This is a genomic window from Azospirillum sp. RU38E, assembly GCF_900188385.1.
In the GTDB taxonomy this organism is placed as follows: Bacteria; Pseudomonadota; Alphaproteobacteria; order Azospirillales; family Azospirillaceae; genus Niveispirillum.
The window spans coordinates 400,989-516,331 of the sequence record NZ_FZOI01000001.1 but is presented as its reverse complement, the minus strand read 5'-3'; the positions used below and the strand labels follow the sequence as shown (position 1 = coordinate 516,331).

At 62.2% G+C, this 115,343-nt stretch carries 98 protein-coding genes, 1 tRNA gene, 1 other RNA gene and 1 pseudogene (2 of these 101 cut by a window edge); 40 read left to right on the top strand and 61 right to left on the bottom strand.

The window, feature by feature from the left end; all coding sequences use genetic code 11:
• Together ggt and CHB97_RS02190 are read right to left on the bottom strand one after the other, a co-directional pair.
• Positions 1 to 1,493: the 5' portion of a gamma-glutamyltransferase gene (gene ggt / locus CHB97_RS02195; RefSeq protein WP_244562473.1), read on the bottom strand. It extends 328 nt beyond the left edge of the window; the window shows 1,493 of its 1,821 coding nt (coding positions 1–1,493); its start codon is at positions 1,491 to 1,493; its stop codon lies beyond the left edge, outside the window.
• 212 nt (positions 1,494 to 1,705) lie between these two features.
• Positions 1,706 to 2,305, bottom strand: a complete 600-nt coding sequence (locus CHB97_RS02190; protein ID WP_089286286.1) for a cold-shock protein — start codon at positions 2,303 to 2,305, stop codon at positions 1,706 to 1,708.
• Positions 2,306 to 2,771: 466 nt separating this feature from the next.
• Between CHB97_RS02190 and CHB97_RS02185 the strand changes: the two genes are divergently transcribed.
• The 3 genes from CHB97_RS02185 to CHB97_RS02175 all read left to right on the top strand — a co-directional run bounded on the left by CHB97_RS02185 (position 2,772) and on the right by CHB97_RS02175 (position 7,295).
• On the top strand, positions 2,772 to 3,716 hold the full coding sequence (locus CHB97_RS02185; protein ID WP_305764477.1) for a cyclopropane-fatty-acyl-phospholipid synthase family protein: 945 nt from the start codon (positions 2,772 to 2,774) through the stop codon (positions 3,714 to 3,716).
• A gap of 138 nt (positions 3,717 to 3,854) precedes the next feature.
• Entirely contained in the window at positions 3,855 to 3,980 is a 126-nt protein-coding gene (ykgO, locus tag CHB97_RS02180) for a type B 50S ribosomal protein L36 (protein WP_029014073.1), read from the top strand.
• A 339-nt stretch (positions 3,981 to 4,319) separates the two neighbouring features.
• The gene (locus CHB97_RS02175; protein WP_244559350.1) at positions 4,320 to 7,295 is read left to right on the top strand and encodes a transglycosylase domain-containing protein; all 2,976 of its coding nucleotides are present in this window, start codon (positions 4,320 to 4,322) and stop codon (positions 7,293 to 7,295) included.
• An 8-nt stretch (positions 7,296 to 7,303) separates the two neighbouring features.
• Here CHB97_RS02175 and CHB97_RS27075 read toward each other — a convergent pair whose 3' ends face one another.
• The 4 genes from CHB97_RS27075 to CHB97_RS02155 all read right to left on the bottom strand — a co-directional run bounded on the left by CHB97_RS27075 (position 7,304) and on the right by CHB97_RS02155 (position 9,842).
• The gene (locus CHB97_RS27075) at positions 7,304 to 7,543 is read right to left on the bottom strand and encodes a type II toxin-antitoxin system RelE/ParE family toxin (RefSeq protein ID WP_244559399.1); all 240 of its coding nucleotides are present in this window, start codon (positions 7,541 to 7,543) and stop codon (positions 7,304 to 7,306) included.
• Positions 7,544 to 7,584: 41 nt separating this feature from the next.
• Positions 7,585 to 7,869: a type II toxin-antitoxin system ParD family antitoxin gene (locus tag CHB97_RS02165; protein WP_089286282.1), complete on the bottom strand. Its 285-nt coding sequence runs from the start codon at positions 7,867 to 7,869 to the stop codon at positions 7,585 to 7,587.
• Positions 7,870 to 7,932: 63 nt separating this feature from the next.
• On the bottom strand, positions 7,933 to 8,508 hold the full coding sequence (locus CHB97_RS02160) for a DUF3833 domain-containing protein (RefSeq protein ID WP_089286856.1): 576 nt from the start codon (positions 8,506 to 8,508) through the stop codon (positions 7,933 to 7,935).
• Positions 8,508 to 9,842 (bottom strand): MFS transporter, encoded by a 1,335-nt coding sequence (locus CHB97_RS02155; RefSeq protein ID WP_089286281.1) that lies wholly within the window; start codon positions 9,840 to 9,842, stop codon positions 8,508 to 8,510. The genes CHB97_RS02160 and CHB97_RS02155 overlap by 1 nt, the downstream gene beginning before the upstream one ends.
• Before the next feature lie 193 nt (positions 9,843 to 10,035).
• Here CHB97_RS02155 and CHB97_RS02150 point away from each other — a divergent pair, with 193 nt between their 5' ends.
• Together CHB97_RS02150 and tenA are read left to right on the top strand one after the other, a co-directional pair.
• Complete coding sequence (locus tag CHB97_RS02150) at positions 10,036 to 10,350, top strand: ferredoxin family 2Fe-2S iron-sulfur cluster binding protein (RefSeq protein ID WP_089286280.1); 315 nt, start codon at positions 10,036 to 10,038, stop codon at positions 10,348 to 10,350.
• Complete coding sequence (gene tenA / locus CHB97_RS02145; RefSeq protein ID WP_089286279.1) at positions 10,350 to 11,063, top strand: thiaminase II; 714 nt, start codon at positions 10,350 to 10,352, stop codon at positions 11,061 to 11,063. Before CHB97_RS02150 ends, tenA begins: the two co-directional genes overlap by 1 nt.
• Positions 11,064 to 11,081: 18 nt before the next feature.
• Here the strand turns inward: tenA and CHB97_RS02140 are convergent, their stop codons facing one another.
• From CHB97_RS02140 to CHB97_RS02120, 5 genes are all read right to left on the bottom strand, one after another.
• Complete coding sequence (locus CHB97_RS02140; RefSeq protein WP_089286278.1) at positions 11,082 to 11,393, bottom strand: hypothetical protein; 312 nt, start codon at positions 11,391 to 11,393, stop codon at positions 11,082 to 11,084.
• Positions 11,394 to 11,559: 166 nt separating this feature from the next.
• Positions 11,560 to 16,101, bottom strand: coding sequence for a glutamate synthase large subunit (gene gltB, locus CHB97_RS02135; RefSeq protein ID WP_089286277.1), 4,542 nt, complete (start codon positions 16,099 to 16,101; stop codon positions 11,560 to 11,562).
• Positions 16,102 to 16,151: 50 nt separating this feature from the next.
• On the bottom strand, positions 16,152 to 16,433 hold the full coding sequence (locus CHB97_RS02130) for a DUF2442 domain-containing protein (RefSeq protein WP_160105483.1): 282 nt from the start codon (positions 16,431 to 16,433) through the stop codon (positions 16,152 to 16,154).
• A gap of 4 nt (positions 16,434 to 16,437) precedes the next feature.
• The gene (locus tag CHB97_RS02125; RefSeq protein WP_089286275.1) at positions 16,438 to 16,698 is read right to left on the bottom strand and encodes a DUF4160 domain-containing protein; all 261 of its coding nucleotides are present in this window, start codon (positions 16,696 to 16,698) and stop codon (positions 16,438 to 16,440) included.
• A 2-nt stretch (positions 16,699 to 16,700) separates the two neighbouring features.
• Positions 16,701 to 18,149, bottom strand: coding sequence for an NAD(P)-dependent oxidoreductase (locus CHB97_RS02120; RefSeq protein ID WP_089286274.1), 1,449 nt, complete (start codon positions 18,147 to 18,149; stop codon positions 16,701 to 16,703).
• Between the two features lie 369 nt (positions 18,150 to 18,518).
• On the opposite strand from CHB97_RS02120, the gene CHB97_RS02115 reads away from it, so the two are divergent.
• Together CHB97_RS02115 and CHB97_RS02110 are read left to right on the top strand one after the other, a co-directional pair.
• Positions 18,519 to 19,334 (top strand): undecaprenyl-diphosphate phosphatase, encoded by an 816-nt coding sequence (locus tag CHB97_RS02115; protein WP_244559398.1) that lies wholly within the window; start codon positions 18,519 to 18,521, stop codon positions 19,332 to 19,334.
• Positions 19,335 to 19,341: 7 nt separating this feature from the next.
• A complete protein-coding gene (locus CHB97_RS02110; protein ID WP_089286272.1) occupies positions 19,342 to 20,151 on the top strand; it encodes an RNA methyltransferase in 810 nt (269 codons plus the stop codon).
• Positions 20,152 to 20,172: 21 nt separating this feature from the next.
• Here the strand turns inward: CHB97_RS02110 and CHB97_RS02105 are convergent, their stop codons facing one another.
• Positions 20,173 to 21,201: a hypothetical protein gene (locus CHB97_RS02105; protein ID WP_244559348.1), complete on the bottom strand. Its 1,029-nt coding sequence runs from the start codon at positions 21,199 to 21,201 to the stop codon at positions 20,173 to 20,175.
• A gap of 251 nt (positions 21,202 to 21,452) precedes the next feature.
• Here CHB97_RS02105 and CHB97_RS02100 point away from each other — a divergent pair, with 251 nt between their 5' ends.
• On the top strand, positions 21,453 to 26,297 hold the full coding sequence (locus CHB97_RS02100) for an NAD-glutamate dehydrogenase (RefSeq protein ID WP_089286271.1): 4,845 nt from the start codon (positions 21,453 to 21,455) through the stop codon (positions 26,295 to 26,297).
• Positions 26,298 to 26,645: 348 nt separating this feature from the next.
• Here CHB97_RS02100 and CHB97_RS02095 read toward each other — a convergent pair whose 3' ends face one another.
• Positions 26,646 to 27,977 (bottom strand): AarF/ABC1/UbiB kinase family protein, encoded by a 1,332-nt coding sequence (locus tag CHB97_RS02095; protein WP_089286270.1) that lies wholly within the window; start codon positions 27,975 to 27,977, stop codon positions 26,646 to 26,648.
• A gap of 96 nt (positions 27,978 to 28,073) precedes the next feature.
• Here CHB97_RS02095 and CHB97_RS02090 point away from each other — a divergent pair, with 96 nt between their 5' ends.
• Complete coding sequence (locus CHB97_RS02090) at positions 28,074 to 28,985, top strand: alpha/beta fold hydrolase (protein ID WP_160105481.1); 912 nt, start codon at positions 28,074 to 28,076, stop codon at positions 28,983 to 28,985.
• Here the strand turns inward: CHB97_RS02090 and CHB97_RS02085 are convergent.
• The gene (locus tag CHB97_RS02085; RefSeq protein WP_089286268.1) at positions 28,982 to 29,881 is read right to left on the bottom strand and encodes a hypothetical protein; all 900 of its coding nucleotides are present in this window, start codon (positions 29,879 to 29,881) and stop codon (positions 28,982 to 28,984) included. The two genes, CHB97_RS02090 and CHB97_RS02085, sit on opposite strands and share 4 nt — an antisense overlap.
• 239 nt (positions 29,882 to 30,120) lie before the next feature.
• Between CHB97_RS02085 and CHB97_RS02080 the strand changes: the two genes are divergently transcribed.
• Positions 30,121 to 31,182, top strand: a complete 1,062-nt coding sequence (locus CHB97_RS02080) for a DUF1838 family protein (RefSeq protein ID WP_089286267.1) — start codon at positions 30,121 to 30,123, stop codon at positions 31,180 to 31,182.
• A 267-nt stretch (positions 31,183 to 31,449) separates the two neighbouring features.
• On the opposite strand, the gene CHB97_RS25755 is transcribed toward CHB97_RS02080, so the two are convergent.
• The 4 genes from CHB97_RS25755 to CHB97_RS02070 all read right to left on the bottom strand — a co-directional run bounded on the left by CHB97_RS25755 (position 31,450) and on the right by CHB97_RS02070 (position 37,746).
• Positions 31,450 to 31,902 (bottom strand): hypothetical protein, encoded by a 453-nt coding sequence (locus tag CHB97_RS25755; RefSeq protein ID WP_143270670.1) that lies wholly within the window; start codon positions 31,900 to 31,902, stop codon positions 31,450 to 31,452.
• Between the two features lie 200 nt (positions 31,903 to 32,102).
• A complete protein-coding gene (locus CHB97_RS02075) occupies positions 32,103 to 34,220 on the bottom strand; it encodes a peptidase domain-containing ABC transporter (protein WP_244559347.1) in 2,118 nt (705 codons plus the stop codon).
• Between the two features lie 975 nt (positions 34,221 to 35,195).
• Entirely contained in the window at positions 35,196 to 35,936 is a 741-nt protein-coding gene (locus CHB97_RS25750) for a hypothetical protein (RefSeq protein ID WP_143270669.1), read from the bottom strand.
• A gap of 664 nt (positions 35,937 to 36,600) precedes the next feature.
• Complete coding sequence (locus CHB97_RS02070) at positions 36,601 to 37,746, bottom strand: HlyD family secretion protein (RefSeq protein ID WP_160105479.1); 1,146 nt, start codon at positions 37,744 to 37,746, stop codon at positions 36,601 to 36,603.
• Positions 37,747 to 38,066: 320 nt separating this feature from the next.
• Between CHB97_RS02070 and lepA the strand changes: the two genes are divergently transcribed.
• Complete coding sequence (lepA, locus tag CHB97_RS02065; protein ID WP_089286265.1) at positions 38,067 to 39,869, top strand: translation elongation factor 4; 1,803 nt, start codon at positions 38,067 to 38,069, stop codon at positions 39,867 to 39,869.
• A gap of 17 nt (positions 39,870 to 39,886) precedes the next feature.
• On the opposite strand, the gene CHB97_RS25740 is transcribed toward lepA, so the two are convergent.
• Positions 39,887 to 40,297: a hypothetical protein gene (locus CHB97_RS25740; protein ID WP_143270668.1), complete on the bottom strand. Its 411-nt coding sequence runs from the start codon at positions 40,295 to 40,297 to the stop codon at positions 39,887 to 39,889.
• 54 nt (positions 40,298 to 40,351) lie between these two features.
• Between CHB97_RS25740 and CHB97_RS02055 the strand changes: the two genes are divergently transcribed.
• Positions 40,352 to 41,209, top strand: coding sequence for a hypothetical protein (locus CHB97_RS02055; RefSeq protein WP_089286263.1), 858 nt, complete (start codon positions 40,352 to 40,354; stop codon positions 41,207 to 41,209).
• Positions 41,210 to 41,351: 142 nt separating this feature from the next.
• On the top strand, positions 41,352 to 43,865 hold the full coding sequence (locus tag CHB97_RS02050; RefSeq protein WP_089286262.1) for an esterase-like activity of phytase family protein: 2,514 nt from the start codon (positions 41,352 to 41,354) through the stop codon (positions 43,863 to 43,865).
• 44 nt (positions 43,866 to 43,909) lie between these two features.
• Here the strand turns inward: CHB97_RS02050 and gcvA are convergent, their stop codons facing one another.
• Positions 43,910 to 44,869 carry a transcriptional regulator GcvA gene (gene gcvA, locus CHB97_RS02045; protein WP_089286261.1) on the bottom strand — a complete coding sequence of 320 codons (960 nt, stop codon included), beginning with the start codon at positions 44,867 to 44,869 and terminating at the stop codon, positions 43,910 to 43,912.
• A gap of 126 nt (positions 44,870 to 44,995) precedes the next feature.
• Here gcvA and CHB97_RS02040 point away from each other — a divergent pair, with 126 nt between their 5' ends.
• Positions 44,996 to 45,196: a hypothetical protein gene (locus CHB97_RS02040; protein WP_089367384.1), complete on the top strand. Its 201-nt coding sequence runs from the start codon at positions 44,996 to 44,998 to the stop codon at positions 45,194 to 45,196.
• 7 nt (positions 45,197 to 45,203) lie between these two features.
• On the opposite strand, the gene CHB97_RS02035 is transcribed toward CHB97_RS02040, so the two are convergent.
• The 4 genes and pseudogenes from CHB97_RS02035 to CHB97_RS27070 all read right to left on the bottom strand — a co-directional run.
• Positions 45,204 to 46,019: a hypothetical protein gene (locus CHB97_RS02035; protein ID WP_089286259.1), complete on the bottom strand. Its 816-nt coding sequence runs from the start codon at positions 46,017 to 46,019 to the stop codon at positions 45,204 to 45,206.
• 332 nt (positions 46,020 to 46,351) lie between these two features.
• The gene (locus tag CHB97_RS02030) at positions 46,352 to 46,852 is read right to left on the bottom strand and encodes a CarD family transcriptional regulator (RefSeq protein WP_089286258.1); all 501 of its coding nucleotides are present in this window, start codon (positions 46,850 to 46,852) and stop codon (positions 46,352 to 46,354) included.
• A gap of 500 nt (positions 46,853 to 47,352) precedes the next feature.
• On the bottom strand, positions 47,353 to 47,685 hold the full coding sequence (fdxA, locus tag CHB97_RS02025) for a ferredoxin FdxA (protein ID WP_089286257.1): 333 nt from the start codon (positions 47,683 to 47,685) through the stop codon (positions 47,353 to 47,355).
• Between the two features lie 164 nt (positions 47,686 to 47,849).
• Positions 47,850 to 47,993 (bottom strand): annotated as a pseudogene (locus CHB97_RS27070) (TerB family tellurite resistance protein); the annotation flags it as partial.
• Positions 47,994 to 48,070: 77 nt separating this feature from the next.
• On the opposite strand from CHB97_RS27070, the gene CHB97_RS02015 reads away from it, so the two are divergent.
• Positions 48,071 to 48,676, top strand: a complete 606-nt coding sequence (locus CHB97_RS02015) for a DUF938 domain-containing protein (protein WP_089286256.1) — start codon at positions 48,071 to 48,073, stop codon at positions 48,674 to 48,676.
• A gap of 16 nt (positions 48,677 to 48,692) precedes the next feature.
• On the opposite strand, the gene CHB97_RS02010 is transcribed toward CHB97_RS02015, so the two are convergent.
• The 3 genes from CHB97_RS02010 to hflK are packed head-to-tail and all read right to left on the bottom strand — an operon-like array spanning position 48,693 to position 51,015.
• On the bottom strand, positions 48,693 to 48,878 hold the full coding sequence (locus CHB97_RS02010) for a DUF2065 domain-containing protein (protein ID WP_089286255.1): 186 nt from the start codon (positions 48,876 to 48,878) through the stop codon (positions 48,693 to 48,695).
• Positions 48,879 to 48,935: 57 nt separating this feature from the next.
• Entirely contained in the window at positions 48,936 to 49,820 is an 885-nt protein-coding gene (gene hflC / locus CHB97_RS02005; RefSeq protein ID WP_089286254.1) for a protease modulator HflC, read from the bottom strand.
• 13 nt (positions 49,821 to 49,833) lie between these two features.
• On the bottom strand, positions 49,834 to 51,015 hold the full coding sequence (gene hflK / locus CHB97_RS02000) for an FtsH protease activity modulator HflK (RefSeq protein WP_089286253.1): 1,182 nt from the start codon (positions 51,013 to 51,015) through the stop codon (positions 49,834 to 49,836).
• A 175-nt stretch (positions 51,016 to 51,190) separates the two neighbouring features.
• Between hflK and apbC the strand changes: the two genes are divergently transcribed.
• Positions 51,191 to 52,357 (top strand): iron-sulfur cluster carrier protein ApbC, encoded by a 1,167-nt coding sequence (gene apbC, locus CHB97_RS01995; RefSeq protein ID WP_089286252.1) that lies wholly within the window; start codon positions 51,191 to 51,193, stop codon positions 52,355 to 52,357.
• Positions 52,358 to 52,720: 363 nt separating this feature from the next.
• Positions 52,721 to 53,017 carry a hypothetical protein gene (locus tag CHB97_RS01990; RefSeq protein ID WP_089286251.1) on the top strand — a complete coding sequence of 99 codons (297 nt, stop codon included), beginning with the start codon at positions 52,721 to 52,723 and terminating at the stop codon, positions 53,015 to 53,017.
• 121 nt (positions 53,018 to 53,138) lie between these two features.
• On the opposite strand, the gene CHB97_RS01985 is transcribed toward CHB97_RS01990, so the two are convergent.
• Positions 53,139 to 54,305, bottom strand: coding sequence for a cystathionine gamma-synthase (locus tag CHB97_RS01985; RefSeq protein WP_089286250.1), 1,167 nt, complete (start codon positions 54,303 to 54,305; stop codon positions 53,139 to 53,141).
• Between the two features lie 23 nt (positions 54,306 to 54,328).
• Positions 54,329 to 54,976, bottom strand: a complete 648-nt coding sequence (locus CHB97_RS01980) for a CatA-like O-acetyltransferase (protein ID WP_089286249.1) — start codon at positions 54,974 to 54,976, stop codon at positions 54,329 to 54,331.
• Positions 54,977 to 55,220: 244 nt separating this feature from the next.
• Between CHB97_RS01980 and CHB97_RS01975 the strand changes: the two genes are divergently transcribed.
• Positions 55,221 to 56,261, top strand: a complete 1,041-nt coding sequence (locus CHB97_RS01975; RefSeq protein ID WP_244559346.1) for a LacI family DNA-binding transcriptional regulator — start codon at positions 55,221 to 55,223, stop codon at positions 56,259 to 56,261.
• Between the two features lie 46 nt (positions 56,262 to 56,307).
• On the opposite strand, the gene CHB97_RS01970 is transcribed toward CHB97_RS01975, so the two are convergent.
• From CHB97_RS01970 to CHB97_RS01960, 3 genes are all read right to left on the bottom strand, one after another.
• Complete coding sequence (locus tag CHB97_RS01970) at positions 56,308 to 57,813, bottom strand: tryptophan halogenase family protein (protein ID WP_089286247.1); 1,506 nt, start codon at positions 57,811 to 57,813, stop codon at positions 56,308 to 56,310.
• The gene (locus CHB97_RS01965; RefSeq protein WP_200819773.1) at positions 57,810 to 59,348 is read right to left on the bottom strand and encodes a tryptophan halogenase family protein; all 1,539 of its coding nucleotides are present in this window, start codon (positions 59,346 to 59,348) and stop codon (positions 57,810 to 57,812) included. The genes CHB97_RS01970 and CHB97_RS01965 overlap by 4 nt, the downstream gene beginning before the upstream one ends.
• Before the next feature lie 268 nt (positions 59,349 to 59,616).
• The gene (locus CHB97_RS01960; RefSeq protein WP_089286245.1) at positions 59,617 to 62,700 is read right to left on the bottom strand and encodes a TonB-dependent receptor; all 3,084 of its coding nucleotides are present in this window, start codon (positions 62,698 to 62,700) and stop codon (positions 59,617 to 59,619) included.
• Between the two features lie 570 nt (positions 62,701 to 63,270).
• On the opposite strand from CHB97_RS01960, the gene CHB97_RS01955 reads away from it, so the two are divergent.
• Positions 63,271 to 65,547: a beta-glucosidase gene (locus tag CHB97_RS01955; RefSeq protein WP_089286244.1), complete on the top strand. Its 2,277-nt coding sequence runs from the start codon at positions 63,271 to 63,273 to the stop codon at positions 65,545 to 65,547.
• 51 nt (positions 65,548 to 65,598) lie between these two features.
• Here CHB97_RS01955 and CHB97_RS25735 read toward each other — a convergent pair whose 3' ends face one another.
• Positions 65,599 to 66,111 carry a hypothetical protein gene (locus CHB97_RS25735; protein WP_143270667.1) on the bottom strand — a complete coding sequence of 171 codons (513 nt, stop codon included), beginning with the start codon at positions 66,109 to 66,111 and terminating at the stop codon, positions 65,599 to 65,601.
• A gap of 116 nt (positions 66,112 to 66,227) precedes the next feature.
• Here CHB97_RS25735 and CHB97_RS25730 point away from each other — a divergent pair, with 116 nt between their 5' ends.
• A complete protein-coding gene (locus CHB97_RS25730; RefSeq protein WP_143270666.1) occupies positions 66,228 to 66,806 on the top strand; it encodes a hypothetical protein in 579 nt (192 codons plus the stop codon).
• Here the strand turns inward: CHB97_RS25730 and CHB97_RS01945 are convergent, their stop codons facing one another.
• Both CHB97_RS01945 and CHB97_RS01940 read right to left on the bottom strand, forming a co-directional pair.
• Positions 66,807 to 67,226 (bottom strand): hypothetical protein, encoded by a 420-nt coding sequence (locus CHB97_RS01945; RefSeq protein ID WP_089286242.1) that lies wholly within the window; start codon positions 67,224 to 67,226, stop codon positions 66,807 to 66,809.
• A gap of 74 nt (positions 67,227 to 67,300) precedes the next feature.
• A complete protein-coding gene (locus CHB97_RS01940) occupies positions 67,301 to 69,229 on the bottom strand; it encodes a TonB-dependent siderophore receptor (RefSeq protein ID WP_089286241.1) in 1,929 nt (642 codons plus the stop codon).
• A 369-nt stretch (positions 69,230 to 69,598) separates the two neighbouring features.
• Here CHB97_RS01940 and CHB97_RS01935 point away from each other — a divergent pair, with 369 nt between their 5' ends.
• Positions 69,599 to 70,756 (top strand): acyltransferase, encoded by a 1,158-nt coding sequence (locus tag CHB97_RS01935; RefSeq protein WP_089286240.1) that lies wholly within the window; start codon positions 69,599 to 69,601, stop codon positions 70,754 to 70,756.
• 48 nt (positions 70,757 to 70,804) lie between these two features.
• Here CHB97_RS01935 and CHB97_RS01930 read toward each other — a convergent pair whose 3' ends face one another.
• The 4 genes from CHB97_RS01930 to CHB97_RS01915 form a co-directional block, all read right to left on the bottom strand.
• Positions 70,805 to 72,181, bottom strand: a complete 1,377-nt coding sequence (locus tag CHB97_RS01930) for a cystathionine beta-synthase (protein ID WP_089286239.1) — start codon at positions 72,179 to 72,181, stop codon at positions 70,805 to 70,807.
• Between the two features lie 79 nt (positions 72,182 to 72,260).
• Positions 72,261 to 72,905 (bottom strand): elongation factor P hydroxylase, encoded by a 645-nt coding sequence (locus CHB97_RS01925; protein ID WP_089286238.1) that lies wholly within the window; start codon positions 72,903 to 72,905, stop codon positions 72,261 to 72,263.
• A gap of 45 nt (positions 72,906 to 72,950) precedes the next feature.
• Positions 72,951 to 73,610: an aspartyl/asparaginyl beta-hydroxylase domain-containing protein gene (locus CHB97_RS01920; RefSeq protein ID WP_089286237.1), complete on the bottom strand. Its 660-nt coding sequence runs from the start codon at positions 73,608 to 73,610 to the stop codon at positions 72,951 to 72,953.
• Complete coding sequence (locus CHB97_RS01915) at positions 73,603 to 74,121, bottom strand: dihydrofolate reductase (protein ID WP_089286236.1); 519 nt, start codon at positions 74,119 to 74,121, stop codon at positions 73,603 to 73,605. The genes CHB97_RS01920 and CHB97_RS01915 overlap by 8 nt, the downstream gene beginning before the upstream one ends.
• A gap of 81 nt (positions 74,122 to 74,202) precedes the next feature.
• Between CHB97_RS01915 and thyA the strand changes: the two genes are divergently transcribed.
• Positions 74,203 to 75,099, top strand: coding sequence for a thymidylate synthase (gene thyA / locus CHB97_RS01910; RefSeq protein WP_089286235.1), 897 nt, complete (start codon positions 74,203 to 74,205; stop codon positions 75,097 to 75,099).
• 13 nt (positions 75,100 to 75,112) lie between these two features.
• Positions 75,113 to 75,480, top strand: a transfer-messenger RNA (tmRNA) gene (ssrA, locus tag CHB97_RS01905).
• Positions 75,481 to 75,629: 149 nt separating this feature from the next.
• Here the strand turns inward: ssrA and CHB97_RS01900 are convergent.
• The 6 genes from CHB97_RS01900 to oppB all read right to left on the bottom strand — a co-directional run bounded on the left by CHB97_RS01900 (position 75,630) and on the right by oppB (position 81,798).
• Positions 75,630 to 76,649 (bottom strand): ABC transporter ATP-binding protein, encoded by a 1,020-nt coding sequence (locus CHB97_RS01900; protein WP_089286234.1) that lies wholly within the window; start codon positions 76,647 to 76,649, stop codon positions 75,630 to 75,632.
• 1 nt (position 76,650) lies between these two features.
• Positions 76,651 to 77,679, bottom strand: coding sequence for an ABC transporter ATP-binding protein (locus tag CHB97_RS01895; RefSeq protein WP_089286233.1), 1,029 nt, complete (start codon positions 77,677 to 77,679; stop codon positions 76,651 to 76,653).
• 12 nt (positions 77,680 to 77,691) lie between these two features.
• Positions 77,692 to 78,606: an ABC transporter permease subunit gene (locus CHB97_RS01890; protein WP_089286232.1), complete on the bottom strand. Its 915-nt coding sequence runs from the start codon at positions 78,604 to 78,606 to the stop codon at positions 77,692 to 77,694.
• A 26-nt stretch (positions 78,607 to 78,632) separates the two neighbouring features.
• Entirely contained in the window at positions 78,633 to 78,893 is a 261-nt protein-coding gene (locus CHB97_RS01885; RefSeq protein WP_089286231.1) for a DUF2442 domain-containing protein, read from the bottom strand.
• A gap of 87 nt (positions 78,894 to 78,980) precedes the next feature.
• A complete protein-coding gene (locus tag CHB97_RS01880) occupies positions 78,981 to 80,822 on the bottom strand; it encodes a M2 family metallopeptidase (RefSeq protein ID WP_089286230.1) in 1,842 nt (613 codons plus the stop codon).
• Positions 80,823 to 80,874: 52 nt separating this feature from the next.
• On the bottom strand, positions 80,875 to 81,798 hold the full coding sequence (oppB, locus tag CHB97_RS01875; protein WP_089286229.1) for an oligopeptide ABC transporter permease OppB: 924 nt from the start codon (positions 81,796 to 81,798) through the stop codon (positions 80,875 to 80,877).
• A gap of 561 nt (positions 81,799 to 82,359) precedes the next feature.
• Between oppB and acnA the strand changes: the two genes are divergently transcribed.
• The 6 genes from acnA (at position 82,360) to CHB97_RS25720 (ending at position 87,985) form a co-directional block, all read left to right on the top strand.
• A complete protein-coding gene (gene acnA, locus CHB97_RS01870; protein ID WP_089286228.1) occupies positions 82,360 to 85,065 on the top strand; it encodes an aconitate hydratase AcnA in 2,706 nt (901 codons plus the stop codon).
• 208 nt (positions 85,066 to 85,273) lie between these two features.
• Positions 85,274 to 85,651, top strand: a complete 378-nt coding sequence (locus CHB97_RS01865) for a DUF1842 domain-containing protein (protein ID WP_089286227.1) — start codon at positions 85,274 to 85,276, stop codon at positions 85,649 to 85,651.
• A 133-nt stretch (positions 85,652 to 85,784) separates the two neighbouring features.
• Positions 85,785 to 86,297, top strand: a complete 513-nt coding sequence (locus CHB97_RS01860) for a hypothetical protein (protein WP_089286226.1) — start codon at positions 85,785 to 85,787, stop codon at positions 86,295 to 86,297.
• 172 nt (positions 86,298 to 86,469) lie between these two features.
• Positions 86,470 to 86,829 carry a hypothetical protein gene (locus tag CHB97_RS01855; RefSeq protein ID WP_143270665.1) on the top strand — a complete coding sequence of 120 codons (360 nt, stop codon included), beginning with the start codon at positions 86,470 to 86,472 and terminating at the stop codon, positions 86,827 to 86,829.
• A gap of 38 nt (positions 86,830 to 86,867) precedes the next feature.
• Positions 86,868 to 87,389, top strand: coding sequence for a hypothetical protein (locus CHB97_RS25725; RefSeq protein WP_143270664.1), 522 nt, complete (start codon positions 86,868 to 86,870; stop codon positions 87,387 to 87,389).
• Positions 87,390 to 87,463: 74 nt separating this feature from the next.
• Positions 87,464 to 87,985: a hypothetical protein gene (locus CHB97_RS25720; protein WP_143270663.1), complete on the top strand. Its 522-nt coding sequence runs from the start codon at positions 87,464 to 87,466 to the stop codon at positions 87,983 to 87,985.
• Between the two features lie 62 nt (positions 87,986 to 88,047).
• Here CHB97_RS25720 and CHB97_RS01850 read toward each other — a convergent pair whose 3' ends face one another.
• The 4 genes from CHB97_RS01850 to CHB97_RS01835 form a co-directional block, all read right to left on the bottom strand.
• Entirely contained in the window at positions 88,048 to 89,163 is a 1,116-nt protein-coding gene (locus CHB97_RS01850) for a peptidoglycan-binding domain-containing protein (protein ID WP_089286224.1), read from the bottom strand.
• Positions 89,164 to 89,259: 96 nt separating this feature from the next.
• Positions 89,260 to 90,750 carry a glycoside hydrolase family 30 beta sandwich domain-containing protein gene (locus CHB97_RS01845; RefSeq protein WP_089286223.1) on the bottom strand — a complete coding sequence of 497 codons (1,491 nt, stop codon included), beginning with the start codon at positions 90,748 to 90,750 and terminating at the stop codon, positions 89,260 to 89,262.
• 307 nt (positions 90,751 to 91,057) lie between these two features.
• Positions 91,058 to 91,855, bottom strand: coding sequence for a 4-hydroxy-tetrahydrodipicolinate reductase (dapB, locus tag CHB97_RS01840; protein WP_089286222.1), 798 nt, complete (start codon positions 91,853 to 91,855; stop codon positions 91,058 to 91,060).
• Between the two features lie 62 nt (positions 91,856 to 91,917).
• Positions 91,918 to 92,853: a zinc ABC transporter substrate-binding protein gene (locus CHB97_RS01835; RefSeq protein ID WP_089286221.1), complete on the bottom strand. Its 936-nt coding sequence runs from the start codon at positions 92,851 to 92,853 to the stop codon at positions 91,918 to 91,920.
• 185 nt (positions 92,854 to 93,038) lie between these two features.
• On the opposite strand from CHB97_RS01835, the gene znuC reads away from it, so the two are divergent.
• Together znuC and CHB97_RS01825 are read left to right on the top strand one after the other, a co-directional pair.
• Complete coding sequence (znuC, locus tag CHB97_RS01830) at positions 93,039 to 93,875, top strand: zinc ABC transporter ATP-binding protein ZnuC (RefSeq protein ID WP_089286220.1); 837 nt, start codon at positions 93,039 to 93,041, stop codon at positions 93,873 to 93,875.
• Positions 93,868 to 94,659, top strand: coding sequence for an iron chelate uptake ABC transporter family permease subunit (locus CHB97_RS01825; RefSeq protein WP_089286854.1), 792 nt, complete (start codon positions 93,868 to 93,870; stop codon positions 94,657 to 94,659). Before znuC ends, CHB97_RS01825 begins: the two co-directional genes overlap by 8 nt.
• Positions 94,660 to 94,946: 287 nt before the next feature.
• Here the strand turns inward: CHB97_RS01825 and CHB97_RS01820 are convergent, their stop codons facing one another.
• Positions 94,947 to 95,504, bottom strand: coding sequence for a hypothetical protein (locus tag CHB97_RS01820; protein WP_089286219.1), 558 nt, complete (start codon positions 95,502 to 95,504; stop codon positions 94,947 to 94,949).
• Between the two features lie 147 nt (positions 95,505 to 95,651).
• Here CHB97_RS01820 and CHB97_RS01815 point away from each other — a divergent pair, with 147 nt between their 5' ends.
• Positions 95,652 to 96,224, top strand: a complete 573-nt coding sequence (locus CHB97_RS01815) for a hypothetical protein (RefSeq protein ID WP_143270662.1) — start codon at positions 95,652 to 95,654, stop codon at positions 96,222 to 96,224.
• 76 nt (positions 96,225 to 96,300) lie between these two features.
• Here the strand turns inward: CHB97_RS01815 and folE are convergent, their stop codons facing one another.
• Positions 96,301 to 96,918, bottom strand: coding sequence for a GTP cyclohydrolase I FolE (folE, locus tag CHB97_RS01810; RefSeq protein ID WP_200819808.1), 618 nt, complete (start codon positions 96,916 to 96,918; stop codon positions 96,301 to 96,303).
• A gap of 186 nt (positions 96,919 to 97,104) precedes the next feature.
• Entirely contained in the window at positions 97,105 to 97,497 is a 393-nt protein-coding gene (gene apaG / locus CHB97_RS01805) for a Co2+/Mg2+ efflux protein ApaG (RefSeq protein WP_089286217.1), read from the bottom strand.
• Positions 97,498 to 97,936: 439 nt separating this feature from the next.
• Here apaG and CHB97_RS01800 point away from each other — a divergent pair, with 439 nt between their 5' ends.
• Positions 97,937 to 98,584 (top strand): GNAT family N-acetyltransferase, encoded by a 648-nt coding sequence (locus CHB97_RS01800; protein WP_089286216.1) that lies wholly within the window; start codon positions 97,937 to 97,939, stop codon positions 98,582 to 98,584.
• Positions 98,585 to 98,657: 73 nt separating this feature from the next.
• Positions 98,658 to 98,731, top strand: a tRNA-Gly gene (locus CHB97_RS01795).
• 294 nt (positions 98,732 to 99,025) lie between these two features.
• Here CHB97_RS01795 and dnaA read toward each other — a convergent pair.
• The 7 genes from dnaA to CHB97_RS01760 all read right to left on the bottom strand — a co-directional run bounded on the left by dnaA (position 99,026) and on the right by CHB97_RS01760 (position 106,158).
• On the bottom strand, positions 99,026 to 100,438 hold the full coding sequence (dnaA, locus tag CHB97_RS01790; RefSeq protein WP_089286215.1) for a chromosomal replication initiator protein DnaA: 1,413 nt from the start codon (positions 100,436 to 100,438) through the stop codon (positions 99,026 to 99,028).
• 724 nt (positions 100,439 to 101,162) lie between these two features.
• Positions 101,163 to 101,426: a 30S ribosomal protein S20 gene (gene rpsT / locus CHB97_RS01785; protein ID WP_089286214.1), complete on the bottom strand. Its 264-nt coding sequence runs from the start codon at positions 101,424 to 101,426 to the stop codon at positions 101,163 to 101,165.
• Positions 101,427 to 101,712: 286 nt separating this feature from the next.
• On the bottom strand, positions 101,713 to 102,555 hold the full coding sequence (gene mutM, locus CHB97_RS01780) for a bifunctional DNA-formamidopyrimidine glycosylase/DNA-(apurinic or apyrimidinic site) lyase (protein ID WP_089286213.1): 843 nt from the start codon (positions 102,553 to 102,555) through the stop codon (positions 101,713 to 101,715).
• Positions 102,548 to 103,822: a 3-phosphoshikimate 1-carboxyvinyltransferase gene (gene aroA / locus CHB97_RS01775; RefSeq protein WP_089286212.1), complete on the bottom strand. Its 1,275-nt coding sequence runs from the start codon at positions 103,820 to 103,822 to the stop codon at positions 102,548 to 102,550. The genes mutM and aroA overlap by 8 nt, the downstream gene beginning before the upstream one ends.
• A 118-nt stretch (positions 103,823 to 103,940) precedes the next feature.
• The gene (locus tag CHB97_RS01770) at positions 103,941 to 104,363 is read right to left on the bottom strand and encodes a DsrE family protein (RefSeq protein WP_089286211.1); all 423 of its coding nucleotides are present in this window, start codon (positions 104,361 to 104,363) and stop codon (positions 103,941 to 103,943) included.
• A gap of 10 nt (positions 104,364 to 104,373) precedes the next feature.
• Positions 104,374 to 105,177, bottom strand: coding sequence for a molybdopterin-synthase adenylyltransferase MoeB (locus CHB97_RS01765; protein WP_200819772.1), 804 nt, complete (start codon positions 105,175 to 105,177; stop codon positions 104,374 to 104,376).
• 186 nt (positions 105,178 to 105,363) lie between these two features.
• Complete coding sequence (locus CHB97_RS01760) at positions 105,364 to 106,158, bottom strand: TSUP family transporter (protein WP_244559344.1); 795 nt, start codon at positions 106,156 to 106,158, stop codon at positions 105,364 to 105,366.
• A 277-nt stretch (positions 106,159 to 106,435) separates the two neighbouring features.
• Between CHB97_RS01760 and CHB97_RS01755 the strand changes: the two genes are divergently transcribed.
• The 5 genes from CHB97_RS01755 (at position 106,436) to ptsP (ending at position 110,563) form a co-directional block, all read left to right on the top strand.
• Positions 106,436 to 106,921 carry an HPr kinase/phosphorylase gene (locus CHB97_RS01755; protein ID WP_089286209.1) on the top strand — a complete coding sequence of 162 codons (486 nt, stop codon included), beginning with the start codon at positions 106,436 to 106,438 and terminating at the stop codon, positions 106,919 to 106,921.
• Complete coding sequence (gene rapZ / locus CHB97_RS01750) at positions 106,918 to 107,892, top strand: RNase adapter RapZ (RefSeq protein WP_089286208.1); 975 nt, start codon at positions 106,918 to 106,920, stop codon at positions 107,890 to 107,892. The genes CHB97_RS01755 and rapZ overlap by 4 nt, the downstream gene beginning before the upstream one ends.
• The gene (locus tag CHB97_RS01745; protein WP_089286207.1) at positions 107,889 to 108,293 is read left to right on the top strand and encodes a PTS sugar transporter subunit IIA; all 405 of its coding nucleotides are present in this window, start codon (positions 107,889 to 107,891) and stop codon (positions 108,291 to 108,293) included. Before rapZ ends, CHB97_RS01745 begins: the two co-directional genes overlap by 4 nt.
• Positions 108,294 to 108,308: 15 nt before the next feature.
• The gene (locus CHB97_RS01740; protein WP_244559343.1) at positions 108,309 to 108,596 is read left to right on the top strand and encodes an HPr family phosphocarrier protein; all 288 of its coding nucleotides are present in this window, start codon (positions 108,309 to 108,311) and stop codon (positions 108,594 to 108,596) included.
• A gap of 149 nt (positions 108,597 to 108,745) precedes the next feature.
• Positions 108,746 to 110,563: a phosphoenolpyruvate--protein phosphotransferase gene (gene ptsP, locus CHB97_RS01735; protein WP_089286206.1), complete on the top strand. Its 1,818-nt coding sequence runs from the start codon at positions 108,746 to 108,748 to the stop codon at positions 110,561 to 110,563.
• Here the strand turns inward: ptsP and CHB97_RS01730 are convergent.
• Positions 110,544 to 111,560: a sensor histidine kinase KdpD gene (locus CHB97_RS01730; protein WP_160105475.1), complete on the bottom strand. Its 1,017-nt coding sequence runs from the start codon at positions 111,558 to 111,560 to the stop codon at positions 110,544 to 110,546. The two genes, ptsP and CHB97_RS01730, sit on opposite strands and share 20 nt — an antisense overlap.
• A gap of 123 nt (positions 111,561 to 111,683) precedes the next feature.
• Between CHB97_RS01730 and addA the strand changes: the two genes are divergently transcribed.
• Entirely contained in the window at positions 111,684 to 115,217 is a 3,534-nt protein-coding gene (gene addA, locus CHB97_RS01725) for a double-strand break repair helicase AddA (protein WP_089286204.1), read from the top strand.
• Between the two features lie 12 nt (positions 115,218 to 115,229).
• Here the strand turns inward: addA and CHB97_RS01720 are convergent, their stop codons facing one another.
• Positions 115,230 to 115,343, bottom strand: partial view of an alpha/beta fold hydrolase gene (locus CHB97_RS01720; protein WP_089286203.1) — the 3' portion only. Its footprint extends 915 nt past the window's final position; 114 of the gene's 1,029 nt are visible here — the last part of the coding sequence; its start codon lies off the right edge, out of view — the gene reads right to left on this strand; the stop codon is at positions 115,230 to 115,232.

Genomic DNA, 115,343 nt, shown 5'->3' with positions numbered 1-115,343 from the left:
AACACCACCATCGGCGACATGGAAGAACGCGGCCGGCGGCCAGGGCCGACCGCCCCCGATACCGGCACACCATCCTTCACCGGCACAAAGGCGAAATCGGTCAGTTCATTGTTCAGCACCATGCCGGCCGCCACCAGACCGGAGCCGAAGGCGAATTCCACCGAATTGGTCATGGAGACCATCCGCCCCTCATCATCCACGATGGAAATATGGGTGGTGGAGGGCAGGTCCAGGCCAATGCCCGGCGGGCGCGACAAGGCCCCCTGGCGGGTGGGCGGGCTGCCCGCCGGCACCTTGCCGATCGCGGCGCGGGTGGGGTCGATGCCACGGGCCCGTTCGGCCAGATAGGCCTTGTCCAGCAGGCCCTTGATCGGCACGGCCACATGGTCCGGGTCGCCAATATAGGCTTCGCGGTCGGCATGGGCGCGGCGGCTGGCCTCCAGCAGCAGATGCCAAGCCTGCGGGCTATCCTTACCCAGCGCCTTCAGATCATGCGGGGCCAGCAGGGCCAGGATCTGCAGCACGGCGATGCCCCCGCCCGAGGGCGGCCCCATGCCGCACACTTTCCAGACCCGGTAGGCGATACAGACGCCATCACGCTCCACCGCTTTGTAAGCAGCGAAATCATCCAGGCTCAGCACCGGCGGGCCGTTCGGCCCCGCCACCTCTTTCAAATGGGCGACGATTTCCTGGGCGATGGGACCGCGATAGAAAGCCTCCGGCCCCGCTTTGGCCAGCAGACGCAAGCTGGTCAACTGGCCGGGAATCGCGAAAATCTCCCCCAGCGCCGGGGCACCGGCCCCGTTGCGGTAGAAGACCTGCTGCATGTCGGTACTGGTGGCCAGCATCTTCTGCCATTCCGACAGCACTGTCACCATGCGCGGCTGGGCCGGCACGCCGGCCTCCGCCAGCCGGATGGCCGGTTCGAACAGTTTGGCCCAGGGCAGCTTGCCATGGGCGGCATGGGCCTGGGCCATCATCGCCACCAGCCCCGGCACACCCACCGCCCGCCCGCCCTTCAGCGCGGTGGGGAAGGACAGCGGCTTGCCATCCGGGCCGATGAACAGGTCCGGCGTTACGGCGGCCCCGGCCGTTTCCCGCCCGTCATAGCTGGTGACTTTGCCCCCCGGCTCGGCCAGCACCAGGAAACCACCGCCGCCCAGGCCGGAGGATTGCGGTTCCACCAGCCCCAGCACCAGTTCGGTGGCAATGGCCGCATCCACGGCACTGCCGCCCTGGCGCAGCATCTCCTGCCCCGCCGCCGCCGCCAGCGGGTTGGCGGCCACCACCATATGGCGTTGGGCGGTGACCAGTTGCTTGGCGGTCTGCCGGCTGGCCGGTTCCGGTGCCAGCTGGGCCCATGCCGGCCCGGCCAGCAAAGCCGCGAAAGCCAGGCCGGTGAGCAGGCGGCGGGTCAGGCGCTTTGGGGAGGAAAAGGGGGATCGCATCAGCCGTCCCAAGGTTGGGCCGGCCAGGGCCGGCGGAGGTGCCATGTGCCATGGTCACCCGGACCGCAACGCATTTGCAACATGGGGATGCTGCGTCCGCATATTTTTTCCACCCCGACTCGGGGGCCATGCCGCTGCTGCCGATCACCGAAAAAGATAAGGGGCGCCATCCATGGGATGGCGCCCCTTACCTGACTTCAAGCACGCTAACGCAGAGCGTCAGGCCCGAAAGCCTGCTGAAATGCCCGAGACCACGCTCAGAGGATTTCCACGCGGTTGGCCTGCGGACCCTTCTGACCCATGCTGGTGTGCAGACGGACGCGCTGTTCCGGCGTCAGAGCGCGCACGCCCGAGCGTTCCAGAGCGGTGATGTGGACGAACACGTCCTTCCCACCGCCATCCGGGGTCACGAAGCCGAAGCCCTTGTCGGCGGAGAAGAACTTCACCACGCCTTCGATGGTTTCGGTCGGGCCGTTGTCGAAGGAACGGGCAACGCGCGGAGCGCGCGGGGCGTCGCCGTAGCGGTCGCCGCCGAAACGGTCCCCACCGCCGAAGCGATCACCACCCGGACCACCCGGCGAACGGCGCGGGGCCGCAGCGGTGGAGGTGTCGACATTGTGGATCGAGGCCACCTGCGGACCCTTCTGGCCCTGGGACAGGTCGCAGACGATGGTGGTGCCATCGGCCAGCGCATCATGGCCAACGGACTGAACGACCGAGGCATGAAGGAAGGCGTCGGGCGACCCATCGGACAGGGTCACGAAGCCGAAGCCCTTCGTGGGGTTGTACCATTTAACCGTAGCGGTGACGCTACGACGGGTGATCTGCGGGCTCTGCGGAGAACGGCGCTCGTACATGTGGTCTCGAACTCGACTGTCGAAATTGTCAGGAACTTCACCGGGTGACCGGCTGCAAGGACAGTACCCGCTTCTGCGCCGAACGGAAAGAATATCCGCAAGGCACCAATCGAGCAGCCACCCCGAGATAGACCCTACACCGTCTATCCGGCGGATGCACGAGGAAAGCCGCGCCTGACGCGGAAGAATAGGCCCTTAAAACGCTGCCGCATTCATACGCGTGCAGTGGGCTGGTCGGAGAAAACGGTTGCAGCAAATATGGTTAAAGTAACCTTACCATCACTTGTGGCCGGATCGGCCTCTGGCTTCTATTACCAGTATATGACGGCGAAAAAGGTTAATCCGTTGCCCTGCGGCCACACCAAGACTGTTTCGCGCGACGCGCCGAAAGGGTAATGTGTGGGCCGAACCGCTTCCAGGATAACGAAACGCCGCCCGCATGGCCGCTACCCGCAGCAGCGAAGACATGGCTGTCACGCCCCCCACGCTCAAGCAGAGGTTCCTGGCTTGGTGGGAAGGCTATGACATTATCCGCCGCGCCGGCCTGCATGAAGGGGATGGCGGTGCGGGCGGGACCGATTCGGCCGGGGCAGCGGGTCCGGGCGGGGCGGCTGGCCGGCATCTGAACCGCAGCGGCAAGCCGCTCTGGACCGCCACCCGGATTGAGGTGGTGGAGAAAATCTGGGGTCACGGCTTCTGCACGCCGGGCAGTGAGGAGTTTATCCCCACCCTGGTGAAGCCGCTGGGCCTGAACCCGGCGATGAGCGCGCTGGATATCGGCGCCGGCCTGGGTGGTGCGACCCGCGCCATGGCCCAGCAATATGGCGCCTGGGTCACGGGGCTGGAACCCAACCCGGTGCTGGCGGAGGCGGGCGCCTTCCGGTCCCAGAAGGCCGGGCTGGCGCGCCAGGCGCCGGTGATGACCTGTGACCTGGAAAATTTCAGCTGGTCCAAGCGGGTGGATGCCATCTTCGCCAAGGAAGCCTTCTTTGCCGTGCGCAATAAGGACGGGCTGATTGATGGCATCGAAATGGCCCTGAAGCCGCGTGGCCAGCTGCTGTTCACCGATTATGTGCTGGACCATAGCCAGCTGCGCGGCCGTGATTATGATGGCTGGCTGCAGGCCGAACCGGTGGAACCGAATCCCTGGACGGTGGAACAATATGCGGCGGCCCTGGCGCAGCGGAACCTGGATATCCGCATCACCGAGGATAATTCCGACACCCAGCGCTCCCTGATCCTGAACGCCATCCAGACGCTGGTGAAGCATCTGGAGACGGTGTCGATGGACCGCGACACCAAAATCGCCGTGGTGCAGGAGGTGGAGATGTGGGCACGCCGCGTCGCGGCCCTGTCGGCGGGCCTGCGTTACTACCGATTCTATGCCTTGAAGCCGGCGGAACTGGAGTAGGCGGGGCGGGGAACACCGCTTTTCAGCCCCGCAAAGAGGGGTTGCAGCGGAATTCCGCCCCTGTCGGTTGACAGGCGGGGGGTGTTGTGATTATGTCCGCGCCTCGCAAAACATGCCTCCAGCGCCGAGTAGCTCACCATGAAGATCGTCAATTCGCTGAAGTCGATGAAGACCCGCCACAAGGCTTGCCGCGTCATCCGCCGCAAGGGCCGTGTCTATGTCATCAACAAGCTGAACCCCCGTTTCAAGGCCCGTCAGGGCTGATATTGGTGTTCGGGTTGGCCGGTGTGGGGTTCCCCTCACCGGTATGCTGAAACCGCGCCCACCCCTGGTGGCGCGGTTTTCGCTGTTTACGCCGTCCCTTTACCGTCGCCAGATTGTTAATTCATTTATATGAATGGCGGCGATGGCCATTGCGGGCCCATCATCTGCTTGGCACACTGGTTGCCTTCAAGCCTGATGAAAGCTAGGGCCATGGCGCAAGTGCCGCAAAGCGTGCTATGCCGCGCGCTGTTGCAAGGCCTTGCCGCATAACAGGTGCCAAGGGGGAGTGGTCGGGGGGATATGGCGTCGGCGCGCTTTTACCGGTGGATGAGCTGGGGCATGACGCTGGCCTTGGCCGGTGGTGCCGGTCTGGCCGGCTGGTATGAGATGCGCAGCTCTGCCCTGCAGGCCGAAGTGCTGGCCCGTTATGCGTCCGATCTGACCTATCGCGTGGAGCCGGGCCCGAATCCGGACATTCGTTTCCCTGGAGACGGCCCCTATGACCAGCGGCTGGGTTACAGCGCCATTCCTGGATTCGTGGAACGGCTGGTGGCGGCCGCCTATCGCGTGGACCTGCAGGCACGGCCCAGCCCGGCCTTGCGCGACTATATTGATTTCGGCGGATTCGCCCCCTATCCGGAAAAGACGGCCGGCGGCCTGACGCTGCGCGATGACCGGGGCCTGGCCCTGTTCGATGCCCGTTACCCCCAGCGCACTTATGCCGGATTCGGCGAGGTGCCGCCCTTGGTGGCCAATACGCTGTTGTTCATCGAGAATCGGGAACTGCTGGACCCGACATTTCCCCACCGCAACCCGGCGGTGGAATGGGATCGTTTCGCCCTGGCCGTCGCCTCCATCCCGCTGAAGATGGTGGACCCGGATAATCCGCGCGCCGGCGGTTCCACCCTGGCGACCCAGATCGAGAAATATCGCCACTCGCCGGAGGGGCGCACCAGCAGCGGGGTGGAAAAGCTGCGGCAGATGATGTCGGCCTCGGTGCGCGCCTATCGATTCGGGCCGGATACCACGCGGGTACGGCACCAGATATTGGTGGATTATCTCAATTCCACGCCCCTGTCGGCCCGCCCCGGCCTGGGGGAAGTGAACGGGCTGGGTGACGGGCTGTGGGCCTGGTACGGCACCGATTTCAACCGCGCCAATGATCTGTTGCGTGCCCGCCCCCGCAATGAGCGGGAGCTGCAGACCCAGGCCATTGTCTATAAGCAGGTATTGAGCCTGCTGCTGGCCCAGCGTCGGCCTTCAGCCTATCTCAGCCCCAATGGACGCAAGGCGCTGAACGATCTGGCCAATGCCCACCTGACCCTGCTGGAACGGGCGGGCGTGGTGGATCCGGCCCTGGCCGATGCGTCGCGCTATTTCCCGCTGCGCTTCAAGGATGACCCGCCGGCCATCCCCGAACCTTCCTTTGTGGAGCAGAAGGCCACCAACGCCATCCGCGCCCGCCTGCTGGGCATGTTGGGGGTGCAGAGCCTGTACGCGTTGGACCGGCTGGACCTGACGGTGGATACCACCCTGGACCAGACCACCCAGATGCGGGTGACGGAAACGTTGCAGAAACTGGCCGATCCGGTGCAGGCCCGTGCCCTGGGGCTGGTGGGGGAACGGCTGCTGAATGATGCGGACCCGGCCCGCGTCGTCTATTCCGTCACCCTGTTCGAGCGCACGGCGGCGGCCAATCTGGTGCGGGTGCAGGTGGACACGCTGCCCCAGCCGCTGGACCTGAATGAAGGGGCCAAGCTGGATCTGGGGTCAACGGCCAAGCTGCGCACGCTGGTGACATATCTGGAAATCGTCGCCAAGCTGCACGCCCGCTATGCCAGCCGGCAGGATTATGAATTGTCGGCCGCAGCATTGGATGCGCCGGACCGGCTGACCCAATGGGTGTTGCACAGTATGGCCGAACAGCCGGGCATCAGCCTGTCGGCCCTACTGGATCAGGCGATGCAGCGGCAATATTCCGCCAACCCGGGCGAGCGATTCTTCACCGGCGGCGGCCTGCACAGTTTCGGCAATTTCGATGACAAGGATAATGGCCGGGTGATGAGCGTGGCGGAGGCCTTCCGCCATTCCGTCAATCTGGTGTTCATCCGGCTGATGCGCGATATCGTCAACCATTACATCGCCGAAGGCCCGGCCCGTAAGGATGATGTGCTGGACGATCCGCGCCATCCCGCCCGCAAAACCTATCTGGCCCAGTTCGCTGACCAGGAAGGTTCCAGCTTCCTGAACAAATTCTGGGCCGATTACAAGGGCATGACGCCCAATCAGGCGTTGGAACGGCTGACCCGGCGGGTGCGGCCGACGCCGGAACGGCTGACGGTGGTTTTCCGTTCCGCCCGCCCCAATGCCAGCATCGCGGACCTGACCGCCTTTCTGGAACGCCATGTGCCGGCGGGGGCCCCGCCGGCCGCCCAGGTGGCGGCCTTGTTTGAGAAATATGCGCCGGATAACTGGTCGCTGAACGACCGCGGCTATATGGCCGGCGTGCATCCGCTGGAACTGTGGCTGGTGGCCTATCTGCAGGACAGCCCCAAACCGCAGCGCGCCGAAATGCTGAAGGACAGCAGCAAGCCGCGCCAGGAAAGCTATCGCTGGCTGTTCTCCTCCCGCTCCAAACGGGCCCAGGATACCCGCATTGGCATTGTGCTGGAGGAAGAGGCGTTTGGCCGCATCCATACGGAATGGCAGAAGCTGGGCTATCCGTTCGGCAGCCTGCTGGCCAGCTACGCCACCTCCATCGGCAGTTCCGCCGACCGGCCGGGGGCGCTGGCGGAACTGATGGGCATCATCGTCAATGACGGCGTGCGGCTGCCCACCCTGCGCATCGACCGGCTGCATTTCGCGGAAGGCACGCCCTATGAGACGGCCTTCGTGCCGGGGCATCTGGGCGATCAGGCCGAACAGGTGATGGCCCCGGAAGTGGCCCGCACCGTGCGCCGCCACCTGATGGATATTGTGGAAAATGGCACGGCCCGCCGGGTGAAGGGCGCCTTTACCGCCGCCGACGGTAAGGAAATTTCCATCGGTGGCAAGACCGGCACGGGTGATCAGCGGCTGGAACGCTATGGGCCGGGCGGGGTGGTGCTGGAAAGCAAGGTGGTCAACCGCACGGCCACCTTTGTCTTCTATATCGGCGACCGTTTCTTCGGCGTCATCACCGCCCATGTGCATGGGCCAGTGGCGGCGGAATATCGCTTCACCTCCGCCCTGCCAGCGCAATTGCTGAAGATTTTAGCACCGGCCCTGTCGCCGCTGCTGACCGGGGATACACAGACGGCGGAGCGGGGACGGTAGGGCTGGGGCTATTTTGCGGAGAGCTGGGCGGCAGCGTCACGGGCTTGGTGAATAACCCGGATAATCACCACGTTCGCCGGCCGGATGACATAGTAAATGCCATAGCCGGCATGGAACAGGACGCGGAGACCGGGAATCAGGTTGTTTCTGCTGACCCCGATACGAGGACTTTTCCCCAACCGGAAAGCGGCATCTTTCAGACGGTCAAGAAAGCCGTCAGCCACCGGTTCCGATGCGGCCTCGGCGATGAAGATCCAGATGTCGGCAAGATCACCCGCTGCCCTGTCGGTCAGTTGTACGGGAAGCGACCGGATAATTTCCTGCCCAGTTGCACAATCTGATCAAGGTCGAAGTCACGCACTTTACCGGATTCAAGGTCCGCCATGCCCAGCGCCAGATCGGCCTTCAGGGCGGCTTGTGCATCCAGGCTGGCAGTTCGGCGAAGCTGCCAGTCCAGCAACGCCTCACGGATTACCTCATCTTCAGAGGCATAATCGCCCTGGGCGATGGCGTCATGCATCTGACTGGCCAGTTCAGGGGAAACGGTAATCGTCAGGCGCCGCGGCTGTCCCATAACATTCCTCCAGGGCCAAGCCTCATCTTGTGGTGCCAGAATAGACCGGGCACCGCCCCCTGTCTATTCCGCCGCCTGCCGCGATCCGGCCGCCATCCCTGGCACATCTTTGCGGAACGCGATGGTGACGGTGGCCAGATGGATGCCGAATTTGCTGATGGTCGCCTTGTTCAGCAGCATCCCGTCCGGCATCAGGAACATCCAGTCATCGAACCGCACCTTCGTGCGGCCCTCGCCCATCTTCAAATTGAAATCATAGACCATGTTATAGGCATTGCCGGACAGCACGCCCTTGGCCGTGCCGATGGCATCCTGGGTGCGGCCTTCCCACTGGTTGGGGCCTTGGCGCGTCAGCACCCAGACGCGCCGTTCCTTCTCCCCGTCGCTCCAGTCGAAACGCTCGTCCAGGGTCAGTTCCCTGCCGTTCCAGTCGCCCTTGATATCCACCACGAACTGCCGGCGCACATTGCCGAACCGGTCCTCCACAATGCCATAGGCGCGGGTCTGACCCTGGAAATAGTCTTCCAGCGCCAGGGCGGGGGTCTGTTTGGCGAATTGTTCGGGTTTCATCGTGTTGCAACCGGTCAGAACGGTGAGAAGGGCGAGGAGCGGCAGGAGGGTGCGGAGGAGCGATCGCATCATGGGCTTGGTGCCTCTATCCGGCGGCGCAGGGCGGCCTGCGCCGTCTGGTCCAGCGGCCAACGCCACAACAGGGCGATGGCCAGCAATTTCAACAGGATGGGCAACCCGGCATAGAGCAGGGTCAGCCCGGTCAACGCCTCGGCATCGTTGGGGCCGGCGGGTGTGAAGCCGAACAGCCCGGCGGCCCCCAGCCCCAGCGCGGCCAGCGCGGTGGCCAGCTTGGTGGCCAGCCCCCAAAGCGCGAAGAACAGGCCGGCGCGTGGCGTGCCATGGCTGGCCGCATCCAGATCCACCACATCGGCCTGCATGGCGGAGGGCAGCACCAGATCGGCGCCCAGTGTCAGCCCCGTCATCACACAGACCAGCAGGAATGCCAGAAAATCGCCCGATCCCAGCCAGAAGACCGGCAGAAACCAGGCGATGTTCCACAGCATGGCTGCCCGCCACACCCGGTCCTTGCCCCAGATTTTGCTCAACCCCAGCCACAGCGGCACCGCCAGCAGACCCGACGCGAAATAACAGAGCAACAGCAGCCCGGCCCGCTCCCCCTCGCCCAGCCGATGCTGCACGAAGAAGAGGAAAAGCTGGGCAGGAAGGCCGTTGGCCATCCCGTTAATGACGTAGGCCAGCAGCAGCCGGCGGAAAGGCCCATTGCCCAGAATCGCCCGCCAGCCGCCGGGGTTGGTGGTGGCCGCCTGTGCCGCCGTCCCCGCCAGGGGCCAGGGTGGGTCTGGCACCAGCAGCAGGGCGGCCAGGGTCAGTAAAGGCAGGCTGATCAGGATGAACAGGGCCAAGAGGCGCAGCGCCGCCCCCTCCTGCCCCGCCGCCCCGGCACCCAACGCAAACGGCAGCACCAGGGCCACCATGGTACCCAGCACGCCCGCCGCCTCCCGATAGCCATTGATGCGGGTGCGCTGGTGGTAATCGCCGGACAGTTCCGCCCCCCAGGCGGTCAGCGGCACCACCATCAGCGTCCAGCCGAGATAGAGCGCCATGCTCCAGCCCAGCAGATGCGGCCAGCCCACCCCGTCCCCCGGCACCAGCAGAAACCAGAGCGACAGGCAGGTCAGCGGCAGGCCGGCGGCGATCCAGGGTCGCCGCCGGCCAAACCGTCCGCCAAACCGGTCGGACAAGGCACCCACCAGCGGATCGGTCACGCCATCCCACAGCCGGGCGGCCAGCAGCACCAGGCTGATGGTGCCCAGCGACAGGCCCAATTGGGCATAATGGGCGGGCAGAAAGATGTAGGTGGGCAGCAGCAGCACCGCCAGCGGCAGGGCCGGCGCGCCATAGGCCAGCAGAACCAGCCGACGCAAAGGCGGGGATGCCATAGCGGTTTCCTTGCCAGCGAAAATGGTGGCCAAAAGGGCGGGTGACTGGAGATAGGGCGCGATCTGTCGCCGCCAATGCCCACCCGCGCCAAAAGGCGCTGGACTCGGGCGCTGCGGATTCGTAACAAGGCTGACTGAAATCTGGCCCCCGGTCGACCGGGGGTGCGTTCCGGTTGCTGGGAGTTCTGGCGCGATGCCGAAAATGGTGTTCATTGAGACCGATGGCACCCGCCGTGAGGTGGATGCCCCGCTGGGCCTGTCGATCCTGGAGATCGCCCGCCGTCACGATATCGACCTGGAAGGGGCCTGCGAGGGCTCCCTGGCCTGCTCCACCTGCCATGTGGTGGTGACGCCGGAATGGTACGATCTGCTGCCGGATGCGGAAGAGGATGAGGAGGATATGCTGGATCTGGCCTTCGGCCTGACCAAGACCTCCCGTCTGGGCTGCCAGATCCGCATGACCGAGGAACTGGACGGCCTGACCGTCAAGCTGCCCGGCGCGAAGTAATGGGAACGCCGCTGACCGCGCAGTCCCTGCCCGATCTGGCGACGCCAGACGGGTTGTTGGACCGTCTGCGTTCAGCGGCGCGCCCGGCTTGGGATCGCTATGTGGCACACGAATTCGTGCATCGCATGGGCGATGGTTCCTTACCGGAAGCCTGCTTCCGGCATTATCTGGTGCAGGATTATCTGTTCCTGATCCATTTCGCCCGCGCCTATGCGCTGGCTGCCTTCAAGGCCGATGATCTGGCCGACATGCGGGCGGCGGCCCGGTCCATGTCGGCCATCCTGGATCTGGAAATGGGCCTGCATGTGAAATATTGCGCCGGCTGGGGCCTGGATGAGGCCGCCATGCAGGCGACAGCAGAGGCGCAGGGCACGCTGGCCTATACCCGTTTCGTGCTGGAACGCGGGCTGGCCGGCGATCTGCTGGATTTGCATGTGGCGCTGGCGCCTTGCATTGTCGGTTATGCGGAGATTGCGGCCAACCTGCTGGCCGACCCGGCGACCAAGCTGGATGGTAACCCCTATGCCGACTGGATCGCCATGTATGCCGACCCAGAATATCGCGCCGTGGCGGCGGCCCAGGTGGCCCTGCTGGACCGGTTGAGCCTGAAGCGCGGTGGCGATGCCCGCTTTGCCGAGCTGACCCGCAGCTTTGATGCCGCCAGCCGGCTGGAAGCCGGGTTTTGGGATATGGGCCTGGGTCTGATGGGCTAGTAGGGGCAACATCCCCCTTCACCGCAGCAGCGGCAACAGCGCCACCCCACCGATCACCAGCCCCAGGAACCCCAGGCTGACATAAAGCGTCACCTTGCGGCCGGTGGACATGGGCGTTACGGCAGCGGCATCATCGGGCAGCTTGCGCGCCTTGAAATAGCCGATGACGCCCATCACCAACATGGCACCGATCACCGATCCCAGAATGGTGGTCACCATCGCCCCCAGGTCGCCGCCCTTGGCACCGCCCAGCCGGACCACGGCCACCACCATGCCGATGATGAAACCGATCAGCGCGTGTTTGATGATGGTCAGCGTACTGGTCTTCATATCCCACCCCCACTCGCGTTTTTGGATGGGATAAATTTACCTCTGCTATTTACCACCCTCTATCCACAATAAAGGGGGGAGCCCACCGCAGGATTGCTTACCCCCAAAGAAAAAGGGGTGATCCAATCGGACCACCCCTTCCCTATAATCAGCGATTTATCGCTGCTTACTCAGCGCTCAACCGTTCCGGGGCCGTCACCGGCACCGCCAGACGGTGCAGCATTTCCTTCGGCACCACCTGCCAGAACTGGCCGCGCACCAGTTCCCAATCGTTCAGCAACTGGGCGGCCCAGCGGCTGCCGGTTTCGTCCACATGCTCCTGGATCAGCGCCTTCAGCTGTTCCTCGTAATGCGGCACTTCCAGGCGCTGATAGATGACGCTTTCCGGGTTCACATAGAGCGGGAAGCGGTTCTCCTCGTCATAGACATAGGCCATGCCGCCCGTCATACCGGCACCGAAATTATCGCCCACCGGCCCCAAGATAACAGCCAAACCGCCCGTCATATACTCACAGCCGTTGGAGCCGCAGCCTTCCACCACCACGGTGGCACCGGAATTACGCACCGCGAACCGTTCCCCCGCCTGACCAGCGGCGAACAGCTTACCGGCGGTGGCACCGTAAAGAACGGTGTTGCCGATAATGGTGTTCTCGTTGGTCTTCAGCGGGCTGGCCGTCAGCGGGCGCACTACGATGGTACCGCCCGAAAGGCCCTTGCCAACATAGTCATTGGCATCGCCGAACACTTCCAGCTTCAGCCCCTGCACGGCAAAGGCACCCAAGCTCTGCCCGGCGGAACCGCGCAGCCGCACCGTGGCGTGGCCGGGCTGCAGGCCCTTCATGCCGAACTTGCGGGTGATCATGCCCGACAGCGCCGTGCCGATGGCGCGGTGCGTGTTCTGGGCGTGATACTGCATCTGGGTCTTTTCGCCATCTTCGAACAGGGCGCGGGCGTCCTTGATCATCTGGGCGTCCAGCGTGTCCGGCACCTCGTTACGGCCTTCCAGCGTGCAGTAACGGGCATATTCACCGGGGTCGGCCACGGACAGCAGCGGGTTCAGGTCCAGATCGTCCAGGTGGGCGGCACCACGGCTGACCTGATGCAGCAGATCCGACCGGCCCACCACTTCGCGCAGCTCGCGGAAGCCCAGGTTGGCCAGGATCTCGCGCACCTCTTCAGCGATGAAGCTGAACAGGTTGACCACTTTTTCCGGCGTGCCGGTGAACTTCTTGCGCAGGTCTTCGTCCTGCACGCAGACGCCGACCGGGCAGGTGTTGGAATGGCACTGGCGGACCATGATGCAGCCCATGGCGACCAGGGCCGCCGTACCGATGCCGAATTCCTCCGCCCCCAACATGGCGGCCATCACGATGTCGCGGCCGGTCTTCAGGCCGCCATCGGTGCGCAGCGTCACGCGGTGGCGCAGACGGTTCAGCGTCAGCACCTGCTGCACTTCCGACAGGCCCATTTCCCACGGCACGCCGGCATATTTCACGGACGTCTGCGGCGATGCACCCGTACCGCCATTATGGCCGGCAACCAGAATGATATCGGCACCGGCCTTGGCCACGCCGGCGGCGATGGTGCCGATGCCGGACCGCGACACCAGCTTCACGCAGACCTTGGCGATCGGGTTGACCTGCTTCAGGTCATAGATCAGCTGGGCCAGATCTTCGATGGAATAGATGTCATGGTGCGGCGGCGGGCTGATCAGCATCACGCCCGGCGTGGAATGGCGCAGCTTGGCGATCAGTTCCGTGACCTTGAAGCCGGGCAACTGCCCGCCCTCGCCGGGCTTAGCACCCTGGGCCACCTTGATTTCAATCTCGCGGCACTGGTTCAGATATTCCGCCGTCACACCGAAGCGGCCAGAGGCGACCTGCTTGATGGCGCTGTTCCAGTTATCGCCATTGGCATCCGGCTTGAAGCGCGCCGGGTCTTCCCCGCCCTCACCGCTGACCGAGCGGGCGCCGATGCGGTTCATCGCCACGTTCAGCGTGCCATGCGCTTCGGGCGACAGGGCCCCCAGCGACATGCCCGGCGTGATGAAACGCTTGCGCAAGGATGTGATGCTTTCCACCTCATCCACCGGCACGGACTTTTCCGCCGGCTTGAAATCCAGCAGGTCGCGCAGGTTGATGGGCGGGCGCTTGTGCAGCGCCTCGGAATATTTCTTGAAGGTGGAGAAGCTGTCCGTCGATACAGCGGTCTGCATCATATGGATCAGGCCGCCTTCCCAGGCGTGGCGGTCGCCACCCTTGCGGAAGCGGTAGAAACCGCCGACCGGCAGGGCCACCACGTCTTCGTCATAGGCCATCTTGTGCTGGCCCAGCACTTCTTCCTGGATACCCAGCAGGCCCAGGCCAGAGATGCGGGACGGCAGACCGGGGAAATATTCCGCCGCCAGCGAACGGGACAGGCCGATCGCCTCAAAATTCAGGCCACCACGGTAGCTGCTGATGATGGAGATGCCCATCTTGGACATCACCTTCAGCAGACCGTCATTGATCGCCTTCTTATAGCGCTTCAGGCATTCCTCCAGGCTCATCTGCCCGAACAGGCCACGGCGGTGGCGGTCGGCGATGGCTTCCTGGGCGATATAGGCATTGACCGTGGTGGCACCGACACCGATCAGCACCGCGAAATAATGCACGTCCAGGCATTCGCCCGACCGGACATTCAGGCTGGTGAAGGTGCGCAGCTGCTGGCGGATCAGGTGGGTATGCACCGCACCGGTGGCCAGGATCATCGGCATGGGCGCGCGGGTGCCGCTCATCGCCTCATCGGTCAGGATGACATGAGTGGCACCGCCCCGCACGGCATCTTCCGCCTCCTGGCGGATACGACGCAGGCCATCGCGCAGCGCGTTGGGGCCGGCGCTGGCATCGAAGGTGCAGTCGATCTCCGCCGCCGTCGCCCCCATATATTTGCGCATGGCGCGGAATTCCGCCGTGGTCAGCACGGGGCTTTCCAGCTGCAGCAGGCGGCACTGGCCGGCATCTTCGTCCAGAATGTTACCCAGATTGCCCAGCCGGGTCTTCAGCGACATGACGCGGGTTTCGCGCAGACTGTCGATGGGCGGGTTCGTCACCTGGGCGAAGTTCTGGCGGAAATAATGGTGCAGGCCGCGATACTTGTCCGACAGCACGGCGATGGGGCTGTCATCACCCATGGAGCCGACCGCCTCCTTGGCGTCATCCACCATCGGCTGCAGGATCAGTTCCAGATCCTCCATGGTGATGCCATAGGCCAGCTGGCGGCGGCGCAGCTCATCCTTGGACAGTTCCGCCGGTTCCACCGGGGCCTTCTTCACCAGATCGTCCAGCACGGTGATGTTGCCGATCCAGTTGCCATAGGGGCGCTGGGCGGCCAGATTGTCCTTGATCTCCCGATCATGGAACAGCCGGCCTTCCACAAGATCGACGGCAATCATCTGCCCCGGACCCAGGCGGCCCTTTTCCACCACGGCCTGTTCGTTGATCTTCACCATGCCGGCTTCGGAACCGCCGATGATCAGCCCATCGCCGGTGATGACATAGCGCAGCGGGCGCAGGCCGTTACGGTCCACCCCGCCGACAACCCAGCGGCCATCATAGATGGCGAGTGCGGCCGGGCCGTCCCACGGTTCCATCACGGAATTGGCGTAGGAATAAAGGTCGCGGTGGGCCTGCGGCATCACCTCCTTGTTCGACCAGGCTTCCGGCACCAGCATGGTCTTCACCATGGGTGCGGAACGGCCAGCCTTCACCATCAGCTCAAACACGGCATCCAGCGCGCCGCTATCCGAGGAGCCGACGGGGATGATGGGCTTCAGGTCTTCGACATTGGCGCCGAAAACCTCATGATCCATGCGGGTTTCGTGCGCCTTCATCCAGTTGACATTACCGCGCAGCGTGTTGATCTCGCCATTATGGGCGAGCGTGCGGAACGGCTGAGCCAACTGCCAGGTCGGGAAGGTGTTGGTGGAATAGCGCTGGTGGTAGACGGCGAAATTGCTCTCAAACCGCTCATCCAGCAGGTCGGGATAAAACGCCGTCAACTGTTCGGCCAGGAACATGCCCTTATAGATGATGGAGCGGGCGGACAGCGTACAGATATAGAAACCGCCAATCTGCTCCCCGGCCACCGCCTTTTCGATGCGGCGGCGGATGATATAGAGGTCGCGTTCGAACTGGTCTTCCGGCACCTGCTTGGGGTTGCCGACCATGATCTGTTCGATTTCGGGGCGGGTGGCATTGGCCTTTTCGCCGATGATCGAAATATCGATCGGCACCTGGCGCCAGCCATAGATCGTGTAACCCCAGTTGAGCACTTCCGTCTCAACAATGGCGCGGCAGCGCTCCTGCGCCGACAGGTCGGTGCGCGGCAGGAAAACCTGACCAACGGCGATCAGGCCCTTGGGCTCCGGGTGGCCGGTGCGCACGACATGTTCGCGGAAAAAGGCTTGCGGCAGCTGCACATGGATGCCGGCGCCGTCGCCGGTCTTGCCATCGGCATCCACCGCGCCGCGGTGCCACAGGGCGCGCAGCGCCTCCACAGCCTTTTCCACCACCTCGCGCCGGGGCTTGCCATCAATGGCTGCCACAAAGCCGACGCCGCAGGCATCATGCTGTTCGGTATCAACGAAGGCAGTATTGTCCAGCAGGGCCTTGTTGGCGGTGTATTCAGCCGCGAAGATCTCACCGGCGTGGAGGTTGGCGTCGGTCATGTCATGGCCCTCGGTGTTCGAAAACGAATGAAATTCGCGTATCGGGTCGGTTATTCGGCAGCGACGTCGGGATAGTCGCGTTTCAGATCATCAGGGTGGGTGCGGTACCAGAGGCTGTCGGCACTGAAATCAATCTCCACCGGCCAGCCCAGATAATAGCCGTCTTCGGCCACATAGAGCTTACCGGTGAAGAAGGCGACATCGGCCAAAGGGGTGAATACCTTGCCCTTGGCGATGGTCGGCTTGAAATCGACAATGCTGGTCGGACCGTGTTGCCATTCAATGGTAACGGTAAAGTCCGGGTTGGCGGTTGCCTTGGCGATGTAATACATGGGGTCAGCCTCCGATCCTGGGTGGCGTTTCGCCATCCTGCACCATATTCCAGGCCCTATACAGGGCCGGCAGATGGCGGCGCGCCCAATCCCGGATCGCCCGGATTTCAGCCGGCCTCAGCTGCCCCTTGATTTCCACCAGCGTCAGTTCCGCCAGATCGAACTTTGCCTCCACACCCTTGCCGCGCACATGGAAATGGGGTGGCGCATGGTCTTCAAAAAAGAAGACGATCGCATATCCCAAGATCCAGGCGACGGTCGGCATCCTTACTCCGCCGCCACAGCCACTGGCTGGGCGGCCTTGGCCTGGATGAATTTGTGGATGCCCTCGGCGGCGTCGCGGCCATCCTTGATGCCCCACACCACCAGAGAGGCACCGCGCACGATGTCGCCGGCGGCGAACACGCCATCCAGGTTGGTCATCATGGTGCCGTACTTCACCTGCACGGTGCCCCAGCGGCTGACCTTCAGTTCCGGCGCGCCAAACAGGGTGGGGATTTCCTCCGGGTCGAAGCCAAGGGCCTTCACCACCAGATCGGCGTCAATCGTATAGCCGGAGCCTTCAATGGGCAGCGGGGTCTGGCGGCCGGTGGCATCGGCCACGCCCATATGCATCTTGAAGACCTTGACGCCGGTGACATGCGCATCGCCGGTGAACCCGTCCGGTGCGGTCTGCCAGACGAATTCCACGCCTTCTTCCTCCGCATTGGCGGTTTCGCGCTGCGAGCCCGGCATGTTCTTGCGGTCGCGGCGATAGAGGCACTTCACCGACTTGGCACCCTGGCGGATGGCGGTGCGCACGCAATCCATCGCCGTGTCGCCACCGCCGATCACCACCACATTCTTGCCCTTGGCGTTCAGCTTGCCGGTCTCAAAATCCAGCACCGTGTCGCCCAGGCTCTTGCGGTTGCTGGCGGTCAGGTAATCCAGTGCGGCAACAATGCCGTCCAGCCCGGAGCCCGGCCCGCCCAGATCGCGGGCCTTATACACGCCGGTGGCGATCAGCACGGCGTCGTGCTGGGAACGCAGGGTGCGCAGGTCGATATTGCGGCCAACCTCAACGCCCAGATGGAACTCAACGCCCGATTCCTCCAGCTGCTTCCAGCGGCGAATGACGACTTCCTTATCCAGCTTGAAGCCGGGGATGCCATAGATCAGCAGGCCGCCCACGCGGTCATAGCGATCATAGACATGAACCTTATAGCCCTTCTGGCGCAGCTGGGCGGCGGCGGCCAGACCGGCGGGGCCGGCACCGATGATGCCGACGGACTGGTCACGCTCCACGCGCGGCACGATCGGCTTCACCCAGCCGCGTTCCCACGCCGTATCGGTGATGTATTTTTCCACCGCACCGATGGTGACCGTGCCGTGGGTCGACTGCTCAATCGTGCAGTTGCCCTCGCACAGACGGTCCTGCGGGCAGATGCGGCCGCAGATTTCCGGGAAATTATTGGTGGCCTGGGACAGTTCATACGCTTCCTCCAGCCGGCCTTCGCGCGTCAGCTTCAGCCAGTCGGGGATATTGTTGCTGACCGGGCAATGCACCTGACAGAAGGGCACACCACACTGGGAGCAGCGGCCCGCCTGTTCGGACGCACCCTGATCGCTGAAGCGGGCATAGATCTCATCAAAATCCTGGCGACGCAGCGCCGGTTCCCGTTTATCGGGCATCCGCTGTTCGGTATGGACAAACCCGAGCATATTCTGCTGCGCCATGGAACCAATCCTCATTCCCACCTGAAACCCAGCCGGCGGACGGGTAATTCCCTTATCCTCCAGCGGCGGAGAACGATCATATAAAGTGCCGAAAGACGCCGTTCCAGCAGTTTTTCAGCGATAGGTCAGCATTGCTGCCCATTTTTCAGCGCATAAGTCCTGTGCTTTCGGCGCAACCTCAGTTAAGAACCATTCTCAATCGTCAAAATAGGTCCGTTCCGGACCTTTCCATGTCAGAACCATTGCAAAAGCGCGATTCCGGGTGACGCGCCCAACCGGGCGCCCATGTCGCAGTCGCCAGGGCGGGGAGCGGCTGCTATACAGGCGCCGCCGATCCCCCCGATTGTCCCCAAGGGAACTGCCATTTTGATTGCTGAAACCACCCCCTTTTTCGATGCCATCCTGCTGGGTCTGCTGGAAGGGTTGACGGAGTTCATCCCCGTCTCCTCCACCGGCCATCTGATCATGCTCAGCGAGGTGCTGGGCTTCAAAGGTCAGGCCGAAGATCTGTTCAAGGTGGTGATCCAGCTGGGCGCCATCCTGGCCATCCTGCTGGTTTATTTCCACAAGCTGTGGGGCGTGCTGACCGGCCTGTTCCGGGGTGACAAGGCGGCGGTGGGCTTCACCGCCGCGATCCTGTTGGCCTTCCTGCCCGCCGCCGGCATCGGCGTGGTGGCGCATTCCTATATCAAGAGTGTGCTGTTCAACCCGACCGTGGTGTCCATCGCCCTGATCGTCGGGGGCATCATCATTCTGGTGGCGGAAAAGTTGGTGAAAAGTCCGCGTTATTTCGAGGTCGAAAATTTCCCGGCCCGGCTGTCGCTGTCCATCGGCTTCATCCAGTGTCTGGCGATGATCCCCGGCGTTTCCCGATCTGGTGCCACCATCATCGGGTCGCTGTTGATGGGGGTGGAGCGCAAGGCGGCAGCCGAGTTCAGCTTCTTCGTCGCCATTCCCACCATGCTGGGCGCGGCTGTCTATGACCTCTACAAGAATCGTGACGTATTGGCCGTCGATTCGGTCAGCCTGATCGCCGTGGGTTTCGGTGTGGCCTTCCTGTCGGCCCTGGTGGTGGTGCGCTGGCTGGTGGATTTCGTCAGCCGGCATGGCTTCACGCCGTTCGCCTGGTACCGCATCGCCATCGGCACCATCATGCTGTCCTATCTCACCTTCTTTGCCGCCTGATTATTCAATGACCGACCAGCCGAAGCCGCGCCCCACCCTGCGTCTGAAACCGCCAGCCCCAACGCCGCCCACCCAGCCGGCGCGGCGCAAGCCGTTCCGTGTGGCCGGCTGGCCGGCGGTGGCAGCCCTGTTCGCCCAAGACCCCGACCGGGTGGAGCGGCTTTATTTTGATGAGCGGTTCCGCGCCGATACCGGCCCCTTCTGTGCCCGGCTGGCCGAACAGCGCAAACCCTATCGGATGGTGCCGGCGGCGGAACTGGAGAAGATTGCCGGGTCGGCCATGCATGGCGGCATCGTGGCCGAAGCGCAGCCGCGCCCCGTGCTGGCCTATGATCCGGCGATGGCCGGCCAGTGGCGGGCGGAAGGGCGCCGACTGTTGATTCTGGATGGCGTTTCCAACCCCCATAATCTGGGCGCCATCATCCGCACCGCCGCCTTTTTCGGCATCGACCGGGTGCTGATCTCCGACCATAAGGGGCAGGCCCTGCCGTCGGAGGCAGCCTATCGTGTGGCCGAAGGCGGGTTCGAATATGTCGACCTCTATCAGACCCACGGCTTTGCGGCGGCCCTGGGGGCCTTGCGCCCGCATTACCGCACCGTGGGCACCGCACTGGGCGATTTCCCCGGCCTGGACGCCCTGGCCCCAAGCGCCGACGGGCGGCCCACCGCCTTTGTCATGGGGAATGAAGAACATGGAATGCCGCCGGAAAGCCAGGCCGCCTGCGAAGCGCTGGTGACAATCCGGGGCAGCGGCTGGGTGCAGTCGCTGAACGTGTCGGCCACCACGGCGATCCTGGCCTTCCTGCTGGCGCGGTAAAGAATAAGGGGCGCGCCCCCCTTATTCCACCATCCGTACCATGGGCAACCCCACGCCCGCCGCCACCCGTTCGCGCAGCACATCGCGGCGGAACCGGTGCAGCTCCGCCGGGCGGCCACCGGTATTGGCCTCATGCGTGCCGGTGGCTTCCACCAGCCCACCGGCCAGAACCAGCCGGCGAAAATTCTGCTTGTGCAACTGCACGCCGGACAAGGCCTCTACCGTGCGCTGCAGGCGGAACAGGGTGAACTGGGCCGGCAACAGGTCAAACACCACCGGTCGGTATTTCAGCTTGCCGCGCAGCCGCCCCAGCCCGACGGCCAGGATGCGGCGATTATCATGCGCCATGGGCGTGCCCAGTTGCGCTGCCAGATCGGGTTCATCCAGATGCGCCTGATCCAGCGCCAGCCCTAAGCGCTGACGGATGGCCCGGTCACGCCGGGCCTCGGCCACCAGCCCTGCGCTGTAGAGCAGCTCATAGCGTTCCAGCACCCGTTCGGTATCCCACAGTTCTTCTTCGGCGAAGGTGGTGGAGACACGTTCGACCCGGGCGGCGGCGGCGGCAGCATCGGGGGCGGCGGCAATCCAGCGTTCCAGCGCCGGCAGGATAACCCTGGTCAGGATCTCCGGCCTTCCATCGCGCCAATCCTCCCACGGGAAATAATCGTACCAGTCGTGCCATTCCGCCGCCCCGCTGCCCGACAGCGGGGCTTCGCGCACCAGGGCCATATAGCCGACGGACACCACGCGCGCCCCGCCCTCCAGCTCTCGCGGGTCGCGGTAGCGGTCACCGAACGTATAAAGCTGTTCCACATAGCGCAGCGGCAGGCCCGTCTGTTCCTGCACCCAGCGGCGCAGACCCTGTTCCAGCGTGCGGTCGCGCTCCGGTGCAAAGGGGCCGAAGGGCAGCAGGTCCAGCCCCTCCGTCGCGTCGCGCTGTTCCGGCGTGGCCAGATCATGCGTCATGCGCCGCACCACCAGCACGCGCGGCACCTCATCCGTCACCGCAACGATGACGGCGGTCAGACCCAGCACACTCGAGTCGGCCACGGGCAAGGGGTGCTTCCTCCCAGCTGCGAAAATGGGGCGATGGCGGCGCATTCGAAAAGAAAGCCGTTGCCGCTTGTAAAGCAATGGAATGCCGTATGCCAGCCCGCCAAGAGCACAAGCCTTTCGGATCATGGGATTGTAACCGTCTGCACCTTCCTGCCTGTCACGAAAATGGGGCAAGGTATGGTCCGCAAACCGTGCCGGGCCGGACTGAATCCGGCCAGAGAGCCGGTGACATCGGGAGAGAAGTCATGGCGTACAAGCTCGAACAGCGGAAGTCCGAGCTGGTGGAACAGGTGGTCGCCAAATTGCGCGCCCGTCTGCCCAAGGAGAAGGCCGCACTGGCCGAAACCTTCGTGCGGCAGTTCTACCGCAATGTCTCAGCCGAGGATATGCTGCGGTCCAGTGCCGATGAACTCTATGGTGCAGCGCTCGCCATCTGGCAGTTCGGCTGCACCCGCCATCCGGGTGAAACGCTGGTGCGGGTGATGAATCCGCGCGTGGATGCCGATGGCTGGCACGCCCACCACACGGTGGTGGAAATCGTCAATGACGACATGCCTTTCCTGGTGGACAGCGTTTCCGCCGAACTGAACCGCCATGGCCTGACCGTGCATCTGGTGGTGCATCCGGTGCTGCGCCTGACGCGCGGGGCCGATGGCAAGATCGCCACCCTGTTTGAGCCCGATGCTGCCCCCGCCGATGCCATCGCCGAATCGGTGATGCATATTGAGGTGGACCAGATCGCCGGTGCGGCGGAACTGGAAGCGCTGCGCAGCGGCATCCTGAAGGTGCTGGGCGATGTGCGCGCCGCCGTGGTCGATTTCACCACCATGCGCGAACGGCTGGCCGAAACCCTGCTGGACAGCAGCACCGGCCGCCCGCCCCTGCCGGCGGCGGAAATCGACGAAGGCCTCTCCTTCCTGCGCTGGATGGATGAGGAACATTTCATCTTCCTGGGCGTGCGCGAATATCGCTTCGGCCAGGATAATGGCGAGGCAACGCTGGAGATTCAGCGGGGCCAGGGGCTGGGCGTGCTGCGCGACGATGATGTCAGCGTCTTTGACGGGCTGCGCCATTTCTCCACCCTGCCGCCGGAAGTGCGCAGCTTCGTGCGCCAGCAGCGCTTCCTGATGGTCACCAAGGCCAATAAGGACAGCACCGTGCATCGCCGCGCGCCGCTGGATGCGGTGATGGTGAAGCTGTTCAATGAACAGGGGGAGGAGATTGGCGAACGGCTGTTCGCCGGCCTGTTCACCAGCACCGCCTATAACCGCTCGGCCCGCGATATCCCCTATCTGCGGCAGAAGGTGAACCGGCTGATGGACCGCACCGGGTTTGACCCGCGCGGCCATGATGGCAAGGCCCTGCTGCATATTCTGGAAACCTTCCCGCGTGACGAGCTGTTCCAGATCAGCGACGACGAACTGCATGACATCGCCCTGGGCGTGCTGCAATTGCAGGACCGCCAGCGCGTGGCCCTGTTCGTGCGTAAAGACCCGTTCAACCGTTTCGTTTCCGCACTGATCTATGTTCCGCGTGATCGTTACGATACCGATCTGCGCCGCCGCTTGCAGGGCCTGATCGAGAAGGCCTATGGCGGCACCACTTCTCAGGCGCATGTCACCCTGTCGGAAAGCGTGCTGGCCCGTGTCCATCTGATCATCCAGACCAATGGCGCGCCGCCGGATGTGGATGTGGTGGAGCTGGAAACCCAGTTGATCGAGGCCGCCCGCGGCTGGCGCGACCGGCTGTCCCAGGCTTTGGTGGAAGAGAAGGGCGAAGCCGCCGGGCTGGCGCTGGCCCGCAAATATCTCCAGGCCCTGCCCGCCTCCTATCAGGAAGCCTATGGCCCGGATGAGGCGGTGGTGGATATTGCCCGCATCGAACAGGCGCTGGCCACCGGCCGTCTGGCGCTGAACCTGCACCGCCCGGTGGAGGCGGAAAGCCATCAGCTTTACTTCAAGGTCTATCAGTCCGGCTCCCCGGTGGAACTGTCCAAGGTTCTGCCGATGCTGGAACATCTGGGCCTGCGCATCCTGGCCGAAGGCGGCCCCTATGAGGTGGAGGTGCCAGACCAGCCGGCCAATATCTTCATCCAGGATTTCGACATGCTGACCACCGACGGAAGGGCGGTGGAGCTGGAAAAGATCAAGGCCGCCTTCGAGGATGCGTTTCTGCGCGTCTGGACCGGTGAGGCGCAGAGCGACGGGCTGAACCGGCTGGTGCTGGCCGGCGGCCTGTCCTGGCGGGAGGTGGTGGTTTTCCGCGCCTATGCCAAGTACCTGAAACAGGCCAAGTTCGACCTGACCCAGGAATATATCGAGAATACGCTGGCGGCCCATGCCGCCATCGCCCGCCGGCTGATCGATCTGTTCCGCGTCAGCCATGATCCGGCCTTCCTGGCGCAGTTCGGCCGCGATGCGGTGGATGTGAAGCGCAAGGGCCTGATCCTGGAAATCGACCATGCGCTGGATGGTGTCTCCAACCTGGATGAGGACCGCATCCTGCGCCGGATGCTGAACCTGATCCGGTCCACCCTTCGCACCAATTATTTCCAGAAGGGGGCGGATGGCGCCCCCAAGCCCTATGTCAGCTTCAAGCTGGACAGCACCGCCATTGACGAACTGCCCCTGCCCCGCCCCTGGCGGGAAATCTGGGTGTACAGCCCGCGGGTAGAGGCCATCCATCTGCGCGGCGGCAAGGTGGCGCGCGGCGGCATCCGCTGGTCCGACCGCAAGGAGGATTTCCGCACCGAGATTCTGGGCCTGATCAAGGCGCAGATCGTCAAGAATGCGGTGATCGTGCCGGTGGGCAGCAAGGGCGGCTTTGTGGTGAAGAACCCGCCGCCGCCCACGGCGGGGCGTGAGGCGCTGATGGCCGAAGTGGTCGAATGCTACAAGACCATGATGCGCGGCCTGCTGGACATCACCGACAACCTGAAGAAGGGGGAGGTGATCCCGCCCATCGATGTGGTGCGGCTGGACAGTGACGATCCCTATCTGGTGGTGGCCGCCGACAAGGGCACAGCCACCTTCTCCGACATCGCCAATGGCGTGTCGCGCGATTACGGTTTCTGGCTGGATGATGCCTTCGCGTCGGGCGGCTCCGCCGGGTACGATCATAAGGGCATGGGCATCACCGCGCGCGGCGCGTGGGAGGCGGTGAAGCGCCATTTCCGCGAACGGGGCAAGGATATCCAGCAGGAGGATTTCAGCGTGGTCGGCGTGGGCGACATGTCGGGCGACGTGTTCGGCAATGGTATGTTGCTGTCGCGCCATATCCGCCTGATCGCCGCCTTCGACCATCGCCATATCTTCATCGATCCCAACCCGGATGCGGCGACCAGCTGGGCAGAGCGTAAGCGCCTGTTCGATCTCGGCCGTTCCTCCTGGGCGGATTATGATGCATCGCTGCTGTCGCCCGGTGGCGGCATTTTCGACCGGTCGGCGAAATTCATCCAGCTGAGCCCGGAAATCCGTCAGGCGCTGGATATCCCCAATGAACGGCTGACACCGGCCGCCCTGATGCAGGCCATCCTGAAGGCACGGGTGGAATTGCTGTGGCTGGGCGGCATCGGCACCTATGTGAAGTCGCACGCGGAAAGCAATGCCGATGCCGGCGACAAGGCCAATGATGCCATCCGCATCAATGGCCGTGACCTGCGGGTGAAGGTGGTGGGCGAAGGCGCCAATCTGGGCTTCACCCAGCGCGGCCGGGTGGAGGCGGCGCAAGCCGGCATCGCCATCAACACCGACGCCATCGACAATTCCGCCGGGGTGGACACCTCTGACCATGAGGTGAATATCAAGATCCTGCTGCGGGATGTGATGGACAAGGGCGGCATGACCCGCGAACAGCGCGACAAGCTGCTGGCGGAAATGACCGATGAGGTAGCCGCCCTGGTGCTGACCGACAATTACAAGCAGACCCAGGCCCTGACCATCGCCCAGGCCAACGCGGCGGACACGCTGGAGGACCAGACCCGGTTCGCCCGCAGCATGGAAAAGGCGGGCAAACTGTCCCGCGCCATTGAGTTCCTGCCCGATGATGAGGAGGTGGCCGCCCGCGTCGCCAACCGCCAGGGGCTGACGCGGCCGGAACTGGCCGTGCTGCTGGCCTATGCCAAGATCGACCTGTACGACCAGTTGCTGGCCAGCGGCCTGCCGGATGATACGGCCGTGCTGGGCGATCTGGTGCGCTATTTCCCCAAGGCCCTTCAGGACCGTTTCCCAGACGCGGTGGCCGGGCACCAGTTGCGGCGGGAGATTATCTGCACCGCCGTCACCAACGGCATGGTCAACCGCGTCGGCCCCACCTTCACCTGGGAAATGGTGGAACAGACCGGGCGCGGGGCCGATGATGTGGCCCGCGCCTATCTGGTGGTACGCGATGCCTTTGGCCTGCGCGCCCTGTGGGATGCGGTGGAGGCGTTGGACGCCAAGGCCCCGGCACGGGCGCAGACTGAAATGATGCTCTATACCGGACATCTGATGCGGCGGGCCGTGCCCTGGGTGCTGGCCCATGGCGCCTATCCGCTGGATATCCAGGCGGAGATTGCCCGGCTGGCCCCGGTGGTGGCGGAACTGGCCGGCGATCTGGCCGGCCTGCTCTCCCCGGCGGCGCTGAAATGGGTGGCCGAACATGCGGGGCGCTGGTCGGAACAGCAGGTGCCGGGCGATCTGGCTTCCCATATCGCCCAGTTGCCCGCCCTGGCGGCGGCGACCGACATCGCCGCCGTGACGGTGGAAACCGGCAAGCCGGCGCCGGATGTGGCCGCCCTTTACTTCCAGCTGGGCGACCGGCTGGGGCTGGATACGCTGCGCGCCCGCACCTTGGATGTGAAGGCCGACAATCACTGGCAGCGTCAGGCCGTGGCCGCCATCCTGGATGATCTGTTCAGCCTGCAGGCACGGCTGACGGCACGCGTGCTGGCCCAGCCGGGCAGCAACCCGCTGGAAGTCTGGATCGCCCAGCGCCAGGGCCCGCTGGACCGGATCAACAGCCTGCTGACCGAGTTGCGCGCCGCCTCCAGCGTGGATATCGCCATGCTGGCCGTCGCCAGCCGGCAATTGAGGGGGCTGCTGGCGGGGTAAGGAAGTGTGTACGGGGGGCCGGCAGCAATGCTGGCCCCACCGTCACCCGCTTTCAGTCATTCCTGCAAATTCGCTCGCGCGCGAGCGGACGCCTTCGACAATCTTCCAGCGTCACCACACGTTCCAAAGGCCCAGCACGTCACCGGTCGCCGCCAGAAGGATGACCGCAGCCCAACCGGCGCACGCCCCTTTGAAAAAGGAAATACCGATCCGTGAAATACTGACGCGTGCTTTTGGTTGGCAGGCCTCACCCATTGCTCTGGACTCCCCTCTCCGGCAAAAGTCGAAGATCATCCTATAATGGCTGATTTTTCCCGTAAATCGAGAAACCAAACCAACCTTATCCCACTACAGCCCCGCCACCTGCAAGGCCATCGCCTGCCGCGCGGCAAGGGTGTCGGTGCTGAACCCCTCGACCAGTTCCTGGAAATGCTGGAACCAGTTCAGTTCCGCCCGCAGATGCAGGAAGACCGAGCCGAGGCCAATGGCCGCCCGGTCCATGAAGACGAATTCGCGCGGGATTTCCACACCACCCACCCGGCGCAATTCCTCATGCACCTTGGCGGCAGTGGCCTGACCATAGCGGCCATTATTGGTTTCCTCCAGCGCCCGCACCCGATCTTCCAGCAGTGGGGCATAGATGAAGCCGGCCCAGATATTCAGCACCTCCACCAGTTCCCGCGTCAGGTTGCGGAAGCCCCAGCTTTCATAGGCCGCCGCCGCGCGGTCAGTATCCTGCGTGCGCAGCGCCTCATAAAGCTCAATCACACCCGCCACGAATGTGGGCGGGAAGATGCGCACACAGCCGAAATCCAGCAGGTTGATCGTATGATCCGCCCGCACCGTGTAATTGCCCAGATGCGGATCACCATGGATGATGCCATAGCGGTAAAAGGGCACGTACCAGGCCCGGAACATGTGCAAGGCCAACTGGTTGCGCAGTTCCAGCGGCGCATCCTTGAACTGGGTGATCTTCACGCCCTCCACCCATTCCATGGTCAGCAGCCGGCCGCTGCTAAGCTCGGGGTGCAGGGCCGGCACATGCACGCCCGGCACATCGGCCAGCATGTGGCGGTAAAGCGTCAGGTGCCGCGCCTCGCGGGCGTAATCCAGTTCCTCCTTCAGCCGTTCCGCCAATTCATCTTGAATCTGGTCGGTGCGCACCGCCTTGTCATAGCGGGCATAGACGGCGAACAGCAGTTTCAATTGCTGTAAATCCGCCGCCACGGCGGACTGCATGTCGGGATATTGCAGCTTGCAGGCCAGCGCCGCACCATCCAGGGCGGTGGCGCGATGCACCTGGCCGAGTGAGGCAGCGGATGCCGCCTCCTTCTCAAACCCGGTGAAGCGCTGTTGCCAGTCCGGTCCCAGTTCAGCCTGCATCCGCCGCTTCACGAAGGGCCAGCCCATGGACGGGGCATCAGACTGAAGCTGTGCCAGTTCCTGCACATATTCCGCTGGCAAGGCATCAGGAATGGTGGACAGGATTTGCGCCACCTTCATCAGCGGCCCTTTCAAGCCTCCCAGGGCTGCCCGCAATTCCGCCGCGTGCGCCTCCCGCTCCAGCTTGATACCCAGGAACCGCTCGCCGGCCAGCTTGGCGGCAAGGCCCCCCATGGTGGTGCCAACCCGGGCATATCGCGCCAGACGGCCCTGCAGAGAACTTTCTTCATCGCGCATGATGGGGATGAGATGGGATTGACAGCGCCCAAGGCAAGGCATCATCCTGCAACAAACAATGATCTATAGATAGATCAATAGATGTGGAGGCGGGATATGGTACCGGTCAGGCGCGCCTATGTGGATGGTCCCCACGGGCAAATGCATCTGCGGCTGGCCCGTCCCGCGGAAGGAGCTGACAAGTCAAAGCCCCCTCTGCTCTGCATCCATATGAGCCCGATGAGCGGGCGGGTCTTCGAGAACCTGCTGGCCCGCATGGGCAGCGACAGGCTGACTATCGCCTTTGATACGCCGGGTTTCGGCCTGTCGGACGCGCCGGCGGAACCGCCCGCCATCGGGGATTATGCCGCCGCCCTGCTGGCTGGGCTGACAGCCCTGGGCATAACGGGGCCGGTTGACCTGCTGGGCTATCACACCGGGTCGATGATCGCGGTGGAGATCGCCAATCAGGCGCCCGACCGGGTGCGCCGGCTGGTCACCGTCGCCGCCCCCATCATCACCGATGAAGAACGCGCCCAGTTCCGCGCCTTCTATCACGAACGGCCGGCCCAGGCGGATGGCAGCCATATTCTGGATCGCTGGCAGGGCTTCTATTACCACCATAACCGCCCTGGCGTGGATGTGGAGGAAATCTCCGAACGCTTCCCCGATGCGCTGCTGGGTGGGCGCAAGGCGGCCTGGGGGCATCAGGCCGCCTTTGCCTATGATATGGCCGGCCGTTTACCGGGGGTGAAACAGCCGCTGCTGGTGCTGGTCACCGGGGATGACCTGGATGTGCAGAGCCGGCGGGCGGCGGGCATCGCCCCACAGAGCCGGTTGCTGGAGGTACCCGGCTGGGGCCATGGCTTCCTGGACCTTTATGCCGATGATGCCGCCAGCCTGCTGCGCGCCTATCTGGATGCCGGGGATGACGCCCCGCTGGCGGGCCTCACCGCCCCGGCATCGGCCCTGGGGCCGCGTTACCCGGAGAAGGTGGGGGCTTTCCGGCCGCGCAGCGCTGAGGCTTAAGGCTTCTCGATCGCCTCTCGCATGTGGCGGACGACATCGCGACGTTGTGACCAGATCGTTCGATCCTCCTGCGCGGCATACAGCCCGCGCAGCATCGTCTTGTCCCATTCCGTCATCACGGTTGGCATCACAGCAGGATCACCGCTGAACAGGTTGAGAATGGTCGGTATGCCTGCTGCGACATCCCCATCGAACTGGCCCAGCGCCAGCATGGCCATATGGTCGGCGACCGCCTCCACCCCGCGCCCCTGAACCTGGCGGGGATCGAGAATCATCAGCACACGCAGCATCTCCGACCGTACCGGGATGACGATGCGGGACGCGAAGACGGAGCTGAAAACCGGCGTCACACGGCCCCCCTCCCCCGCCATCTCTGGCGATAATCCCACGGAACTGGTGGTCACCGTGCGGTACCAGACACGGATAGCCCCCCCGGCATCGCGGGGTTTCGCCAGAATCCGCCGAAACTCCCCCGTCAGGTCGGGGCGATAGATAGTGGGGTACCGCTGGATCAAGCCCTCAATCAAACCATCCGGGTCATCGGTAGCGAAGATGGCAATATTGGGCTTGCAGCCCGGACGGGGGGGTGGCAGTTCCGCCGGGCCCGTGGCAGCCGCTTGCAGCCTGTGCTGAACCAGGGCCGCCTGTGCCGGCGGCAGGCCCAGAACGACCGTGCAAACCGGGCGGTACCAGCGGGCCAGCTGCTTGGCCCCCTTTGTCGGCAGGGCTTCGCGGACAAAATCGTCAATCTGGGCGGGTGAGGGATGCCAGGCCTGCACGACCACCTCATCCTCCATCTCCAACCCGGCGGGCGGAGCCGGCTCCGCCGCCAAGGACAAGGATGCGCGCAGAGCCGTCAGCAATAAAATGCCGCCGCACATCAGAGAGAAGCGCATGACCGAGCCCCCGGATCAAAAGGAGAATATCAGGACAGTTTAATATTTTAAAACAATACACCCGATTTGGCCGCGGTACGAGACAGTTTTGCAACCGTTTTGTGCCCCATCCGGTGGCGCCGTCTGGTGGACAGCGGTCGCCGATCCCCCTGCCCGCATCCGCCAAAGCCCGCATTGTCCATGGTGAAGGGCTGGTGCCTCAGCCTTTCCGATAATGACAAGCAGGACAGGGGTGCAGGATGTTCCATGAAGCGATCATGCGGTCACTGACGCGGCGGTCCATTTTCGGCGGCATGGCCGGCATGGGGGCCATGGCAGCGGCCCCCGGTTTTGCCGCCACGCCCCAGCCGGCCAAGGGGAATATCCGCCCGCTGGATATTACCGACCCGCGGGAGAACCTGTACGGGTTCGGCAAGATGTGGGGCACGCTGGGGCCGAAATCGGTGCTGTCGGGCTATCAGGGTGTGCAATATGCCATCGTTGGCGACAAACGCGCCGTGCCCCTGTTCGGCTATTGCGGCTTCGGCAATAACCGCAACATCATGCAGCCCGATGGCTCGCTGAAGGTGCTGGGCAAGGAATGCGGTTTCTTCACCGATCTGGCGACGGGGGAGATCATCGACCATTGGGACAATCCCTGGACCGGGGAGCGGGTGGAGGTGTTCCCCTTCGTCAATGACCGCTGGCGCGGCTCGCTGAGCCTGGAACAGAAGGTCTTCAAGGTCGGCGACAGCGAAACCGTTAATAATGACCATAGCACCCAGGGGGGCAGCAAGTCCCAGAAGGGCAAACCCTTCCTGCTGCCTTGGCAGCGTATCGGCGACCAGTATCTGCTGAGCTGGGATTACGCGCATGAATATACCAACCCGGTGACGCCGGAGGGCTGGCCCAAGGCTTCCACCGGGCGGCGCGTCAACCCATCCGAACATTTCACCCTGTTCACACCGACGGGGGAGATTGACGACCGCTCCCTGGAAAGCGCCCGCTTCCATGCCGGTTTCATGCGCCAGGCCCCCTGGTGGCCCTGGATGCGCATGGGCCAGAGCGGGGTGCAGGGCGTGCTGATGGGCCGGATGCACAGCTACAAGATCACCGGCACGGTGGAGGATATTCCGAAGGCCGTGCTGAAGCGTGTGGAACGCGCCCACCCCCACCTGCTGGAACAGCCGACCGACGGCCCCGACGAAGGCGTGCGCGGCACCCTGGAAGCCTATGCGGAGGATGTGCCGCCGGAAGTACCAGGCTATGTCTCCCCGCTGGCGGAAAAGCGCCGGGCGATGCTGAAGGGGGAGGGGAAGTAGGGATTACGGCGCAGCGGCTGACACCGGCCGCTGCGCCTCCGCCCGGCTTCTTTCATTCAGGGCAAAATCTTTTCCGAAAAAATATCCAAGATACATTGATGCCACAAATAAAAATCCCAATAATATGCTGACGTACAATTTCCGATTATCTCACTTAATTTTAATTTGATCCATTTTTTCCTCCAATTCACCTGAAAAACAAAAGAGACGCTGAGGAATGCATTGGTCGGGGCGGCCACCTGCGACCAATGCACCTCACGACCAATATCACCCCGTGCGGCCTTTATAGATCAGGTTATAATTTCGCCAGGACAAAACAAAAATCAACAACAAGAAAGAAAACAAAAATAATATAAATAATCTAAAAACAGAAGAATCAGAGCTTCTGAATAATGTCACTACCCCTAAAGAAATAAAAATGAAAACAGATCCTCCATAGGCCAAAAGGATTTTTGGGACTGGCCGCACTTGAATTGGGAAAGTTAGTGGAACTTGTCGAGTGCGCAGTACGATAATGGCCATGTTTACATTGGTGACAGCTAGATAGAAAAATGAAAACAGCACATCAAGATTTTCTTCCTCCAAAAACTCAATGTTGATATCCATGAAAAAAGTAGAAACCGCACCCAATAGATTTAACAAACAAAAAACAGTGTATTTATCCCAACCATCTTCACGGCTGGGATAAATTTTATCCACTTTAGTCGATATGTAGGGCATGTTATAGAAAATAAATCCTCATTATTATATCGGAAAATAATCATAATTCTTACCATCGAGATGATTGTCAAAATAACCGCAAACACCATGATGTTACTTTTTGTCCCGTCATCTCGCACAAAATAGGAAATGCCGGTTAAACGATAAGGAAAGTCGAGCAGGTTCTTGTACTGGTCGTCTGCCCAATTCCAGCCCTCCCCCTATTCTGCTGCGATCCCACCGGACGGGACCACTGGCGCCACCGTCACAGGCCGCTGTACCGGCAGCAAACGGCCCCCGACCAAAGCCAGCACCCGCCCCGCCGCTGCGATGGTTTCCGGGCGGTGGGCGATGGTGATGCGGGTGATGCCCAGTTGGGCGATGTGGTGGTTCACCTCCCGCTCCTTCTCCACATCCAGATGGCTGGTGCCTTCATCCATGAACAGGATGCGCGGGCGGCGGTACAGCGCGCGGGCCAACAGCACCCGCTGGCGTTGCCCGCCGGAAAGCGCCGCCCCCATATCACCCACCAGCGTATTGTAATTCATCGGCATGGCCATGATATCGGCATCAATCCCAGCAATGGCGGCGCATTGGCGCATCAGCGGCAGGTCGGGGGCGGGGTCGAAAAAGGTGATATTCTCCGCCAAGGAGCCGGAGAGCAGTTGATCATCCTGCATCACCACCCCCATCTGGGCGCGCAGCGCGGTGGGGCCGATATGGTCCGCCGGCACCCCATCGAAACAGATTTCCCCCGCCGCCGGCGGGAACAGCCCCAGCATCACCTTCAGCAAGGTGGTCTTGCCGCCGCCAGAGGCGCCGGTGATGGCGATGAATTCCCCCGGCGCCACATCCAGATCAATGCCGCACAGCACATCCGGTTCCGTTTCGGCATAGCGATAGGTGATGCCGCGCAGGCTGATCCCGCCTTGCAGCACATGCGGGATCAAGGGTTCCGGCCCACCCTCCAGCCCCTTTTCCCGCGGTGACAGGGCGATATCGGCAATGCGGTCCAGATGCAGATCCAGCATCCGGTACTGGATGGCGGTTTCCAGCAGCTTGGTCGCCTTGTCCAGGAACTGGCCCTTATAGCTCATGAAGGCATAGAGCATCCCGACGGTGATCTGGTTTTCCATCGCCAGCGTGGCGCCGATATAGATGGTGACAATATTTTCCAGCCCATAGATCAGGCCGTTGGCGCTGCTGAAATTCAGGTTCAACTGGCCCAGCCCCAGTGTGCGCATGATGGTATCGGCATAGCGATTCTGCCACAGCTCCTCCCTGGCGCTTTCCTGGCCGAAGACCTTGATGGTCTGGATGGCGCGCGCACTTTCGATGAAGCTGGATTGTTCCTTGGCGCTGGCGGCAATCACCTCCTCCTCCCGCTGGCGCAGCAGATGGAAGGAGACGAGGCGCAGCACGACATAAAGCGCCAGCGCCACCAGCACGATAATGGCCAACTTCACCGAATAGAAGAAGATCATCACCAGGGTGATGATGGCCATCACCCCATCCACCAGGGCCGCCACCAGGCCATTGGTGATCAGGTCGCGGATGGGCTTGGTGGAGCCGAAGCGGCTGACCAGATCGCCGATATGGCGTTTTTCAAACCAGCCCAATGGCAGGCGCAGCAGATGGTGGAACAGGTTTGTCACCATCTGATGGTTGACCAGACCGCCCAGCACCAGCAGCACCCGCCCGCGCAGCCATTCCGCCACCAGCTTGATCAGGATGAACAGGCCAAAGCCGATGGCCAGCGCCCAGAGCAACTCCTCATCCCCCTTCACCACCGCCTCATCCACGGCGATCTGCATATAGAAGGGGCTGGCCACGACGAAAAGCTGCAGCACGACAGACAGCACCAGCGCCTGGGCCAGGGCGGTTTTCATGCCGGCGATCCGGCCCCAAAGGCTGGTCAGCGGCAGGTGTGTGCGTTCCTTGCGCTTCTCAAACGCGGATGTCGGGGTCAGTTCCAGCGCCACCCCGGTGAAATGCTGCGCCAGTTCCGCCATGCCCATCCGCCGCCGGCCCTTGGCCGGGTCCAGAATGGTGACCTTGTCGCCCTGCACGGCGGCGAGAACCACGAAATGATTCATGTCCCAATGCAGGATGCAGGGCAGCTTCAGTTCCTTCACCTGCGCCGGCTCCAGCCGCAGCCCCCGCCCGCTGAGCCCCATTTTCTGGGCCATCAGCACAATGCTCTTCATCGTCGTCCCTTTCAGGGAGACGGAGAAGCGGCGGCGCAGGGCGGGCAGGTCGATCTCATGGCCATGGTGGCTGGCCACCATGGCGAGACAGGCGAGACCGCATTCGGAGGCTTCGGATTGGAAGATGATCACTTTGTTCTCAATCAAGTTACTATTACAACATAAAATTTAACATTTTATTTCAACTTTCTTTTATAAATCTTGAAATAGTTAATAGCCATCATGATTAAAATAGACAATAAAATTGTTAATAAAAATAACATAAAGTATACAATATGTCCATGCAGCAAGAAAATAAGGGAAATTAATGAAATTATCATGGAAATAAAAAATACACATATTGATAACAATACAACGTAACTTACTTTTATTATATCGATTTTGCAGTATATTGAGATTTTGTTAAAATTATAATAAAGGTAAAACATATGAATATTAATATAAAATAAATAAAAAGCAGACAGAAAGTCTCCAAGCTCATCACTAAAATAAGTAGAATTTTCACATGAAATATATATTATTGAAATAATAGAAACAACCCCAAACAAAATAGAAAACCAGAAATATTTAATATCCTTCACGGCAACAGCAGGTATGAATGACAAAGAATTTACTCTAAACTCCGGATAAACAAGAGAAAAGTAAGTTTCTTTATTGTATTTAAAACAAATCATAACAATCTCCACATAAAATAAATTAAAATTTCGGGTGCTTACATTATCATTAAATATATGGCAGTTTTAAACCATCAATAATTCAATATAAAATATAAGCACCCTATAAATCGCGTTGGATAAATAGAAAAATCCAAGCGATCATGAAAAATTATTAATAAGCACCACCTCCACCAGCATTCTCATCATACCCTGCAACCGCTAGATAGGCAACCATATCAGCAGCAGATGCTGCAAAGAGAACTGGCGCCGCCGCCGCAAAAACCCCCGAAGCGGTAGCTCCGACTCCAAGGACACCCTCCGCTACGTAGACCTCGATAAGCAGATGACGCAACTCACAACCAATACACCACCAATAAGATATAATTCAACAATAACATCTCCTTCTTGATTTTCCGCCAAAACGAAAATTGGAAAAATAATATTTATTTTACTATTTCGTTAATGTAGCGACAGGAATTGGATCAGACTCACTGGGAACCGGAAACCACATATAGACTATCCCAGGAATTTTCCATTTTTCTCTAAGAACTTTTGGCGCGTGACTCCAAAGTCTATTTTTTTTTGTTTCTTCAGTTATATCTGTACCTGAAGGTATGTCTCGAATTAATTTTGGATTTATATTTACTTTTTGAAAAAATTTATCCTCGGCCTCTCTTTCCTTAATTCTTATTTCTATCACATCAGGCGTAGAAAGGGCTGGATCTACTGCTCCGCCGTGCCATGCAACAAAAGAATTTTGCAATACCACTTTTCTTTTTGCGGCTAAAAATGCGTAGTTAGCGCAACCAGAAAGGCAAAATTCACTAACAACAACTGTTATATCCTTATTTAAAAGATGATTTCCAACATCAACAGAAGAGAGTAGGTCACCTCCACCGCTCTTAAAAACAACGTACATGCCATTATCTACTTGAATAGAGGAGAATTTTTGCGAAAACTCTTTATTTATAGAACCATAAGCACATATTATATTTCCAACCTTTACAATATCATTCTTATCTAATAAAGTTTTTTTACAAAAATTTGCGGATTCCAGCGAATTTTGATATATCACATTCATATTTTCCTCTTCAGATTTGGAATTGTGAGGAAAAACAAAAATAAACAAAATATAAATAAAGAGGCAAGAAATGAACTTGCCTAAGTTTTTAGGGTAAAAATAAGTATACAATCCACGTTCTCCATTACGATGTTACTTCATCGTCATTTTAAACTATGACTTTTTAGTTACAAACAACTGTCACAGTTGAGAGATCTGGGCCGATTGACCAGCTTTTTATACCATTAGGACAAGATACTTCTGTACCACCGCTCGGACCGGTTGATGTCGAAGCCGCACCTCCTGAAGACCCCTCACCACCAGAAACAAATGATAAATCTTCATAATTAAGTTGCTGTATCTGCATCATGTCTCTCCTCTTATCGCTCGTTGCAAACAACTTCAATGGTTTGCCCACCTGCTCCAACTATAATGCTGGAAACACCATTAGGGCAGCTGACCGTTGTCGTCTTTCCATCACTACTGGACGTAATCGTCGCACCACCATTACCTCCATCACCGCCGCAAACGTACGCCATGTCATCTTCCTGCAATAAAATCATTCCATTAACTCCTTTTCTCGCTTCCTTTTCTATATCTCAAGAAAAGTTTGTGTTCGAAGTACGATTGATCCGCTCGGAAACGGCCTAAATGGGCTATAGAGGCCGGTTGTCGTATGAAAAACTCTGGAGGACCCAATAGCCACAGTCTCCGATACCTGATCATGTACTTTAGCTAAAGTCCCCATTCAAAAAATCCCGTCATTTCACAAAAAATTAAATCTAGGTGTTAATAATTATATATTATTATTCCATTTAATTACATTTTTAAATAAAAAATGTAATAATGTAACATGATCCAAAATTACAAATGAATTAAAAGTCATGTCGGGTAAAAACTGAACTCTATATAATTTATTTTCCCCAAAATCTGTTCTTACTAAAACTCTATAACTTGGTTCTGTTAGAGTTATGGAACCATTAGCCTCCTGCGGCATCAACATCACCTGCGACACGCTTTCCACCGTCCCGCCGAATGTGCCAAAATGCTGATAGGGAAAGGCGTCATACATCAACCTGACCTGCTGCCCCGGCTTGACGAACCCGATGGCCCGGCTGGGCACATAGAGTTCGGCCTGCAGCTCGCTTCCATCCTTCAACAGAGCAAGCACCGGCTTTGCCGGGTCCAGGCGCTGGCCCACGCCGGCCTGCAAGGACATCACCCGCCCCGCCATGCTGGCATGGATAACCCGGCCCCGCTGGGCGTCCGTTTCCGCCAACCGCTGGCGCAATTCCGCCTGACTGGCCGACAGGCGGGAGAGCCGGTCGGCGCTATCCAGCGGTGCCCGTTCCCGTTCAATCCGGGCCTGGGCCAGCTCCGCCGCCAGGGCGGTGATATTCTGTTCGATGGCGGCAAGGTTCTGACGCTGGCTCAACCAAGCCTCCTCCCGCGCGCGATATTCCGCCTCGGAGACATAGCCCTTGCCGCGTAGTTCCGACAGTGACTTCAACCGTTCTTCTGTCACCGCCGCCCGCTGCACCTGAAACTGGCGCTGCATGTCCAGGCTGACGCGCTGTTGCGCCAACCCTGCCACGCGGCTGTCCAGCCGCTCCATCTCCGACCGCACCCGTTGCGATTCAGCGGCGATCTGTTCATCCAACAGGGCCAGTTGCCGGCGCAAACCCGCCGCCACCGCCTCATCCAGGGTGCCGCCGCCGGCCAGGGCGTGGCTGGTATCCAGGGTGAACAGGGGATCCCCCTCCTTCACCACATCGCCATTCTTCACATAAAGATGCGTCAGGATACCGGGCTGCGGGGCCGCCACCCTGGCCATCCCCTCCCGCGGGGCGAGATAGCCGGAGACCCGTTCCTTGCGGGCATAGGTGGCAATGTTGGCATAGACCAGCGCCACCGCCACTGACACCGCAATGAAACCCGTCACCGGCGCCCAACCCCGGTTGTTCAACCCGAGGGGGATTGATTGCACCTGACCCGACAAAGCGGGAATGGATCTGAATTCCACAGCCATCCGAACCCACCCCCGGAGACCGACCCTGTTTGTTTTCTCCCTTTACGATATATCCAAAAAAACTGCAGTCAACATATAAAATCTCGTTATACGTGCATCTCCCCGTATGCAGCCCTTATCCCCCAACCCGCCGCACAGCACCCCTGCCCGGCATCGCGCACGGCAATCATTGCCATCCGCCCCCATCCCCCCTATCTTCCCCGCCAACCCTGTATGCTGGCCTGTACGAGTCCATGACCGACCTGTCGAAAATCCGCAATTTCTCCATCATCGCCCATATCGACCATGGCAAGTCGACGCTGGCCGACCGGCTGATTGAATTCTGCGGCGCTATTGAAGCGCGCGACATGAAGGCCCAGCTGCTCGACAATATGGATATCGAGCGGGAGCGCGGCATCACCATCAAGGCGCAGACCGTGCGCCTGGAATATAAGGCCAAGGATGGCGAGACCTATCAGTTGAACCTGATGGACACGCCGGGCCATGTCGACTTCGCCTATGAGGTCAGCCGGTCGCTGGCCGCCTGCGAAGGCTCCCTGCTGGTGGTTGACGCCTCCCAGGGTGTGGAGGCGCAGACCCTGGCCAATGTCTATCAGGCATTGGACGCCAATCACGAAATCGTGCCCGTTCTCAACAAGGTCGATCTGCCCGCCGCCGATGTGCCGCGCGTGAAGACGCAGATTGAAGATGTGATCGGCCTGGATGCGTCTGACGCGGTGGAGATTTCGGCCAAGACCGGCCTGAATATCGAAGGCGTGCTGGAAGCGATCGTCACCCGCCTGCCCCCGCCCAAGGGCGACCGCGACGCGCCGTTGCAGGCGCTGATCGTGGATAGCTGGTACGATGCCTATCTTGGCGTCATCATCCTGGTCCGCGTGGTGAATGGTGAATTGAAGCTGGGCCAGAAGGTGCGCTTCATGGCCACCGGTGCCACCCGCGAACTGGACCGCGTGGGTATCTTCACGCCGAAAAAGATCGCCCTGGAAAAGTTGGGTCCAGGGGAGATGGGCTTTATCACCGCCGCCATCAAGGATATCCGCGACACCAAGGTGGGTGACACCATCACGGAGGAGCGCCGGCTGGCGCCCACCGCATTGGCCGGCTTCAAGCCCTCCATCCCCGTGGTGTTCTGCGGCCTGTTCCCCGCCGATGCGGCGGAGTTCGAACATCTGCGCGACAGCCTGGGCAAGCTGGCCCTGAACGATGCCAGCTTCCAGTATGAAACCGAAAGCTCCGCCGCGTTGGGCTTCGGCTTCCGCTGCGGCTTCCTGGGCCTGCTGCACCTGGAAATCATCCAGGAACGGCTGGAGCGGGAGTTCGACCTGGACCTGATCACCACCGCGCCCTCGGTGGTGTACAAGATGCACATGACCAATGGCGAAGTGATTGAAATGCACAATCCGGCCGACATGCCGGATGTGGTGCGGATCGATCATATCGAGGAGCCCTGGATCAAGGCCACCATCATGCTGCCCGATGAATATCTGGGCGGTGTGCTGCAGCTCTGCACCGAACGGCGCGGTGTGCAGAAGGATCTGACCTATGTCGGCGGCCGGGCGATGATCGTCTATGAATTGCCGCTGAACGAAGTGGTGTTCGATTTCTACGACCGGCTGAAGAGCATCAGCCGTGGCTATGCCAGCTTCGACTATCAGCTGGAAGAATACCGCGAAGGCGATCTGGTCAAGATGTCCATCCTGGTCAATGCCGAGCCGGTGGACGCCCTGTCGATGATCGTTCACCGCAGCCAGGCGGAATATCGCGGTCGGCAGCTGTGCGAGCGGTTGAAGGAGCTGATCCCCCGCCACCTGTTCAAGATCCCCATCCAGGCCGCCATCGGCGGCAAGGTTGTGGCGCGCGAGACCATCGCCGCCATGCGCAAGGATGTGCTGGCCAAGTGCTATGGCGGCGATATCAGCCGCAAGCGCAAGCTGCTGGACAAGCAGAAGGAAGGCAAGAAGCGGATGCGCCAGTTCGGCGAGGTGGAAATTCCGCAGAGCGCCTTCATCGCTGCCTTGAAGATGGGCGATAATTGATGGTTTGACCGCCGGGTTCAGGGCGGGAAATGGAATGGGGGGCGGCACACAGCATACGTGCCGCCCCCTTTTTCATGCCCGACAGCAAAGCAGAGAATCTGAATTTCCAATTCAGAAATAATGACCAATTTAGAACCAATTATACACTGAACCCAGCACCCATAACCGTGACCCTTGGGGCACAGGCGTTGCAGCAAAATCCCAATCAGGCATCCGCAACCGTTTGCGACGCGGGCCGGATGGCGCGCAAGCGCGGCCTGTAACGCCGCCACCCCCACTACCGCGACAAAGGGAAAGCTTTGCGGTGAAATCAGCTTGACCGATGAAAGAAAGCGAACGACCCTGTTCCTGCCATGGGGATGCCGCAATGCGCCGGCACCTTCCACCTCACCCGGAAAACCGGGAAAGGGGATGGATTTGGCCAGCACCGGGCGATCCTTTCGCAAGTGCCGCATGATCGATGATGGAGGCAGGGCAGAGCGATGAAGATACCAATCAAAGCCATTGTCCTGCTGCCGCTTTTCCTGACCATGCCGGCCGCGACCGCAGAGGAAACCAAGCCCGAACCCAAACCGTCTGATGTTTTCCTGGTGCGCTTCAACCAGATCGAAGCGCCCAGCAGCGTTTACCAGAGCCCGGATGCCGCTGCCCTGGGTTATCCCGCTGCCCTGGCCGACGCCCCGACAACGGAAAAGCCGGAAGATGCCCGCAAGGCCATGGCCGCCACGCTCGGCCAATGGGCTGGCAAGGTCTATGAAGGCATCATGGCCAAGATCACCGGCGACCGGCCTTCGGTGAACAGCCCCAGCCCGATCCAGCTGGCCGCCGACCCGCGTGCCTATCAGGCAGCCGGGCTGAAGGCCGACGCCCAGCTTTCCGCCATGGGGCTGAATTCCAAGCTGGGTATGCGGTTGGGCACGGAGGAAATCCGCCAGACCATCCGGTTCAGCCGCGATTGCGGGGTGGATGTGCTGCCCAACAGCGTATCGGGCGATGTGGCCGGGGGCTTTGGCAACGTCAAGGGCACCGTTCAGGGCAGCTGGGGCAGCGCCTGCGCCACCGGACAGACCGGCTGGCGCCTGACGGCCGGCGTAGCCGATCTGGGGCACCAGCCCTATTCCACGCTGGGCATGGAATATCGGCCGATGGCTGGCAGTCTGATCGCCAATATGACCGGCATTTCCGCCATGAAGGCGCAATTGGCCGGCACCGGCGGCAGTGTCGGGCTGGAGGCGCCGGTCCCGATGATCCGCGTCGCCAATATGCGGCTGAATGCCGAAGTAAAATGGCACGAGGAACAGGGGACGGCCCTGAAATTCTCCACCAAGCTGCGGTTCTGAGACCTGGCGGTGCCGGGGAATATTTATCGCAGGTGCGGTAAAATCAGCATTTGAAATAAATGCTTCACATCAACTGCAACAGAAATATCATATCCAACTGATATGAGCCCCTGAACTTTAAACATAAAGTTGGGGGCCCATCATGAAGATTTCCATCCGCAGCGCGCTGCTGGCCAGCGCGCTGTCTGTCGTTACGCTGCCTGCCTTCGCCCAGTCTGCCAGCACCGTCACGCTGAATGGCACCAGTTTCACGAACCAGGGGCTGCAAGGCGTGGGGCGCCTTTCCGCTGCCCTGCGGGACAAGTACGGGGAAACGTTCGGGTCCGTATCGGCCATGCAGATTGACCTGCATAGCTGGCAGCGCAATGCCGATGGTTCCTATTCCGGCACGCTCTATACCCTGCCCGACCGTGGCTATAACGTGGCTTCCACCACGAATTACATACCGCGCTATAATGTGCTGTCGCTCAGCTTCAACCCCTATAGCGGCACAGCCAGCCTGCCCGCCGGCGCCGCGCAGCAGAACCAGATCGGCCTGACCCTGAAGGATACGGTGCAGTTCACCGACGACAAGGGCACCCCCTTCAGCGGGCTCGACCCGGCCTCCACGGGCAGCGGCCTGACCTATCGCCCCGCCGCCAACGGAATGCCCAACCTGCCGCTGACCGGCACCGGCCGTCTGGCGCTGGACCCGGAAGGGTTCGTGCGCGTGTCGGATGGCAGCATCTGGGTCAGCGATGAATATGGCCCCTATATTTATCACTTCACCGGCGACGGCAAACTGATCTCTGCCATCGCGCCACCCAACAGCTTGCTGCCTCTGCGCAATGGCGCGCCGAATTTCGGGGCGGCGGAATCTACCCCCGCCAACCCGTCGCGCGGCCGCCAGAACAACCAGGGTCTGGAAGGGCTGTCCATGTCACCGGATGGCAAGACGCTGTGGGTGGCCCTGCAATCGGCCGCCGTGCAGGATCTGGATATCAACAGCACCAACAGCACCCGCCGCAACACCCGCCTGCTGGCCTATGATGTTTCCAACAGCACCAGCCCGGTGCTGAAGGGCGAGTATGTCATTCAGTTGCCGATGTACAATAATAACGGCAACCCCAACGGGGCCCTGAACCGCGTGGCGGCCCAGTCGGAACTGCTGGCGCTGAACAATACCCAGTTCCTGCTGCTGTCCCGCGATGGCAATGGCTATGGCAGCGGGGCCACGCCCAACAGCAGCCCGACCAGCTTCTATCGCCGCATCGACCTGCTGGACATCACTGGCGCCTCCAACATCGCCGGCACCGCCTATGACAATGGCACCTCCATCGCGCCCAAAGGCGTGCTGGTCGCCGATATCAAGCCGGTGCAGTTTGCCAGCTTTGTGGATATCAACGACGCCACCCAACTGGCCAAGTTCGGGCTGGTCAATGGCGCCACCAACAATGTGAATTGCCGCACCCAGTGCCTGTCGGAAAAATGGGAGGCGCTGGCCCTGGTGCCGGCCCTGGATGCCGCCCGGCTGGATGATTTCTTCCTGTTCGTCGGCAACGATAATGACTTCGTTACCCAGAACGGCTTCCAGGTCGGCCAGCCCTACAAGGATGCTTCCGGCGTTGAAAATGACACCACACTGCTGGCCTATCGCCTGACCCTGCCCACCTATGTCGATCCGCTGGCCAGCGAAAGCCAGGCCCTGACCGGCCCTGCCATCGGGCAGGCGCTGGGGGAAACGGCGCTGGCCGCCAATGATGCCGCCACCAGCGATCTGACCGGCCGCACCCAGGCCATCCGGGCCGGTCTGGCCAAGCGGGCGGAGGGCAGTTTCGAACTGTCCGCCGGTGGCAACTGGTCGGTCTTTGCCCGTGATGATGGCGATGCCAAGCGGCTGTCCAAGCCGGAAAGCTGGTCCAGCGGCATTGCCGGTGATTATGCCGTTTCCGACACGCTGCGCGTCGGTCTGGCCGTCAATTATGCCCATAGCGATGGCAAGTTCGGCAATCTGGGCGGGGGCAAGGCCACCGTCTGGGCGGTCGGCCCCTATGCCAGCCTGGCGCTGCCGGGTGGGTTCTATGCCGATGCCAGCTATCATTACAGCGACCTGTCGCTGGATGATATCAGCCGCAACACCTTCGCCTATAACCTGCGCGCCACCGGCGAAACGGAGGGCAAGGGCCATCATGTCGGAGTGGAGTTCGGCTCCGTCGAGACGGCCGGCAGCCTGCGGTATGGCCCGATTGTCAGCTTCAACTATAACCGGGTGGAGCTGGATGCCTGGAACGAAACCGGCGCCCTGCACCTGAACCTGGATCATCCCAAGCTGGCCGAACAGCAATTGCTGTTCAATGTCGGCGGCCAGATTTCCACCAGCCTGGATATGGGCGGCGGGCGCCTGATCGTGCCGGAACTGCGGGTCAGCTATCAGGAAGACCTGATCCGGGACGAAGGCCAGACCTACACCACCGTGCTGTCGAACCGGCGCAACAGCCCGCTGGGCCGTGATACTGCCATTCTGCCCGATCCGCAGAATAACGGGCTGCGGGTTGGTCTCGGCCTGTCCGTGGCGGTGGCGGACAAGGCCGCTCTCTACGTCTCCGGCAACACGCTGTTCAACGTGGATGACAAGCCGGACTATTCGCTGGGTGCCGGCCTGCGCGTCGGCTTCTGATGCGGGGCACCCTTGGGAGGGGACTTTCCCCCTCCCAAGGGCTGTCAGCCGGCCTGTGGCGCGCGCGCCAACGGCAAGGGCCCCAGCGGCAGGCCACACTGCCCGGCACAGGCATTAATTTCAGAGAATATCCAATCGCGGAAGGCCCGGATCTTCGGCTCATCCGCGCGGCGTTCCGAACAGGCCAGCCAATAGAACCGGTCCGTCCGGTACATGATGTCGGGGAACGGCAGCACCAGACGGCCGGCCGCAATATCCGCCCCGAACAGGGCCGGACAGACCAGGGCTACGCCCTGCCCCATGGCGGCGGCCTGTGCCGTCACCCCATGCACATCGAATTGCGGGCCGCCCGGCAGCTTGTCCACCTTCACCCCGGCCAGGGCGAACCATTGCCGCCACCAGAGGATATCTTCCGGATGCTGGCAATCCAGCAAAGGCAGGCGCAGCAGATCGGCCGGTTCCCGCACACCGCCCGCCCGCTCCAGCATCTGCGGGCTGACGGCGGGGGTCAGGGTGAAATCCATCAGCCATTCGGCCCGCACGCCCGGCCAGCGGCCAGAGCCGGCGCGGATGGCAATATCGAATTCCGTTTCCAGATCGCCCACCCGCACCGAACTATCCAGCCGCACGGCCAGATCCGGCCGCAGCAACTGGAAATGGCCCAGGCGCGGCACCAGCCATTGGGTGGCAAAGGTGAACATGCAGGTCACCGCCAGCACCTTGTTTTCCGTCGCCTCCGTCAGGCGGGCCACGGTGCTGCGGATACGGTCAAACGCATCATCCACCGCCGCCTGCAGCTCCAGCCCCGCCGGTGTCAGTTCCAGCCGGCGGGTCAGGCGGCGGAACAGCTCCCGCCCGATATGCTCCTCCAACTGGCGGACCTGATAGCTGATGGCCGCCTGCGTCACCGCCAGCTCATCCGCCGCTTTGGTGAAGGAGAGATAGCGCGCGGCGGACGCAAAGGCGCGCAGGGCGTTCAAGGGCGGCAGGCGGTGGTCGGACATCAAGCCCCCATGGATCAAAACAGCTTTTGTATGATCACCAGATTACTCGTTTGTCAGCCGGGCTGACCAGCCCCAAACTGGCATCAACAAGCCAACCTATCCTTACCTGCTTTCCAAGGAAATATCATGATGACCAAGGACATCTTGGGCATAGTGCCCCCCTGCGCCCTGCCCGATCATCCCTTGTCGGGCTGCCGCGCCGCTGGCGCGCCCCTTCCACCGCTGATGGTGGCCCTGGCCCGTACCCTGGGGGAATTGCTGGGGGGTGAGACCTATCGCCATGGCCTCTCCCCCCATCTGCGGCGGGATGTCGGCCTGCCGGATTGACAGGCCGTCAGGCCTCCGTCATCTCCAGCAAGGCACCATCCGGGGCGAAGCAGCCACAGACCAGCCGGCCACCGAAACCCGCACCGCCATCCAGGCTGGCGGTGAAATCCGTCAGGTGCGGCCCTTGCCCATGGGTGGGGTCATAGCCGCGCACGATTCGGCGCACGCTGCCATAGGGCTGGTCGATGCGGGGGAAACTGTTGCCCCCCCCCCAGAAAATATCCGCCTGCATATGCAAAGGCTTGGCCGTATCCAGCCCGGCATTGACGAACAGCATGTCCGTAGGCTGGCCCTGCGCATCGGAGGTGTAGGCCGCGCGGCGCAGGGCGCTGAACAGGGCGCCGTGGCCCGGCGCATTGCGCATGGCGGCACGCAGATCATTGGTCCAGCGGGCCAGGCTGACGGCGCCATCGCGGGCGGCGGCAATGCCATAGGCGGCCGTGCCACCATAGGCGGCCAGCGTCGCCTCCACCCCCTGCCCGATCATCCAATTCAGTACATCCAGCGGGTTGGGCGCGAACTGAAGCTGCAGCAGTTTCTGCCACATTTCCTCCTGCCCACCGCGCAGATAGACGATATCGCTGGCCAGCACGCTGGGCTTGGCCATCACATGGCGGCGGAAATAGAGCAGCTCATCCAGGGTTTCCCGCACCAGCGCACCCCGGCCCACCATATTGCCCAGATAGACCAGCCGGTCGCCCGCCTGAAAGCGGGCGCCAATATCCTCATGCAACGCCGCCAGCCGGCCGGCATCGCCATGGATGGCGCCGACCGCCCAGATGCGGCGCGGTCGGCCAAGCAGGGCGAATTTCTGGTCAGACATCCGGGAAGGATCACTCTCCATCGGGAAGGGTGGCCAGAGTGTAAAGCCCCGACCGTCACAAAAAAAGAGTCTCCCACACCAGCGGGGCTCTTTCCCACTAAATATCCCGTCCAGGGTCGCTTAGAGCGGATCGCGGAAAAGCGGAATCGCTTTGGAGCGTGAATCCGCTCGCTTAACAAGGACTTAGAGCCGGGTGCGTTTCCGTTTAAACGCACCCGGCTCTAGTGTAGGACATATAGTGGGTCCGCCCCAGCAAGGTGCTGGATCAATGAAAAAGGGCGCCCCCAAAGGGGACGCCCTTTTTCCTGACCGCACCTACCGGGAAGCGGTGATCAGGCGGCCTTGCTCAACACAGCTTCCAGCTTTTCCGTGGCCTTGCGCTCGTCGATCTTTTCCACGACCGCCAATTCACGGGCCAGACGCTCCAGTGCGGCATGATAAATCTGCCGCTCGCTATAGGACTGGTCGGACTGATCTTCGCCACGATAGAGATCGCGCACCACTTCCGCGATGGAAACCGGGTCGCCGGAATTGATCTTCGCTTCATATTCCTGGGCGCGGCGGCTCCACATGATGCGCTTGATCTTGCTGGGGCCCTGCAGGGTTTCCATCGCCGCCTTGATCCGGTCCTTGGAGGACAGGCGACGCAGACCGGACGCCTTGGCCTTCGCCACCGGAACCTTCAGCGTCATCCGTTCCTTTTCGAACTGGATGGCGTAGAGCGTGACACTCATCTCGCCGATGCTGTGGGTTTCGATCCCGATGATCTGACCCACCCCATGGGCAGGATAGACAACGTGATCACCAGTGGTGAAGTCTAGGCTCTGGGACATTCTCGGTTGACTCTCTATCTTCCGCACGGACGCGCGCGCCACGGGAACAAAACTCAACACGCAAAAAAGACGACACATCCGACCGCGCGAACGGGTGGATTGCATCAGTCACTTCTGCTCAGGCGAAACCGGACGGCAGCACATAAAGGCCCATCAAGGGCGGCGCGCCGTTCCTCGCGTCTGACAATATAGCCGATGTTACGGAAGCATGACAGGGGCTACTGTCCCTGTTCGGCATAAGTTCCGCGCAAAGCGGGTTATGTCGGTCATGCAGGCTTCGCATGGGGCAGACAAGTCCCCTTGCGGAAAGGCCCCCACAAGGGGGGCCATGGTCGCAAGCGTTTGTTCGTCTTTACACCAGTGGCACGAAATCATGACCGCTGGTCAAGTTTTCATGCCCCTCAATCGCCGGCGTCGCCATCCGGCGACTTAGGCGCGCGGCACGTGCCGCGCGGCGGCAGTCGCCGCCGTACCATCGGTCAAAAACTTGATCGATGGTATTACTTGCCCGGATTGGGGCTGAAATATTTGGCGAACTTGTCCGGTACACCCTTCCAGTCGTCGGCATCGGCCGGCGCGGTCTTCTTACGGGTGATGTTGGGCCATTTCTGGGCATAGTCGCGGTTCATGCCCAGCCACTTTTCTGCCGAGGGTTCGGTATCGGGGATGATGGCCTCCGCCGGGCATTCCGGCTCGCACACGCCGCAGTCGATACATTCGTCGGGATGGATGACCAGCGTGTTCTCCCCCTCGTAGAAGCAATCCACGGGGCAGACTTCGACGCAATCCATGAACTTGCACTTGATGCACAGTTCGGTGACGACATACGGCATAACAGGCACTCTCCATCGTCGGTGGCGGCGACAGCCCTGAAGCCCTTGGCTCGCCCGCCCCATAGTCCCCACAAATTCCGAGCCCGCGCGGCCGGTCGGCACCGACAGGTCGGGGCTGCTGTCCCGGCCTGTTCCGTTAAACCCGACACGAGGTGCAGCGCGCCATCTACACAGACGACATGCCACAGCATCTCAATTATCGCCACACGTTCGTTATAATCCAACGCGTCATTCAGCCGTGACGTGGCGGCATACCACTGCCATGACCTGTGCGACGGATTCTCAACCGCAATGGGCTTGTTGATCATTACCAGACATGGGTATGCGTTGCGCAGCCGGCAAGCCACACTTGGCAGCGCCCCTGCCATGGCCTAATTTGTACCGCATGACTGACGATGCCCGCCGCCACGCCCCCGCCACCCAACGCAACCGTGAACCGATCCTGGCCGTGCTGCGCCAGGAACTGCCCGCCAGCGGCGGGTGCCTGCTGGAAGTGGCCAGCGGCAGCGGGGAACATGCCGTGTTCATGGCCCCCCGATTGCCGGGCTGGTCCTGGCAGACCAGCGACGCCGACCCGGCTGCCCGTGCCAGCATCCAGGCCTGGGCCGCTGCTGAGGGGCTGGACCTGCCCCCGCCGCTGGCCATTGATGCGCAAAACGATACCTCCTGGCCCACCGGGTCGTTCCAGGCCCTGCTCTGCGTTAACATGATCCATATCGCCCCCTGGCAGGCCAGCATCGGGCTGTTCACGGCGGCTGGGCGGCTTTTGCCGGCGGGGGCGCCGCTGATCCTTTATGGCCCTTATAAGCGCGATGGCCGGCACACGGCTGACAGCAATGCCGCCTTCGATGCAGATCTGCGGGCGCGTGACCCGCGCTGGGGCGTGCGCGATCTGGGGGATGTGGCGGCGCTGGCCGCCACGCATGGCTTCGGGGCCCCTGTTGTGCATGAGATGCCGGCCAACAACCTGACCGTCATCTTCCGCAAATGATGCCTCATCCGGGGGCTCACCCCCGGATCAAGGCCACGGCCGCCACACCGATACAGGCCGCCAGCAACCCGTAACGCCGCAAGGCCGCGGCCGGCATCTGGCTGGCCTTTTGCGCCATGTCCTGCATGGCACCCGGTGCTATGGCGTAAAGCAAACCCTCGATGACGAAAACCAGCGCCAGGGCGGTCAGAAAGTCATTCACGATTTAAACCGGTTCCGAAATGAACCAGGGGAGGCAAGCAGCCTCCCCTGACAACCCTTAGCGCTTCTGGCCGCCCGCAGCACCGGAGGCGCTGTTGAAGTAGCGGAAGAACTCGCTGTCCGGCGACAGCACCAGGGAGGTGTTATCGCCCTTCAACGCTGCCTTATAGGCATCCAGGGAACGATAAAAGGCATAGAAGTCCGGGTTCTTGGAAGCCGATTCGGCCAGGATGCGGATGGCCTGGTTATCGCCTTCACCGCGCAGAACCTGGCTGTCACGCTGGGCTTCAGCCAGGATCACCGTCCGCTCACGCTCCGCGCGTGACCGGATCTGCTGGGCCTGTTCGTTACCCTGGGCGCGGGCCTCCCGCGCCTCACGATCACGTTCCGACCGCATACGGTCATAGACGGCCTGGCTGGTGGCTTCCGGCAGATCGGCGCGGCGGATGCGGACATCGACAATTTCGACACCGAAACGACGCGCTTCCTGGTTCACCTGCTCCTTGATATCAGTCATCACCTTCTGGCGTTCGCTGGACAGCACGGCCAGCAGGGTGACATTGCCCAGCACACGGCGCAGGGCGGAATTCACCACATTGGCCAAGCGCTGTTCAACCACCAGTTCGGACCCGGCGGACTGATAGAATTGCAGCGGATCGGTGATGCGATAGCGGGCAAACGCGTCCACCTCCAGCCGCTTCTGATCGGCCAGGATCACCTGTTCGACCGGCGGATCGACATCCAGCACGCGGGCATCAACCATCACGACATTCTGCACCATGGGAATCTTGGCGTGCAGGCCCGGTTCCTTGATGGTGCGCTTCCATTCACCGAACTGCAGCACCAGCGCCTGCTGGGTCTGGTTGACGGTGAACAGCGAGGCCGAAGCGACGATGGCGATGGCCGCGGCGGCCACGCCAAGGGCGATCAGTTTACGGCTCATTCTCCGGCCCTCCTTACTGGCGCGGCGCCGGGGCGGCAGCGCCCGGCGTCTGTTCGCGCAACTGGCGCGTCAGCTCGTTCAGCGGCAGATACGGCACAACACCACCAGCACCGCCGCGCCCCTGATCAAGGATGATCTTGTTGCTGCCACCCAGCACTTCCTGCATGGTTTCCAGATACATGCGCCGCGCCGTCACCTCCGGCGCCTTGGCATAGGCGTCCAGCACCTGGGCGAAGCGCTGGGCATCACCCTGGGCCAGATTGACCACCTGCTCCCGATAGGCCGACGCCTGCTGAATCAACTGTTCCGCCTCACCACGGGCGCGGGGAATGATGTCGTTGCGATAGGCTTCCGCCTCATTCCGCAGGCGTTCACGATCCTGACGGGCACGCTGCACATCGTTGAACGCATCCACCACCGGGGCCGGCGGGTCCACTTTCTGAAGCTGAACCTGGGTCACTTCGATACCGGATTGATATTCGTCCAGCATCGCCTGTAACAGGGCCTTGGTCGATTGTTCGGTATTCTGCCGCGCCTCGGTCAGGGCAGGCTGAATATCGGTGCGGCCGATCACCTCCCGCATGGCGCTTTCGGCAGCCTTCTTCACCGTCTGTTCCGGATCGCGGATCTTGAACAGGTAATTGCCCGCGTCCTTGATGACCCAGAGCACGGTGAAATCGATATCGATGATATTCTCATCGCCCGTCAGCATCAGGCTTTCATCAGGCACATCGCCCCCGGCACGCCGGCCATCGCCGGCGGAGCGGTAGCCAATCTCCATCCGGTTGACGCGGGTGACCTTGGGCGTCACCGCCGTTTCAATCGGCGCCGGCAGGTGATAGCGCAGACCCGGCTGTTCGGTGCGGACATATTGGCCGAATCGCAGCACCACACCCTGTTCATCCGATTCCACCCGGTAGATACCGGACAGGCCCCAGAGCACGCCCAGCACCGCCAGACCCAGCGCGATACCGCGCCCGCCGCCCAGACCGCCGGGCGCCATATTCTTGAAGCGTTCCTGCCCCTTGCGCAGCAGGTCTTCCAGGTCCGGCCCGCCGGGCGGCTGTCCGCCACCCCCGCCATTGCCACCCGGCGGACGGCCCCACGGGTTGTTCCCGTTGCCGCCGCCACCGGGCGGCGATCCCCAGGGCCCACCGCCGCCGCCTTGACCACCGCCTTGATTGTTCCAGGGCATATTCGTCGACCCTTTGGTAATTTAAGTTACAAACTGCCAGCGCGCATCCCGGACCTGCGGTACCGGGGTGCTTTCCCTGGGCCTGTTGCCACCGTATATATCCCGGCGTCCGCAGAAAAGGCTAATTGGCCCTGGGGTCATAGCGAATATTGGGAAGCGAGTGGGGTTTTCAACCATGGCCACCGTCAATGAGGCGCAAGTTCTTGATGCTTTGGGCAAAGTCGCCGACCCGGACCGGGGGTCCGACATCGTCACGCTGGGGATGATCTCCGGTCTGGTGGTGAAAGGCGGCAATGTCGGCTTCTCCATCGAGGTGGACCCCAAGCGCGGCCCGGCGCTGGAACCGCTGCGCCAGGCGGCCGAACGCGCCGTGGATGCGCTGCCCGGTGTCACCTCCGTCACCGCCGTGCTGACGGCCCATCGCCCCGCCCCCACGCTGGGCGGCGCCAAGGCCCCGGGCGGCGGGCATGACCATGCCGGCCATGGCCACAGCCATGGCAGCCCCGCCGCCCGGCCCGCGGCCGCCGCCGGCCCCACCAAGATCAATGTGCCCGGCGTGGGTGCCATCATCGCCGTCGCCTCGGGCAAGGGCGGGGTGGGCAAATCCACCACCGCCGTCAATCTGGCTTTGGCCCTGGCCGCCAATGGCCAGCGTGTCGGGCTGCTGGATGCCGATATTTACGGCCCTTCCCTGCCCCGCATGATGGGCATTTCCGGCAAGCCAGAGAGCCCGGATGGCAAGATGTTGACGCCGATGCAGAATTACGGCGTCAAGGTCATGTCCATGGGCTTCCTGGTGGCCGAGGATACGCCGATGATCTGGCGCGGCCCCATGGTGATGGGCGCCATCCAGCAGATGCTGCGCGATGTGGATTGGGGCCAGTTGGATGTGCTGGTGGTGGATATGCCGCCCGGCACCGGCGATGCGCAATTGACCATGGCACAGAATGTACCGCTGGCCGGGGCCGTCATCGTCTCCACCCCACAGGATATCGCCCTGCTGGATGCCCGCAAGGGCCTGAACATGTTCCGCCGGGTGGATGTGCCCGTGCTGGGCATCGTGGAGAACATGTCCTATTTCTGCTGCCCCAATTGCGGCCATCGCAGCCATATTTTCAGCCATGGCGGGGCCCGTGACGAGGCGGAAAAGCTGGGTGTGGATTTCTTAGGGGAGATGCCGCTGGATATCGTGATCCGGGAGACCAGCGACAACGGCACCCCCATTGTCCATGCCAAGCCGGACAGCGACCATGCCCGGCTCTACCGCGCCATGGCCCTGCGGGTGTGGGAGAAGATCAAGGCCGGCAACCGCCGGACGGGGCCGAAGATCGTCATCGACTGATCCCAATCTCCCTTGATCGTAACCGATCCAGGGAGATTTTGTGTTCCCTCAAGTGCCGGGCGGGCGCATCCGCGCCCTTGGCTCACGCCGCACGTGCGGCGGGCCGGCGGTCGCCGGCCTCCAACCCGCCGAAAGGTCAACCTTTCGGCGGGTTGGTATTACGTCGCCTTTTTTGCGAACGCCCGCGTGGATTTCCCTCCGCGCGGGCGTTTTTCTTTCCTGTCGCGGTTTCGCCTTTCCCTCATACGCTATGACGGATTGCTGCACTGCGTATGATGCAATGGATTTTTCCTTTCCCGAATAGATCGGGTTTGATACGTTTCGTGCGTTCTCCAGTGGGGAGCGGACAGGATGTATCAAGGCATGTATCACGACGAACCGATCAAAGTTGCATATGCGTTTCAGGACGGCGCCCATTCCTTCCGGGTGGCTGACCCTCGTACCGGTGAAATCCAGGTCGTCCATGGCGTACCGGAAGTCGCTTACGAGCAGGTAACGCGTACGCTGACGGATCGGGTTGCCGCGAAGCTGGGTGCCTATGCGCAGGCCCGTCCGCAGCTGGCGTTCAAGGAATTCTGGACATGGCTGCAGATGAACCCCATCGCCGCCATGCCGAACAGCCCTTGCCATGTCGAGTTCGCTTGGGAAGTCCGACCCTGAACCCGGTATGGTAAGTCGCCATGTAGGCGGTATGTGTATGGATTGCTGAACAACTGGCACCCGGCCTTAAAACCGGGTGCCATTTTTTATTGTTCGGCGGATAAAAGGGCGGACGCGCCCATTATACCCCCAGCGCCTGTTCCAGATCGGCGATCAGGTCGGCGATATCCTCCACCCCCACCGACAGGCGGACCAGCCCATCATCAATGCCCAGAGCGGCCCGCTGGTCGGCCGGCACGCTGGCATGGGTCATGATGGCAGGGTGTTCGATCAGGCTTTCCACCCCGCCCAGGCTTTCCGCCAAGCTGAACAGGCGGGTGCGTTCCAGCATCTGGCGGGCGGCATCCAGCCCGCCCTTCAGATGAATGGTCACCATACCGCCGCCGGCCCGCATCTGCCGGCGGGCCAGTTCATATTGCGGGTGGGAAGGCAGGTAAGGATAGCGCACCCGCGCCACGGCCGGATGCTGTTCCAGCCATTGCGCCACGGCCAGCGCGTTCTGGCTGTGGCGTTCCATGCGCAAGGACAGGGTTTTCAGGCTGCGCATCACCAGAAAACTGTCGAATGGCCCCTGGATGGCCCCCACGGCATTCTGCAGAAAACCCAGCCGGTCGGCCAGATCGCCGGCATCGCGCACCACGGCGATGCCGCCCACCATGTCGGAATGGCCGTTGAGATACTTGGTGGCCGAATGCAGCACGATGTCGAAACCCAATTCCAGCGGCCGCTGAATCCAGGGGCTGGCGAAGGTGTTATCGGCCACGGCGATCAGCCCATGCCGGCGGGCCAGCGTTGCCAGCGCCTCCAGATCGGCCAGTTTCAACAAGGGGTTGGTGGGGGTCTCCACCCACAGCATCTTTGTGTCGGGGCGGATGGCCACCTCCACCGCCGCCAGATCGGCCAGATCGACGGCGGTGACGGACAGGTTGGCCGTGCGCCCGCGCACCCGGTTCAACAGCCGGTAGGTGCCGCCATAAAGATCGTCAGAGGTGATGACATGGCTGCCGGCATCCAGCAGTTCCAGCACCGTCGCCTCTGCCGCCAGCCCGGACGCGAAGGCATAACCGCGATGGCCCGATTCCAGATCGGCCAGGCAGGTTTCATACGCCATGCGGGTGGGGTTCTGGCTGCGGGCATATTCATAGCCCTTATGCACGCCGGGGCTTTGCTGCACAAAGGTACTGGTGGCGTAGATCGGCACCATGATCGCCCCCGTACTCGGGTCCGGCGCCTGCCCGGCATGGATAGCACGGGTGGCAAAGCCCTGGCGGTTGGTACGGTCGGTCATCGGCTGAACTCCCTTTATGGTTTTTATGCGCGCGGGGTCAGAAGCCCCGGATTATCCGCAATCTCCCCCAGGATGTCCTGAACGCGGGTGATGAAGCGGTGAATATGGATGCCATCCACCAAGCCATGATGGGCCTGCACCGCCAGGGGGAAACGCAGCCGCCCCCCTGTCCGGTCAAACCGGCCCACGGCGATATTGGGGATGGAGCAATCGCCAAAGCGCGCCATGGGATGCTGAATGGCGGTGAAGCGCAGCCAGGGCATACAGGTGGTGAACAGATAGTCCCGGTGCGTCATCGGCAGCATGCGCAGTTCCGTCGCCGCGCGTGCCAGCGCGCGGTCGGCCAGATAATCCTGCACGAAGCCCATCCGATCCGCCTGATAGGCGACGCTGGAGAAATTGAGATTATCCCCCGGCCCCAGCACGGTATAGCCAAGTGTCAGTACCTCCACCCGGTTCACCACGCCATCCAGCAGGCGCAGGCGGAAATTCTCAATCTCCAGGCTGGCGCGGCCGATGGCGTGCAGCATCAGGGCAAAGGGCGGGATGCCGGCTTGCTTGGCGGCAATGGTGTAATCGGCGCATTCCGCCTCTGCCGTGATGTTCACGGCGGGCTGGTCATAGCGGTGGAACAGGGCAATCTGGCGGCTGCGGTCTGTCAGTGGGGGCATCTGGTGCTTCCTTCAACCGGGTTCCCGACCCGTTTCGGAGCACTTAGTTATCCCGGTGGACCTTGGCCACCCCGGTTCAGCTCCGCCAGAGCAGCTTCTGGATAACCTTGGCGGGGGGACAGGTCAAGCGGGGGGCCGGCAGTAGAAAAACGCTGACAATACATATGACAACGTTATCATTTCCTTGCCAAGCCTTTCCGCGCGTGAGACGGATAGCCAAACGACAAGCCAACGGGTGGGAAAATTGGTCGAGCGCAAGCCGACAATCATTGATGTGGCCCGCGCCGCCGGCGCCTCCATCAAAACCGTCTCCCGCGTCATGAATAATGAACGCTATGTCAGCGCGGAAACGCGCGAGCGGGTGATGAAGGCGATGGTGGAACTGAAGTTCCAGCCCAACCGCTCGGCCCAAAGCCTGAAGGGCGACCGTTCCTATCTGATCGCCCATATTTATGGCGATCCGGGTGGCCCCTATACGGGCGAAATCCAGATCGGCCTGCTGCGCCATTGCCGGTCAGAGGGTTACCATCTGCTGATCGAGGAAATTGATTACAGCGCCGCCGATGTGGCCGAACGGGTGCATAATCTGGTGCATCAGTTGAGCCTGGATGGCGTGGTGCTGACGGCCCCGGTCACCGATAATGATGAGGTGCTGCGCATGTTGTCAGAAGCGGACATCCCCCATGTCCGCATCACCCCCGCGGTGGAACGGGCGGACAGCGCCTCTGTGCGCATTGACGAGCGGGCGGCGGCGGCCGACATCACCCTGCATCTGCTGGCCTTCGGCCATCGCCGCATCGGCTTCATCAAGGGGCTGCCCAACCATGCCGGCACCGATCTGCGCTATGGCGGTTATTGCGACGCCCTGCGTGAATATGGGCTGGAGCCGGATGAGGAGATCGTGGAACAGGGCGGCTTCACCTATCGGTCATCGCTGGCCCCAGCGCGGCGGCTGCTGACGCTGAAGAACCCGCCCACCGCCATCTTCGCCAGCAATGATGAAATGGCCGCCGGCGTGCTGTCCGTGGCGCATGACCGGGGCCTGTCGCTGCCCACCGACCTGTCGGTGGTGGGTTTCGACGATATCCAATTGTCGGAAATGGTCTGGCCGCCGCTGACCACGGTGCGCCAGCCGATTCAGGATATGGCAGATGCGGCGGCCGAACTGCTGATCGCCATGCTGGCCCACCGCCGCCAGCCCGACGGGCCGAAGCCGGCCCCCCACCGGGTTTTGCCGCATAATGTGGTGATCCGCCGCTCCACCGCCCCGCCCTCGCGGCGGTGAGGGGGGCCGGCGGGAGAAGACACTTCAGCGTCGCCCTCCCACCCCCTCAAAAATCCCGTTCCGCCGCGCAATGGGTGCGCAGGAATTCATCATGGCTGGGCAGGCCCTTCACCTGCGCGCGCAGGATCGGGGCGGAACGGTCCAGGGTTTCGGTGATCACCGACAAGGGCAGCGTCTCCACCAGCCCTTGATAACGGGCCGGCCGCACGCCCATCCCCTCATAAACAGATTGCCAGGACACGGCGCGGAACAGCTCCTCCAGCCCTTCGCGCAGCACGCCGCTGGCCCGGAACAGGTCCAGCCGGGCACGCAGGGAGGCCGGCACCGGGGCCTGGCGGCAGGCCTGCCAGAAGGGCGTGTCGTCGCGCTGGCTCAGGCAATAATGCAGGACGATGAAATCCTTCACCTCCTCATATTCCGCCCCCATGCGGCGGTTGAATTCGGCTGCCAGGGCCGGATCGCAATCCTGATCGGGGAAGAAGCGGGCCAGATGATCCACAGCCCGGTAAACCAGATGGATGGCGGTGGATTCCAGCGGTTCGATGAAGCCGGCCGCCAGCCCCAGGGCCAGACAGTTCTTCTCCCACATCCGCGCCCGCATCCCGGTCTTGAAGGGGATGATGGCCGGCTCGGTCAGCAGCCGGCCTTGCAGCTTGCTGCGCAGGGTCGCCACCGCCTCCTCATCGGACAGGAAGCGGCTGGAATAGACATAGCCATTGCCGGCCCGGTGCTGCAGCGGAATGCGCCAGCGCCAGCCATGGCCCAGCGCCTCCGACAATGTAAACGGATGGGTGTCGCCGGTATTTTCCGTCTGTACCGCCACGGCGCGGTCACAGAGAAGCTGATCCGACCAGTCGATCAGCCCCACCCCCAGCGTCTGCCCCACCAGCAGGGAGCGGAAGCCGGTGCAATCAATGAAGAAATCGCCTGTGACTTCCCGCCCGTCGCGCAGGCACAGCGCCTCAATCGCGCCATCGGGGCGGGTGCGCACCCGCTCGATCCGGCCTTCGGTGCGCACGGCCCCGCGCTCCTCGGCATAGCGGCGCAGATAGGTTGCCACCCGCTTGGCATCCACATGCAGCGCGTAGGAGGCGGCACCCACCATGGTGCGCTGCGCCTTGAAGGGCAGCATGAAACGATATTCATCCGCCATGATGGCGGCCGGTGCGAAATCCATCAGGGCCGAGGGGTGGCCATGGGCCTTGGCCCGCAGCCAGCATTGATAGAATTCATGCACATCGATCTGGCCGCCAATGGCGCCGAACGGATGGAAATAGCCACTGCCCAGCCGGTACCAGTCACGGAACCGGATGCCCAGCTTGAAGCTGGCGCTGGTCTGGCGGATGAAATCCTGCTCATCAATGCCCAGGTTGCGCAGCAGGGTGATGAAGGGCGGGATGGTGCTTTCACCCACCCCGATGGTGCCGATCTCCTCGGATTCCACCAGTTCCACCGCCGTGGCGCTGCCGTTCAGCAGGTGCGACAGCATGGCGGCGGTGATCCAGCCGGCCGTGCCACCACCGGCAATGACGATCCTGCGCAACGGCTTCATCGGGCGTTTCCTGCTGTGGAGGTGGATAAGGTGGGGGCGGCCACCCGCGCATAATGTTCAATGAACTCTTCATGGCTCGGGCAGTCGGCCACCGCCGTGGCGATGGCCTGGCGCATCCCGGCCAGCGCCCGGTCCAGGCTGGCCACATCCATGCCGTCCAGCGCCGGATCATACCGTTCCGGCAGGAAGCCGAAACCGGCGAAGATGGCCAGCCAACTGTCCGGGTGGAACATTTCCCAGCGATAGCGCACCAGGTGGCCCCGGCGGCGGAACAAATCCACCTTATGGGCCAGACTGTCCGGCAGGTCCACAGCGCGGCAATCCTGCCAGAACGCCTCCCCCCGCCGGTTCAGCCAGTAATGCAGGATGATGAAATCGCGCACCCGCTCCATCTCCCGCCGGGACCAGTCGTTGAATTCCGCCGCCAGCGTCGGGTCCATATCGCGGTCGGGGAAAAGCTGTTTCAGCTTTTCAATGCCGGTTTCGATCAGGGCGATGGAGGTGGATTCCAGCGGTTCCAGAAAGCCCGATGACAGGCCGATGGATACGCAATTGCCCTTCCAGGCCTGGGTGCGGCGACCGGGGGTGAAGGCGATGCGGCGCGGGCCGACGGTGGGCTTGGCGCCGATGGCGGCCAGCAATTCCGCCTCCGCCGCCGCATCATCGATATGGCGGCTGGAATAGACATAGCCATGGCCGGTGCGGTGCTGCAACGGGATGGTCCAGCGCCAGCCGGCCTGTTGCGCCGTCACTCGCGTGAAGGGTGGTGGCGGGGACAGGGCCGGACCTTGCGCCGCCAGGGCCCGGTCACAGAGCAGCCATTGCCCCCAATCCTGATAGCCGGCCTGCATCGCCCCTTCGATCAACAGCCCCTGGAAGCCGGAGCAATCGACAAACAGGTCGCCCGTCACCACCCGCCCATCATCCAGCAGCAGGCCGGTGATATGGCCATCCTCCCCGCGCTGCTGCACCTGTTCGATGCGGGCATCGATGCGGCGCACGCCACGCTGTTCGGCCACCTGTCGCATCAGCCCGGCAAACAGCCCGGCATCGAAATGCAGCGCCCAGTCAAAGACGGACAGGGTAGAGGGCGGATTGGCCGATGGCAGGGTGAAACGCCCCGCCTTGGCGAGAGCCACGGCCAGCGAATAATCCCCAAACGCGCCACCCAGCCCGGCGGTGCGGGCGCGCAGCCAGTAATGATGGAAGGGGATGCCGCGCAGATCCTGGCCATGCAGCCCGAACGGATGGATGAAGCCGCCGCCATCGCCGGTCCAGCCATCAAAACGGATGCCCAGTTTCACCGTGCCATGCGTGGCCTTCAGCACATCCAGATCGCGCAGGCCCAAAGATTGGTAAAAGCGGCGGATGGTGGGGATCGTCGCCTCCCCCACCCCGATGGTGCCGATGGTACTGCTTTCCACCAGGGTGATGCGGGGACCGGACCCGCGGAAATGGTCCGCCATAGCGGCGGCCACCATCCAGCCGGCCGTTCCCCCGCCAACAATCACCAGATCGCGGATGCGCTCCCCCATTGCTCCCCCCATTTGGCCTGACGGGCGTTTGCCGCCCTCAATGTTTGTATGAAAAATTACTATTTATTATCAATTAATTACGCTCTTCACTCCGTCACCCCGGCGAAGGCCGGGGTCCAGGGGCCACAGGCGCTTTTCTCTACGATACTGGACCCCGGCCTTCGCCGGGGTGACGGTGATGCAGAAAAACTCGCCAGACCGACACTTCATCAACAGAACAACGCCCCCGACCCGTCAAGGTCGGGGGGCGCCGGCGGTGCTTACCCGATCACCACTTGAAGCGAACACCCAGCGTGTAGCGGGGCTCATACTCGTTCTGCCAGGCATATTGGGTGATGCCTTTGGCGAACTCCACCACGTAATCCTCCCGCTCGCCCAGGACATTGGACCCGTTGGCATAGACGGTGATGTTTTCGTTGATGGCGTAGCTGACGTTCATATCAACATATTGCGAGGCTTGCTGATAGACCGGGAACTGACCATCGAAGACATTCTGCAACCGCTTGCTGCGGTAATTATAGGCGATACGAGCCTGCAGATTATCATCCTGATACCAGGCAACGACATTGACCTGATGCTTCGAATTGTCGTCGAACGGTGCCGTGATGTCTTTGCCGTCCGGCGTTTTCTTGGACAGGGTCTGTTCGCTGGGCGAGTAGGTGTAGTTCGTATCCAGACCGAAGTTGGAGAAGAAGCTACCCTCGTCCAGGAAATCCTTGAAGGAGAGCTTGGCCCCCACTTCGATCCCTTCCACCTTGCCGCCCTCGCCCTGCTGCGGGCGGGTGACGGGCACGGTGTTGCGGATCACCCCATCCTGGTCGGGATAACGCCCGTCATTGGTGGTGCGGGTGACGACATAGCTGTCGATATTCAGGCGGAAGGCCGACAGGTTCAGCATACTGGCCCGGCCGATATAATATTCCACCGCCGCATCCCAATTATCCGACCGCCAGGGATCAAGCTCGGGATTGCCGGCCGATTCAGCACTGGTAACCACACGAATGCCCAGCTTCGGATCATCGGCCGTGTTGATCTTCAGCGCCCCGCCATAGCGCAGCAGGTCCAACGGCTGCATGGTCTTGGAATAGCTGAAGCGCAGACGCAGATTATCATCGACATCATAGGCGGCGTTCACCGCCGGCAGATAATCGTAATAGCTGCGGCGGCTGGTGACATCGCCGACATCATTATTGGTGTCGCCATAATTCTTGGTCTCACCGGTGATGTTCTGGCGCACCTGCAATTCCGTGCGGATGATCTTCAGGCCGGCAGTACCGGACAGCGGACCATAGGCGAAGTGCGTGTTAACGTAGCCGCTATCCTCCCACATATCGACATCATAAGACTGGCCGGGCACGATCACCCGATCAGCACCGCCGAACACCTTCTTGTGGAAGGCCTCCGGATCGTCGAAATCACGCGGATCGATGGCCCAGAAACCGGGAATGCCAGAGGTGATGGAGCCCAAATCCTTCACCCAGATGACATTATTATAGGTATCCAGCCGCGTCGGCGCATTGACCGTATAGCCCTGGAAGACCGGCTTGCCCGTCACCGGATCGGGCACAAACTCACCCGCCTGGCACTGGTTCTGGTTCATCACCACGTCGATGGCCTTCCACTGGGCCGAACAACCGCTGGTGTTGGGCTGGCCCGCCATATTGACGCCCTGGCCCTTGTAGAAATTGGAGAAGAGGTGGAACTGCTCGATGCTGACCGACCGGTCGCTGCGGCGGATGCCGACATCCACCTTGTTGAGGAAGCCCAGGAACGGTTCCTCAAAATCATAATGGCCATCGGCGCGATAGACCGACAGGTCGCTGGTGGCCTCGTTATTGCCTTCAGAGGAGAAGGCGCCGATGGCATAGCTGTCCTTGTTGGCCATATAATCGGTCAGGGTCTTGCCAGCCCCCAGGCCGCCGGAAATCTGCTTGTCAAAGCCAGTCCATACCGGATGGCCACCGGAAATATTGTAATGAAGCTGCGGGTTCTGGCCATAACCCAGCGGGTTGGGGTCGACATAGCGGCCACCCAGGCTGCCGACGATATTGTTGGTGTAGCGCGACGCCGGGAAGCGGTCGGCGATTTCCTTCGGATAGAAGGTGCCGCGCGTGCGGTCATTGGCATCGCGGAACAGGTTGAAGCGGCCATCGGCATAGCGCCAGTTGGACAGGTCACCCTGCGCCTGTCCATTCATGGACAGACGGTCAGCATCCGCGCGCATGGCGCGGAATTCAAACTTGAACGGCCCGCCATTATCGTAATTCAGCTCGGCATTGAAATTCTTCGATTCCGAGGTGTTGACGCGGTTGACGGAGAAGGAATTCACCCACCAGGCATCAATGTCATATTCATTCACCGCCACCCATTTGCCCACGCCAACCGGCGTGCTGACGGTCGGCTTGGTCCAGATACCATAGGCATCACCGGACCAGCGGTTGGAGATATTGAGACCGGCCGAGCGGTTATACTCGTCCATCTTGGTGTAGAATGCTTCGGCGATGAAGGTGAAGCCTTCACCCAGATCGGCCTCAAAGGCACCGGAAACGGCCAGACGCTTGCGCTCCGCCTCCCGGTGGAAGCTTTCAAACCCGTGCGGGGAGATGAAATCGGTGGGGGCCTTGCCGCCCCAGTCATTATTGCCGGACAGGCCGCCGGCAACACCGGAATAGTTGTTGCCCAGATTGGCCTTGCTGCCAGCGGCAGAGACCAGGGCGCCGATACGATCACCACGCCAGGAAACCAGGCCATTGGCCAGATAATCCTTGCCCTTGGTATCCGTGCCGCGCTGGCCTTCCAGCGCACCGGTCAGCGAGATACCTTCCGGCATGTCCGACGGGCGGCGGGTGCGCAGATCGATGGTGCCGGAAATGCCCGACAGGGCATTGCGCGTATCGGTGGACTTATAGACCACCACGGCATTCATTAACTGGGCCGGCACATCGCTCAGGTTCGGCTTGGCCTCCCCCAGATTGCCGGCGGACAGATATTGTTCACCGTTCAGCATGGTGATGACCTGCGGCAGGCCGCGCACATTCACCGTGCTGCCTTCGCCCGCCTCACGCCGGATCTGAATGCCGGGGACGCGCTGCAGCGCGTCGGCAATGGTCACGTCGGGCAGCTTGCCGATATCTTCGGCGCTGATCGCATCAACGATGGAGGTCTCGCTGCGCTTCATATCCACCGAGCGCTGCTGCGAGGCGCGCACGCCGGTGACGATGATCTCGTCCAGAACTTCCTGTTGCGCGCCGGCCTGCTGGGCCATGGCAGGACCACCCAGCGCCAGCGGGGAAACACCCGCCAGCAGGGCCACGGCCGCAGTGCGGCCCAGCAATGAATATCCGCCCCTCATCAATCCCTCCCATCATCCTCGGTTTACTGGCGGCCATGACAGGCACCGAACGCGCAGGAAGGGGACGACGCCCGGGCATCCCCAGCCCATGGCATCTTGAAACGAATCCCTGTTGATCCTTGAGATCAGCCTTTTCCCACCCAGAACGGCGCGCTTGTTCAACCGCACGCTTTACGCTTTGTGGGGCTGAGATTACGGCGCGCCCATCCAGTGTCAAGGGCTTTATGTCATCGTTGTCAGAAGGAAAAGCGGGATGTGGGATTTTGCCAACAGGTCAAACCGGGAATGGAAGCGCACTCATTGGCCTGATCGCTGTCCATTTCGCCTCCGCAACATGATTTTGCAGCGCAAACAGAAGGGGGCGGCTGCCATACCCCTCTCATACCGGGGTCTGCATGGGGGCGCCGACACAAAATCAGACAACGTTGTCCGAAGAGACTGACAACGGACAGACAAGATGTTAGGGTCACCCCAACCCTGATAAAGGGGGGCTTGAGCAACAGGCAAAGCCGGGAGGAAACGGGGCCCGCCCCGCCGGCATGGATCGACGACAGGACGAAGAGGGTGGCAATGCGTATCGTCAGGCTGAAGAAAATCATCCCGCCGCTGCTGCTGGCGGGCTTGCTGGGGGGTGCTGCCACGGTGGCCATGGCGCAGGGAAATGCCGCAGCACCCGCTGCCACAGCCGCAGCACAGGCCCAGCCCTGGCTGAACCCGGCGCTGGCGGCTGATGAGCGCGCCGCCCTGGCACTCGCCGCCATGACCCTGGACGAAAAGAAGCTCCTGGTCTTCGGCCATTTCGGTTCAGCCCTGAAATACAAGAATTATCTGCCGCCCAAGGAAGTGCGCATGGGCTCGGCCGGCTATGTCGCCGGCATCAAGCGGCTGGGCATTCCGCCGCAATATCTGACCGATGCCGGCGTCGGCGTGGCGACCCAGCGCGAATCGCTGGCGCCTTATCTGGAACGCACCTCCCTGCCCGCCGGCATTGCCACTGCTGCCACCTGGAACCCCGCACTTGCCGAACAGGGCGGGGCGATGATCGGGCGGGAGGCGCGGGCATCGGGCTTCAATGTCATGCTGGCCGGCGGCATCAATCTGGTGCGGGAACCGCGCAATGGCCGCAATTTCGAATATGGCGGGGAAGATCCCTGGCTGGCAGCCACCATGGTGGCCGCCCAGATCAAGGGCATCCAGTCCAACCAAATCATCTCCACCATCAAGCATTTCGCCTTGAATGCGCAGGAAACCGGCCGCTTCGTGCTGGATGCCCGCATTGCCGAGGATCAGGCCCGCATGTCGGACCTGCTGGCGTTTGAAATCGCCATTGAGAAGGGCCAGCCCCATTCGGTGATGTGCGCCTATAACCGCTATAATGGCCCCTATGCCTGCGAAAGTGATTTCCTGCTCAATCAGGTCCTGAAGAAGGACTGGGCCTATCCAGGCTATGTCATGTCCGACTGGGGCGCGGTCCACAGCACGGCCCCGGCCGCCAATGCCGGACTGGACCAGGAATCGGGCTATATTTTCGACAAGAAGCCCTATTTCGGGCCGGAACTGCTGGGAAAGGCGCTGAAGGATGGCAGCATCCCGCAGGCGCGGCTGGATGATATGGTGCGGCGTATCCTGCGCGCCCTGTTCGCCTCCGGTGCGGTGGATAACCCGGTTTCCATCCAGCCCATTGATTACGGCGCCCATGCGCTGGTGACCCAGGCCGATGCCGAGGAAGGCATCGTGCTGCTGAAGAATGACGCCAACCTGCTGCCGCTGGCCGCCAGCGCCAAGCGCATTGCCGTGATCGGCGGCCATGCCGACAAGGGTGTGCTGTCGGGTGGCGGCTCCTCCACCGTGTTCGCCCGTGGCGGCAACCCGGTGCCGGGCCTGGGGCCGAAGGATTTCCCCGGCCCCATCGTCTATCATCCCAGCGCCCCGCTGGAGGCGATCCGCCGCCGCAGCGGCGATGTGCGCTTCGATCCGGGCACCGATGTGGCGGCAGCAGCCAAGCTGGCCGCCGAGAGCGATCTGGTGATCCTGTTCGCCAACCAATGGACGGGGGAGGCGTTGGATTTCCCGCTGACCCTGCCGGATGGGCAAGATGCCCTGATCGCCGCCGTGGCCAAGGCCAACCCCAAGATTGTGGTGGTGCTGCAAAGCGGCGGCCCGGTGCTGATGCCCTGGCTGGCCCAGGTGCCGGCGGTGCTGGAGGCCTGGTATCCCGGCACGCGCGGGGGTGAGGCGATTGCCCGCGTGCTCTATGGGGAGGTGGATGCCACGGGCCGCCTGCCCGTCACCTTCCCGCAATCGCTCGACCAGTTGCCCCGCCCGGTGCTGGATGGCACGGACAAGAAGCCCGATGTCTCCTTCCCCGTCACCTATTCGGAAGGGGCGGCGGTCGGCTATAAATGGTTCGATCTGAAGGGGCACAAGCCGCTCTTCGCCTTCGGCCATGGGCTTTCTTATACCAGCTTCACCTATGAGGGGCTGGCGGCGGAAATGACGGCGGACGGGCTGAAGCTGCGCGCCCGCGTCACCAACAAGGGTTCGCGCTTCGGCAGCGCCGTGCCACAATTCTATATCGGCCCTGCGCCGGGTGTGACCGCCGGCTGGGAAGCACCGCGCCGGCTGGTCGGGTTTGACAAGCTGGCCCTGGCACCGGGCGAATCGCGTCAGGTGGAGGTCACCATCGATCCCCGCCTGCTGGCCATCTATGACGGTGCGGCCAAGGGCTGGAAGATCAGCGGCGGCACCTATCAGGTGCAGCTTGCCCGCTCTGCCGTTGATTTTGTGCAGCAGGCAGACGTGACCCTGCCGGCCCGGCAATGGTCGGCCGCCAAGGGCGCCAAGTAAGGATAGGGGGCGCCGCCCGGCACCGGCGCCCCTTGATCATCCGTGCAAATGTCAGCGTGCCGGCTTCTTTTGCCCGAACACGTCGCTGCAGACCCGTTCTGCATAACGGGCTGTCAATTTTTGTTGTGCATCGGACATGCTGGCAACGGCAATTAGCCCACCACCGCCGGTACGCTCTGTTAAATAGTACTCTCCCAGTTCATTGCCAGCCAAATCATGCAGGGAAAGCTTACCGGTCAATTCAGAATGATCACCGACCAGCACGGTCATTGCCCCATTTTGCTCTTTATAGTTATCCACCCTCACACGGACGAGAACAGGCACATTTCCCTTCATGCATCCAGGGAGGATTTCCTTCAATTTTTGTTCCAGAACTGACTTCAATTCTAAAGGTGCCGTTGGCTGCGACAACTCCACCTCTATTTTATTTAGGGACAAGCTGGATAGCTTTGCTTGATCGGCACCATTCAGTGTTTTGACAGAGTTTGTCTGACATCCCGCCATCAGGAGCATTACCACCCCGGCTACCATCCATAAGCCATACGTACCATTTAGATACTTCATTCACCCCCCCCGCTATCTCGTTAGATGGAAATTATGAGAGTTAATCCCACTGGTGAAGCAGCTGAATATATGAGATAGATTTTTATAAAGTTTCAACCACAAAAAAGGAATCTGAAATGGAAAATTTCAATAAAATTATCGCATTAATGGCAATTTTACTATTGGCAACGGGATGCCAAATCCCAGTTCATAATCAAAATCCATCCAACGAGATACCAAATTTTTCCGTACATGAAAAAATTCCAGGAAAGTATCAAATATCTATCATTGGAGCAGAGAAGCTATCCATTGATTATATGCTTGAATACCCAATTAAAGCCATACTGAAGCTTGACCAAAAAAATGTATTTACGGAAGATGCGCTTAATGCATTTCGCCAACGATATACCGATGTCATTCTCTTCGAAAAAAATGGAGATGAGGGACGTATCCCATTAACTCTGGAGGTAAAACAAGCACGAATATTTGCTACGTGTGGCTCAATTTCCTTATTCAAGGGAACCTGCACGGCCGAGGGCAAAGTAACGCTTGCTCTGACGATGCCCGGCAACAGCGCCCCCGTGACGGCCATTGGGGAAGAGGTTATCACCTCCCCACCCAACAGCGATATTCTGGAGCCTTTACATGATGTGGGACCAAAGGCATTACGACGCGCGCAAGCCAAGGCCCTTGCGAAGTTAATCAGCCCCCCCTGATCAGTCCGGCAGCAGCACCGGCGACATCTGCAGCCCGATGGGGGAGAAAAGCCGGGCGTGGGCGTCGGAACAGACAAGGTGAAGGCGCAGATCAAACGCCTTGGCCAGCTTGGACAGATAATATTTTTCCAGATCATGAATGATCTGGTCGCTGACATGCACGGCGAACAGTACCGTATCGCCGTGCACGGTCAGGTTATAGGAACGCAACGCATTGTTCATGGCATGGTTGGAGAGAATGATCTCCGTATTCTTGCCGACAATGCCGGGCAGTTCGGCACAGGTCCGCACCGTGCCCAGCAATTCATAGGCGCAGCGCCATTCCCGCCCGCCTTCCGACCAGAGCGTATCGAACCGCTTCACTCTGGCGGAGGCAATCTCCACATGGGCACTATCCAAATCGGCGGGGATATCGATCATCTGGCGGCTCCGACATGCTGAGGCAACAATTACCCCAGCATATGACGGATCGACAGCCGATGCTTTGATGAAGATCAGAAGCGGGTGCTGAGCGCGACGCGCCAAGCCCGGCGATCGATGGCGCTATATTCCCCATCATCCACCACATCCCAGCCATCCGCGTTGAACAGGTTCAACAATTGGGCGCGCAGGGTGGCATCCTGGCCGAACAAAGCCAGTTCCTGGCGCAACCCCAGATCAACCACCGTGACGGCCGGCGCATCGGCCAGATTGTCCCGCCGGGCGGTGGTGGCGCTGCGATGATCAATGACCAGATCAAGCGAGCCGCCGTCCCATCCCGGCGGGGCATAATCCAGGCTGGCCTGCCAATGCACCCGGCGTTGCCCCACCGGGCGGCGACCGATCAGCCCTTCCCTCACCTCCGGCCCCGTCACCACCGGGTCCAGCAGCACCGCCCCCAGCACAAGCGACAGGCCCGGCAATGGCTGGCCGGTCACGGAGGCTTCAAGCCCCCGGTGACGCACCTGCCCCAGGAAGCCATAACGATCATTGCCATCCAGACCGGCATAGGGGCGGCGGACATCGAACAGCGAACTGGTCAGGTTCAACGGCCCCAATGGCAGCTTCACCCCCAATTCGCGCTGGGTGGTCAGTACCGCCGGCAGCAGGCTGTTGCGGTTGATCGCCGTGACCGGCGGCGAGCCCGCCTCCTCCAGTCCCCTGGCATAGCTGGCATAGGCGGTGATATCGCCATCAAAGCGCCACGCCACCAGCGCGTTGTACAGCCAGGGGTCGGAGCCGCCGCGCGCCGGGGCAGCGGCGCCGGTGCGGGACTGTTTGCGATAGCGCGCCTTCTGCACACCGACACTCGTATCCAGCCGCCCGGCCCATTCCAGCCGCCAGTTGACGCCCCCCGCCCATTGCCGCACCTGATCGCGTGATTGCGGCTGGTCGAACAGCAGATCGGGCTCAGGCACATCCCGCACCTCATCCACCCGCCAGGGGCCCAGCGGTATCTCCACCTCCCCACCCGACCGTTCGCGGCTGGACAGGCCGCGCAGGCTGGCGGTCAGGGTCTGCCGGGCCGTCTGGCCGGACCAGCCATAGGAAAGCTGGCTTTCCCCCGACCAGACAGCATTCTGCGACCGTGGGAACATCAGTACCAGCATGTCACCCTGTCCGCTGGCATCAATGCCATCCAACAGGGCAAAGGCATCCTTGTCCGACACATAGCGGGAATGGAACAGGCCGCTGCGCAACACCAGCCCATCGGCCAGACCCGCATCGACAATCAGGCCCAGATTACGGCTGTCAAAGGCGTAATCGGCCCAGCGCTGGCCGATGAAGCGGGATCGGGCGGCCCGTGGCGGCAGCCTGCCCCCCTGCGGCAACAGGGTGGGCGTCACATCCTCATCCCGGCCTGATTCCATATCCAGCAGGCCGGTAATCGTCAGCCGGTCGGTCGGGTGCCAGCGGGGAACGAAGGCGGCCGTCAGATAACGCGCATCATTGCCACCCTGGGCATTGCTGTCGGGATAAAGCCCGACACCACTGGCCAAGGTCCAGATACCGTCAGCGCTGGCCAGATCGCCATCCAGTTCCAGATAGGGGGACAGGTAAGGATCAATGGCAAAGGTGACGTTCCAGCCATTGGCCTGCCCCGGATCGCGCAGCGCCAGATCGGCAATGCCCGACGGGGCCGGGAACAATTGGCCGATATTGCCCAGCCCGACGCGGATGCTGGTGCTGTCCACCGCCCGGTCGGTCAGGGCCCCGGCGGGGCGGAAGAACAAACCTTCCAGGCGGATATTCCCGGCCACGTCCGGGCTGAAGCCCCGCACCGCCGATTGCGAATAAAGCCCGATGGATTCGGTGCCCACCCGCAGGCCAAAGGCATCGGCCGCCTGCCGGACGACATTGCCCGCCGGCTCGCTGGACCAGCAGGGCTGGACAGCAGCCAGAACGGGCAACAACAGACATGTGATCAGGAAAGGGGGGCGCATGGACGGGGCTTCTTGATTGTTTGTGCCGGCAAACTAACCGACACCAAAAACATCCGCAATCGGATATATTTCGACCCTCCACCTGTTGACCACAGGCGCCGGATGCCGCCGTCAGACCACGGGGTTCCGGCAACCATGGGGATACCGAGACGACGGCCGTTGCCCCCAAGGGGCATTATCAAGGGTCCGCTGCATAAGACACTGAAAAGCAAAGGGAAATTATAGATCGATTCTTACCAGTCGCGATACAAACGAACAAAATGAAATAAAATTTCATTTATTGAACAACAAAAATTCCTTTCATTCGGGATAAATCGGAATCGTTACGGATCAGAGACGGCCACTATAGCTCGGACTTTTGGAAAGGAAATGGGAATGGAGTCGGGTTTCAGCCCCATATCCGGGACGTCATCAAAAGAAACGCCAGCGGCTTATGCGTCCCGGAAATCCCATTTCTTGGTATTGGATGGCTTACGTGGTACCGCCGCCATCATGGTCGTATTTTTCCATATTCTTGAGATGCGATTTGCCCTCAGCGACCCCAGCGCCAATCCGCTACGGCATTCTTATCTGGCGGTCGATTTCTTCTTTCTGCTCTCCGGCTTTGTTGTCTCCCACGCCTATGATGATCGCTGGGGCCATATGGGTCTGGGGGCATTTTTCCGCACCCGGTTGATCCGCCTGCATCCGGCGGTGGTTTTGGGCGTATTGATCGGGCTGGTCGCCTATCTGGCTGATCCGTTTCTGGCGGTCTCCCCCCATCCGACGGCAGCGAGTTCCGCCGTCGCCATCAGTCTGGTGGCAGGCCTTCTGCTTCTGCCATCACCTTCGCTGCCCGGGCGTTTCACCGAAACCTATTCGCTGAACGGCCCGCACTGGACACTGGCACAGGAATATCTTGCCAATATTGCCTATGCGCTGGTTCTGCGGCGGCTGGGAACGGGGGCCCTGGCGGTGGTTGCCTTGCTGGCGGCCATCGGGCTTGCCATCACCGCCCAGGCGAAGGACGGGATTTCCACCGGCTATAATTTTGAGACCTTGTGGGTAGCACCGGTGCGGGTCGGCTTTCCCTTCATCGCCGGCATGTTGCTCTATCGCACCCGCCACCGTTGGCAGTTGCCGCAGTTGGGTATGCTGCCCCTGTCCCTGGCACTGATCGCACTGTTCTGCGTGCCCATCCTGCCACCGATGGCGGGGATCAGCCTGAACGGCATTTTTGATACGCTTTGCGTACTGGTGGCCTTTCCGCTGATCGTCGCCTGCGGGGCCAATTCCCCGACCGGCCCTTTCATGCAGCGGCTTTGTGACCGGGCTGGCCGGCTGTCCTACCCGCTCTATGCCAGCCATTATCCGTTCATGTGGGTCTATCTGGCCTTTATCGCCTACACCGCACCGCCCGCCGAACAGATGAATCTGGTGGGTTGGGCACTGGCCCCGTTCCTGCTGATTTTCGGCTGGCTGGTGACCATCTGGTATGATGAGCCGGTTCGTCACTGGTTACGACGGAAAATGCAGGCCAAGGCCTGAACGCCCCCCCTTCCCCGGCCCCCTGCCGGGGAAGGGATTGTCTTGCGGCTATTTCATCTGCCGGCGCAGATGGTTCAGCATGTCCACCCGCGTCAACAGACCCAGGAACCGGTCACCATCCATGATGATGGCCACCAGATTGCGGTCGAACAGCCGGGTCAGTTCGGCCATCGGTGCGGTGACGGGTAGCGTTTCCAGCCGGTTGACCATGGCGGTATAGACCTTGTCGCGGAAGCGGGCCGGGTCTTTCTCCACATGCAGCAGCAGGTCGCTTTCATCCAGAATGCCGATGACGCGCGTTCCCTCCATCACCGGCAATTGCGAGACGTCGCTGATCCGCATCCGCTTATAGGCCGTCAGCAGCGTGTCTTCCGGGCCCACCGTCACCACCTGGCCCTTGTCATAGCGGCGGGTCATCAGGTCGCGCAGGTCATTGTGGCGCTCGCGCGGGGTGAAGCCCTGGTCTTCCATCCAGGCATCATTGAACATCTTGGACAGGTACTTGTTGCCCGTGTCGCAGACGAAGGTGACGACACGCTTCCTCTCCGTCTGGTCCCGGCAATATTTCAGGGCTGCGGCCAGCAGGGTGCCGCTGGAGGAGCCGGCCAGGATGCCTTCCTTGCGCAGCAGGTCGCGCGCTGCATTCAGGCTTTCCGTGTCGGTGACGGTATAGGCGGCTTTGGCGTGCTGCAGGTCGCAATTGGGGGGGACGAAATCCTCCCCCACCCCTTCCACCACCCAGCTTCCGGGCTCCCCATGGCTGCCCTTGTTCACCAGATCGGCGATGATGGAGCCGGCGGGATCGGCGATCACCATCTGCGTCTTGGGGCTGGCCGCGGCGAAGAAGCGCCCCAGCCCGGTGAAGGTGCCGCCGGAACCGACCCCCACCACCACGGCATCAATGTCGCCGCCCATCTGCTGCAACATTTCCGGCCCCGTCCAATCGGCATGGGCCTGGGGGTTGGCCGGGTTGGCAAACTGGTTGACATAGAAGGCACCGGGGATTTCGCCGGCCAACCGTTCGGCAATATCCTGATAATAGGCCGGGTGGCCCTTGCCGACATCCGACCGGGTGATGTGGATTTCCGCACCCAAGGCCCGCAGATGGTTGATCTTCTCCACCGCCATCTTGTCGGGGATCACCAGGATCAGCCGATATCCCTTGGCGGCACAGACCAGCGCCAGCCCCAGGCCGGTATTGCCGGCCGTCGCCTCAATCACCGTGCCGCCGGGCTTCAAGCGCCCGTCAGCCTCTGCCGCCTCAATCATGCGCAGGCCGATCCGGTCCTTGATGGAGCCGCCGGGATTCTGATTTTCCAGCTTCAGATACAGCTCACACGGGCCGGTATCGAAGCGGGTCAGCCGGATGATCGGCGTATTGCCGATCATGGACAGGATGGCCGGACCCTTGGTGCTGGCATTCATGCTTGTCCTCCCTGGACGTTCTTTCACATCAGGGAACAACCAAAAATGCCGGTCGGCAAGGGCCGCCAGAAATGCGCAATCAAGCTGCGGCGCGGGCCATGCCGGTGACAGATTCGGGCCGGAAAGGCCGCCCATCGGCATCAATCAAACCCCGGCGGTGCAGCAGTTCCACATGGCTGATGAAATTGCCGGCGCACCCCGCCGGACGCTCCCACCCTTCCAGCCAGTTCTGTTCCAGAAAGGCCAGGATGGCGGGCTGCTGCAACTCCACCTCCCACAGGATGCCCAGCAGGGAGGACAGCGCCTCTTCCTCAATCTGCGTATCCTTATCCACGGCAATGGCGCGGTTGGCCTCCTCCACCCGGCCGGATTCCGGGCCGGCGCCAAGGCCGAAATCGATCATGCCGCGCCGCTCCGGCGGGGCCACCAGCCAATGCGCCACCTCATGGATCAGCACATAGGCTTCCGACCGGGTGCGGATGGACTGCCCGTCATAGGAGAAGGCCTCCATCGGTTCGGCATCAATGGTACCGATGCCGAAATCCCGTGCCAGTTTCACCCCCGCCGCCCGGTGTTCCGGCGTATCCACGCCCAGCGGCACCAGATCCAGCGTCGCGGCAATCCGCTCAAACACCGCCAAGGCCAAACTGTCGGGCGGCAGATGGGCGCGAAGGCTGGCCAGGGCCTGGGGCAGGATATCGTCCGGGATGGGGGTCAGTTGCATGATGACAAAGGCTTCAGCGGCAAGGGAACAGTATTGGGCGCTATTCTAGCCGCTTCGGGCCGTCAACAGGGCATTGATACCTTCCTGCGCCCGGTATTGCCGCCCAGCGGCATCTGCATAGAGTGCGGGCGGGAATAATGAACGCACCATATCATTGACAGTGACATCCACCGCAATGACCAGCCGATCCTGATTGGATGGGTTTTCGACTTGATGGGGCTGGGAGAAATCCCCCGTCCATAATGTGCCGGCGGGAAAGGCCAGCTTCTCATGCCCGATCCAGGTGAAGGCCTCATCGGGCACCTGCACCGCCAGCAGCAGCCGGGCCAAGGGCAGGTGCAGGGCCTGTTGATCATAATGCCAGCGCAGGAAACCACCCGCCGGCTGGCGGATGATATGGCTGCCCTCCACCTGCAACCCCGGCAAAGACAACACGGCCGTTTCCAGCAGGGGCAGATGATCCAGCGCCGGGCTGCGTTGAAGGGGGGCGTCGCTGCCATAGGCACCGGCTTTCGCCACCAGGGTGATGGCCGTCCAGTCGCCATCCTCGCTGCCATAGCGGTTGCGGGCCTCCGGCGGGGTGGCGGCGATGGCGGCCATGGTCTGGCGGTGCAGTTCGGCTGCATCCAGCCGGATGCTGGAAGCGGCCGCCAGCAGCAGGCCGCTCTCCATTGTCAGCCGTTGCCAGGGCAGCAGCTCAGCCATTGCGTTTGCGCATCTTGTGAAAGCGCATGACGCGGAAGGCCGGGCGGCCCTCCTCCGGGTTCTGGGTGCCCAGTTCCTCGCCCAGATAGCCGGTGCGGTCGAATTCCGGGAAGAACGTGTCGCCTTCCGGCGTGGCGGCGATCTCGGTCAGGTAAACCCGGTCGGCGATGGGCAGGAAGGCGGCGTAAATCTGCGCCCCGCCGATCACCATGATCTCCTGCCCGCCAGCCTCCTCGGCCAGCTTCCTGGCGGCGGCAACGGCGCTGTCCATATCATGGGCAACAATGGCACCGTCGGCCTGGAACGCCTGATCCTTGGTCAGCACGATATGCGGGCGGCCGGGCAGCGGCTTGCCCCCGAAACTGTCCCAGGTCTTGCGGCCCATGATCATCGGCTTGCCCATGGTGACCTGTTTGAAGAAGCGCAGGTCGCTGGGCAGCTTCCAGGGCATCCGGCCCTGATGGCCGATAACCCCATTGCGGGCGACGGCAGCAATCACGGTAATCAACAAGACAGCTTCTCCAACAGCACGGTATTGTGCGATTAGCGATACCCCAAGCAGCCCCAGCCCACCAGCCGGAACCGATCATCGATGCGCCATCCTGAATATCAGTATCTCGACCTGATGGCCCATATTCTGGAAAAGGGCGACCGCCGGGTGGACCGTACCGGTGTCGGCACCCTGTCCAGCTTCGGGGCCATGATCCGGTTTGACCTGTCGGACGGCACCACCCCCATCCTGACCACCAAGCGGGTCTATTGGAAGATGGCGGTGAAGGAGATGCTGTGGTTCCTGACCGGCGGCACCAATATCCAACCGCTGCTGAAGGACAAGGTGACGATCTGGACCGATTGGCCGCTGGCAGCCTATCGCCGCGCCACGGGGGAGGACATCGCCCAGGCCGATTTCGAACGCCGCATTGTCGAAGATGACGCTTTCGCGACCCGCTGGGGCGAACTCGGCCCCGTCTATGGCAAGCAATGGCGGCGCTGGCTGGGGCCGGATGGGCGCGAACATGACCAGATTGCCGCCCTGATCCACGGACTGAAGCACACGCCCGCCAGCCGACGCCTGCTGTTCCACGCCTGGAACGTGCCGGATGTGCCGGACATGGCCCTGCCGCCCTGCCACATGGTCTATCAGTATCATGTGACGACGGACGGCAAGCTGAACAGCCTGATGTTCCAGCGTTCCTGTGATCTGCTGCTGGGTGCGCCCTTCAATTTCACCGGGGCTGTGGCCCTGCAATTGATGCTGGCCCAGCAGGCGGGGCTGACGCCGGGTGAGTTCGTCTGGATGGGCGGGGATGTGCATCTCTACCTGAACCATCTGGATCAGGCGCGCGAACAGCTCAGCCGTGCCCCCCGCCCCTTCCCCCGCCTGTCGCTGGCCCGCAAACCGGACAGCATCGATGGCTATCGGATCGAGGATTTCGTGCTGGAGGGCTATGATCCGCACCCGCCCATCAAGGCGGATGTGGCGGTGTGATCCCGAAATATCCCCCCTTCCATTCGCGGAAGGGAGCGCCTATATAGGGACTGTCGGGTTCGCCCGACTATGGGGATAAACGCGGTGTGGAATAGACGTTGCGGACCCGGGGGCGGTACCCGGCGCCTCCACCATTCTCCCTCCGGTCATGCGGTTATCGTGGCTGCCGGCGGGTTCATGGGGGCGAACTAGGATCGACGCGCGTAATAAAGGCATAGTCTTCTCCCGGCATGATACCGCCGTTATCGGGTCAAACCTTATAGATGCCAACGATAACTCGGCGTCTGACCTTCGCATGGCTGCCTAATTCCCCCTAAAGGGCGTTAGTCAGTTAGCTTAGTTCGCAGCCCGGGGGGAGCTGGGCAACAGAATCCCCCCACCTTATTTTAGGACATTGTTGGGTTTTGGCGCGCGACCTTGGGCGACAGGGTGGCGTGTTTTGTCGTTGCGCTCACGGCTTTCAGCACTCTCAACCGTCACCCCGGCGCAGGCCGGGGTGACGGGGAAAGAAAGCGACGTGCCCCGCCCCCTCAGTGATGCCCCACCGTCGGCACGGCGGCGGCGTCGGGGATGCCCCAATGGTGGCAGGCCACGCGGTGGCCCGGCATCTTTTCTTCCAGCACCGGCACTTCCTTGGCGCAAATGTCGCTGGCCTTGGGACAGCGGGTGCGGAAGACACAGCCAGAGGGCGGCTTCATCGGGCTGGGCAGGTCGCCGCCCAGCACAATGCGCTGCTTGTTCTTCTCAATATCCGGGTCCGGCACCGGCACAGCGGAAATCAGCGCCTGGGTATAGGGGTGCAACGGCGCCTCATAGATGGCGTCGCGCTCGGCGATTTCCATCACCTTGCCCAGATACAGCACCATCACCCGATGGCTGACATGGCGCACCACCGACAGATCGTGGCTGATGAACAGCAGCGACAGGCCGAATTCCTTTTGCAGATCCATCAGCAGATTGACGATCTGCGCCTGGATCGACACGTCCAACGCCGATACCGGCTCGTCGCAGATCACCAGCTTCGGGTTCAGGATCATCGCGCGGGCAATGCCGATGCGCTGACACTGGCCGCCGGAAAATTCGTGCGGATAGCGGTTAATCATCTGCGGCAGCAGGCCGACCTTGGCCATTAGGGCCCGCACCTTGGCCTTGCGCTCCTCTGCCTTCATCTTGGGGAAGAAGACGGTCAGCGGTTCGCCGATAATGTCACCCACGGTCATGCGCGGGTTCAGGCTGGCCAGCGGGTCCTGGAAGACGATCTGCATGTCGGCGCGCTTCTGGCGGATCACCTCCGCGCCGACGCCGGTCAGTTCCGACCCCATGAACACGACCTTGCCATCGGTCGGCTTGATCAGTTGCAGCACCGCGCGGCCCAGCGTGGATTTGCCACAGCCGCTTTCGCCGACAATGCCCAGCGTCTCCCCCTCATTCAGGGTGAAGGAGACGCCATCCACCGCCTTCAGCGGGGTATATTGGCCGATCAGGATGCCCCCGGTGCGGATGGGGAAATGCACCTTCAGCCCTTCAACGCGGAGAAGTTCTTTCGACATATCAGGCGCTCCGGGCTTCAGTGGCAACCTTCAGCGAAGGGGCCTTGGGGTCGCTGACGGGGTTGGCGAGGCTCAGCAGATGGCAGGCCTTGGCATGGCCCGGCGTCACATCGCGCAGCAGCGGCAATTCATCCACGCAGCGTTCATGCACATAGTCACAGCGTTCCTGGAACGGGCAGGCCTTGGGCAGCCGTTGCAGATTGGGCGGCTGGCCGGGAATGGCATAGAGCTTTTCCCGCCGCCCCTCCGTCAGGCGCGGCATGGAGGCCAGCAGGCCCGCCGTGTAAGGATGGGCGGGCTGATAGAAAATTTCCTGCACGCTGCCGGTTTCCATGAACCGGCCGCCATACATCACCTGCACCTTGTCACACAGGCCGGCCACCGTGCCCAGATCATGGGTAATCAGCACGATGGCGGCCTTGGTGACGCGCTTCAGATCGGCCATCAGGTCCAGAATCTGGGCCTGCACCGTCACGTCCAGCGCCGTTGTCGGCTCATCCGCGATCAGCAGTTCCGGTTCGCACAGCAGCGCCATGGCGATCATGATGCGCTGGCGCATCCCGCCGGACAGTTCATGCGGGTACTGCGCCAGCCGGCGCGCCGCCTCCGGGATGCGGACCAGGTTCAGCATCTCCAGCGCCCGCTTCACGGCGGCCGCCTCGCCCATGCCCTTGTGCTGCACCAGCACTTCGGTCATCTGCTTGCCGATGCGCAGATGCGGGGTCAGGCCGGTCATGCTGTCCTGGAAGATCATGGCGATCTTGTCGCCCCGAATCTTGTTGAGATCCTTCACCGGCATCCCGACCAGCTCGGTCCCGCGATATTTGGCGGAACCGAGCGTGCGGCCATTCTTGGCCAGCAGCCCCATGACGGACATGAAAAGCTGGCTCTTGCCCGAGCCGCTTTCACCGACAATGCCGACGCATTCCCCCTCATTCACATCGAAGGAGACGCCATTGACGGCGGAGACCTCGCCATCGGGCGTGGCGAAACGGACCTTCAGGTCGCGGACTTCCAATACTGCGGTCATATCCGGCGCCCCTTAGCGATCCTTCGGGTCCAGCGCATCGCGCAGACCGTCACCGATGAAATTGAAGCAGAACAGCGTCACCGCCAGGAAGACGGCCGGGAAGATCAGCATATGCGGGGCATTTTCCATCTGTGCCGCCCCTTCGGAGATCAGCACACCCCAACTGGTCATCGGCTCCTGCACGCCCAAGCCCAGGAAGGACAGGAAGCTTTCCACCAGGATCACCACCGGCACCATCAAGGTCACGAACACGATCACCGGCCCGATGACATTGGGGATGATGTGGCGGCGGATGATGTTGGGGGTGGACACGCCCGATGCCCGCGCCGCCTCGATGAATTCCTTGCGCTTCACCGACATGGTCTGGCCGCGCACGATACGCGCCATGGTCAGCCATTCCACGCAGCCAATGGCAATGAACACCAGCACAATGTGACGCCCGAACACCACCACCAGGATGATGATGAAGAACATCAGCGGCATGGAATAAAGCACGTCGACGATGCGCATCATGACCGTATCGATACGCCCGCCGAAATAGCCGGCGATGGAGCCATAGGCCACCCCGATCACCAGCGCCACCATGGTGGTGACGATGCCCACCATCAAGGAGACGCGGGCACCATAGAGCGTGCGGATGAACAGGTCGCGCCCATTGGCATCTGTACCGAACCAATGGCTGTTTTCCAGCATCGGTCCGACCCCGATATAATCCCAATAGACCTCGTCATAGGCGTGCGGGCTCAGCACGTCGGCGAAGATCGCCATCAGCGCGATGATGCCCAGCACGATCATGCTGGCCACCGCCATCTTGTTGGCGAACAGGCGGCGCCGGGCGTCCTGCCAAAGCGAGCGGCCCTGCACCTCCTCGGCGGCTTTCTCGATCAGCGCCGCCCGTTTGGTACCGCCGGTGATGTCTTGAACCATCGTCGTCTGCTCTTTCCCTACGCGCTCTATTCCGCGGCCTGGACCTGCGAACGCTGCCAAAGCTGCGTGCAGGGGATTTCCATCAGATCGGACCAATGCAGGTCATACCCATATTCCCCGATCGTCACCTGATCGAACCGCGCCGGGTTTTCCCGGATCGGGGCAAAAATCTCGTACCGGTCGATGATGTCGGCGATATCGACCACCGATATCTGGCCGACATCCCACTCCAGCCGAAGCTTGAAACCCGGCAGGGTGGTAACGGATTTGATCCGTGGTGTACGCATCCCATCACCTCCTTGTCGGGTTCAGGGCCTGGAACATGGCCAGGATAACATCCTGGTTGGTTTTGGCCCACGCTCCTTCTCAAACCCTTACTGCCAGCCGCAGCTCTTGCCTTCGTTCTGCTTGTCCAGCCATTCCTTCAGCGGGGCGAAATAGGCCAGCATGGCGCCGGCATCCATCTGCTCGCTGCCGGTGAAGGCCTTCAGCGCTTCCGGCCAGGGCTTGGAAGCGCCCATTTCCATCATCGCATTGAAGCGCTTGCCCACTTCCGCGTTGCCGGCGATGGAGCAGCGATGCAGCGGCCCCGTATAGCCCGCCTGCTGGCAGGCCGCCTGATGGAACTGGAACTGCAGGATGCGGGCCAGGAAATAACGCACATAGGGCACGCTGGTGGCGACATGGTTCTTGGCACCGGGGTCGAAATCGGCTTCGGTCCGTTCCACCGGGGCGGCCACACCTTGATATTTGGTGCGCAGATCCCACCAGGCCTTGTTGTAATCCTCCGGCTTGATCTTGCCGTTGAACACATCCCACCGCCATTTGTCGATCAACAGGCCAAAGGGCAGGAAGGCCACCTTGTCGAGTGCCTGTTGCAGCAGCAGGCCGGTATCCCCCTCGGTGGAGGGTTCCTTGTCCAGCAGGCCCAGCTTCACCAGATAGCCTGGCGTCACCGACAACGCGATGAAATCGCCGATGGCTTCGTGGAAGCCGTCATTGGCGCCATTGCGGAACAGGGTCGACTGCGCCTTGTAGGCGCGCTGATAGATATTGTGGCCCATCTCGTGATGGATGGTCTGGAAATCGTCACCATTGACCCGCATACACATCTTGATGCGGATATCATCCTTGTCGTCGATATCCCAGGCGCTGGCATGGCAGACGACTTCCCGATCCTTCGGACGCGTCAGCATCGACCGTTCCCAGAAGGTCTGCGGCATCGGCTCAAAGCCCAGGCCAGTGAAGAAGCCCTCGGCGGACTTCGTCATCTTGATCGGGTCGTAATTGGCCTTGGTCAGCAGGGCCGTGACGTCGACATTGCGGGCCGTCTGCTTGGGCGCCACCAGATCATAGACATTGCCCCATTCCTGCGCCCACATATTGCCCAGCAGATGGGCCGGAATCGGCTTGTCCTGCGGCACCACGTCGGTGCCGTACTTCTCACCCAGCTTGGTGCGGGTATAGCAGTGCAGGCTGGTATAAAGCGGCTTCACCTGCTCCCACAGCCGGTCGGCCTCCGCCTCGAACTGGTCGGCGGTCATGTCATAGCCGGAACGCCACAGCGTGCCGGCGTCCGCCACTCCCAATTCCTTGGCGCCGATATTGGCGATCTCCGCCTCGCGCTGATAGATCGGGCGCATCGGCTGGGCCACCTTGTGCCAGCCGGTCCAGAGCCGCTTCAGCTCCTTTTCATCGCGTGAGGTGCGGAAGATATCGTCGATCTCGTCCAGCGTCAGGCAGTCGCTGCCATCCTCACGGCAGACCTTGCCGGTGGCGTAAAGCTCACCCAGCTTGGCGTCCAGCTCCGACAATTCCTTGTTCAAGGCCGGGTCGGCAGGGGACGGCAGCGCCGTTTCATTGCGCAGCAGGGCCAGCTTGCGCGCCACATCCGGGGCCAGTTCCAGCCCGACAAACTGCTTGCTCTCCGCCGTCAGGCGGGCGACCAGCGCGCTATATTCCGCCCCCGTGGCCGACGACAGGGCCAGCGTATCCGGGGTGATATAGGTGTTCATCACCCAGGACTGGCGGTTCAGCTTCTCCCGCGCCGCCCCCAGTTCAGCCTCTGCCCGCTCCACAAACGCTGCCGCATCCGCTGCCGTCGCCTTGGCCGGGGCTGCCGGCGCCTCGGCCTTCTTTTCAGCCGGCTGGCAGGCCGTCAGCAGGAACAGGGTGCCGATGGCAGCACCGGTACGGAGCAGGTGGGAAAGCCGCATGGGGGTATCCTTCGGGCGGAACGTACTATTAAGTAAGGATAGAAGCGCCGGATCAGTCGTAGCGGACACGCGGGTCCATCAGGCCATAAACCAGATCAACCAGCAGATTCATCAGCACGATCAGGCTGCCATAGGTAATGACGGTACCCATCACCAGGGTGTAGTCGCGGTTGATCGCCCCCTGCACGAAATAGCGGCCGATACCCGGCAGGCCAAAAATCTGCTCGATCACCACCGATCCCGTCACCAGACCGGCAATGGCCGGCCCCAGATAGGAGACGACGGGCAGCATGGCCGCGCGCAGCGTGTGGCGGGTGATGATCAGATGTTCCGGCAGCCCCTTGGCATGGGCCGTGCGCACGAAGTTGGAGCGCAGCACCTCAATCATGCCGCCACGGGTCAGGCGGCTGACAATGGCGATCTGCGGCAGGGCCAGCGCGATCACCGGCAGCACCAGATTGCGGAACGACCCATCGCCCAGCCCCGCCACCGGCAGCCAGCCCAGATAGATGCCGAAAATCAGCGTCAGCAGCGGCGCCATGACGAAATTGGGAATGGTGATGCCCACCATGGCGATGCCCATGATGGAATAGTCTGTCTTGGTGTTCTGGCGCATGGCGGCCAGAATACCCAGCGTACAGCCGATCAGCACCGCCAGCGTCACCGCCGACAGGCCCAGCCGGGCCGATACCGGCAGACCGGTCAAGATCAGCTCGGAGACGGTGAAATCCTTATAGGTGAAGGACGGGCCGAAATCGCCCTGCAGCGCCTTGCCCAGATATATGGTGAATTGCTGCCAGACCGGCTTATCCAGATTATAGGCGGCCTTCAGGTTCGCCTCGATCTCCGGCGGCAGCACACGCTCGCTGTCGAACGGGCCGCCGGGGGCGGAATGCATCAGAAAGAAGGACAGGGCGACGATCACCAGCAATGTGGGGATCGCTTCCAGCAGGCGCCGGACAGCGTAAGACAACATCGATAGAAACCCTCCATCGCGCCTTCGACCAGCATGGTAGCTGCCATGCATCGGATGCATTTCGCGCGGACGGGAGTGACGTTTCTGTGAAAACAGTCCCCCTGTCAACCGCGTCCCGGCAAAAGAGACATAATTTCAAAAAACCCACCCAAAGCACACCATTTCCCCCAGGAAATGGGCGCTTTAGGACATTTTCAGAGGAAGACACACGATCGCACGTAAAGGGGCGATAGAATGCGCAGAACAGCCAATTCCAACCAGGGGGCCGCTGGAGTCTTTGCCTGGCCCCCTGCCCGCCCCGCCCATGTCCGGTGACAGGCCCCGTCAATACCCCTCTCCTGGCCCACCTAGTTAAGATCGTTTCGCAACAAGCCCCTACCTTGATCGAATATGAGTGAAAAGGGGGTCTGATCCCCCCTAGAGGGGTTTGCCCCGCACCGCGAAAAGCGCTAAACCACGCTCCGAAAAGCCACCCTGGCAGGCCTTGGCCCCGGACGCTGGAGCCGGGGCAAGAAGTCATGTCGCCTGCCGCTTTCGACCCCGATGGAGGAGTCACCCCCGATGTCCACGATCACCGGCCAGGACAGCCTGAAAGTCCGCCGCACCCTGACTGCCGGCGGCAAGTCTGTTGATTATTTCAGCATTCCCGAAGCCGAGAAGGCCGGCCTGGGCGACGTGTCGCGCCTGCCCTTCTCCATGAAGGTGCTGCTGGAGAACCTGCTGCGCTTCGAAGACGGGCGCACGGTGAGCGTGGACGACGTCAAGGCCGTCGCCCAGTGGCTGGTCGACAAGCGGTCCGACCGCGAGATCGCCTATCGCCCGGCCCGCGTGCTGATGCAGGATTTCACCGGCGTGCCCGCCGTCTGCGATCTGGCCGCGATGCGCGAAGCCATGGTGGCGCTGGGTGGTGATCCGACCAAGATCAACCCGCTGACCCCGGTGGATCTGGTCATCGACCATTCCGTGATGGTTGACGCCTTCGGCACGCCGCAGGCGTTTGATGAGAATGTGGACCTGGAATTCCAGCGCAATGGTGAGCGTTACGAGTTCCTGCGCTGGGGCCAGAAGGCCTTCAATAATTTCCGCGTTGTGCCGCCGGGCACCGGCATCTGCCATCAGGTGAACCTGGAATACTTGGCCCAGACCGTCTGGACCGATACGGACCAGACCGGCGCCACCGTGGCCTATCCGGACACGCTGGTCGGTACCGACAGCCACACCACCATGGTCAACGGCATGGCCGTGCTGGGCTGGGGCGTGGGCGGCATCGAGGCGGAAGCCGCCATGCTGGGCCAGCCCATCTCCATGCTGATCCCGGAAGTGGTCGGCTTCAAGCTGACCGGCAAGCTGCGTGAGGGTGCGACCGCCACCGATCTGGTGCTGACCGTCACCCAGATGCTGCGCAAGAAGAAGGTGGTGGGCAAGTTCGTCGAGTTCTATGGCCCCGGCCTGGACGCGCTGACCCTGGCCGACCGTGCGACGATTGCCAACATGGCCCCGGAATATGGCGCCACCTGCGGCATTTTCCCGATCGACGCCGAGACCATCCGCTTCCTGCACTTCACCGGCCGCGACGCCGACCGCGTGGCTTTGGTGGAGGCCTATGCCAAGGCCCAGGGCATGTGGCGCGATGCGTCCTCGCCCGATCCGGTCTTCACCGACACGCTGGAACTGGACCTGGGTTCGGTGGAGCCGTCGCTGGCCGGCCCGAAGCGTCCGCAGGACCGCGTGCTGCTGTCCAACGTGACCAAGGAATTCGGTGACTTCCTGGCCACCGACGTTGCCGGCCGCCCGATCAGCCAGCCGACCGATGTGGCCGGCGCTGATTACAAGCTGGATCACGGCCATGTCGTGATCGCCGCCATCACCAGCTGCACCAACACCTCCAACCCGTCGGTGCTGTTCGCCGCCGGTCTGGTGGCGAAGAAGGCGGTGGAACTGGGCCTGACCGCCAAGCCGTGGGTGAAGACCTCGCTCGCACCGGGCTCCCAGGTTGTGACCGACTATCTGAACGCCGCTGGCCTGTCCCCGTACCTGGACAAGCTGGGCTTCAATCTGGTCGGCTATGGCTGCACCACCTGCATCGGCAATTCCGGTCCGCTGCCGGACCCGATTGCCGCCGCCGTGGACGCTGGCAAGCTGACCGTTGCGTCGGTGCTGTCCGGCAACCGCAATTTCGAAGGCCGCGTTTCCCCGCAGGTCCGCGCCAACTATCTGGCCTCCCCGCCGCTGGTGGTGGCCTATGCCCTGGCCGGCACCCTGCACCTGGACATCTCCAAGGATCCGATCGGCACCGGCAAGGACGGCCAGCCCGTCTTCCTGAAGGACATCTGGCCGTCGAACAAGGAGATCGAGGACACGATCGCCCAGTTCCTGACGCGCGAAATGTTCGTCAGCCGCTATGCCAACGTGTTCCTGGGGCCGGAGCAGTGGCAGAAGATCAAGACCGTCGAAGGCATGACCTATAAGTGGGACGAGAAGTCGACCTACGCCAAGCGTCCGCCGCTGTTCGACGGCATCACCATGACGCCGGGCTCCGTGTCCGACGTGAAGGGTGCCCGCGCGCTGGCCATCCTGGGTGACAGCATCACCACCGACCATATATCCCCGGCTGGTAACATCAAGAAGACCAGCCCGGCCGGTGAATATCTGCTGGAACACAATGTCACCGTCGCCGACTTCAACAGCTACGGCGCACGCCGTGGCAACCATGAAGTCATGATGCGTGGCACCTTCGCCAATATCCGCATCAAGAACGAGATGCTGGACGGCGTCGAAGGCGGCCTGACCAAGTATGTGCCGACCGGCGAAGTGATGCCGATCTATAATGCGTCGATGAAGTACCAGGCCGAGGGCACGCCGCTGGTGGTCTTCGCCGGTCAGGAATACGGCACCGGCTCCTCGCGTGACTGGGCCGCCAAGGGCACCCGTCTGCTGGGCGTCTCCGCCGTCATCGCCGAAAGCTTCGAGCGTATCCACCGCTCCAATCTGGTTGGCATGGGTATCCTGCCGCTCCAGTACCCCGCCGGTGTCAGCCGCAAGACGCTGAAGCTGGACGGGTCGGAGACCTTCGACATCGAAGGCGTGGAAGCCGGCTTGAAGCCCCGCATGGACCTGAAGCTGACCATCACCCGCGCCGACGGGTCGAAGGAAGTGGTCAACCTGCTCTGCCGTATCGATACGCTGGACGAGGTGGATTACTTCAAGAATGGCGGCATTCTGCAGTACGTGCTGCGCAACCTGGCGGTTCCTGCCGCTGCGGAGTAAGTTTGATCAGAGACCGCCGGGGCAACCCGGCGGTGTTTGGGATGGAAGAGCCCGGCGGAGCGATCCGCCGGGTTTTTTTGTGTATCACGCCTTGATATTGCGGGTTTGAGTTGAGAGATTTTCTCACAATTTATCTCAATTTATAAGGTGATTATGATCAAGTAAAAGCAATTAATGGGGGCACAACAACCCAAGATGGAGCTTTCAAATGACCAAAAGCGTTTATGATTTAACGATTACGACTGGCTTTGACGGCGCCCCGACCATTCGGGGAACCTTCACCTTGGATGGGAACAGCGCCAGTGGCATCGCGCGTTTGACCCAGGCCGTTAATCCGCCGATCAACACGCCAGCAATGTTCCCTGAGGGCCACGGTGTTTTGGTTGCGAACACGCTGACTTTGTTTCTGAGCGGCGTATCTTTGTCAGCCAGCTTTCCCATTCCATTTGTATCAGCACTGGGAATATTGGCAACAATCGACGGGACGGCCGTTTCCGGCAAGGCAAGCTTTACTTACTACGCCAACGGCGCCAGTCATCGCTTAACTGATGTACCGGTCACCGGTAACGTATTGACCCTCGGCTAAGGCGGCGCTCGCCTAGCCCTTTAAAGCCCGGCGGAGCGATCCGCCGGGCTTTTGGTGCATCAAAATAATCCATTGCAACTGATAAATCATGCCTGCAAGATGCTTCACCATATGGGGGAAGTAGGGATCGTTCATGCGGCTTCTGTTGTTCTTCGGGCTTGGGCTTCTGGCTGCTGCCGGCCTGTCACCCCGCGCCACCGCCACGGAATCGCCGGTGCCCGGCTGCGGGCTGGCCAACAGCTATTTCTGTGGTGTCTGGCGGCCATCTGGAAAAGGTTCGGAAGCCGGAGGGCGCGTGACCATCGAAAATGGTGTCTGGACCTGGGAAAATAAGGACAGGGCAGAATGCCTGCTGCTGGACGAAGGGGAACGCGCCGGCCGGCCCTACGCGGCTTTCCGCTGCAATTACCGCTATGATGGTGACGGCGTGGTGGAACAGGAATTCGTCCTGCTTTATCCGCTGCCGGCAAGCCCTGCCGGCTCCGCGATTGCCACCCCGATGACCGGACTGAACATATCAATCGCCGATAAATTAGATTGCCTGCTTTCTGGGTGGGCTGAATTAATCAAGAATAATAGCATTAGAATTTCAACACAGCCAGAATCTAAATTCTGCGGCATTACGACAATGATATACTTCAGATAGGGTATTAAACGTGAAAATATTAATTTCAATCATATTTATCCATCTGCTTATTTTTGCCCTCGCAAGCACACCCGCGCCTGCTGAGGCGCCTCCTCCGACGTGCGGGTTGGCCACCAGCTTTTTCTGTGGTGTCTGGGCCCCTGCTGGCAAGCGGGAGGAAGCCGGGGGGAGGGTGACCATCAATGCCACCGCCTGGACCTGGGAGAATGGGGACAGAGCCGATTGCCAGTTGCTCGACCAGGGTATCCGGGACGCGCGGCATTATGCCACTTTCCGCTGCACCATTCTCTGGGAAGCGGATGGGCAAAAAGAACAACAGTTCGTCATCCTCTATTCAGAATCCCCCTTCCGACCCGGGGAGATGCCCGCCCGCTACGCGGAACGCGGTGGAATGTATATGTCAGCAACGGAGAAACTGGACTGCCTCATGAGTGGATGGGAAGAACTCGTTCAAAGCAAGAATTTAGAAGAAATTAAATTCCCCCCCTCATCAAGGTGTGGAGAAATTTTTTCCTATTTTTATTTAAGATAAAAACAGTGCACCAATAAATGATAAAATACGGAGATGAAATGAAAGCCTTTCCCGTCCTATTATTATCTTGGTTAGTACTTTCCATCCCTCAAGGATTCGCCAGCGCCGATGACCGTCCCCCTGCCGGCTGCGGACTGACGGAGAGCTTTTTCTGCGGCGTCTGGCAGCCGATAGGTAAAGGGGAAGAAGCTGCAGGACGTGTCACCATCAATGCCACAAGTTGGACCTGGGAGAATGGGGACAAAGCCAATTGCCAATTGCTCGATCAAGGGAACCAAGGGGATCGGCATTATGCGACCTTTCGCTGTACAATCATTTGGAAATATAATGGGAAAGAAGAAGAGCAATTTATGCGATTATATAAAAAAATACTTTTCACACCAGAGGAAGGCATATCACATCATTCCAATAACAACAGTTTTCACATGTCAAAATCAAAAAGCCTGACATGCCTTCTGGATGGGTGGAATGAGATGCTTGAAGATAGAAAGGCAGTATTTATTAAAATGAAACCAAGTTCAAACTGTGGCCGTGTCACAACTTATTCATATGCAAAATAATACCAATTCACAATTCAAATCATCACCCTCCAGATCGGTGCCTACCTCTGATATCCGCGATAGGTTGAGACAAAATGAAGCCCCTGTTCGCCATAGCCCTTTCGCTCTTCGTCCTCTCTGCCCTGTCTGGGCCTGCCCGTGCCGCCAACCATTCCCCCAAAGACTGCGGACTAGCCGAGCGTTCCTTCTGCGGCGTCTGGCTCCCCGTCGGTAAGTCGGGGGAAGCTGGCGGACGTGTTACCATCAGTGCGACGGGTTGGACCTGGGAGAATGGGGACAAAGCCGATTGCCAATTGCTCGATCAAGGGGACCAAGGGGACCGGCGCTATGCGACTTTCCATTGCACGATCCGTTGGCATCCCCATGGAGAAGAGGAGCAGCAGTTTTTTCAGCTATACTCGGAACGCCTACACAAAAAAGATGCTCTTGGATTTATAAAAACTCATATCGGTCGCATTTACATGTCAAGTACCGAGAAATTAGAATGCCTTCAGGATGGGTGGAATGAATTGATAAAAGACGAGAAAAGATATTACATTATAGAAAATCCGAAATCAAAATGTGGATATATAGATACAGAGTTCCACGACAGGTGATTTTTGGGAGAATTTTTCCATAAGGGCCATTGATGATAATTTCACAATGGCCCTTCACTTTATTAAGATTTTGTCTTTTTTTCTTCTTCCAATAATTTTGCCTTTTCGAAATAGGTGCGCACAGCTTTATTGCGTTCGTCGGGAATCGCGTTTCTGTTGCTTTGCTGCGCGGCAGCTCCCCAGTCTCTGATCGCAATTGCCGCAAATAGATTTTTCCATTTTTCAGCGTTGAACTTGGTCGTACCAATATTATAGATCATATCCATCAATACGATTTTTGCCGGGGTAGGGAAACAGGAGAATCCAGAGAATTTTTTCCTGAGATCTTTTTCAAATTGCTGAACACTATCTTTGAGCATTTTCTTATAATCTGCACTCGACAATCTTAATTTGGTAATTTTTTTATATTTCTTCGCGAGGTAGTTGATCTTTTTCTCACCATTTTTTTCAGCTTCTGCCCGTGCGTCATCAATAAATTTTCTTAACTTCTCATACCCATCCGTTACCTCTGTGAGAGTGGCAAAACGCCCATCTTCAGTTTCCATCCGCCATGGCAGGGATTTGAACTGGTCCCATTGATTAACGTTCGCGCCAACGCCCACAGTGATAAACCCGAGAGAGTCACCATACGGATACTCATATGCATCTTCATGTCGCACCAACATTTCCACCGCCTCGTCCAGCCATGGCTCCTGGAAACAATGCGGCTCATCATCCTTGGCGGTTTTCCCGGCGGCACCCGCAGCAGCAGCCCCATCCCGTGACGCCGCATCATCCACCAGTTCCGCCCAGCAGCGGCAATGTTCCTCTTCCCCCGGCTCGGGCCAGGCTTTCCAGCGGAACAGCTTGCCTTCCCGCGCCGCGTGGCTGGGGCGGACGCGATCATCCCGTACCGTCCGCCAGATATAGCGATCATTGCCGGATGTCCGGGCCAGATATTCCTGCAGGGTCTGGACCGTTTCATCATCCGGTTTGACCTGCCCGGTCGGGGTCAGCTCGGTCAGGCGCTGGAACGCCTCAATTGCCTCAAACAGGCGGGTTTCGGCAAAGCGGGTCATGCCGATCAGATCGTCGGGCAGATAATGGCCCAGACGGTTCAGCACCCGCTTCAGGTTCAGAATGTCATTGGGATCGGCATCAACATTGCGGGCGACGGCCCGCTTCAGTTCCAGTTCCATCGGCTTTCTCCAGAAACAAAAAAGCCCGCCCCACGGACGTGGGGCGGGCAGCTTCAAAGGAACATTATCCTATATTTGGATTTATATCAAGCCTTTTCAGCCCGGCAGAAGCGCCGCCGGGACCACCACGGTATTGAAACTGTCCGCCGGCAGGTTCAAGGCCAGTTCCTGTGTACCCACCGCCAGAATCAGCCGCAGCGGATCGGCCAGATCATTATGGGCCACGATCACCAGATCGCCATTGGGGTTGCGGAAGGCCAATTGGTTTTCAAAGGCGAAGAAGCTGCGGCTGGGGATAAACCGGGCACCGGGGCGGACAAAGGCACTGAGATGACGCATCAGCCAATAATCATGGGTCAGCCGCCAGGTGCCTGCCTTGGTATCCACTGAGACCAGCGCATTCTGTGGCCAGCCCCAGCCGCTCATCCCGTCGGCGGGCATCACCATGTTCCAATATTGCCAGGCGCTGGCCCCGCTGTTGAAATATTGCCGGATCAACGACCAGCCATAGCGGGCATAGCGCCAATCATTGGCACCATTGCCGCATTCCTGCTCAGAACTCCAGATGGCCAGATCGGGATGCCGGGCCCGGATATCCTTCAATGCCCCCTTGCCGGCCCATTGCACCCCCACCCCCTTGACCAGGGGGCCGGCGGTGGGATCGGCCATCACCTTATCCACCACCTCCGGCTTGTCACGCTCCAGCGTGCCCAGCAGCACATCAATGCCCAGCGGCGACAATTCCCGATGCAGATAGGGGATGAAGCGGGCCAGCCCTTCCCCCGACCAGCAGCAGCCGGGGAACGGGTGGGGCGAATTGAATTCGTTCTGCGGCATCACCTGCCCGATGCGAATACCCAGCCTTCCATAGGCTTCCACATAGCGGCGGAAATAATGGGCATAGGCGTCGAAATAACGATCTTCCTGAATGAAGGTGTCCTGCCCCTCCTTCATGATCTGGTCCGGGCGGATACCATTATCCCGCCCGCCGGGCCAGGCGGGGGCCTGGGCGTAATGGCCGTTCTTCTTCATCCAAGTCGGCGGCGACCAGGGCGATGCCCAAAAGGCAAGTTCGGGGTTGATCTGGCGGGCAGCCTGGATAAAGGGAATCAGGGTGTCGCGGTCTTTGTCGATGCTGAAATGCTTCAGATCGAAATCGCCCGGCACCTCGTCATAGGAATACCAGTCGTCAGCGATATCATTGGCACCGATGGGCGTGCGGCAGAGGCTGAAGGCGGCACCATCGGCTGCGAACAGGGCCCGCAAGGCCTGATCGCGCGCCGGGGCCGGCAATTTGGCCAGCGCCTTCCAGCCCTTCTCACTGAAGGCACCGCCGATACCTTTTATCGTCTGGGCAGGCTTGTCCAGCAACAGGTCAGCCGACCGCTCATAGTTTCCCGCCGCCAACGGTCCCAACACCGGAGAGGACTGGCGCGCCCAACGGTCACGCTGGGTGGTGGTGAAAAACTGGATGGCACCTCCGGCCTCAGGCGGGGCCGCCTGACCGCCGTTGGTCAGTGTGGCGGGCAGGCTTGCCGCTGCGGTGGAAGCCAGCAGCAGTTTCATGGAGGCACGGCGGGTAATCATACGTTCAACTCCCCATCCTTGAAAGTGATGCGCTTTATTTTAGCGCTAACATCAAGGATGAGGATGACGAGCAGAGACAGGCAAAGCCCGGCCTGAGCCTTGCCCACCTGATGGCCTGCTGTCTTTGAAAAGGACGAGGCCGTTGGAGAAAAGGCGGCTTATACCAACGGCAGGAAATATTGACCGTTGGTCAATATTTCCTGCCCCTCAATCGCCGGCACCAGCATCCGCTGGCTTGGCTACGCCGCACGAGCGGCGCGGCGGCGGTCGCCGCCGTACCAACGGTCATGAATTATGACCGTTGGTATTACAGCCCCAGCACATCATCCATACTGTAAAGCCCCGCCGGCTTGCCCGACACCCAGAGGGCGGCGCGCACGGCACCGCGGGCGAAGATGGCGCGGCTGCCGGCCTTGTGGGACAGTTCCAGCCGCTCGGCCTCTGTGGCGAACATCACCGTATGGTCGCCCACCACATCGCCACCGCGCAGGGTGGCAAAACCGATATCGCCCGGCTTGCGGGCACCGGTATGGCCGTCGCGGACGGCATCCTTCACGGTGGCCAGATCAACGCCGCGCCCATCCGCCGCTGCCCGACCCAGGGCCAGGGCGGTGCCGCTGGGGGCATCCACCTTGTGCTTGTGGTGCATCTCCACAATCTCAATATCCCAATCCGGCCCCAGCGTGGCCGCCACCTTGCGCACCAATCCGGCCAGCAGGGTAACGCCTAAGCTGAAATTGGCGGAGACCAGCAGGGGAGCCTTGGTCGCGGCCTGCGCCAGCCGGACATGGTCCTCGGCGGAAAGGCCGGTGGTGCCGACAATCAGCGCCGTGCCATGGGCCACCGCCAGATCAGCATGGGCCAGCGTGGCGGCGGGGGCGGTGAAATCAATCACCGCATCGGCGGCGGCGAACAGGGCGGCGGCATCATCGGTCAGCACTACGCCCGCCGGCTCCAGCCCCACCAATGTGCCCAGGTCGCGGCCCAGCGCCGTGTTGCCCGGCCGTTCGGTGGCGCCGGCCAGGATGGCGCCTTTGCTGCCCAGCACCTCGCGGATCAGCATCTGGCCCATGCGGCCCGCGCCGCCAACGATCCCGATACGCATCTGCCCATTCCCATATCTGATGGCAAAACCGCATCAGGGCATAGCACAGGGGGCGGGCCGGATCAGCCCCCGGAAAGGCAATCCACCAGTGCCTTGGCGTTGAAGCGCAGCAAGGCCGGGTAGAGGGCCGGGCCTTCAGGGATATTCGCCCCCTCCGGGTCCAGCGTGCCGGTGCGCACGGCAGAGCCTTCCACCAGCACCTTCACCAGCGACGGTTCAAACTGCGGCTCGGCGAAGACGCAGACGGCCTTGGCATCGGCAATGGCATGGCGCAGTTGCGACAGCCGGGCGGCGCCCGGCCGCTGATCCGGCGTCACCGTAATGGCCCCGGCGGCGGCCAGGGCATAGCGGTCTTCCAGATAATGATAGGCATCGTGGAAGACGATAAAGGGCCGGTCCTTCACCGGGGCCAGCTGGGCCGCCAGTTCGCTGTCCAGTGCTTCGATGGCGGTGACCTGCTTTTCCGCATTGGCGCGGTATGTCGTTGCCCGCTCCGGGTCCAGCTTCGCCAGATTGTCGGCCACCGCCTGGGTGATGGCGATCGCGTTGCGTGGGTCCAGCCAGATATGGCCATCGGTGCCGCTGGCCGCGTGCTCATGACCATGGTCGTGATCGTGATCATGCGCCTCCCACACCCCGCCGGCCCGGCTGGGCAGCACGCGCACGCCATCCGCTGTGGCCAGCGACAGTTTCACCGCCCCGTTCCCCAGCGCTGTCAGCGGCTTTTCCAGGAAGGTTTCCAGCGCCGGCCCGACCCAGACCACCAGTTCCGCCCCGTTCAGCGCCTTGGCGTCAGAGGGGCGCAGGGTGAAATCATGCGGGCTGGCCGCCCCGCGCACCAGCAGGTAAGGATTCCCTACCCCCTCCATCACCCCGGCCACCAGCGCGTGCAGCGGCTTCACACTGACCACCACATCCGGCGGCGGGGCCGCCAGGGCAGGCATGGCCCAGAACAGGGCAGCAACGGGCAGCAGGCGAAGAAAGCGGCGGGTGAGCATGGGAATAACCGGACATCAACAAGGAGAGCACATAAGTTGTTATATTATAACATTTGTCAAGCCATGGGGATTGGCGTAAACCCTGCGTCCGGTGCAAGGCGGCCACCCGCCTGCCCCCTTTCCCCTGCGGCACGCCTCGGCCCATCTGGTCGGTTCCTGCCGCCTGTTCAACCGGAGTAGCGCCCTTGTCTCCCCCGCCCATCCTGCTGCAATGCGATGCGCTGACCGTGCGCCGGGGGGAACGCGCCGTGCTGGACAATGTGTCCCTGACGGTGCGGGCGGGCGAGATTGTCACCCTGATCGGCCCCAACGGGGCCGGCAAGACCACGCTGGTGAAAACCGCCCTGGGGCTGGTGAAGCCCGACCAGGGGACAGTGCGCCAAAGCCCCAATCTGCGCATCGGCTATATGCCGCAACGGCTGGCGGTGGACCCGACCCTGCCCTTGACGGTGCGGCGGTTCCTGGCGCTCTGGTCCAAGGCGGATGCCGACACCATGCGCGCCACCCTGGCAGAGGTCGGGGCCACCCACACGTTCGACCGCGCCATCCAGACCCTGTCTGGCGGGGAGGCACAGCGCGTGCTGCTGGCCCGCGCCCTGCTGCGCCAGCCTGACCTGCTGGTGCTGGATGAACCGGTACAGGCGGTGGATGTGCATGGGCAGATTGAGCTGTTTGAGCTGATCGGTGCAATCCGCAACCGGCGCGGCTGCGGCGTGCTGCTGGTCAGCCATGATCTGCATCTGGTGATGGCGCGCACCGATACGGTGATCTGCCTGAACCGGCATGTCTGCTGCCATGGCAAGCCGGAGGATGTGTCGCGCCATCCCGAATATGTCGCCCTGTTCGGCCGCCATGCCGAGGCGCTGGCCGTCTATCAGCACAGCCACGATCATGCCCATGCCGATGATGGCTGTGTGGTGCCGGCGGGGCTGGAACATACGGCCCATGCCGACCATGCCGCATCCTGTGATCATGACCATGGACATGATCACCATCACCAGGGGGACCATCGGCATGGATGATTTCCTGATCCGCGCCGGGGCCGCCGGTGTCGGGCTGGCGCTGCTGGCCGGGCCGCTGGGCTGCTTGGTGGTCTGGCGCCGCATGGCCTATTTCGGCGATACGCTGGCCCATTCCGCCCTGCTGGGCGTGGCGTTGGGCTTTCTGGCCGGAATCGATCTCAATATCGGCGTCGTTGCCGTCTGCCTTTGCATTGCCGTGGCGCTGACCCTGTTACAGGAACAAAGGCGGCTGGCGTCCGACACGCTGCTGGGCATCGTCTCCCATTCCACCCTGTCGCTGGGGCTGATTGCGCTGGCGGCGATGCAGACGGTGCGGGTGGATCTACTGGCCTATCTATTCGGCGATATATTGGCCGTGACGCCCACCGACCTGATCGCCATCTGGGGCGGCGGGGCCGTCGTGCTGGGGGTGCTGGCGCTGATCTGGCGCCGCCTGCTGGCCCTGACGGTGGATGAGGATCTGGCAAGGGTGGAAGGGGTGCCGGTGCGCTGGATCAGGCTGGCCTTCACCTTGTTGATTGCAACCACCATCGCGCTGGCGATGAAGATTGTCGGCATCCTGCTGGTGACCTCGCTGCTGATCATCCCCGCCGCCACGGCGCGACGCTTTTCCCGATCACCGGAAATGATGGCCATGCTGGCGGCCCTGGCCGGGGCGGTTTCGGTGCTGGGCGGGTTGGCCGCGTCGCTCTATGCCGATCTGCCCAGCGGTCCCGCCATCGTCGTCACCGCCGCCGGCCTGTTCCTGGTGGGGCATCTGCTGCCCGGGGCGCGGCGGGGCTGAGCCCGTAGTTTTTACATGTTCCCTCAGGCGCCGGGCGGCGGCATCCGCCGCCTTGGCTTACGCGTCCACAAGGACGCGGGCCGGCAGTCGCTGGCCTGCAAGGGGCCTGTTCCAAGACCCTTGATATTATACCAATCCGCCAAGGGTCTGACCCTTGGCGGATTGGAAGCCGGCGACCACCGGCCCGGCGCTCGTGCGCCGTGAAGCCAAGCTGCCGGACGGCAGCGCCCGGCGCGTGAGGGAACGCGAAATCTCCCTGGATCGGTCACGATCAAGGGAGATTGATATTATACCTGCACCTGCCAGACCTCCCGGGCCAGCAGGCGCACACCGGGGGCGATCAGGCGCACGCGCTGCGGTGGGGCGCCGTCGGGCAATTTGATGTAATGCAGGGTGATGAACAGGCCGGCCTCGCCATCCAGCCCCTGACAGGGCAGGGAAAGCCGTTCCACCCGCACCGTCGCCGCCGGCCCTGCGGGCAGGGCAAATTCATCATGCACCAGCACCGGCCGGCGTGCCCGGGCCGACAGGGTGAAAAATTCCGTGACCATGGCCATCTGTTCCAGTGGATAGAATTCATCCATATAGCGGCCACCCTGGGTGGCCCCACTGAACAGGGCCGCCATGTTGCCGATGAAATCCAGCTGCAACCGGTCCAATCCCGGCCGGCCACTCACCAAGCTGAGATGCGGCAGCGCAACAGCCGGCCAATCCAGCAACTCCACCAGCCCGGCATCGGGCATATCCTGCCCCGGCTTGCGCAGCGAAAGCCAGTGGCGCAGCGCCAGCCTTTGCGCAGGCACCGTCAGATGGGCAGGGGCAAGCCATTGCGGATCAGCGGACACGAGGGAAAACGTTCCTTGGCAACGGGGCCTTGCTGTTGCAACGTCACGGCGGCAGGATGCCGGCCATCGAACAGCCATAGATATCGTCTAAATTATCTTAAATTTGCCCCAACCCCCGCAAGGGAAGTCACCATGGGAACGGAAAAAATGCTGCGACGCCTTTTCATCGCCACCTGCTTGTCTTTTGCTGCCCTGCCCGCCCTGGCCCAGGGCGGCGCGCTGGATCTCTCGGCGAAAGACCCGATCACGCTGGATGTCGCCAGCATTGAGGTGGAAAGCGAGTATGTCGCGCCGATGAAGGAACCCAATGTTGATCATCTGATCACCATCACGCCATCCGATGCGGTGCGCCTCTGGGCCTCGCAGCGGCTGAAGGCGGGCGGCAGCCAAGGCCGCGCCCGGGTGGTGATCCGCGACGCTTCTGTCCGGGAAAAGGAACTGCCCCGCACCACCGGCATCAAGGGCTGGTTCACCAAGGACCAGTCGGAGGAATATGACGGCAAGCTTCAGGTTGACATCATTGTGGAGGGGACGGCCCGCGGCTTCTCCGGCAGTGTTTCAGCCACCGTCACCCGCTCCACCAGCGTGCGCGAGGATGTCAGCCTGGCGGAGCGTGACAAGACCATGCTGGCCATGGTGAAGGAAATGGCCGCCGACCTGGACCGCCAGATGGACCCGGCGATCAAGAGCAACCTGTTCCCCGTCGTGATCATCCAGTAAGGGAAGAGCGGTTACAGAAAAGGCGGCCCGGTCACCCGGCGCCGCCTTTTAATTTAGATGGAGAAGGCTGCCGCCCTCACCCTTCCATGGAAGAGCTGGGATTGCCGATCATGGCCAGGAACTCCCGCCGGGTCTTCTCATCCTCGCGGAAGGCGCCCAGCATCCGGCTGGTCACCATGGTCACACCCGGCTTGTGAATGCCGCGGGTCGTCATGCATTGGTGGGTGGCTTCAATCACCACGGCCACGCCCAGCGGTTCCAGCACCTCCTCAATCGTATTGGCGATCTGGGAGGTCATTTTTTCCTGGATCTGCAGGCGCTTGGCATAAACCTCCGCCACGCGGGCCAGCTTGGAAATGCCGACGACGCGGTTGCGCGGCAGATAGGCGATATGGGCCTTGCCGATGATCGGCACCATATGATGTTCGCAATAGCTTTCGATGCGGATGCCCTTCAGCACCACCATCTCATCATAGCCATCCGTCTCCTCAAAGGTGCGGGCCAGCAGGTCGACCGGGTCCACCTGATAGCCGGCAAAGAACTCATCATAGGAACGGACAACGCGGTCGGGCGTGCCCAGCAGCCCCTCCCGCTCCGGATCGTCACCGGCCCAGCGGATCAGGGTACGCACCGCCTCTTCCGCTTCGGCGCGGGTCGGCTTGGGCAGGTTGCTGCCGGCGCGGCGGCCATGCAGGGGACCGGGAACGACATTGCCGGCGGTTTTGTTCTTCGGTACGGCCACGGGACAGCGCTCCCTTTCATGTTTTTGACGATCGGCAGGGGGGTAAGCCTGCCAGGCTGATATCCAATTGGATGGAAACCGCGGGGTTTCAAGCGGCCAATTGCACGGAACCGTGGAATTGCCACCCACCGCGATAAATTAGTTCAAGCGCCGCTCCTGATGCGGGCTGTCCAGGGAGAAGGCGGGAACCGTCACATCGAACAATTCGCCTGCCGCCGTCTCCATCTGGTAAAAGCCGCGCATGATGCCCGACGGTGTGGGCAGCGGCGTGCCGGAGGAATAGCGAAAGCGGCCACCCGGCGGCAGCTGGGGAAATTCCCCCACCACACCCGGCCCCCGTACCTCCTGCGTGCGGCCCAGCGCGTCGGTGATGATCCAATGACGGGTACGCAGCTGCACCGTCTCCGGCCCGGTATTCTCAATCTGGATATGATAGGCCCAGACATAGCGACCAGCTGCCGGCTGCGACTGGTCGGCCAGGAATTCCGGCTCCACCGTCACGCGGATATGGCGCGTTGTTTCAATGTACAAATCACTCTCCCAACCCAGCGGCGGGGGCTTCCCGCGGGCCAGAACCGGAACGGAACACCGGCCAGCCCTTGAATTTTATCATGGCTTGGCCGGGCCCAGCCCGACCGATGCCGGCCATTTCCGCCAACTATAGGACGGTGCGGCGGCCGAACCAAGCCCGCAGGTCATGGCCCCCATCACACCCTGCCCCTTTTGGTCATGAAATAGCCACTTGCGTGCCGGCGGCAATGGCCTCATATAGCGACCAGTATGCAACTGCTGAAGAGCTGCGCAATGTTGCGCCCCATCACCCTGCGACGACGAAAGAACACGTGCCAGCCTCACGGCCGGCCGGTCTTCCTGCACGGGACCTGATGGCGCTTTTCGCGTCAGGGGGGTCCCGGCCCGATGCTTCATTGTATCGCCCCCTTTATTGCTTATGCCGGGACACCCCAATCGCATGAATATTACGCTTGAGCTGCCGTCCCACGCCGGCGCCATCGAACAGCTTCTCGACAGCAGCTTCGGCCCGAAGCGGCACACCAAGACAGTTTACCGGTTGCGCAAGGGCGTGGCCCCAGTGCCCGATCTCTGCTTCGTCGCCACCGACACGGACAGCGACGGCAACGAAAAACTGATCGGCACGATCCGCTATTGGCCGATCATGCTGGGCGGCAACACGCCGGCCTTGCTGCTGGGCCCCATCGCCATCGATGAAGCCCATCGCAGCGAGGGTTTGGGCGGCAAGATGATCCGGCACAGCCTGGCCAAGGCGGCCGAACAGGGGCACAAGATCGTCATCCTGGTGGGCGATGCGCCCTATTACGTGCGGTTCGGTTTTGCGCGTGATGGCGTGCTGGGCCTGTCCCTGCCCGGTCCGGTTGATCCGGCCCGGTTCCTGGGCCTGGAACTGGTGGAAGGCGCGCTGTCCGGGGTGACCGGAACGGTTGGCCGTGCGGTGCCGGCCAAGGCCCGCTCGGCCAAGCCCGCCCGTCAGGCCGCGGCCGTCACCATGCTGCTGCCGGCTACCCCGGCAATGGCTGGCGACAGCGATGTTGCTGCCACCAGCATGGTGTCCCGACGTCGCACGCGGCGCGCGGCGCGCTGAAAAAACATCGGGCGGCGACTGCGATTAGGGCCTTGATTATGCATTTGGAAGCCCCTATAAGGGGGCTCCCGGCGCGGGTGTAGCTCAATGGTAGAGCAGAAGCTTCCCAAGCTTACGACGAGGGTTCGATTCCCTTCACCCGCTCCAACGAACTTCTACAAGGCCCGCCCTCCGGCGGGCTTTGTCGTTTTCAGGCTTTGCCCCAACTCATACTCAGTTGCCTTGATCAGAACCTATAGGTTCTGATCAAGGCCCTCAATCGCCGGCGCCAACATGCCAACGGCTTGGCTTCACGCGGCATGGGCCGCGCGGCGGCGGTCGCCGCCGTACCAAGTTGCGATGCGTTCTGCTCATCGCAACTTGGTATCAGACGCGCAAAGGCCGGGCACAAAAAAAGCCGCCCGGATCGGGGCGGCTTTTTTAAAACTCAAACAAGGCGCCTCAGCCTTCCAGCATCCGGCGCAGCAGTTCCACATCCTCGGCAAAGGCGGGGTCGGTGCCGCACAGCTCATCCACTTTGCGCACAGCGTGCATCACCGTGGTGTGGTCGCGATCGCCGAATTTGCGGCCGATTTCCGGCAGGGAGCGCTGGGTCAGCTGCTTGGCCAGATACATGGCCACCTGACGCGGGCGGGCCACGGCGCGGGCGCGGCGCGCGCTGCTCATATCAGCGAGGCGGATGTTGAAATGCTCCGCCACCTTCTTCTGAATCTCTTCAATCGTCACACGGCGATTGCTGGCGCGCAGCAGATCGTGCAGCACATCCTGTGCTGATTCCAGGGTGATGGCGCGGCCCACCAGTTCGGCATGAGCGACGATGCGGTTCAGGCTGCCTTCCAGCTCGCGCACATTGCTGGTGATCTTGTGGGCCAGGAATTCCAGAACCTTGATCGGAATCTTGGCGCCGATCCGGTCGGCCTTCTGCTGCAGAATGCCCAGGCGCAGTTCATAGGTGGTGGGGTGAATATCCGCCACCAACCCCCAGCCCAGGCGCGACCGCAGGCGTTCTTCCATACCTTCCAGGTCCGACGGGCTTTTGTCGGCGCTGATGATGACCTGGCGATTCTGGTCCACCAGGGCATTGAAGGTGTGGAAGAATTCTTCCTGGGTGCTGTCCTTGCCGCTGATGAACTGCACATCGTCGATCATCAGCACATCCACGGAGCGGAACTGCTCCTTGAAGGCCATCGTATCCTTGAAGCGCAGGGCGCGGATGAACTGGTACATGAATTTTTCGGCCGAGAGATAGATCACCCGGCGCGACGGGTCTTTCTTGCGAATCGCCCAGGCAATGGCGTGCATCAGGTGAGTCTTACCCAGACCGACACCGCCATAAAGGAACAGCGGATTGAAGGGTACCGCGTTCGATTCGGCCACCCGGCGGGCGGCAGCGAAGGCCAGCTCGTTTGGCTTGCCGACGACGAAATTCTCGAACGTGAAGCGGGGGTCCAGCGGGGCCGACATCTCGTCGGCCCGTTCATCGCCACCGGCCACGCTGGCCGGCACCGGTTCAATCACCAGTTCGGCCACCGGCTCCTCGGCGCTGTCGGCCAGCGGGGCAGCGGCAGCGTCATTGACGGCCGGCTCCGTCCGGGTCGGGGCCGCGACAACGATTTCAACCGATTGCACGCCGGGATTCTCACCCGACCAGAGGGCGCGGATGCGGTCGGCATAATGTGTGCGGATCCAGTCGCGCATGAAGCGCGTCGGCACCAGAATACGGATCTGGCCGCCATCAAGGGTTCCCACCGTCAGCGGCTTCAGCCAGCTGCGATAGGCGGTCTCACCGACCTCATCCTTCAGGCGGCCCCGCACCCGTGCCCACTGTTGATCCAGCGAACTCTGCACCGACATCCGACCAATGCTCCCACCCAAGCCCATATGCCCATGCGGCACCGCCCCATCAGGCCCGATACCGTCATGTCCCCCAACGCGATCCAGCCATTACCCCGGCTGCAATCCGACCACCATTCCCATCACGCCGTCCTGGCCCCACCCTGCACCCGATATGAAGCGGGGGCAACGTGACAAAAACAGTCTTTTGCACAGGGGAGCACAGCCCCGATGCGCAAAAGAACAGCGACGCCATGCCAGCAAGTTATTGACGTCAGCGGGAGGTTTCAGACCGACAATCTGAAAAGATTCCACACCAATCTTCAATACCGCCCTGGCAAAAAACACGACCTTCCAACCAAGCAACCCATCAGGGTTACCTCTTTTGGACAGGTGACATGTCAAGTATTTGGCAATGGTCCGGTTCGCCGGACTCTGAACGACAAGTATCGTTCATTATCGCGTTGCCCCCGACATTTTGCGGCCGGAAGTTCTCCACCCCTATCCGCACCGCATCCATTGTCGCGTTGATTAACGCGTTCATGATGCTAGAGGTGCGGCGGACAAGCCGCAACGGGACTGAAAAGAGAACGGGCAAAAAAGCAAAATTCGTGCGCGAAAGCCCAAGGCGATCAACCACGAATTCAGCTAAAGCCAAGCGCAACCCTGTCCGATAACGCGATATGCAGACAGCACAAGCCGCGCGGTGAAACCACCGCGCGGGTTACGCTACGGCAACAGCCGATCAGCCCAGCGCCTTGATGCGGCTGGACAGACGGGACAGCTTGCGGGAAACGGTGTTCTTGTGCAGAACGCCCTTGCTCGCGCCGCGCATCAGCTCCGGCTGAGCGGACTTGAAAGCCTCGGCGGCGGCGGACTTGTCGCCGGTCGCGATAGCGGTTTCAACCTTCTTCAGGAAGGTACGGATGCGGCTGACGCGGGCGCGGTTGACTTCAGTCCGGCGGGCGGTCTGACGGATGCGCTTCTCAGCGGACTTATGATTGGCCATGGAAAACCTTCACGCGGAACTTGGATGTGCCGTAGGAAGCGGCGCTTATACAGGGGGTCAGGCAACCCGTCAAGCGGGTGAAGACAGGCCGCCCATGCCAAACTTGCTTGACTGGCGGTTGCCGTTACCGAATCCCCGGTAATGTTCGGAAGGCACCCTACTGCAACCGGCAAAGCAGATGCAAGTCATGCCTGTGCATAAGACAGATGTTGTGTCGCGCATGATTGAACGCCGCCGAATCCCGGTGAGGCGACGATTCAATCATGATTCCAGCCCCCTGCCCGTCCTATCGCTGACAGCGCGGGCAGAAGAAGGTGGAGCGGCCGGATTGCACGATGCGGCGGATGCGGCCTTCCGGCGCGCCATCCTGGCCGCAGGTCACGCAGGCCTCATCCTCCCGGCCATAGACACGGAAATTATGCTGGAAATAGCCCAGCTCCCCATCGGACTGGACAAAGTCACGCAATGTGGAACCGCCAGCGGCAATCGCCTCCCCCAGCACATCGCGGATGATCGGCACCAGCCGTTCGGAATCGGCACCGGCCACGCTGTCGGCCAGCCGGGTGGGGGCGATGCCGGCGCGGAACAGGGCCTCGCAGACATAGATATTTCCCAGGCCCGCCACCACGCTCTGATCCAGCAGGGCCGCCTTGATCGGCGTGCGGCGGCCGGCCAGTCGTTCCGACAGGGCGGCCCCATGGAAGCCATTGCCCAGCGGTTCCGGCCCCAGTGCGGCCAGCATCGGGTGGCTGTCCAGCCCGGATTCGTCGAACAGGTCCATGAAACCGAATCGGCGCACGTCATTATAGGTGACGACCCAGCCATCATCGGTATGGAACACCAGATGGTCATGCGCGGCGGGGGCCCCGGCGGGGCCGGGCTTCACCACCATGCTGCCGGACATGCCCAGATGGATCATCCAGACCAGCCCGCCATCCACGCGGATCAGGATATATTTGGCCCGCCGGTCCAGTGACAGCACCCGCCGCCCCGTCAGCCGGGCGGCGAAATCCGCTGGCAGGGGAAAGCGCAGGTTGGGCCGGTGCTGGTCCACCCGCACCAGCACCCTGCCTTCCAGCTTCAGGGCCAGGCCCCGGCGGACGGTTTCAACCTCGGGCAATTCAGGCATTGCGGTCCACCAACGTCACCCCCAGCGACGCCAGGGCACGCCAATAGCCCGGATAGGTCTTGCCAACGCAGACCGGGTCCAGAATGGTGATGCCATGCAGCTTCAGCCCGGCCAGCGCAAAGCACATGGCAATGCGATGGTCGGCATAGGTGTGGATTTCCGTGGCCAGCGTCTGGCCGGCCAGGGACGGGTCGGCAGCGACGATCAGGTCATCCCCCTCCTCCCAGGCCAGACCCGGACGGATTCGCGTCAGCTCAGTGGACAGTGCGCGCACCCGGTCGCATTCCTTGACGCGCAGATTGGCGATGCCGACGAAGCGGACGGGATTGTTGTTGAAGGCGGCCAGCACGGCCAGCGTCGGGATGGCATCCTGCATCTGCGAGCCATCAATCACCGCCGGCATGTCGGGGAACTGGGCGATGATCGCCTGGGCCTTGGCATCGGGCTGGGTGAAGGCATCGGCCGGCACCCCCAGATCGATTCGCCCGCCGGTCAGCGCTTCCGCCGCCCAGAGATATGTTGCCGCCGAGGCATCGGGCTCGATCACATAATCGGCGGCGCGATATCCGGTGGGCTGTACCCGCCAGGTGGCGGCATCGGGCTGTTCCACGCTGGCGCCAAAGGCCCGCATGGCCGCCACGGTCAGGTCGATATAGCCGCGCGCGCCGATCTCGCTGCCCTTCAGAACAATCTCCACCGGGCCGCTGCTGCAGGCCGCCGCCATCAGGATGGCGCTGACATATTGGCTGGACAGGCCGGCATCGATTTCCACCCGGCCCGGCGGCAAAGCGCCCTTGCCGCGCACGGTGACGGGCGGGCAGCCTGTCGGCGCCTCCAGATCGACCGACAGGGCGCGCAGCGCCGTGACCAGCGGGCCGATGGGGCGCTTGCGCATATGCTCATCGCCATCCACCACCACGGTGCCATCCACACTGGCAACCGCGGCAGTCAGGAAGCGGGTGGCCGTGCCGGCATTGCCCAGAAACAGCGGCCCCTGCGGGGCCGTCAGATGGCCGGGGCTGGTGACGATGAAGGTCGTCTCGTCCGGTTCTTCCACCCCGATACCCATCTGGCGCAGGGCATTGGCCATATGCTTGGTGTCGTCGCTTTTCAGCGCGCCGGTCAGGCGGCTGGTGCCCCGGGCCAGGGCTGCCAGCAGCAAGGCCCGGTTGGTGATGGATTTCGACCCCGGCGGCGCCACACGCCCCACCAGCGGCCCATTGGGCGGCACAATCGTCACTGCGGCCGTCTCTATATCCTTCGCCATCACCCAAACCCGTTCCTTGAAGCGGCAAAACAGGCCGCGACCCTATCGCGCGAATCGAGACGGGAAAAGGGCTTTGGCCAAAGGGGCGAAATGTGCGGCAAGCAGGGCAGTAAGGGGGTTACACATAAATCAGGTGGTGATCCGGCGGGACGGCGCCCAGCAAAGTTACCACCCCCGCCGTTTCCACCGACAGGTCTGGGCGGATGGTGACATCCCTTAGGCCCAGCGCCCGCCAGCCCATCTCACAGGCCAGGAAGCGCACACCCAGTTCGGCACAGGCCGTCAGCAATTCTTCCATCGTGGCCACGCCGCGATGGGCCAGCGTGGCGTCCCGTGCCTCAGGGCTGGTGCCATCATCGGAGAAATCCAGCCGGCGCCAGCCTTGCCGGTCCAGCAGCGCCGGCAGGGCGCGGCCGGTGAAGAACAGGGTCACCGGCCGCCCGGTGGCCGCCGCCGCACTGGCCAGCACCAGGGCATAATGCACACGATCATAACCGCCGGCCTGAACGATCAGCGCCAGACCTTGCGAACCTTGGGGCATGGGGAAAGCCTCATTTCGGGGAGGGATGGTGCGAAAGATCGCAATAGACCGGATGGTCACCACAGGTGGGGCATTCCGGGTCGCGCCGCACCTTTATGGTACGGAAACTGGTTTCCAGCGCTGAATAAAGCAAGAGCCGACCGGACAGGCTGTCGCCGATACCCAGCAATTCCTTCAGCACCTCCACCGCCTGCAGGCTGCCCAGGCTGCCGGCCAGCGCCCCCAGCACGCCACCTTCTGAGCAGGTGGGCACCGTGCCCGGCGGCGGCGGATCGCGGAAAATGCAGCGATAGCAGGGATGGGCGTGCCCCTGGTGAGACTTGAAGGTCGAGAGCTGCCCCTCGAATCGCAGCATGGCGGCGCTGACCAGCGTACGCCCGACCAGATGGCAGGCATCGTTCAACAGGAAGCGGGTGGCGAAATTATCCGTGCCGTCGGCCACCAGATCATAGCGCCCGATCAAATCCAGCACATTGCCAGCATTCAGCCGCAGCCGGTGCGGCTCCACCACCACATCGGGGTTGATGGCGCGGATGCGGGCGGCAGCACTCTCCACCTTGGGCACGCCGATGCCGGCCGTATCGTGGATCACCTGCCGCTGCAGGTTGGAGAGATCCACCGTATCATCATCGACAATGCCGATTCGCCCGACCCCAGCGGCGGCCAGATAGAGCAGCAAGGGCGCGCCCAATCCCCCCGCCCCCACCACCAGAACGGAGGAGGAGAGCAGCCGTGATTGCCCCACCCCGCCCACCTGGGGCAGCATGATGTGGCGGGCATAGCGTTCGATCTGGCTGTCGGTCAAATCCAGCATGGGGCCTCACGAATTATCATCTCGGCACGAAATCATGACCGAAGGTCACGCTTTCGCGCCCCTCAATCGCCGGCGCCAGCATCCGCTGGCTTGGCTACGCCGCTACCAAGCGGCGCGGCGGCGGTCGCCGCCGTACCAACGGTCATGAATGCTGACCGTTGGTATTACACCATCGGCAAAACCGGGTCAGAACAACTGCCGGACCCAAGCATAAAGCGGGTGGTCCGGGTTGGCCACCAGCCGCACCGTCATACCCAGGCAGACGATGACCAGCAGGGGCCGCACCAGCCGGGCGCCGAATCGCAGGGCGGCGTGGGAGCCCAGGAAAGCCCCCGCCGCCTGCCCCACCGCCATGGAGAGCCCGACCAGCCAGAGTATCTGGCCACCCAGCGCGAAGACGGCAAGGCTGACGATATTGCTGGTGAAATTTAGCAATTTGGTATTGGCGGTGGCCCGGCGCATATTCATGCCCAGCAGGGCGACACAGCCCAGGGCGAAGAAGCTGCCGGTGCCCGGCCCGAAGAAACCATCATAGAAACCAACCGCCAGCCCGACGGTCAGGCTGAAGGCACGCAGGCTGATGCGGGCCTGCGCCTCCACATCCCCCACACGCGGGCTGAGCAGGAAATAAAGCGCAATGGCCACCAGCAGCAGCGGGATCAGCGCCATCAGGAAGCCGCCGCCGACATGCTGCACCAGCCCGGTGCCCGCCGCCGCCCCCACCAGCACACAGGCCACCGGGAAAGCCATGGCCTTCAGCTCGATCTGGCCGGCCCGCCAGAAGGTAAAGGTGGCCATGGCCGTGCCGAAACTGCCCTGCAATTTATTGGTGGCGAGCGCTGCCGCCGGGGAGATACCTGCCGACAGCAGGGCAGGGATGGTGATCAAGCCGCCGCCGCCGGCAATGGCATCAATGAATCCGGCGGTAAAGGCAGCGGCAACCAGGAAGGCCAGAATGTCGGAGGTGATGAAATCAGGCACGGGGCAGGCCATCCGGTCAGGGGAGGTGTGTTTTCTATACCGGACACAAGCATTTTTGCGCCAACGATTGTGGGAGCCTTCCCTGTCCTGACCGCATCGCCCAACGGCCGGTCGGTTTCCAATTACGCTCGCCCCAGGGCAGAGGCTTTGATAAGAATACCATTCCATTGTACGGGGCGAACGCAACGATGGCGCATCAGCCGGTATGGCGATTGGATGATCGGGGCCGGGACAGCTTATTGTCTCAGGCATCCTTTATACCCATCTATCGCTGACCATGATCCAGATTCACGCAAGCTGTGTAGCGATCGACGGTGCCGGTCTGCTGTTGCGGGGACCGTCAGGCTGCGGCAAATCTGATCTGGCCTTGCGGCTGCTGGATGCCGGTGCGGCGCTGGTGGCCGATGACCGTGTTGATCTGACGCATGGGGAGGATGCGGCCTTGCTGGCCGCCGCCCCGCCAGCGCTGGCGGGCCTGCTGGAGGTGCGGGGGCTGGGGGTTCTGGCCGTGCCGCATCTGTCCCCTACACCAATAAGGTTGCTGGTTGATCTGGTCCCGGCGGGTCAGGTTGAGCGGCTACCGCTTCCCCGCCACGCCATGCTGCATGGCGTCCGCCTGCCCTGCCTGTCGCTGGCCCCCTTCCACGCCTCCGCCCCCGCCGCCCTGCGGCTGGCCATGCGCACGCTGGCGGCCGATGGCCCGCTGGTACCGGGGGAACCGGCCTGGGCCATGGCCTGCCATGCCACAGGGGTGCGACAATGACAGAGCAGGACCAGGGGCACAGTTTCAACGTCGACGCCCCGCTGCCGGTGGTGGTGGCCACCGGCATGTCGGGCAGCGGCCTGTCGACCGCCATGAAATGCCTGGAGGATCTGGGATATGAGGCGGTGGATAATCTCCGCCTCTCCCTGCTGGAACCGCTGGTGAGCCAGAGCCATGACCGGCCGCTGGTCATTGGCATTGACAGCCGCACCCGTGATTTCAACGCCCATACCCTGCTGGACCAGATCGCCGCCCTGCGCCAGCGGCCGGACCTGCGGGTGCGGCTGCTGTTCATGGACGCCCATGCCGACGCGCTGCAGCGCCGCTATACGGAGACGCGGCGCCCGCACCCGATGGCGCTGGATCGCCCGGTGCTGGACGGTATCGCCCATGAACGGGTGGTGATGCAGCCTTTGCGCGATGCGGCGGATGAGGTGGTGGATACCACCTATTTCTCCATCCATGATGCGCGCCGCCATCTGGCTGGCCTGTTCCATCTGGATGACGGGCCGGCGCTGAAGATTTTCGTCACCAGTTTTTCCTATCGCCAGGGCGTGCCGCGCGAATCCGATCTGGTCTTCGATGTGCGCTTTCTGGACAATCCGCATTGGGATCCGCGCCTGCGGGCACTGACCGGGCTGGACCAGCCGGTGGCCGATTATGTGGCGCATGATCCGGATTATGTGGATTTCTTCCAGAACCTGACCCGGCTGCTGGAACCGCTGTTGCCGCGCTATGTGCGCGAAGGCAAACATTACCTGACCATTGCCATCGGCTGTACCGGCGGCAAGCACCGGTCGGTCTTCATCGCCCATACGCTCGCCGAATGGCTGAAGGAGCGGGGCTTCAAGGTTGGCGAGGCGCACCGCGACCTCGTCCGCAAGGAGGCGGCGCCGGCCGCCCCCCTCACCCAGACGGCGGCCACCGATATCGGTCTGGCTGCCGGCGAATCCCCAAGGGAAAGCAGATGATCGGCTTGGTCCTTGTCACCCACGGCCGTCTGGCCGAGGAATTCATCGCCGCCCTGGAACATGTCGTGGGGCAGCAGGCGCAGGTACGCGCCGTCTGCATTGGCCCGGAAGATGATATGGAACAGCGGCGCAACGACATCCTGGCCAGCGTCGCCGCCTGTGACACCGGTGACGGGGTGGTTGTGCTGACCGACATGTTCGGTGGCACACCGTCGAACCTTGCCATCTCCATCATGGACCGCGCCAAGGTGGAAGTGATCGCCGGCATGAACCTGCCCATGCTGATCAAGCTGGCATCGGTCCGCAAAGCCGGTGCAGACTTGAACAAGGCGGTCGCCGATGCCCAGGCAGCCGGCCGCAAATATATCAATGTGGCTTCGGCATTGCTGGCCGAAAGCTGAGATGGGAAGAAAAGCTTGAGCCTACTGCCCCCCGATGCGCTGAAACAGACCGTCACCATCCGCAACCGCCGTGGCCTGCACGCCCGGGCCGCCGCCAAATTCGTGCGGCTGGCCGGAGAGTATGACGCACAGGTGGAGGTGGTGCGCGGCGATACGGAGGTCTCCGGCGTCTCCATCATGGGGCTGATGATGCTGGCCGCCAGCATCGACACCCAGATTGAGATTCTGGCCGCCGGGCGGCAGGCGCAGGAAGTGATGGATGCCCTGGTCCAGCTGGTGGCGGACAAGTTCGGCGAGGATTAAGCCGGCCGGCACCGCGCCAGCAGAATCAGGCCCCCAACCCGGTCGCAGAACCGGGAAATATCCCCCGAAACGGAAGGTTATGGTCCGCCGCCTGGGCGTAAGGCCGGCGTTGGACTATAAGCGGGCGACAGGCCCGCAGGAAACAGCCCATGACCCCGCGCAACGACCATGCCCGCACCGGCGGGACGGCGACCGACATTTCATCCGGACTTCCCGGCCGCCAGCGCATCCTGCGCGGCTTGGGCGTGTCACCCGGCATCGCCATCGGCCCCGCGCATGTGGTGGAAGCCGGCACCCCCCAGGTGCCGGAATATGAAATCGCCGCCGAGGCGGTGGCTGACGAGTTGAAGCGCTTTCACCATGCGGTGGAAAAGGCCCGGCGCCAGCTGGCCAAGCTGAAGCTGAAGGCCCGCACCCTGCCGGAGGAGGCGGCGGCCGACGTCGCCACCCTGCTGGAAGCGCATCAGGCCATGCTGTCCGGTTCCCGCCTGATCCGTGGGGTGGAACGGCGCATCCGCGACGATCTGGCCAATGCCGAATCGGCCGTGCAGCAGGAGATTGCGGCCCTGGCGCAGAGCTTCGCCGCCATGGATGATGCCTATCTGGCCGCCCGCGTGGATGATATCCGGGAGGCGGGCCGGCGGCTGATCCGCAACCTGCAGGACACGCCCTATCTCGCCTTTTCCCGCCTGCCGAACGATTCGGTGATTCTGGCAGAGGAACTGACGCCCGCCGATACCGCCCTGCTGGACCCGGCACGCATCGCCGGTTTTGCCACCGTGCTGGGCGGGGCGGAGGGCCACACCGCCATCATGGCCAGATCGCTGGGCCTGCCGGCCGTGCTGGGCGCAGCGGGGCTGCTGCAGGGTGTGCAGCCGGGCGATATGGTGATCCTGGACGGGCAGCAGGGCCGGGTGCTGCTGAACCCCTCCCCGGAAATGCTGGCCGAATATCGCCAGCGCCAGACCGCCTGGCGGGCGGAGCGGGAGCAGTTGCGCGGTCTGGGTGGCCTGCCCGCCATCACCCTGGATGGCACCACCATCGGCCTGCAGGCCAATCTGGAACTGCCGCGTGAGCAGGACAATGCCCGCGATGCCGGTGCCGCCGGCATCGGCCTGCTGCGCACCGAGTTCCTGTACATGAACCGCAACGATCTGCCAGGAGAGGAAGAGCAGTACGAGGTGCTGCGCACCCTGGTGGAGAAGATGGAAGGGCGCCCGGTCACCGCCCGCACCCTGGATGTGGGGGGCGAAAAGCTGGCCGGGCCATTGCGCCAACATTTCGCCAGCCCGGCCAACCCCGCCCTGGGCCTGCGCGCCATCCGGCTGGGGCTGAAGGAACCCAAGCTGCTGGAAACCCAACTGGCCGCCATGTTGCGCGCCGCCGCCCATGGGCCGCTGCGCGTGCTGGTGCCGATGATCTGTTCCCCCGGCGAAGTGCGGCATGTGCGCGACATGATGAATATCGTCGCCCGCCGCCTGCAGCGGCGCGGCGTGCCGATCCCGGCGGAAATGCCCAAGCTGGGCGCCATGATCGAGATACCGGCGGCGGCCCTGGCGGCCGACGCCCTGGCCAATGTCTGCGATTTCTTCGCCATCGGTACCAATGACCTGATCCAGTATACGCTTGCCATCGACCGGGGTGATGAGCAGGTGGCCCATCTTTACGACCCGCTGCACCCGGCGGTGCTGCGGTTGGTGCAATTCACCGTGCAGGCGGCCAACCATGCCCGCATCCCGGTTTCCATCTGCGGGGAAATGGCCGGCGATCCGCGTTTCACCGCCCTGCTGCTGGGGCTGGGTGTGCGTGAACTCTCCATGGCACCGGCCAACCTGCCCCTGGTGAAGCGCCGCGTGCGGGCGCTGGGCTTGAACCGCGCCACCGCCCTGGCGGAACAGGTGATGGTCAAGCTGGATAGCGGCCAGATCGCCAAGCTGCTGGACGGGTTCAACGAGACGTTGGCGTAATGGCCCCACCCGGAAAACGCAGCATGATCCGGGTGCCGCCACCCTGTGTATCGACCGACAGGTCACCCCCATGGCGGCGGACCAGCAGGGCCGCCAGATAGAGCCCCAGCCCCAGGCCGCCGACCCCCGCCGTCATCGGGTCGCCGGCCCGCAGAAACGGCTTGCCGATGGCGTCGCGCAGGGCATCCGGCATTCCCGGCCCGTCATCGGCAATCACCAGCCGCACCCCGCCATCGGCCAGCACCCCGGCCCTGATCTCCACCCGTGTCTGCGGTGGGGTATGGGCGATGGCATTATCCAGCAGGGCGAACAGGATTTGCTGCAGGGCGATGGCGTCGGCCCGGATCAACAGATCATCGGGCACCGCCACCGCCACATCGGTGCGGCATTGCTGCGCCCGCACCCGCGCATTGCCGGCGGCCCGCAGCACCTCCGCCCGCAGGTCCAGCCGTTCCAGCCGCAGGGGGCGCCCCACCTCCGCCTCGGCACAGGCGACGATGGCTTCCACCAGTTCCAGCAGATTATGGCCAGCGCTGGCAATCTCCCCGGCATAATCCCGCACTCGCTCCACCGAGCGGGCGATATCCGGCTGGCCCAGCATCTCCGAAAAACCGATGACGGCGTTAAGGGGCGTGCGTAACTCATGGCTGACGCTGGAGAGGAACTGGGTTTTCGCCCGCTCCAGCGCCTGGGTTTCCATCTGCGCCTGACGCAGTGCCTCTGCCCCGGCCTCCCGGGCGGCCAGGGCGGCGTGGGTGCGCTCGGCAAAGCTGGTCATCAGCCCCCGCACCACCAGATAAAGGATGATGGTGATGCTGCCGACATACAGCAGCCCCTTGGCCGTCTGGAACAGGGACAGCGTATCAGGATCGGAGAAAAGAACCTCCGCCACCCCGTCGGAAAAGACGATCCAGGCAATGGAGGGCAGCAGGAACACCAGCGCCACGCGCCGGGCCGTGCGCGCCGGTGCCGCATCCAGCCACTTTTCCCGGTCCACCGACGACCCCGCCTTCTGTGGAGAACAATGGATACCCCGCAACCGAGGGTAAGAGTAACCCGAACCGGCGGCAGGCGTCACCCGTTGCATGATGGGGGGTGGCCCCGCTACTCTGCCACCATCATGCCGACAGATATCCAGACCATCGACCGCCCCACCGATCCCAATGTGCTGCAGCGCCGGGCGTCTGACCCGGAAAGCTCCGTCTGGGTGGGGGCCTCGGCGGGCACGGGCAAGACCAAGGTGCTGACCGACCGGGTGCTGCGGCTGATGCTGGCGGGCACGGAACCGTCGCGCATCCTCTGCCTGACCTTCACCAAGGCGGCAGCGGCGGAAATGGCCAACCGCATCGCCGACCGCCTGTCGGTCTGGGCGGTGGCAGAGGATGCCAAACTCCAGGACTATCTGACGGCCCTGACCGGTCATGCCCCATCGCGGGCGGAGGTGACGGCTGCCCGCCGCCTGTTCGCCCGCGTGCTGGATGCACCGGGCGGCATGAAAATCCAGACCATTCACGCCTTCTGCCAGTCGCTGCTGCGCCGCTTCCCCCTGGAAGCGGGCTTGGCCCCGAATTTTGAGGTGATGGACGACCGCACGGCGGATGAGCTGCTGGAGGAGGCCAAGCAATCCGTGCTGCTGGCCGGGCGCTATGATCCCGACAGCCCCCTGTCCCAGGCCGTGGCCCTGCTGGCCGGCACCGTGTCGGAGGATGATTTCAACCAGTTGCTGGCCGACCTGACGGCCGAGCGCGGGCGGCTGCGGCGCATTCTGGATGCAAATGGCGGGCTGGAAGGTGCTATCACCGCCCTGCGTCAGCATCTGCGGCTGGCCGACGGCGACAGCGAGGCGGCCTTGCTGGCACGGGCCTGCGCGGATGGCGGCTTTGACATGATCGGCCTGCGCCGCTGCTGCGCCCATCTGGCTGGCGGCAGCAAGACGGATATTGAACGTGGCATCGGTTTGCAGATGTGGCTGGACAGCGATGCCGCCAGCCGCCTGCGCAACTGGCGCAGCTACCTTCCCCTGCTGCTGACGGCGGATGGGGAGGTGCGCAAGACGCTGATGACCAAGAAGCTGGTCGACAGCGACCCGATGGCGCTGGACATATTGCAGCGGGAAGCCGCCCGCCTGATCGCCGTGCTGGAGGAACAAAAACGCCTGCTGGTCGGCACCTATACCGCCGCCCTGCTGCGGTTGGGCGAGGCGATGCTGGGCACCTATCAGCGGCTGAAAGATGCCCGCGCCCTGCTGGATTTCGACGATCTGATCCTGGCCGCCTCCAACCTTTTGACCGGCCAGGGCGTTCTGGCCGGGCGGCCCGATGCCTGCGCCTGGGTGCTGTACAAGCTGGATGGCGGGCTGGACCATGTGCTGATCGATGAGGCGCAGGACACCAACCCCGAACAATGGGCCGTGGTGAAAAGCATCGCCGAGGAGTTTTTCAGCGGGCTGAACGCGGCGGATGGCAAGATCCGCACCCTGTTCGTGGTGGGTGACGACAAGCAGTCGATCTTCAGTTTCCAGCGCGCCGACCCGGCGGAGTTCGCCCGGATGCGCCAGCATTTCGGGCAAAAGGTGGCTGCCGCCTCCCAGCGCTGGCAGGTGGTGGACCTGCAAACCTCCTTCCGCTCCGTCGCCGCCGTGCTGCGCGCGGTGGATCAGGTCTTTGCCGCCGGGCTGGCCCGTGACGGGGTGGCCAGCGATGGGGTGGATGTGCGCCACATCCCCTTCCGGCGCGGCATGGCCGGCAAGGTGGAAATCTGGCCGCTGGTGCGCCCCGCCGATGCCGCCGAACCCACGCCCTGGGCGCCGCCGACAGCCACCGAACAGGCCGACAAGCCGGTGGCAAGGCTGGCCGCCGTGATGGCCGACCAGATTGCCTTCTGGCTGCGCCAGGGGGAGATGCTGGAACCCAAGGGCCGCCCGGTGCGGCCCGGCGATATCATGGTGCTGGTCCGCCGCCGCAACCAGTTTGTGCAGCATCTGGTCCGCGCGCTGAAGGATCGTGACGTGCCGGTGGCCGGCATCGACCGTATGGTGCTGACCGAACAGCTTTCGGTGATGGACCTGCTGGCGCTGGGCCGGTTCCTGATTCTGCCGGAAGATGATCTGACCCTGGCCACCCTGCTGAAATCCCCGCTGATCGGGCTTTCGGAGGATCAGCTTTTCCAGGTGGCCTATGATCGCCCCGGCAGCCTGTGGATGGCCCTGACCAACGGGGCCAAAACCGATGCGGCCCTGGCGCCCGCCCATGATTATCTGCGCGCCTTGCTGGCCGATACCGATTACCGCGCACCCTATGAGCTGTTCGCCGGCCTGCTGACACGGCCCTGCCCCGCCGACCCCAAACCCGGCGAAGGGTCCGGCCGTCGTGCCATCCTGGCCCGGCTGGGGTCGGAGGCGATGGACCCGCTGGACGAATTCCTGACCGCTTGCCTGACCTTTGAGCGCGATCACGTCGCCTCCCTGCAAGGCTTCATCCATTGGCTGGAGGCCTCGCAGGCGGAGGTGAAGCGCGAGTTGGATACCGGCGGGGGGGAGGGCGAAGGGCTGGTGCGGATCATGACCGTGCATGGCTCCAAAGGCTTGCAGGCCCCCATCGTCTTCCTGCCCGACACGATGGGCGAACCGGATATGAGCCCGCGCATCCTGTGGCCGGAGCCGGAGGCAAAAGGGCCGGATGTGCCGCTTTACGCCCCGCGCCGGGGCATGGAACATGATGGGGCCAAGGAGGTGCGCGCCGCCGCCGACCGAAGGCGCGACCAGGAATATCGCCGCCTGCTTTATGTGGCGCTGACGCGGGCGGAAGACCGGCTGATCGTCTGCGGCTGGGAACAGGCGGCCAAATCCGGCGGGCCCGGAAGCTGGTACCGGCTGGTGGAACAGGCGCTGGGCGGCATGGCCAAGGGCGTGCCGTTTGACTTCACCGCCATTTCACCGGCCGGCTGGGCCGGTGAAGGGCTGGCTTTGCATGATGTGCAGACCGAGCCGGTGAAGGCCCCGCCCCCGCTGGCCCCCAGCACTGGACCCGCAAACAGTTTGCCCCTCTGGGCCCGCGTGCCGGCCCCGAAAGACCCCACCCCATCCAAGCCGCTGATGCCCTCCCAGCCGGAAGGGCCGGAACCGGCCGTGCGCTCCCCCTTGGGTGCTGACGATGGCAAGCGCTACAAGCGCGGTACACTGATGCATAAGCTGTTGCAGGTGCTGCCCGATACCGACCCCGCCCATTGGCGGGACAGTGCCGCCGCGTGGTTGGCGCGGCCGGCGCATGAATTGGCGGCGGCAGAGCAGCAGGAAATCGCCAACGAAGCTATTGCCGTGCTGACCGATCCCCGCTTCGCGCCTTTGTTCGGGCCGGACAGCCGGGGCGAGGTGCCGGTGGTGGGGCTGGTGGGCGACTGGGCCATCTCCGGCCAGATCGACCGGCTGCTGGTCACGGATGCGGAGGTCTGGATCGTCGATTACAAGACCAACCGGCCCCCGCCCAAACAGGCCGAGGATGTGCCGGGGATCTATCTGCAGCAGATGTCGGCCTATCGGGATGCCATGCGCCAGCTTTACCCCGGCCGCACGGTGCGTTCCCTGCTGCTCTGGACCGATGGGCCCTACACGATGGAACTGCCGGACGGGTTGCTGGATACGCACCGGCCGGGGTGAGCGGGTGGGGCGCTACCGCCCCAACTGTTCCAGCAGCGCCTTGTGGAAATCGTCTGGCGCTTCCACCTGCGGGGAATGGCCGAAGGCGGGGAATTCCACCAGGGTGCTGTTGGGAATCGCCTTGGC

Excerpts from the sequence above, each read along its gene's own strand:
- CHB97_RS02190 (WP_089286286.1), bottom strand. The coding sequence starts at position 2,305 with ATGTACGAGCGCCGTTCTCCGCAGAGCCCGCAGATCACCCGTCGTAGC.
- CHB97_RS02185 (WP_305764477.1), top strand. The coding sequence starts at position 2,772 with ATGGCTGTCACGCCCCCCACGCTCAAGCAGAGGTTCCTGGCTTGGTGG.
- ykgO (WP_029014073.1), top strand. The coding sequence starts at position 3,855 with ATGAAGATCGTCAATTCGCTGAAGTCGATGAAGACCCGCCACAAGGCT.
- CHB97_RS02175 (WP_244559350.1), top strand. The coding sequence starts at position 4,320 with ATGACGCTGGCCTTGGCCGGTGGTGCCGGTCTGGCCGGCTGGTATGAG.
- CHB97_RS02165 (WP_089286282.1), bottom strand. The coding sequence starts at position 7,869 with ATGGGACAGCCGCGGCGCCTGACGATTACCGTTTCCCCTGAACTGGCC.
- CHB97_RS02160 (WP_089286856.1), bottom strand. The coding sequence starts at position 8,508 with ATGCGATCGCTCCTCCGCACCCTCCTGCCGCTCCTCGCCCTTCTCACC.
- CHB97_RS02155 (WP_089286281.1), bottom strand. The coding sequence starts at position 9,842 with ATGGCATCCCCGCCTTTGCGTCGGCTGGTTCTGCTGGCCTATGGCGCG.
- CHB97_RS02150 (WP_089286280.1), top strand. The coding sequence starts at position 10,036 with ATGCCGAAAATGGTGTTCATTGAGACCGATGGCACCCGCCGTGAGGTG.
- tenA (WP_089286279.1), top strand. The coding sequence starts at position 10,350 with ATGGGAACGCCGCTGACCGCGCAGTCCCTGCCCGATCTGGCGACGCCA.
- CHB97_RS02140 (WP_089286278.1), bottom strand. The coding sequence starts at position 11,393 with ATGAAGACCAGTACGCTGACCATCATCAAACACGCGCTGATCGGTTTC.
- gltB (WP_089286277.1), bottom strand. The coding sequence starts at position 16,101 with ATGACCGACGCCAACCTCCACGCCGGTGAGATCTTCGCGGCTGAATAC.
- CHB97_RS02130 (WP_160105483.1), bottom strand. The coding sequence starts at position 16,433 with ATGTATTACATCGCCAAGGCAACCGCCAACCCGGACTTTACCGTTACC.
- CHB97_RS02125 (WP_089286275.1), bottom strand. The coding sequence starts at position 16,698 with ATGCCGACCGTCGCCTGGATCTTGGGATATGCGATCGTCTTCTTTTTT.
- CHB97_RS02120 (WP_089286274.1), bottom strand. The coding sequence starts at position 18,149 with ATGGCGCAGCAGAATATGCTCGGGTTTGTCCATACCGAACAGCGGATG.
- CHB97_RS02110 (WP_089286272.1), top strand. The coding sequence starts at position 19,342 with ATGACCGACCAGCCGAAGCCGCGCCCCACCCTGCGTCTGAAACCGCCA.
- CHB97_RS02100 (WP_089286271.1), top strand. The coding sequence starts at position 21,453 with ATGGCGTACAAGCTCGAACAGCGGAAGTCCGAGCTGGTGGAACAGGTG.
- CHB97_RS02095 (WP_089286270.1), bottom strand. The coding sequence starts at position 27,977 with ATGCGCGATGAAGAAAGTTCTCTGCAGGGCCGTCTGGCGCGATATGCC.
- CHB97_RS02090 (WP_160105481.1), top strand. The coding sequence starts at position 28,074 with ATGGTACCGGTCAGGCGCGCCTATGTGGATGGTCCCCACGGGCAAATG.
- CHB97_RS02085 (WP_089286268.1), bottom strand. The coding sequence starts at position 29,881 with ATGCGCTTCTCTCTGATGTGCGGCGGCATTTTATTGCTGACGGCTCTG.
- CHB97_RS02080 (WP_089286267.1), top strand. The coding sequence starts at position 30,121 with ATGTTCCATGAAGCGATCATGCGGTCACTGACGCGGCGGTCCATTTTC.
- CHB97_RS25755 (WP_143270670.1), bottom strand. The coding sequence starts at position 31,902 with ATGCCCTACATATCGACTAAAGTGGATAAAATTTATCCCAGCCGTGAA.
- lepA (WP_089286265.1), top strand. The coding sequence starts at position 38,067 with ATGACCGACCTGTCGAAAATCCGCAATTTCTCCATCATCGCCCATATC.
- CHB97_RS02055 (WP_089286263.1), top strand. The coding sequence starts at position 40,352 with ATGAAGATACCAATCAAAGCCATTGTCCTGCTGCCGCTTTTCCTGACC.
- CHB97_RS02050 (WP_089286262.1), top strand. The coding sequence starts at position 41,352 with ATGAAGATTTCCATCCGCAGCGCGCTGCTGGCCAGCGCGCTGTCTGTC.
- gcvA (WP_089286261.1), bottom strand. The coding sequence starts at position 44,869 with ATGTCCGACCACCGCCTGCCGCCCTTGAACGCCCTGCGCGCCTTTGCG.
- CHB97_RS02040 (WP_089367384.1), top strand. The coding sequence starts at position 44,996 with ATGATGACCAAGGACATCTTGGGCATAGTGCCCCCCTGCGCCCTGCCC.
- CHB97_RS02035 (WP_089286259.1), bottom strand. The coding sequence starts at position 46,019 with ATGTCTGACCAGAAATTCGCCCTGCTTGGCCGACCGCGCCGCATCTGG.
- CHB97_RS02030 (WP_089286258.1), bottom strand. The coding sequence starts at position 46,852 with ATGTCCCAGAGCCTAGACTTCACCACTGGTGATCACGTTGTCTATCCT.
- fdxA (WP_089286257.1), bottom strand. The coding sequence starts at position 47,685 with ATGCCGTATGTCGTCACCGAACTGTGCATCAAGTGCAAGTTCATGGAT.
- CHB97_RS02015 (WP_089286256.1), top strand. The coding sequence starts at position 48,071 with ATGACTGACGATGCCCGCCGCCACGCCCCCGCCACCCAACGCAACCGT.
- hflC (WP_089286254.1), bottom strand. The coding sequence starts at position 49,820 with ATGAGCCGTAAACTGATCGCCCTTGGCGTGGCCGCCGCGGCCATCGCC.
- hflK (WP_089286253.1), bottom strand. The coding sequence starts at position 51,015 with ATGCCCTGGAACAATCAAGGCGGTGGTCAAGGCGGCGGCGGTGGGCCC.
- apbC (WP_089286252.1), top strand. The coding sequence starts at position 51,191 with ATGGCCACCGTCAATGAGGCGCAAGTTCTTGATGCTTTGGGCAAAGTC.
- CHB97_RS01990 (WP_089286251.1), top strand. The coding sequence starts at position 52,721 with ATGTATCACGACGAACCGATCAAAGTTGCATATGCGTTTCAGGACGGC.
- CHB97_RS01985 (WP_089286250.1), bottom strand. The coding sequence starts at position 54,305 with ATGACCGACCGTACCAACCGCCAGGGCTTTGCCACCCGTGCTATCCAT.
- CHB97_RS01980 (WP_089286249.1), bottom strand. The coding sequence starts at position 54,976 with ATGCCCCCACTGACAGACCGCAGCCGCCAGATTGCCCTGTTCCACCGC.
- CHB97_RS01970 (WP_089286247.1), bottom strand. The coding sequence starts at position 57,813 with ATGAAGCCGTTGCGCAGGATCGTCATTGCCGGTGGTGGCACGGCCGGC.
- CHB97_RS01965 (WP_200819773.1), bottom strand. The coding sequence starts at position 59,348 with ATGGGGGAGCGCATCCGCGATCTGGTGATTGTTGGCGGGGGAACGGCC.
- CHB97_RS01960 (WP_089286245.1), bottom strand. The coding sequence starts at position 62,700 with ATGAGGGGCGGATATTCATTGCTGGGCCGCACTGCGGCCGTGGCCCTG.
- CHB97_RS01955 (WP_089286244.1), top strand. The coding sequence starts at position 63,271 with ATGCGTATCGTCAGGCTGAAGAAAATCATCCCGCCGCTGCTGCTGGCG.
- CHB97_RS25735 (WP_143270667.1), bottom strand. The coding sequence starts at position 66,111 with ATGAAGTATCTAAATGGTACGTATGGCTTATGGATGGTAGCCGGGGTG.
- CHB97_RS25730 (WP_143270666.1), top strand. The coding sequence starts at position 66,228 with ATGGAAAATTTCAATAAAATTATCGCATTAATGGCAATTTTACTATTG.
- CHB97_RS01945 (WP_089286242.1), bottom strand. The coding sequence starts at position 67,226 with ATGATCGATATCCCCGCCGATTTGGATAGTGCCCATGTGGAGATTGCC.
- CHB97_RS01940 (WP_089286241.1), bottom strand. The coding sequence starts at position 69,229 with ATGCGCCCCCCTTTCCTGATCACATGTCTGTTGTTGCCCGTTCTGGCT.
- CHB97_RS01935 (WP_089286240.1), top strand. The coding sequence starts at position 69,599 with ATGGGAATGGAGTCGGGTTTCAGCCCCATATCCGGGACGTCATCAAAA.
- CHB97_RS01930 (WP_089286239.1), bottom strand. The coding sequence starts at position 72,181 with ATGAATGCCAGCACCAAGGGTCCGGCCATCCTGTCCATGATCGGCAAT.
- CHB97_RS01925 (WP_089286238.1), bottom strand. The coding sequence starts at position 72,905 with ATGCAACTGACCCCCATCCCGGACGATATCCTGCCCCAGGCCCTGGCC.
- CHB97_RS01920 (WP_089286237.1), bottom strand. The coding sequence starts at position 73,610 with ATGGCTGAGCTGCTGCCCTGGCAACGGCTGACAATGGAGAGCGGCCTG.
- thyA (WP_089286235.1), top strand. The coding sequence starts at position 74,203 with ATGCGCCATCCTGAATATCAGTATCTCGACCTGATGGCCCATATTCTG.
- CHB97_RS01900 (WP_089286234.1), bottom strand. The coding sequence starts at position 76,649 with ATGTCGAAAGAACTTCTCCGCGTTGAAGGGCTGAAGGTGCATTTCCCC.
- CHB97_RS01895 (WP_089286233.1), bottom strand. The coding sequence starts at position 77,679 with ATGACCGCAGTATTGGAAGTCCGCGACCTGAAGGTCCGTTTCGCCACG.
- CHB97_RS01890 (WP_089286232.1), bottom strand. The coding sequence starts at position 78,606 with ATGGTTCAAGACATCACCGGCGGTACCAAACGGGCGGCGCTGATCGAG.
- CHB97_RS01885 (WP_089286231.1), bottom strand. The coding sequence starts at position 78,893 with ATGCGTACACCACGGATCAAATCCGTTACCACCCTGCCGGGTTTCAAG.
- CHB97_RS01880 (WP_089286230.1), bottom strand. The coding sequence starts at position 80,822 with ATGCGGCTTTCCCACCTGCTCCGTACCGGTGCTGCCATCGGCACCCTG.
- oppB (WP_089286229.1), bottom strand. The coding sequence starts at position 81,798 with ATGTTGTCTTACGCTGTCCGGCGCCTGCTGGAAGCGATCCCCACATTG.
- acnA (WP_089286228.1), top strand. The coding sequence starts at position 82,360 with ATGTCCACGATCACCGGCCAGGACAGCCTGAAAGTCCGCCGCACCCTG.
- CHB97_RS01865 (WP_089286227.1), top strand. The coding sequence starts at position 85,274 with ATGACCAAAAGCGTTTATGATTTAACGATTACGACTGGCTTTGACGGC.
- CHB97_RS01860 (WP_089286226.1), top strand. The coding sequence starts at position 85,785 with ATGCGGCTTCTGTTGTTCTTCGGGCTTGGGCTTCTGGCTGCTGCCGGC.
- CHB97_RS25725 (WP_143270664.1), top strand. The coding sequence starts at position 86,868 with ATGAAAGCCTTTCCCGTCCTATTATTATCTTGGTTAGTACTTTCCATC.
- CHB97_RS25720 (WP_143270663.1), top strand. The coding sequence starts at position 87,464 with ATGAAGCCCCTGTTCGCCATAGCCCTTTCGCTCTTCGTCCTCTCTGCC.
- CHB97_RS01850 (WP_089286224.1), bottom strand. The coding sequence starts at position 89,163 with ATGGAACTGGAACTGAAGCGGGCCGTCGCCCGCAATGTTGATGCCGAT.
- CHB97_RS01845 (WP_089286223.1), bottom strand. The coding sequence starts at position 90,750 with ATGATTACCCGCCGTGCCTCCATGAAACTGCTGCTGGCTTCCACCGCA.
- dapB (WP_089286222.1), bottom strand. The coding sequence starts at position 91,855 with ATGCGTATCGGGATCGTTGGCGGCGCGGGCCGCATGGGCCAGATGCTG.
- CHB97_RS01835 (WP_089286221.1), bottom strand. The coding sequence starts at position 92,853 with ATGCTCACCCGCCGCTTTCTTCGCCTGCTGCCCGTTGCTGCCCTGTTC.
- CHB97_RS01825 (WP_089286854.1), top strand. The coding sequence starts at position 93,868 with ATGGATGATTTCCTGATCCGCGCCGGGGCCGCCGGTGTCGGGCTGGCG.
- CHB97_RS01815 (WP_143270662.1), top strand. The coding sequence starts at position 95,652 with ATGCTGCGACGCCTTTTCATCGCCACCTGCTTGTCTTTTGCTGCCCTG.
- CHB97_RS01800 (WP_089286216.1), top strand. The coding sequence starts at position 97,937 with ATGAATATTACGCTTGAGCTGCCGTCCCACGCCGGCGCCATCGAACAG.
- dnaA (WP_089286215.1), bottom strand. The coding sequence starts at position 100,438 with ATGTCGGTGCAGAGTTCGCTGGATCAACAGTGGGCACGGGTGCGGGGC.
- rpsT (WP_089286214.1), bottom strand. The coding sequence starts at position 101,426 with ATGGCCAATCATAAGTCCGCTGAGAAGCGCATCCGTCAGACCGCCCGC.
- mutM (WP_089286213.1), bottom strand. The coding sequence starts at position 102,555 with ATGCCTGAATTGCCCGAGGTTGAAACCGTCCGCCGGGGCCTGGCCCTG.
- aroA (WP_089286212.1), bottom strand. The coding sequence starts at position 103,822 with ATGGCGAAGGATATAGAGACGGCCGCAGTGACGATTGTGCCGCCCAAT.
- CHB97_RS01770 (WP_089286211.1), bottom strand. The coding sequence starts at position 104,363 with ATGCCCCAAGGTTCGCAAGGTCTGGCGCTGATCGTTCAGGCCGGCGGT.
- CHB97_RS01765 (WP_200819772.1), bottom strand. The coding sequence starts at position 105,177 with ATGCTGGATTTGACCGACAGCCAGATCGAACGCTATGCCCGCCACATC.
- CHB97_RS01755 (WP_089286209.1), top strand. The coding sequence starts at position 106,436 with ATGATCCAGATTCACGCAAGCTGTGTAGCGATCGACGGTGCCGGTCTG.
- rapZ (WP_089286208.1), top strand. The coding sequence starts at position 106,918 with ATGACAGAGCAGGACCAGGGGCACAGTTTCAACGTCGACGCCCCGCTG.
- CHB97_RS01745 (WP_089286207.1), top strand. The coding sequence starts at position 107,889 with ATGATCGGCTTGGTCCTTGTCACCCACGGCCGTCTGGCCGAGGAATTC.
- ptsP (WP_089286206.1), top strand. The coding sequence starts at position 108,746 with ATGACCCCGCGCAACGACCATGCCCGCACCGGCGGGACGGCGACCGAC.
- addA (WP_089286204.1), top strand. The coding sequence starts at position 111,684 with ATGCCGACAGATATCCAGACCATCGACCGCCCCACCGATCCCAATGTG.